The following is a 112,055-nucleotide window of genomic DNA, read 5'->3' as shown; positions in this document are numbered from 1 at the left end:
GGCACGTCCGCGAAGTGGGCGCGGTGTCCTGACGGCCTTGTCCGGCGTCACCGGCAGCCGCAGGCCGCCAGCGCCGTCGCGGCCTGGTCCAGCGCCGCCCTGTTGCCGGCGGCGCCCGGCGTAAGCCCGTTGCCTATGAAGGAGAAGACCAGGAGGCGGCCGTCGGCGTCCACCACGTAGCCGCTGAGCGCCAGCACTGTATTCAGCGTGCCGGTTTTGGCCCGGACCAACCCTGCACCCCGGGCTGTTGAGTCGTCACGGTAACGGGTGTTCAGGGTTCCGGTGAGGCCGGCCACCGGGAACCCGTCCAGGGCGGCCCGCAGCCTTTCGTCCGTGCCTGTGGTTATCACCCGGACCACTTCGGCGAGCTGCCGGGCCGAGACCTGGTTTCCCATGGCCAGGCCGCACACGTCAACCAGCGTCACCGCATCAGCGGGGATTCCGGCTTCGGCGAGCTGCGCGCGGACGGCGGCAGTGGCCCCGTCATTACTGCCTGGCTGGCCTGCCGCTGCCGCTGCCATCCGTCCGAGGACCTCCGCAAGGTAGTTGTCCGATTCGCGGAGCATGAGGTCCACCTGCTCGGCCACGGTGGCGGACTCCACTTTGGCCAGTGCTGCCCCGCCTGCTTCCCCGGCCGGCCCGCCCGCTGCCTGCCCAGTGCCGGGGGAACGTTCGACGGCGGCCGCCACGGTCAGTCCCGCGGCCGCGCCTGCCGCCCGGAGCCGGGCCGCGAACTCCTCGCCTGCCGTGATGGCCGAGTCCTGCGGGCGGGGCCCGGTAGTGACGGCGGGGTCGTAGCGTGCCGAGTTCAATGCCAGAGGGTAAATTGGCGCCACTTCACCGGCCGCCACATCGCCGCTTCCCCAGGCGGGATTCAGCGCCGGGCCGGTGAAGAGGGAATCATCCACGAGGACCTTGATCTCTCCGGTTGTCCCCGCTGCAGAAAGCGCCTGGACCGCCGCGGCAGCAAGCGTGGCAAGGCCCCCGTGGCCCATCACCTCGTTCCCGTTGGAATCCCCGGGCGCCAGGAGGACGTCACCACCCCCAACAAGCACCACCTGCCCGGCAGCGGGACCTGCAACAACAGTGGTGGTGAACCGGTGTGCGGGGCCAAGGGAACGCAGGGCCGCCACTGCGGTGAGCAGCTTCAGGTTGGAAGCGGGGACCCGGCTCTCGGAACCGCCCCGGTCAAAGAGGACCTGACCGGTGAGGGCATCCTGCACCAGCCCTGTGAAGTTGCCGCCGCCGTCGGCCTTCAACAGGGGCTCCAGCTGGGCTGTGACGCTGGAGGCCAGCGGGACGGCCGCATTGTCATCCAGCGGCTCGAGTCCCTGCTCCGGACTTAGCGTGGCGGGGGGCTGCTGCCACGCAGGTGCCGGCGGAACGGGCGCGGGGGGCTCGGGCCCCAGGAAACCAGGGGCAACCAGCAGGGCTGCGGGGACCAGAAGGGCAACAAGGAGGGCTGTCAGCAAGAGCACAGGCCAGGACCTCCCGGGGCCGCCAACGCCGCCTGGGACACTGCGGCGGATACGGCCCGGCAGCGGCTCCCCGGCAGTTGGTTTGGTCATGCTGGTGCTGGTCCTCAAGTCCTGAAATATCCCCACAAGTTCCTGATTCCAGGGCCTCTCGCTATATCCTCAATAATAGTCGGCGGCACGGACACTCCTTTTGGTAGGCCGTCCAGTGTGCCGCGAACCCCCTGCAATTGCCGAGGAGCATTCCATGAAGCATGACGTGACCATCGAGATTCCCAAGGGATCACGCGTCAAGTACGAAGTTGACCACGAGACCGGCCGCGTCCGCCTGGACCGCGTCCTCTTCACCTCCATGCAGTACCCCACGCACTACGGGTTCTTCGAAAACACCCTGGGCGAAGACGGCGACCCGCTGGACGCACTGGTGCTCCTGCAGGACTTCGACCTCCACCCCGGCGTCATTGTTGAATCGCGCCCCATCGGCGTTTTCAACATGACCGACGACGGCGGCGGAGACGCCAAGGTCCTGTGCGTGCCGGTTGACGCCCGTTTCGACCACATCCAGGAAGTCAGCGACGTCAGCGACTTCCTGATCAAGGAAATCGAGCACTTCTTCACCCGCTACAAGGACCTGGAACCGGGCAAGTGGGTCAAGGCCGAGGGCTGGGGCGACCGCGCCGCCGCCGAAGCCGAGCTGGAAGCCTCCATCAAGCGTTACGTGCCCACGGGCCACTAATCCCCACTGTCCCCCTCACCGGAGCAGTACAACGGCGGGTGCCTGACTTGCGAAAGCCAGGCACCCGCCGTCGTTGTCTGTCAGTACCTCCAAGCAGGATATGAAACTCTTGATGCGTGAACTCCGCACCAACTTTCAGCCCGCCCTGCGGCCCGGTCACCGGCTGGCGGGACGGCGACGTCATCCGGGCCACCGGCATTCCCTACGCCACCGCCGGCCGTTTCCAGGCTCCCGTCCCTGCCCCTGACTGGACCGAGCCGTACGCTGCAACCTCCCCGGCTCCCGCCTGTCCGCAAGGGCCGGTGCCGTTCCTCGACGACGTCCTGGGCACCCGCTACGGCGAGCTTCCGGGCAGCGAGGACTGCCAGAACCTCTCCATCACCATGCCCGCAGACCTTGCCCCGGACGAGAGCCTGCCCGTGATGGTCTGGATCCACGGCGGCTCCTACACCACCGGTTCAGGCGACCTGGCCATCTTCGACCCGGCGGTCCTCGCGGCTGAAAACCGGGTGGTGGCGGTCTCGGTGACCTACCGCCTGGGACTGTTCGGATTCCTGGCAACCCGCAACGGCCGGCCCGGCAACCTGGGCCTGCTCGACCAGCTTGAGGCATTCCGCTGGGTGCAGCGGAACATCGCTGCCTTCGGCGGCGACGCCGGCCGGGTGACCGCCTTCGGCCAGTCGGCCGGCGGGGACGCAATCGCCCATCTCATGGCAACCCCTGAGGCGCCGTCGCTGTTTCAGCGGGCAATCATCCAGAGTGCGCCCCTGGGCATCTCGCGCGGGCGGGCAAAAATGAACCACGCGATGGGCATCGCCGCGGAAGCGGTCACGGAGGAAACCCCGGCGATGGACGTGGTGGAACGGGAGGACCACGTAGCGCAGGTGGCCCGAAAATTCGGAATGCTGGCCGCCATGCCTTTCGGGACCCAATACGGCCATGCACCCCTGCCCGGGGAAGCGGACATCGAGGCTGCCTGGAACCGCGCAGCCCCCGGCATCGAAGTGCTGATCGGACACACGTCCGAGGAGGCACGGCTCTTCCTGCCGCGCAGCCCGTACCTTCACCGGCTCGCAGGCGTGCCTGTGGTCGGCAACGCCGCCGTCAAGGCCATCGACTGGGTGGTCACCGAAACGGTCTATGGCCGGGCGAGCCGGAAATTCGCCCGCCGCCATGCCCGGGCCGGCGGAAAGGCCCACCGCTACGTGCTGGATTGGCATGCCCCCCGCAACATTTTCGGCGCTGCCCACACCATCGATCTCCCGCTGCTCCTCGGCAACCGGACCACGTGGGACGGCGTGGGGCTGATCGCGGGAGCCCGCTGGGAGGACGTGGATGCCGTCGGCCGGCAAATGCGCAGCCTTTGGGCAGCCTTCGCCCGGGGCGAGGACCTCGAGGACAAAGGTGGAATACCCGGGGCGCTGCAGCTCACATCAGAACGGCCCGCGGCACGGTCCGGCCTGCCGGCAACGGCGTTGCGGACTGCTTCCACCATGTTCCGGCGCCGGTAGCAGTCATGGCCGGCGTACTTGCGACCCCCGCGAAGCATCCCGGCTAGGCACCCAGCTTCCAGTTCGTGATCTCCTCCGGGTCCTCCCCGTGGGTGCGGGTGTGCTCACGGGCACGGATCCTGCTGTCCTGGAGCTCCTGCCGCAGCAGCGAATGCTTTTCCGCCAGGCCGGGCACGCGGTCGATGGCGTCGATGGCCAGCTGGAACCGGTCGATGCCGTTCAGCATCGCCATGTCGAAAGGCGTAGTGGTGGTCCCCTCCTCCTTGTAGCCGCGCACGTGCAGGCCCTCCTGGTTGCTGCGCCGGTAGGTCAGCCGATGGATGAGCGCGGGATAGCCGTGGTAAGCGAAGATGACGGGCTTGTCCGGGGTGAAGATCCCGTCGAAATCGCGTGCCGGAAGGCCATGCGGATGTTCGCTTGCGTCCTGCAGCCGCATCAGGTCAACCACGTTCACCACGCGGACCTTTAGTCCGGGCACCCCGGCGCGAAGCAGCCCGGCCGCGGCCACCGTCTCGACAGTGGGCACGTCCCCGGCACAGGCCAGGACGACGTCGGGCTCCTCGCCGGGGACCTCGGACCCGGCGAACTCCCAGATGCCCAGTCCCCGCTGGCAGTGGGTGGCGGCGTCGGCGGGCCCGAGCCACGTAGGTGACGGCTGCTTTCCGCTGACCACAATGTTTACGTAGTCCGTGGACGCCAGGCAGTGCTCCATCACGGACAGCAGCGTATTGGCGTCCGGTGGCAGGTAGACGCGGATAACCTCTGCTTTCTTGTTCACGGCGTGGTCTATGAAACCCGGGTCCTGGTGGGAAAAGCCGTTGTGGTCCTGCTGCCACACGTGCGAGGACAGCAGGTAGTTCAGCGACGCCACAGGCTGGCGCCACGGCAGCTTGCGGTGCACCTTCAGCCACTTGGCGTGCTGGTTGAACATCGAGTCGACGATATGGATGAAGGCCTCGTAACAACTGAAAACACCGTGCCGGCCGGTCAGCAGGTAGCCCTCCAGCCAGCCCTGGCACAAGTGCTCGCTCAGCACCTCCATAACCCGGCCGGAGCGCGCAAGGTGCTCGTCGGCGTCGTCAATCCGGTACTGCCACACCTTGTCCGTGACCTCATACACGTTTTGGAGCCGGTTGGACGCAGTTTCGTCCGGGCCGAACAGCCGGAACGTTTCCATGTTCAGCTCGATGACGTCCCGCATCCACGAGCCCAGGGTGATCATAGGGCTGACGCGATCCGTCCCCGCGGCGGCAACCTCGACCGCGTGGTCCCGGTAGTCGGGCAGCTTCAAAGGGCGGCGCAGCAGGCCGCCGTTGGCGTGGGGCGTAGCGCTCATCCGGTAGTCCCCGGTGGGTGCACCCCGGGCGACCTCGGGCCGGAGCCTGCCGTCGCCGTCGAACAGTTCCTCAGGACGGTAGGACTGCAGCCATTCCTCGAGCAGCCGCAGGTGGTCCTCATTGGTGTGGACGGCCGAGAGGGGCACCTGATGGCTCCGCCAGGTCCCTTCAACCTGGAGGCCGTCAACCTCACGTGGTCCCGTCCAGCCCTTCGGCGAGCGCAGCACAATCATGGGCCACCGGGGCGCCCCGCCGTCACTTTCCTCCGCGCCGTCCGTCCCGGCGGGCGTGCGCCGGGACTCCTGGATGGCGCGGATGCCGGCCATGCAGGTTTCCAGTGCCGCGGCGAAGTCCCGGTGCGCCTGCGCGGTGTCGTCCGGGTCCTTCACGGTGACGAAACAGGGCTCGTGGCCGTAACCCCGCAGGAGCTGTTCCAGCTGGGCTTCGGGCATCCGCGCAAGGATGGTTGGGTTGGCGATTTTGTAGCCGTTGAGGTGCAGGATGGGCAGCACGGCGCCGTCTGTCGCCGGGTCCAGGAAGTTGTGCGAGTGCCAGCTGGCCGCCAGCGGCCCGGTTTCGGCCTCGCCGTCGCCAATCACGACGGCGGTTACCAGCTGGGGATTGTCGAGCACTGAACCGTAGGCGTGTGCCAGGGAGTAACCGAGTTCACCGCCCTCGCTGATGGAGCCGGGGCTTTCCGGAGCGGCGTGGCTGGGAATGCCGCCCGGGTAGGAGAACTGGCGGAACAGCTCGGCCATGCCGTCAGCGTCGTTGCCTACGTGGCCGTAGATTTCGGAATATGTTCCTTTCAGCCAGGCGTTGGCCACCACGGCCGGGCCGCCGTGGCCGGGACCTGCCACAAAGAGCATCTCGGCGGAGTCGCGGCGGATCACCCGGTTCAAGTGCGCGTAAACGAAGTTAAGCCCGGGTGTGGTTCCCCAGTGCCCCAGCAGGCGGGACTTGGTGTGCCCGGCCTTCAGCGGTTCGCGCAGCAGGGGGTTGGAGCGGAGGTATATCTGGCCCACGGATAGGTAGTTGGCAGCACGCCACCAGCGGTCTACGAGTTCGAGTTCGTCCTGCCCCATGCTGCCGGCCATAACCATCCTCACGTCGGGTTCGCCGCCAAAGGCGGCCGTCGGTCCATCGCATCAGATGGCTCCGGGCGAGGCAACCCCGCTTGCCCCCACTCTGCTACCTGCGGGTAGTCTTTGGTTCAAATGTTCACCTTGACCATCAACCAGACCGACAGCCGGCGTGACGGCGACCGGGTGCCGCAGTTACTTAAGGACCTGCGGCACATTCCTGCGCGCCTGGATTTTGACCGGTCCGTGGAGGACGAGGTCCAGGGCATCGTGGACTGCCCGCACCAGGCCGTGGAAGCCGCGCTGATCGCACTGCGCTGCGGCTCCTGGTACGTGGGAATCGGCGTTGGGCCGGTCAACAAGCCGCTGCCCAACCAGATTAAGGACGCCTCCGGTCACGGACTGGTGTACGCCCGGCGTGCAGTGGACCGGCTGCGGAACAGCAAGGAGCGGGTTCCGGTGGCGGTAGAGGGACCCCTGGCCGATGTCGCCCATGACGCTGAAGCGGTGCTCCGGTTGCTGGGCCATATCGTCCGGGACCGTTCCAGCGCTGAGTGGCGGGTCCTTGACCTGCTCACCCCGGGCGTCCGCGGCCAGCAGAAGGCTGTGGCCCAGGAACTGGGCATCACCACCCAGGCGGTCAGCAAAGCAGTGGCCCGCGCGCAATGGAACGAGGAACACGCTGCCCGGCCGGCCGCAGCAAGGCTGCTCGCACTGATCCTCGAGGTGCGGTAGCGGCGCTATTGGCGTGCTTGCTGCAGTTCAGTCGACGGCGGTGATCACCTCCGTGCTGTCCGTCCCGTTGCTGCTTGGAGCCGCCCTGCTGCTCGGCTGACCTGGGGTGCGGGTCAGCCCTGGCTGGCGGCCAGCACCGGTTCGCCGTTGAAGTACTCAAGCTGCCAGCCGTCGATCGCGTGGTGGTGTGCGAGGTTCAGTACGGCGTTGTCAATGCTCTTGAGGGTGCTGCCAACGGCGCGGCTGAGGGTCACCCGAAGCAGCGTTCCGTGGGCGACGACGAGAAGCCGGCGGCCGCGGAATTCCTCAGCCAGAGCCTCCAGGGCTGCGAGTCCGCGGTCCGCTGCCTCGTCCTCGCTTTCGGCGCCCCGGAAACCACCGGGAATGCGCATCGCATCGAGTTCCGGCCCGGCGCGCATGCCTTCCGCGGGCCCGAAGCTGCGCTCGACCAGTTCGGGGACGCGCCGGACATCGCTGAGGCCAAGCCCCGCGGCGATGACATCGGCGGTCTCAGCTGCGCGGCTCAGGGGTGAGGACACGATGGCGTCCCATTCGTAGGCCGCGAGGACAGCGACTGCATCCCGCGCCTGGGCCCGGCCCACCTCGTTCAGCGGGATGTCCGTGGATCCCTGCAGCCGGCGCTGCGCATTCCAGTCGGTCTGGCCATGGCGGATGAGGGCGAACGTCGTAAGGGTCATGCTTTCCATTCTGCCCGACGACGGGCGTCCGCTTGGCCAGGGACCGTGCGCATCGGCGTGCGCTCCGCCGGCAGCTTTAGAGGAGGCTTCGCAGCACGTGGGCAGCGCCGTCGTCGAACACGGAGTGAGTCACTTCGTCCGCGGCGGCGATGACTTCCTCGGGGGCCTGGCCCATCGCCACGCCCCGTCCGGCCCAATTCAGCATCTCGATGTCATTGCGGCCGTCGCCGACAGCCACCGTGAGGTGCTGTTCGATCCCGAGGCGGCCACGCAGGCTTTCCAGGGCGCTGGCCTTGGTGACGCCGGCAGCGGCGATGTCCAGCCACGCGGTCCAGCCCACCGAGTAGGTGACGCCGGCAAGGCCGATGTGCTCGATCGCCTCAGTGAATTCTTCGGGTGTGTTTTCGGTGCTGAACACCACCACACGCACTGCCGTGGCCTCGAGCATGGTGTGAAAATCCACGCCAACGGCCTCGACGCCGAAGCTGGCATCCTGGAAGCGTTCGGTGGAAAGGAAGTTGCCGTCCTCGTCCTCCAGCGCGTACTTCGCCGACGGAAGCCGCTCGCGCAGTGCACGGAGCGCAGGAGCGGGATCGAAGGTGGCCTTGTGGATGACCTCGTACCCGTTTTCAAGATCCGGGTGAAGCCGCAGCGTCACGCCGCCGTTGCAGCACACCGCATAGCCGCGCTCGATGCCGATTTTCTCAAGGATGGGGAGCATGGCGTTGAGGGAGCGCCCGGTGGCGATCATTACCTCGTGCCCGGCTGCCACTACTGCCTGTGCCGCTTCGCGGACGGCCGGCGTCATGTGGCCGTCGTGGTCCACCAGCGTGCCGTCCACATCCAGGGCGATCATCAGCTTTTGGGCTGCGTTCTTGTTTTCGTTCTCTCGCCGGTCATCGTTGCCGGCGACTGAGGTTTCAGTCAGCGTAGTCATCCATCAAGTAGAGCAGATGCCGCCAAAATCCTGCTAGGACGCGCGCCACAGTGTTATTGAACAGTTGGTAAATGCCTCTGGCGGGCCCGGCACCGGCGAAGTGCAGGTGCAGAGTCCGCCAGAGGGGGCGAAGCCCAGGACCAGCCGAACCTACAGGACCGGGAGGACCTCCAGCCCGCCGAGGTACTTCTGCAGTGCCTTGGGCACGTTGACCGAGCCGTCCGCATTCTGGTGGTGCTCCAGCAGTGCCACGATCCAGCGGGTGGTGGCCAGCGTTCCGTTCAGGGTGGCAACAGCCCGGGTGCCCTTGGCCACGCCCTCGGAATTGAGCGCGCGTTCGCGGATGTTCAGGCGGCGGGCCTGGAAGGTGGTGCAGTTGGACGTCGAGGTCAGCTCGCGGTACGCCGCCTGGGTGGGGACCCACGCTTCGCAGTCGTACTTACGGGCGGCGGACATGCCAAGATCGCCGGCAGCGGTGTCAATGACCCGGTACGGCAGCTCGCACTTGGCCAGCATCTCCTCTTCCCAGGCCAGCAGGCGCTGGTGCTCGGCGGCCGCTTCCTCAACTGTGGTGTAGATGAACATCTCCACCTTGTTGAACTGATGCACGCGGATGATGCCGCGGGTGTCCTTGCCGTGGGATCCGGCTTCCCGGCGGTAGCAGGAGCTCTGGCCGGCGTAGCGGATGGGGCCCTTGGAAAAGTCCAGGATTTCGTCGGCGTGGTAGCCGGCCAGCGCAACCTCGGAGGTGCCCACAAGGTAAAGGTCGTCTTCGGCGAGACGGTAGATCTCGGCGTCGTGCTTTACGTCAAAGCCCGTTCCCTGCATCGTCTCCGGGCGCACCAGAGTGGGCGTGATCATCGGGACAAAGCCGGCCTCGATGGCCTGGTCCATGGCCATCTGCAGCAGTGCCATCTCCAGCCGGGCACCTACACCGCGGAGGAAATAGAACCGCGCGCCGGAGACCTTCGCGCCGCGTTCCATGTCGATCGCGCCGATCAGCTCACCGATTTCCAGGTGGTCCCTGGGCTGGAAGTCCGGGAACTCCCGCGGGGTGCCGACGGTCTTGACCACAACGTAGTCGTCCTCGCCGCCCTCGGGGACGCCGTCCTCGACGAGGTTGGGAATGGTGCGCAGCAGTTCTTCCTGCTTCAACTGCGCGGCGTCTGCCTCAGCGGAGGCGGCCTTGACCGAGTTGGCCAGCTCCTTTACCTCGGCCAGCAGGGCCTTCTTCTCGTCGCCCTTGGCCTGGGCCACCTTTTTGCCGAATACATTTTGCTCGGCGCGGAGGTTTTCGAAGCGGATCAGTGCCGCCCGGCGTGCAGAGTCCGCGGAGATGATCGCGTCCACCACTGATTCGTCTGCGCCGCGGGCGCGCTGGCTGGCTCGGAACTTATCCGGGTTTTCGCTGAGGTCTTTTACGTCGATCACCTCATAAGGGTATCCAATCCGCAGGAGTACGACGGCGGCGGGCCGGGGTACGGGACCGGCGCACCTGACGCCGGGATACTGTTGAACCATTATGAGCGACCTGATTCTCTATCTGCTGATTGCGGTGGCTCTTGCCTTCGCTGTCTCCAGCTGGTGGGGAGTCCGCAGGCTCAAGGCGCTGCACGTGCGCAGTGCCGTAGGTGGGGATGCGCACGAACCAGGGCTTACCCAGCAGCGGGTCGCCGTCGTCCTCAACCCGGTCAAGGCCCGGTCGGAAGAAGCCAGGGCAACCATCCAGCGCGCATGCCTGACTGCCGGCTGGGACGAGCCGGTGATCTACGAAACCACGGCGGAGGACCCCGGCTTTTCGCAGGTGCAGGCGGCGCTGCGGCACAAGCCCGACGTCGTTGTGGTGGGCGGCGGTGACGGCACCGTACGGGTGGTGGCTGAGTCCCTTGCCCGCACCGGAGTAGCGATGGGCCTTATTCCGCTGGGTACCGGCAACCTGCTGGCCCGCAATGTGAACCTGGATGTCAACGACCTCCACGGCAGTGTGCAGACGGCGCTCTTCGGCCACCAGCGCTTCATCGACACCGCCCGGATGGGCATTGAGAACTCCCGCACCGGCCAGTCCTCCGAGCACGCCTTCCTGGTGATCGCCGGCATCGGCATGGATGCCGAAGTTCTGGCGGACACCAACGCTGGCCTCAAAAAGACGTTCGGCTGGCTTGCCTACACTGAGGCCGGTATGCGCCACCTGCCCGGCCGGCGGAAAAAAGTCTCGATCTCGCTGGACGGCAGCCCCGACCAGGTCCGGAACATCCGCAGCATCCTTTTCGCCAACTGCGGCCTGGTTCCCGGCGGCATTGATTTCATTCCGCAGGCCATGATCGACGACGGCATGCTGGACGTGGTGGTGATGAGCCCCCGCAGCGCCATCGGCTGGCTGCTGATGTACGTAAAGATCATGTTCAAGCACAGCGGGAAACTGCCCATCATGACCGTTTACAGGTCAGGCAGGATTGTCATCCAGTGCCCGGAACCGATGCCCACGCAGATCGACGGCGACACGGCAGGAGAAGCCACCAGGGTTACCGTCCAGGTGGAGCCGCGTTCGCTGTTGGTCAGGGTTAGAGGGCAGGATTTGCTGGTCTGAGGAACGAAGATCAGGCGTGGGCTTCCTTGTGTGCCTCGGCGGCTGCTTTCGCGGCGGCGCGGGCCTCGGACTGCTCACGGATCATGGCCTGTTCCTCTTCGAAGCGCAGGCGGTCAGCCCGGTCTGCCTCGTCGCCGTCCCAGTCCTGGTTGTCGGCGGTGGGGCGGGGATTGATGATCATTCCCTGGCCATCGTTGTCAGAGCTGTTGGTACTCATGACCCGCTCCCTTCGTTAGGGGCCATCCCCCAATGTGGATCAAGTAAGCATACGCATTGTCCACAGCCCGCGGAAGTGGTAGGAAGTGCAATTACCTACGCTGTGGGCGAAGGGCCGGAACCGGTTTCCGGCGGCCCGCGGGGGGCTGCAACCCGTCCACCCACTGCCGTGCCGCTTCGAAGGCATTGTCGGAGGTATGCGGCTCCACCCGCGTCTCCTGGCCATCGGCCCGCGGGTAGGAGCCAAGGAAACGGGTGGCCGGACTGATGCGGTGCAGCCCCGCCAGGGCATCGGTTACGCGAGCGTCATTGAGGTGGCCGTCCGCATCGATGCTGAAGAAGTAGTGCCCGAGGTACTGTCCGGTGGGCCTGGATTCGATCCGGCTGAGGTTCACGCCCCTGCTGGCAAACTGGTCCAGGATCTCCATGAGCGCGCCGGGCCGGTCCTCGGGCAGGGGCACTACAACCGTGGTCTTGTCCGCCCCGGTCCGTTCGGGCAGGATGCCGGGGCGGCTGACCAGGATGAAGCGGGTAACAGCGCCGGGGTTATCGCCGATGTCCTCGGCGAGGGCGGAAAGCCCCGGCTGTTCCCGGGCAACAAGCGGCGCGCAGATGGCGGCGTCGTAGTGGCAGTCCGCGTCCAGCAGTCCCACGGCTGCTGCGGCAGTTGACGATCCCGGCACGTATTCTGCTCCCGGCAGGTTTGCCTCCATCCACAGCCTGCACTGTGCCCAGGCGTGGCCGTGGGTTGAGACCCGCCGGATGTCCTGCAGCGCTACGCCGGGCCGGGCCACCAGGACAAAACTGATGGGTACCAGGACTTCGCGGATGATCCGCAGTTCAGGACCGGTGGCAATGGCGTCGAGGGTGGCCGTTACACCGCCTTCCACTGAGTTCTCGATGGGAACCATCGCCGCACTGACTGCTCCCTCTCGCACCTTGTCCAGCGCGGCGTTGACGTTTGACGCCGGGACGCGGTGGGCCTCGGCAGCGCCGGGCACCTTCAGAAGGGCTGCTTCGGTGAAAGTGCCCCCAGGCCCAAGGAAGGCATAGGTGGCAGCGGGCGCAGGCATAGGTATTCCTTCAAAGACATGGAAGCGCCCGTGGCCGGGCGCCGAAAGTAGCGAAGCTTGCGGGGGCCCTACAAAACCAGCGGCTTGAGCCCGTTGTCGGAGACCAGGGGCTTTCCGGCCTCCAGCCACTGGTCCATGCCGCCGGAGACATTGATCGCGGTGTAGCCCTGGCCCGTCAGCCACTGCGCTGCGCGGAAGGAACGGCCGCCGGTGCGGCAAATGACGTACAGATCCTGGTCCGGATCGAGTTCGTCCAGCCGCGCGGGAAGCTGGTCGAGGGGGATGTGGAGGGCGCCGTCAGCATGCCCGGCAACCCATTCGTAATCCTCGCGGACATCCAGGATGGCGGCATCGGCGGGGAGGTCGTTGACGCGGACGGTATCAAAATCGCTCATGGCAAGTCCTGTCTGGCAGATCGGGTTCAGGGTTAAGCCTAGTGCCCGCGCCGTGCCCGCAAGTTCGGCAAGTTCGGCAAGTTAGGCTTCTGGATAAAACTTTAGGAGGCCCTTTGCCTGCAGAGCAGCCCACCATCCTTGCCACTTCCGGCGGCATCAGGCCCGGTATGCGCACCCGCCTGGAGTTCGGCCCTTTGCTGCACCACGCCGTCGAACTTTCCGGCGTCAGCGGCCGGGCGCCGAAGGTGACCCATATAGGCACCGCCGCAGGGGACCAGCGGGCGTTCCATGCAGAACTGGACGAAGCGGCACGGCTGGCGGACTTCGACTTCAGCCACCTGAACCTCTTCACCATGCCCAATCATGCCGACCCCGAGGCGCATCTGTTGGAGCAGGACGTTGTGTGGGTCAACGGGGGCTCGGTGGTGAACCTGCTGGCAGTGTGGCGGGCCCACGGCCTCGAACATATCCTTCGCCGGGCATGGCAGAGCGGAGTGGTCCTGGCCGGTGTGTCCGCCGGGTCGATCTGCTGGTTCAAGGGCGGAACCACGGATTCCTTCGGGCCCGAACTGCGGGCAGTAACGAATGGCCTGGCCTTCCTCCCTTACGCCAACGGGGTGCATTACGACTCGGAGGAGCGAAGGCGGCCGCTGGTTCACCGGCTGGTGGCGGACGGGACGCTGGGCGAGACGCACTGCACGGACGACGGCGTCGGGCTGGTTTACCGGGGCACCTCACTGGTGGAGGCCGTAGCCGAAGTCCCCGGAAAGGGCGCCTACGTCGTCACGGCTTCCCGGAACGGAGATGGCGTGGACGAGGAACGCCTGGAACCGAGGTACCTTGCCTGAATTACACGACCTTTCCGCCGTCGCCCTTCGGGACAACCTCCGGAAAGGCGAGGTCTCCTCAGCGGAAGCGGCAGCGCACTTCCTGGGCCGGATTGACCAGCACAATCCCCTGCTCGGGGCGTTTGTCACGGTGACGGCTGAACAGGCCATGGACCATGCCCGGGCGGCCGACAGGCTTCGAAACCGGATTCCTGTCGAGGAGCTCCCGCTCCTGCACGGCATGCCCCTGGCGTTCAAGGACCTCACTGACGTGGCCGGGGTGGTGACCACGCACGGCAGTGCTGCGCTTGACCACAAACCTGCCGTGAACGACGGGCCGTTGGTGGCGCTCCTGAAAGATGCCGGCGGCGTGTCCCTGGGAAAGACCCAGGTGCCCGAATTCGGGCTGACCGCCTACAGCGAAAACCGCGTGGCGCCGCCGTCACGGAATCCGCACGCTCCCAGCAGGAGTTCCGGGGGTTCCTCGGGTGGAAGCGCCGCAGCGGTGGCCGCCGGACTTCTTCCGTTCGCGCCCGGCTCGGACGGCGGCGGGTCCATCCGCATCCCGGCCGCCGCCTGCGGATTGGTGGGGCTCAAGCCGGGCCGCGGGCTGGTGCCGGCAGGGGAAAGCCTGGGAGACCCGGCCCGGCTGGTGGTGTCCGGCCCGCTGGCCAGGAGCGCCGCCGACGCCGCCCTGATGCTGGATGCCCTCACACCTTCCGGGTCCGCCCGGGATCGCGGCTACCTCGCCCGGCTGGAACAGGAGCCGCCCCGGCTAAGGATCGGCGTCACCTTGGACAGCCCCTGGTCCGGCACCTTTCCTTTTACTCCGGACCAGGAGGCATTGGACGCACTCCGGGCGGGGGAGAAACTTCTCGAGCACGCGGGGCATTCGCTCAGCGAAGCGAACATCCGCTATGACAACCGCTACCCTGATGCCTTCACCACCGCCTGGACGGCGCCGGTGGGCACGGCCAGGATCAGTCCGCACCGGGAAGCGCTGCTGGCGCCGCTCACGCGGACATTCCGCCGCCGGGCCCAGCAGCGCAGCCAGGCGAAGGTGAACGAAGCGGTTGCTTTCCTGCGGCAGTTTGAGCGCGACACCGTAGCGCAGTACGCGCAGTGGGACCTGCTCCTGATGCCGGCGCTCGCCCAGACGCCGCGCCCGGTGGGCTGGTTCACCGGCACCGCGCACGGCGGCGACCGCTGGCCGGCGGCACAATGGGCAGGCGATGCCGACGGCGACTACCGGAAACAGTGCGAATTCGCGCCATGGTCCTCCATGGTCAATGTGTGCGGCCTGCCCGCCGTCACCCTTCCGGTCCACTGGACCGGCGACGCCCCCGGCCTCGGGCTGCCGATGGGTATCCAGCTAATAGGCTCCTCGGGTTCCGAGAACCTCCTGCTGCAGGTGGCGCATCAATTGGGTTACTGAAGCCTCGAATGGGGCCTTGTTGACCTGGTTCTAACGTGGGTTTAATACTGCCGTAACCGTGATGCATAAGACTGGCAGCACCGCACCGGTTCCGTTCCTGCAAAGGCCAATACTCAACGAGGAGTTGCCCTCATGGGCGCTGAACATTCCACCACCGCCAGCGAAGCCTCCCGTCCCATGCAACAGGGCAGGCGGGACCTCAGCAACGCCAACGTCAGGGAGGACCTGGCCAGGACCGGCCGCTGTGCGATGGTCCACTTGCCCACCGGCCGGATCTGCCTGCTTCCACTCAGGCACCACGGGCCGTGTGAGTTCCACCGGCCGCAGGACGCCGAGGACGTCATCTCCGGCGGCTCGTAAGCTGCACCTCCTCCTCGCAGGGCAGGCTACGGATCCCTCGACTCCGTGGGCGAACAGGAGGACGATTAAAGGGCAGTCACCATAAGGAGGCCTGTGATGTGTTATTCCTACAGCAACAAAGACTTCGGACGGAGCACCAGAAAAGAAGCTGACCGCCAGCCCGAAGCGAAGCAGGAAACCCCGGTAGAAACACCGGAAAAGCCGGTGAAGGCACAGAACTTTACGTTCTGGGCATTCCCGAACTGGCGCAGGACGCCGGCACCGCGCACCCCTTCAGCCGAACGGAGCGAGGAAAGGGTCTGACGCCGGCATGGTCAATGACAACGGAAGGGACTCCAATGGAGGCCCTTCCGCTGTGTCGGGACGGCTGCAGGCCACCCCCCTCCCGCCACGTGGTGATTTTCCAGGACTCAGCTCCTTCCCCGCGTTGTGCTGCAGGAAGACCTCCGACTAGGGTGGGACCATAAGCATGCTTATTATTCACGTCCGCAGGAAGGGAACAGCATGAGCACGGAGAACTACCCGTCCCCCGCGCCGGACCGGCAGCCGGAGCCCGGCACCGGGAACTACACCTCGGCCCCATCTTCAGCCGGAACGTCCTCCCCCGCCGACTCCCCAGCCCCCGGGACCGGAGTAAGCCAAAGCCCGCAGGCAGCAGAGAGCACCCCGGCAAACGGACCCCTGCCTGCCGCTGACCAGCCACGGGTGACCCGTGCCGGGGTGGTGTGGGCCGCCGTCGTGGCCGCCCTGATCCTGCTGATCCTCCTGATCATCTTCATCCTGCAGAACCAGGACCAGGTGGCCGTCCGCTACTTCGGGCTGGAAGGATTTGTCCCGCTGGGGATGGCACTGTTCATCGCCAGCGTGACCGGCGGCGTCCTGGTGGCAGTGGCCGGTGGTGCCCGCATCCTGCAGCTTCGCCGGAACGCGCACCGCGCGCGCTCTCCGCAGCGGTAACAGCGCACCGCGCTCCGGCACCTGGCGGACCACACAAGGCCAGGGTGCTTCCTTACATACCCGCCACCTGATGAATAAGCTGGGGTTGTACCTGGAATACAGGAGGGCTATATGCGCGGTGATAACGATGCCTCCGCAGAGCGCCGTCTGCGGCCCACATTGACGGCAAGGACCCGGCACCCGCTGCCCCGCCGGATGCTGGCAATCCTTGTCCTGGCCATGGCGGGTTGTGCATCTGCTGGCGACCCCAAGCCTGCCGAACGCACCCTTTTGCCCGGAAGCACCGTCAGCACCGCATCCCTTCCGGCAGGGACCTCGGACTGGGCCCTTTACGAAAGCCCGCTGGTTCCACTCGATGACACTTCCGCCGACTTGGCCATGCCGGTGGTGTCCGCGAAGGGAGGAATGCGCGGAACAGCCTACTTTGACCTCGTGACCGTTACTGAGTACCGGCCGGATGGAACTGAGATTCGGGAGGTCTCACACGATGACCTCACCAGCAAGAGCATTGTGAAGTGGTACGAGTGGAGCAGCGGCACCGGGAACCCGCCGCCCACGTTCTCGCGGGAAACCACCGGCTACCAGGACGATGGAAGCCTTTCGATCTCCAACGCCGAGGGAACAGATGCGATTACGGGCTGGAGCAATGACGAGCACCTGTTCAAGGTGGTGCCGGGCAACCAATACCGGATCCGCGGCTACATGCGGGGACAGGATATCGAGCTGACCGGCGCCGGAACGGACATCGGCTTCCATCTGGACTTTTACGCGGTGGAGGAATAACAGAAGGCGCCGGCCCCTCAGGCTGCCGCCAGGACACGCCCGGGCCGCCGTCGCAGGTCTACTGCCCCAAATAGGGCAGCACGTAGACGGCGAAAATGACGAACGCCGCCAGGAGCGCGAGGGCTCCTGCTCCCGACGCGCCGTGCCGTCGAGTGTCCGGATTCCGCCCGCCGGCCGCCGTTCCGCGCACATTTCCCTGGCCCCTGGTACGTGGAGGCACAACACGGGCAGCCGGCACGGGCCGGGGCTCGCCTCCAGGATCCGAGGGCGCCGGGCGTGCACCGGCCGGTTTCACCACCGTGCCGGAACGCACGTTGCGGAACGCCGTGATTCCGGGTTCCTGTTCGTGCGTGAGCTGCTGGCCAAGGTGCGCATAGAGCCCCGCCACGGTCTGCTGGTCCAGCACCGGCGGCAAAGCTTCAATGGCTCCCACAACGCGCTGCGAACCAGCCACGGGCACGTCAGCGTTCGTCACGCCGAACAGATCAGGTTGGGCCGCCATACAAATCAGGGGACGCACCAGCCGGCGGTGGGGCGGCGCCATCACGGAGGCGACGGCGGCGCATTGGGCAAGCGCCCCTTCCACGGCCTGGGTGCGGGCGTACCGGCCCTGCCACAGCACACCGGAGGAGACGCGCACTTCGCCCGTCCAGTTCTTGGCGTCCACCACCACCACACCGCCCGGGCCCACCAGGACATGATCCAGGCTGGCTTTTGGCCGACCCGGCCAATAGACGTCATGCAGCACGTACCAGCCGCGGGGCACGAGCTCGCTGAGCTTCTCCGCCACCACGCGCTCACCTGCTGCTCCAGCATCCCATGCCTTGGTGGAGTGCTCGGCCTGGTCGAGCCGGCGTTTGAGTCTCGCGACCCTTTCGGCGGCCAGCCTGGAGTGCTCCGCTGCCCCGTCCCCTGCCCCCATGGCCGTCCCTGCTTTCATTGGAATTTCGACGGCGGAAGGCCGTCGTCGCCCTTTGCTTACGGACTCTCCGCCCGGTTTTTCCGAAAGTAACAGGAGGCGGTGGCGGCGGTATATAAGTACTTTTCCGGACCGGTACTCAGGCGGGCTACTCGGCTGATGACGCGGTTCCGTCACAGGCGGGACACACGACCGGATTCTGGACGGGTCGTTTTGACTCCGGCCCGGGTCTGGCATGCTGTAGCCATGGCTAGCCGCGCGGGTACAGTTGCCCAACCCCAGGACCTTGTTGACATCACTGCGCTCCTTGACGCGTATTACGACATCACGCCGGATCTGGGTGATCCCGGCCAGCGTGTGGCGTTCGGAACCTCCGGGCACCGCGGCTCGAGCCTTAAAGCGTCATTCAACGAGCAGCACATCGTTGCCATCACGCAGGCGATCGTGGAGTACCGGGCAGGGCAGGGCATCACCGGCCCGCTGTTCCTGGCCAAGGACACCCACGCCCTCAGCGAGCCGGCGCAGAACTCCGCGCTCGAGGTCCTGGCTGCCAACGGCGTCCAGGTCCTTATCGACGCCCGCCACGGCTACACGCCCACCCCGGCACTGAGCCACGCCATCCTCACCTACAACCGGAACGCCGGCGCCGGCGCTCCCCAGGCGGACGGCATTGTGGTCACCCCCAGCCACAACCCCCCGGCCGACGGCGGCTTCAAGTACAACCCCCCGCACGGCGGCCCTGCCGACTCCGATGCCACCGGCTGGATTGCCAACCGCGCCAATGAGCTCCTCGAAAACGGCCTGAGGGGCGTGAAGCGCGTACCGCTGGCCGACGCACTCGCTGCCGACACCACCGGCAAGTTCGACTTCCTGAGCAGCTACGTGGATGACCTGCCATCGGTCCTGAACCTAGACGCCGTCCGCGAGGCCGGTGTGCGCATTGGTGCTGATCCCATGGGCGGCGCGGCAGTGGACTACTGGAGTGAGATTGGCGAGCGCCACCACCTGAACCTCACAGTGGTCAACCCCACGGTGGATCCGCAGTGGGCGTTTATGACACTGGACTGGGATGAAAAGATCCGGATGGACTGCTCCTCCCCCGCGGCCATGGCTTCACTGATCCGGCGCATGGCTGATGCGTCGTCCTCCGGCCAGCCGGCCTTCGATATTGCCACCGGCAACGACGCCGACGCTGACCGCCACGGCATCGTCACACCTGTTGTTGATGGGGTGGGCGGGCTGATGAACCCCAACCACTACCTCGCTGTCGCCATCGACTACCTCTACCGCAACCGCAGCGGCTGGAACCCGAATTCCGTGGTGGGCAAGACCTTGGTGTCCTCCTCGATCATTGACCGGGTGGCAGAGAGCCTCGGCCGGAAGCTGGTGGAAGTTCCGGTGGGCTTCAAGTGGTTCGTTCCCGGGCTGCTCTCCGGCGAGGGTGCGTTCGGCGGTGAGGAATCAGCCGGCGCCTCCTTCAACAAGAAGGACGGCAGCGTTTGGACCACGGACAAGGACGGCATCCTGCTGGCCCTTCTCGCTTCGGAAATCACGGCGGTCACGGGCAAGTCCCCGTCCCAGCTCTACAAGGGCCTGACCGACCAGTTCGGCGCCCCGGTCTACGCGCGCATTGACGCCGCCGCTACCCGCGAGCAGAAGTCGGCACTCGGCAAGCTCTCGCCGTCGGACGTGACGGCAACCGAGCTGGCCGGCGAGCCGATCCTTTCCAAGCTCACGGAAGCGCCGGGGAACGGCGCGTCCATCGGCGGGCTCAAGGTGGTCACAGAGAACGCCTGGTTCGCCGCCCGCCCGTCCGGCACGGAAGACGTTTACAAGATCTACGCCGAGTCCTTCAAGGGCGAGGAGCACCTCAAGCAGGTGCAGGCCGAAGCCAAAGCCCTGGTGGACGGCGTCATCGCCTAAACGGTTGCTGCGGGCCCCTGGCCCCACAGCCGCAGGATGCGCCGGACGGTGCGGTCACCGTCCGGCGCCATGTCCACCAGGGCAATCCGGTCCAGCACCACCTCCTCACCCGGGTTCAGCCGCCTGCCGCCGTGGTGCGAAACGTGGGGCCGGTAGCCGGAGAGGGTATGGCCGGGCGTCAGGACCTTGCCGTCGAGGTTCCCAACGGCCGCCACCAGCTCTTCGTGCAGGGCCTGGAGGTCCGGCTGCGGTTCGATGAGGCTGACGGGCACGGAACCGTTCCGGCCAAACCCTGCGTCCTCCCCTGCGGTGAGGCGGGCGCCGAGTGCCCTGCGGGCAGGGCCGTCGGCAAGTGCGGCAGCGCCGACGGCAGGGTCGGCACCGTCCGGGCTGTCGACGTCGAACCTCACCAGGGTGATGTGCAGCGGCCAGTCAGTGCGCAGGAAAACTGCGTTGTCAGCCACGGCTTCGACGAACACGACGAAGATGAGATTCCGCATCTGCCCAGTCTCCCACCACCCCCCCGCGACGCTCTCTCACTTAATGCAGGTTAAGCACAAACGCTCTTTCATGGGGTGAAAGAGCGTTTGTGCAAAAGGCGCATTAAGTGAGAGAGCGTCCGGGTGGGGCGGGCGCAATCAGACGGTGCGGACGACGTCCTCGTAGGCGAACTTGGGCTTGGCTTCGCCGAAAGCGTCCTCGGCGGGCTGGCCGATGTTAACCACAAGGAAGCTCTTCTGGTCCCCGTTGGGGAAGAACGCAGCGTCAATCGCACCGAAGTCTGCGCCCGTCATGGGACCTGCGGCGAACCCGAGGGAGCGCACGGCCAGGATGAAATAGCCGGCCTGCAGGTGGGCGTTGTTGTTGCCTGTGGCGGCTGCGAGCTCCGGGTTGGCGTCATACATGGCCTTGGGGGCGTTGTAACCGGGAAGGAAGCTGTCCCACCGCCCGGCCCAGTCGGTGTCGAAGCTGAGGATGGCCACCAGCGGAGCAGAGGCGGTCTTGGCACGGTTGCCCGGCATCAGGGCGTCAACCAGTGCGGCCCGGGCCTCATCCGAGCGGACGTAGGTTACGCGCAGCGGCTGTGAGTTGAAGGCTGTTGGGCCGAACTTGGTCAGCTCGTAGATAGCCTGCGCCTGCTCCTCAGTCACCTCTCCCGTGAAGGAGTTGGCGGTCCGGGCCTGGGCAAAAATGGCGTCGACGGCAGCCGGATCGATGACTGCTTCTTCGTGGGCAATGGTCATGGGCTTACCTTTCGCTGCGCCTCCCCGCTGCTTGGGGCGGCCTCGTTGCTTTCCATACTTGCAACTTCAACCACTGCGGTCCTCTTCCCGTGACGGCCCGTGACATCCGACACAGCGGACCGGCACCTGGGGCTGGCGGTATTCTGGAGCAAACTGATCTTCGCCCTCCGCGGCACCCCCCTTTTGAAAGGCTCCCGCCATGAGCATGCTCGGAACCAAGTGGAAGCTGCACGGCACCGGCAAGTCCATCCGCCCAGGCCACGTTGTGGCCCCTGACGAGCGGCTCGCCTGGCCGCTGACCATCGGCGTGGGCATGCAGCACGTGGTGGCCATGTTCGGCGCCACCTTCCTGGTGCCCATCATCACCGGCATGCCGCCCGCCACCACCCTGTTCTTCTCGGGCATCGGCACGCTGCTTTTCCTGGTGATCACCAAAGGCCGGGTGCCCAGCTACCTCGGGTCGAGTTTCGCGTTCATCGCGCCCATCATGGCGTCCCAGCAGCAGTTCGGCGTGCCCGGGGCCCTGGGCGGCGTGGTCCTGGCCGGGGCAACCCTTGCCTTGGTGGGCGCCATTGTGCAGAAGTTCGGCGCAGGCTGGATCAACCGGCTCATGCCGCCCATCGTCACCGGGGCCATCGTCGCACTGATCGGGCTCAACCTTGCCCCGGCAGCAAAGAACAATTTCGACGCCGCCCCCGTCACTGCCGTTATCACCCTTGCCACGATCATCCTGGTCAGCGTCCTCTTCCGCGGCATCCTGGGCCGGCTCAGCATCCTGGTGGGTGTGGTGGTGGGCTACCTCGTAGCCATGCTGCGCGGCGAGGTGAGCTACGAAAAAATGGACGCCGCCGCCTGGGTGGGCCTCCCGCAGTTCCAGACCCCCGAATTCCACGTGGGCGTCCTGGGCCTGTTTGTCCCCGTGGTGCTGGTGCTGGTGGCCGAAAACATCGGCCACGTGAAATCAGTGGCCGCCATGACGGGCCAAAACCTCGACGGCGTCTCCGGCCGCGCGCTTATGGCTGACGGTGCGGCCACCGTCCTTGCCGGCTTCGGCGGCGGGTCCGGAACCACCACCTACGCCGAAAACATCGGTGTCATGGCCGCTACCAAGGTCTATTCGACGGCGGCCTACTGGGTGGCAGGCATCTTCGCCATCCTGCTGAGCTTCTCCCCCAAGTTCGGCGAGCTCATCGCCACTGTTCCGCCAGGCGTTCTGGGCGGTGCCGCCACCATGCTGTACGGCATGATCGGCATCCTCGGGGTGAAGATCTGGGTGCAGAACAAGGTGAACTTCTCCAATCCGGTGAACCTCACCACCGCGGCCGTGGCCCTGATCATCGGCATCGCCGACTACACCTGGACCATCGGCGACCTCAAGTTCACCGGTATCGCGCTCGGTTCCGCCGCTGCCCTGGTGATCTACCACGGCATGAAGTCCATCGCGAAGGCCCGCGGGACCGTGGCCGAGCCCGAAACCGAACAGGCCGGTTTGCCGCCTGCAGCCAAGGCAGCCATGACCGCAGCAGCAAAGCGCACGCCCAAGAAACGCTAGCGCCGCCCTGCTAGGCCACTTCGCCGACTTCCCCGGTGTCCTCGGGCGCGCCCGAAGACCCGCTTCCAGCGGGGTGGCCGGGCGGGAACGGGCCAGGGCGCCCAAGTCCGAAGACCGGTCCTGGCTGGGGACGTTTCGCCGCCAGGGATTCCACCGTGTGGGGCCGGAGCCGGCTCAGCACCCAGGGGAACAGGTACTGCCGCGCCCATACCAGGTCATCGGCCCTTGCCTGCTTCCAGCCGGAGGTAGGAACAGGGCGGGGTTGCAGGGCCTTCAGGGAATGCGGGACTCCCAGTGCGTCAAGGGTAGCGGCAGCCACAGCGTGGTGGCCCAACGGTGAAAGATGCAGCCGGTCTTTGTCCCAGGTCCGAGGGTCGTGGAGCGCCGGCAGGCACCACAGGTCCACCATCACTGCGTGATGGCGCCTGCCAATGCGGTGGAGGTGCTCGTTGTATATGGCCAGCCTTCCCCGGGTCTGGCCCAGCATCGGCGTGTTGCCCCAGTCCGGCCCGGCAAACAGCAGGACGGTTCCGCCCGTCCCGGCCAGCAGGCCCACCGCCTGGTCCATCTTTTCCGCCAGCTTATCCGGGTCTCCCCGGTGGAAAACCACATCGTTTCCGCCACCGGACATCGCCGTCAGGTCTGGCTTAAGGGCAAGTGCCGGTTCGAGTTGACGGTCCAGGATCTCCTGGAGCACCAGTCCCCGCACGGCCAGGTTGGCATAGGCGAAGTCGCTTTGGCCGCTGCTGAGTTCCTCGGCGGCACGGTCCGCCCAGCCACGGAACCCGCCGATGCTGCGTGGCTCCGGGTCGCCGATTCCTTCCGTGTAGGAGTCGCCGAGGGCGACGAAGCGGTGCCACGGATGCCGTTGCGCCGGGGGCCTCCCGGAGTGCGCTTCCTGCTCTTCGATGGTCATGCCGGCCGTCCTTTCGCCGTCGTCGTCGTGGAAGGGAAGGTTTCGGGGGCAACCGCCTCCGATGGCTGGTCCAGTTCCGCCGGGGCCATCATGCGGAAGTCTTCCAGGTCATCCGCCGGGTCCCGCCGCGGCATGGAAGGATCCCGGCCGGGGCCAGGGGCAACAACATTCAGGGCCGCATCCCGCAGGCCCAGCTCGTGGTGCATTGCCTCCCTCTGCAGGAACCGCAGGGCCCCTTCCCGGGTGAGGCCGTACTCGACTGTGAGGCTGCGCACTGCCAGGTCAACCAGGACCAGTGAGCTCTGGGCCACGGCAAGGCCGGCCGTAGCCTCTGCGCGTTCGGCCACCCGGACCACTACGCGCAGCGCGCGGGCAACCTGCTGCACATAGCTGCGGCTTCGCAGGAGGTCATCGCTGGTGAATGTGTGGGGCGATGATGCGTAGAGATTGATGGCTGCGCTTGTCACACCCTCGGACACGATGGGCACTGACAGGAGGGCCTGGACGCCGTGGCCGGCAGCCGCGCTCGCATACCCTGGCCAGCGCCGGTCCCTGCTGACGTCGGAAAGCAGCACGAACTCACCGCTGCGGAGGGCCTCAATGACTGGACCGTCAGCGAAGGAACATTGTTCCTGGTCCGCCTCGCGCGCCTGATCATTGCTTGCGGCCAGGGTGCGAGCCTTCCCCAGGCGGAAGAGGGTGGCGGCCCAGCCGATGCCGCGGGCTTCACCCTTGATGTCCGCCATGAACTCACGGGTGACTTCCCAGAGGTAGGTTTCGACATCCTTGCTGTCGAAAACCGGCTCCGGGGGCAGTGGAAGGGGTCCCCAGCCAACCGGTTCCGTGGGTTCAGCGGCCATGTTGCACGCCTTGGTTGAAGCGCTCGCGGCCCACTGCAAAACCTGGTTCTAAGGATACGTCCCGCGGCCTGCCCGCGGGAGGGGGCAGCAGGGTACAGGCCCGGCTGCTGCGCCCTGCATTCCTGCTACGCCTGCGCGTCTGCGGTCAGGACGACGTCGTAGGCCTCCACGCGCCGGTCCGTCACCGTGGTGGGGGACTCTAGATGGACAGCGCCCGAGGGAAGGATCCCGGCGGCGCCGTACCTTTCCATGACCTGCCATTGGGCCACCACGTCCTCGCCGGCGTGCTCTACGGGAAGGCTCGTCCAAAAGGCGAAGCCGCCGGCGGCATTCAAGGCTTCCCGCCGGTAAAGCACGCAGCCCCCCAGCCACGCCACCCGGTAGGGCAGCCACTCCCCCGGCGCCAGGGAAAGATCAGCGCTGAGGTGGCTGAGATTGGCGGCGTTATGAAGCGGCCAGCGGTCAAAGCCGGGGACGCCCGGCCGGATGCGCTCAGGAGTCACTGGACCGTCCCACGCTTCAAAGCCGGCTGTCTGCTCCGGCCGCTTGTCATCAAGGTAGGACAGGCCCTGCGGAGCCATCCCCACGAAGCCGCAATCCAGCTCGTCAAGAGCCCTGCTAAGCCGTTCCAGCGCTCCCGGTTCCAGCCAGATGTCGTCATCAAGGAAGAGGCACTGGCCGGCTGCCGATTGATCCAACAGGAACTGGCGGTGCTCCGCGAGCCCGCGCCGCGGGAGGTGCCGGAGCAGCGTGACCGGGCGCCCCTGGGCCTCCAGGACGCGGACCATCGCTGCAGCAGCAGGATGTTCCCAGCCGGGGGCGTCCGTGGACTGGTCGCTGACCACCACGCGAAAGGCGGGGCCCTCCTGCCCGGCCAAACCTGCCAGCGTCACGGCCAGTTCTGCCGGCCGGTTGCACGTGGGTATCAGCACGTCCACTGCCACGCTGTCAGGCACCTCAACCCGCCGTGCCCACTGTTCGGACGATCTCCTGCTCAAAGCCAACCTCCTGGCGCCGCCTTGGCATTGATGGTGGGGTTCGTCTGGTTCTCTACCCAGATCAGGGTGGATGTATGCCCGGCACGGCGAAGGCCTCCCCCTACAGCCAGTGCAGGCAGTAGAGAGAGGCCTTCAGCGGTAAGAATGCCAGGTGCGCCGGGAGCGGCACCAGCCTGTTACCCGGCGTCGAAGCTCTCGCCGTCGTCGTCGTTCGGTGATTTTTCCTTGGGCAGGTCGTTGCCGCTGCCGTCCGGAATCCCAGCGGCTTCCTGGCCGGACTCCGAGGACACGGGTGCCGACCCCTGGGAGTCATCATTCGTCTCATCCAGCTCGGCTTCGCCGGAGGGAAGGTCCACGTCGCGGGGCACCGGATCACCCGTCCCGGACTGAGGCTCGTTCGTGTCCACGCCGGCCGCACCACCCGTCCCCGAACTGTCCACGGAGCCCTGAATTCCTCCCATCTCCTGTTCCGCGGTGGGAGTGCCGTAGCCGCCGGGATCCGCTTCCGGCTGGGCGTTCTGGTTTTCCTGCGTCATGTTTCCTCCTGTTATGCGTTGGATGAAAGCTGGTAGCGGGCGCTGCTTAGAGCCCCTTGCCGCCCGTGACCGGCAGCACGGCCCCGGAAATGTAGGACCCGTCCTCCGAGGCCAGCAGGACGTAGGCCGCCGCAAGCTCGGCGGGCTGGCCGGCGCGTTCCAGCGGAGTGTCCTGGCCAAACTTCGGAAGCTTTTCGGGCCATTCCGTCGCCGGAATCAGCGGGGTCCAGATGGGTCCCGGAGCCACGGCGTTGACCCGGATGCCCTTGGGGCCAAGCTCCTGGGCCAGGGCCTTGGTGAAGGCCACCTGCGCCGCCTTGGTCATCGCGTAGTCGATCAGGCCCGGCGACGGGTTGAAGGCCTGAATGGATGCCGTGGTGATGATCGAGGCACCCGGCGTCAGGTGGGGCACCGCCGCGCGCGCCGACCACAACAGCGAGTACAGATTGGTCTTAAAGACCCGGTCAAACTCTTCGGTAGGCAGGGACTCCAGGCTTTCGCGGTTCTTCTGGTAAGCCGCGTTCAGCACCACTACGTCAAGACGTCCGAACTCCGCCGCCGTTTCATTCACGATCCGGGTGCTGAACTCCTCTTCGCGGCCGTCACCGGCAAACAGCAGGGCCTTTTGACCAGCCTTGCGGATCCAGTCCGCGGTGTCCTGGGCGTCCTCCTCCTCCTCAGGAAGGTAGGAGATGGCAACGTCGGCGCCCTCGCGGGCGAAAGCGATGGCGGCTGCCTTGCCGATGCCGGAGTCGCCGCCGGTGATGAGGGCTGCCTTGCCTTGCAGTTTCCCGTGCCCCTCATAGCTGAGTTCCCCGTGGTCCGGCTTGGGCTCCATGGGCGCCGTCAGTCCGGGCTGCTTCTGCTCCTGCTCCGGGAACCCGTCCGCGTGATAGCCGCCCCGGGGGTCCTTTGGCTGGTCTGTCTGCTTTTCCGTGTCGCTCATAGTCCGCCTGCTCACTGTGTCGGTTTCAGAGGGCCCCACGTGCACGGGCCCTTTGAAGCTATCCCGGCCGGAGGAGCGAAGTCCACCGTTCCGCGCGAATAATCAGTAAACTTATCAAATGTGGGGCGCGGCGCAACGTCGTCCCGGTTTCTGGGTACCTAAAGAGTAGAAAGGTTGCAGGAGCTGGACGGCGCAGAAAGGAGCGGCAATGTCGGATGTGGAGGACTACACCGGCCGGACAGGCAGGAATGAGACCCGGGAGGAGCAGCTGGACCGCAACTGGGCGGAACTGCTGCAGGAGATGCGGGTGCTGCAAATGGGCGTACAGATCCTGGCCGGCTTCCTCCTGACCCTGCCTTTCCAGGAAAGGTTTGAAGACCTCGATGACTTCCAGATTGCCCTCTACCTGACCAACGTGGTGATCGCGGCACTGACCACGGCGCTCATTCTCTTGCCGGTCAGTGTCCACCGTCGGCTCTTCCGGAAGAGGCTCAAGGAAACCCTGGTCTCCAGCGGGGACACCATCGCGAAGATCACCCTCGCCGGTATCGCGCTGCTGAGTGCCGGCACAGCAGCTTTGGTGTTCGACGTCACGGCAGGACGCACAGCCGGCCTTTCCGCCGGAGGAGCGTTGATGGCCGTGATGGTCATCCTGTTGGTTTTCGTCCCCATCCAACTGCACAGGCGGGCTGAGGCCAACAGGTAATTGCCACTTCGCCGCCCGGATGTACAGCGCGCCTGCAAACCGGCCGGAGCCCTCAAACACGCTTTCGTTCCGCTGAACCCCTTTTTCCCAATACCGCCGCGCGGCCGGACATCCGGCCGCGGACAACGACAGGAGAACCCTATGAAGACACTTTTGAAGACGGCCCTGGTAGCCCTGCTGCTGCTTGCCGCGCCGGCAGTTTCACTCGGCGCCGCCCATGCCTCCCCGGTGGCAGACAAAGCCCCAACCACCGTTGCGCTTTCTGCTGCTTCACCCACGCCTTCCCCCGGAGACACCGCCTCCACCGGCCCAGTTAATCCGGGCACCGGCGAATCAGCTGAAAATGAGTCGACCCGGTTGGATTACACACCTTGGGTGATCGGTGCGGTGGTGGTGGTGACCCTGATCGCTGTCCTGCTCTGGCAGCGGCGCCGCAACAAAACCATCGTCTAGCAGGCGCCGGCTGACCGGCGGTGACCTCGACTAGGCGCCTTCAAGTACCTGGCTTGTTGCCCAGGCCAGGTACTTGGCGGCGTTGGCCACCGCGTCTTCCGGACTGGCCGCCACGTCCAGCAATTGGGCAGCGGCAACCACTCCGTGCCCGGCGAGGTCTTCGGGGGTTACCAGGATCCTGCCGGCCACCACAATCACCGGGATACCCCGTTCCCGGGCAGCGTCGGCGAGGGCGATGGGCGCCTTGCCGGTCAGCGACTGGTGGTCCATGGACCCCTCGCCGGTGATGACCAGATCGCTTTGAGCCAACTGGCCTTCCAGCCCTGTCAGGCCCGCCACGAGCGCGAATCCGCCTTCCAGGGCTGCATCAGTAAAGGCAAGGAACGACGCCGGGAAGCCGCCGGCGGCGCCGGCCCCCTCGACGTTGACGTCCCGGCCGGTGGCTTCCCGCAGCAGGGACGCCCAGTTGCGAAGCCCGGCGTCGAGCAGTTCCACGGTTTCCTGGTCGGCGCCCTTCTGCGGGGAGAAAACGTGCGCCGCTCCCAGCGTTCCATGGAGCGGGTTCCGCACGTCCACGGCGATGCGGAAGGTGGCGGCAGTGAGCCGGGGATCCAGCCCGGAGGAGTCCAGCGCCACTATGTCCGCGAGCGGGCCGCCGCCGAGTGGCACCACATTCCCGGCCGCATCCAGCGGCTTCAGGCCCAGTGCGCGCAGTGCCCCGCTGCCGCCGTCGGTCATTGCCGATCCGCCAAGCCCCAGCACAATCTCGGTGGCGCCGGCGTCCAGCGCAGCCGCAATCAGCTGGCCGCAGCCGTAGCTGTGGGCCCGGAGCGCGTTCGCGGGAGTGGGCTCCATTTCTGCCAGGCCGGAGGCCTGCGCGGTTTCAATGACTGCGGTGACCTTGCCGCCGCCGGCCTTCCGGATGGCCCAGGCGGCTCCGACTGGGGCGAGGATGGGCCCAACCACCGCGTTGATCCGCTCCTCGTAACCGGCAGCGACCGCGGCTTCAAGGGTGCCCTCGCCGCCGTCGGCAATGGGGAACTGGGTGGCGACGGCATCCGGATAGACGCGCAGGGCACCCTCGGCAATGGCGGCTGCTGCTTCAGCAGCAGTGAGGGAACCCTTGAATTTATCCGGAGCAATAAGAATGCGCATGGGCTCCATCATGCCAGCACCACATCGGAAAGCGCTTGCCTACGTCGTAATGCTGATCCGTCAGGGACGCTGCGGGGGCTTTTACCCCTGGCGCCATTCATGGCCGGTGATGTGCGAGCCGCCCTGCGGACCCATTTGGAGCATTCCGCCGTCAACGGCCCAGGAAGCGCCCGTGACGTAACTCGAAGCGGGAGAGGCAAGGAAAGCGATCACGGCAGCGACCTCCCTGGCGTCCCCCGGCCTGCCCAGGGGCACCCCTGGCCGCTCCGTCGTCGTCGGGTCCTCATCTTCCTGGCCCGTCATCGGAGTGGCTATTTCTCCGGGGGCAACGCTGTTGGCCGTGATGCCGTGTTCTCCAAGTTCGAGGGCCAGCGTCTTCATCAGGCCGCCCAGGCCATGCTTGGACGCATCGTAAGCGGAGGATCCCACCCGCGGCTGGAACTCGTGGACACTGGTGACGGCAATCAGCCGCCCTCCTCTCCCGGCCCGGACCATGCGGCGGGCAGCTGCCTGCAGGCAGACAAAGGCTCCGTTGAGGTTGGTGTCCAGGGTTTCCATCCAGGTGTCGACGTCCAGGTCCAGGAATTTGGCCCCGTCCCCGGTACCGGCGTTGTTGACGAACACGTCCACTCCGCCCAATTCGTCGGCCAGCTCCTCGATGACGCCGCCGGCGGCCCGGAGGTCAGTGGTATCAAGCTGGCGCACCACGGCCGTGCGTCCCAGGCTGCGGATTTCTTCGGCAGTCGCTTCGGCGCCTGCCTCGTCCGTATGCCACGTCACCCCTACGTCCATGCCTGCTTGGGCCAGCGCAACGGCGGTGGCCTTGCCGATTCCGGAGTCTGACGCGGTGACGATGGCCGTGGCGGGGCTGAATCCTGTGGTGTCCTGCATGGTGGCTCCTTTTGGTGATCAGGCGGGGCGGCGCAGTTCCGGCGGCGAAGGGTAGCCGTCATCGCTCGAAGCGGCAGGGTCGTCCCGCACAGTCAGGAGCGGGACAGCAAAAGTCACCACGGGACGTGCCTGGGCATCGTCCGCCGACCTGACGGTCAGGCTCCTGGTTCCCGGCGGCACCGAGGGAACGAAGACCTGCAGGTTCCGGGACCCCAGGACAGCGGATTCGCGCAGCGAGTATTCCGTCCCGAAATGGTCCTGGAGGATGATGTTGGGCTCAGGTCCGTCGTCGGAGGCCAACTGGATGTTGACCACCAGGCCGGTGGCCCAGATCTCGACGGACAGAACGGTGAATGCGGTGTTGTCCGTGACGTGGCGGCCGTAAGTAGGCGGCAGCAGCATCCCGCGGAGGGAACCGGAAGGGATAAGTTCGCGCATGGTTGTTCCTGTTGGTTTTTGCGCCTGCCGACGACGGGACGGCACCGGCAGTGGTCCGGCGCTGGTCCTGCGGGTGCGGCTGGCGAAAGCGGCTTAGGCGTCTTCCCGGCCTGGGTTTTCAAGCCGGAAGAAGTTGGATTGCTGGCCGTCGCTGCGCTGTTCCTGATAAATGAAGTTCAGCTGGCGGGAGTCGAAGGTTTCGAACCACTCTTCCCAGCTGACGTGGCGGAGCTTGTCGTTTTCGCCGCCGAAGTCGATCCGGAGTACGCCAAGGTGGTCACCGTGCTCGGTGCCGTCCACCGTGGCGGGAACGCCGTCGCGCTCCTCCGCCCACTGCCTGATGACCTCGTGGTGTGTTGTGACCAGGCTCCTGCCCTCGCGCTCCGGTTCGTCATCAGTGGAGGTGACCTCCTGTGAATACTTCAGTGATTTGGATGATTCCGGTCCCGTACGGACCTTCCCTCCATCCGGGCCGGCGCCCAGGTCCTCTTCGTCCTGGTCCGTTTCAGCCTCGCGGGTTTTGTTGCCTTTGTCCTGTGCCATGAGCCATCCTTTCCCCTGCAGCTAACTAGTAAGTCTACTTACTATCTAGCCTCCCGCTCCGCCTCCCTGTCAAGGGCGCAGGGCCATCGGAGCGGATGGCGATTGTACCTCTGCCCCGCCTGGTGCGGCTAGGACCTGGGACGTGCCACCGCGTAGTAGCCGGGAACGAGGCTTTGCGCGGCTATGTCTGTCATAGGATTCGTTTCGATTGCGGTTGTGCCGTCTTCCAATACTTCCCAGGTTTCGTCAGGAAGGACTTGCGCCCGTTCAGCAGGACCAAATTTGCCGGGCATGGGGAGTTCGCGAATGGCCCGCTCCAGTGGTGCCGGGATGCCCCTGGTGGTTGCGCCAAGGTGGGAGACGTAGTCCACGGGGTTGCCCTGGAAGTTGGTTTCGGCAAGGAATAGCGTTCCGCGCGTGCCGGCCAGCAGCCGCAGGTTTTCAACCAGCGCCATCTGGTCGTCCGTGTTCAGCACGTGCAGCACACCGCGGATGAAGATGTTGGCCCCCGACGCACCGGCCAGGCCGGCTGCAGCGCCGGGCCCGGTCATGTCCCGTACTTCGTAGCGGAGGCGATCGGTACTGCCCGCCGCAGCGGACTCTGCCCGGGCGCGGCCAATGGCATGGGCCGAGACATCCACACCTACTACGTCGGGAAAGACGGCGGCGAGCGCACGCGTGAAGCTGCCGTGCCCGCATCCCACATCAATGACCGGAAGCTCCGGGTCCAGGTGGCGAACCAGCACGTCCTTGTACCCAAGGAATTCACTGTCCCTGCCGGAGTCCCAAAGCACTTCACCACCGGCACCGGTGGCGTTGATGCCGGACCAGTACCGGTCCCACGCCACCGGCCGGTCCTTGTGCGCGGACCGGGACAGGCGGATGAGCTTGGGAATCATCAGATACTTCTGCAAGGCAGAGCGCATGGATTTCGCTGGGGAGGACACCGACCAAATATATGATGCAGACCACTGGACAGGAGCCAACGGCCCAACTTGCGGTGCGGCGTCACCCGCCGCAGGGCTTTTCGTCACTCTTGCCGGATGTTCAAACTCTTGCGGGTTCATCCGGGGCGCGTCGCCCTACAATGTACTCAACTGGGATCGAAGGGGGCGTTGTGACGGCTGACATGCCGTGGGACTCAGCTGTGCCTTGCACCGCTGTCCTGGCGGACCCCGACGGCGGCCGGCTGGCAGCGATCGCACAGGCACTCCGTGACGCAGGCTACGACGTGCGGACTGCCGCGACCGCGGGCGGGCTGACTGCCCTGCTGGAGGCAAGTGATCCTGCAGTGGTTGTGGTTGACACGTCCCTGTCTGCTGTGGAGACGGAAGTTCCCGTCCTGGTGATGGTGGACCTGGACAGCCCCGCTGAACTGGCAGCGATGCAGCCTCCCGGCATCCACGACTGCATCGCTAAGCCCGTGCCGCCCAAGGAACTGGTCCACCGTGCCACCGCGCTCATCAGGCAGGTGTCCCGGCGGGCCGCCGCGCGCCAGGAAGCCGAAGGGCTGCGCGAGCAGCTGCGGCTGGTGTCCGCTGCCGTGCGCGGCACCAACGAGCCGCAGGAAATTGCCCACCTTGTAGTTGAGGGTTTCGGCAGGACGTTCAGGGCTGACCATGTCCGGCTCACCACTTTTGCGGACGAGCGTGTGCCGCCGATCACCGCCGCGTGGACCAAGGCCGGGCTCGAGGAGCTGCCCGTGGAAGCGCTTCCGGATGAGGATTCAGCCCGGCACACGGCAGACAGGCTCTGGGCGGCGGCCGAAACGTTTTCCTTTGACGGGACCGACGAGGATTCACGAGCGGGTGAAGCAGCCAGCGCCCTTCGCCTTGCCCCTGCGGCGTCGTTACTGGCGGTGCCAATGGGCGAGGGAAGCTCCTCGCTGGGCATTATCTGGATCGTGACGCTGGACCAGCCGCGGCAATGGTCGCGCGCGGAGCTGGGACTGATCCAGCACGTGGCGGGCAACGCGGCTTACGGGCTGATTCAGAGCCACCTGATCAGCAGCCAGCAGCAGGTGGTCAAGCAGCTCCAACAACTGGACAAGGCGAAAACCGACTTCCTCGCCACCGTCAACCACGAGTTGAGGACGCCGCTGACCTCCATCATGGCGTACCTGGACATGATCCAGGAGAGCACTGAGCAACCGGTCTCCCCCGAAGTCCACCAGATGCTGGACATTGTGGTCCGCAACACGGAGCGATTGCGGATGTTGATCGAGGACATGCTCAGCGTTTCCCGCAACGGGCACGACGACAACCTGATGCATCTCACCCCCGTGCGCCTGGGACAAACCCTGGACCTTGTGGCCGGCGCACTGCGGCCCCTGGCCCAGCTGCAGAACGTCACCATCGCCGTCGACCCCCTCCCGGAGGATCCGGAAATCCTGGCGGACGAGGTACAGCTGCAGCAGGTTTTCACCAACCTGGTGTCCAACGCCATCAAGTTCACTCCCAGCGGTGGCCGGATCGAGGTGGGCAGCGAGTCCCATGCTGCTGCTGACGGCACCCGGTGGGCCACCGTCAGTGTCGCGGACACCGGCATTGGGATCTCCAGCGAGGAAATCGACCACGTTTTCACCCGGTTCTACCGCGCCTCCAACGCCATGTCCGGGGCCATCCCCGGTACAGGGCTGGGCCTGGCCATCACCAAGGACATCGTGGCCCGGCACGGTGGCCGCATCGACGTAGCCTCCACCCTGGGGACGGGCACAACCGTCACCGTAAGCCTTCCCCTTGATCCTTGCCGAACCCGGGCCAATTGAACGCGGGAAGGAGGACCGATGTTTGCTGAGAACGACCCCCGGCTCTCCCAGCTGCTTGAGGGCATCGTCCGGCTGGCGTCGGGAGACCTTAGTTCGCGGATCGAGGTCTCCGAATCCCGCGATGAGCTTGACGCCATCATCATGGGCACCAACCTTCTCGCCGAGGACCTTCAGATCATTTACGAGGAACTCGAACAGCGCGTGCAGGTGCGCACCCAACTGCTGCATGAGGCCCACCTCGAAATGCAAAAAATGGCTATGCAGGACCCGCTGACCGGTCTGGCAAACCGCTCGGCCCTGCTTGAAGCTTTGCGCGCCGCGCTTGATGACGACGCCCATGACGGGCCGGTCATCCTGTTGCTTGACCTCGATGCGTTCAAATCCATCAACGACAGCCTGGGCCATACCGCCGGCGACCAGGTCCTGATCACCGTCGGGGAACGTATCCGCGGTGCGGTACGCGCCACCGACGTCGTGGCACGCCTTGGCGGGGACGAGTTCGCGATCGTCATGCCGGCAGTTTCGGCCGATCAGGCCGCCATCGTGGGACACCGCATCCTCGCTGCACTGAACGAGCCTATTGAGCTGCCGGGCCGAAGCGTGCGCTGCGGCGCGAGCATCGGACTGAGCGTGGGTGGCGCCGGGCAGACCCCTGAGGACATGCTGATGGAGGCCGATGTGGCCATGTACGCCTCCAAGGCTGAAGGCCAAAACAGGCTCCACCGGTTCGAACCCGGCCTGCTGCTGGTGCGCAGGCTCCGCAGCCAGCTGGTGGAGGACCTTCGGGCTGCTATCAGGAGCGACGGACTGACACTGCATTACCAGCCCGTGGTGGAGCTCGGTTCGGGCCGGATCGAGGGCGTGGAGGCCCTGGTCCGTTGGAACCATCCGACGCGCGGGCTCATCATGCCGGATGAGTTCATTCCACTGGCGGAGGACGCCGGACTGATCTCCGAGCTTGGTTTGTGGGTGCTTCGCACCGCGGTTCACCAGCTGCGGCAATGGATTGACGGCTCTCTCGTAAACAGCCATTTTTCCGTCCGGATCAATATCTCCGCCACCGACCTGCAAAGCCTGCAGTTCATCGAGGACGTGCGCAACGTCCTGAAGGAAACCGGGGTCCGGCCGGAACAGGTGGTCCTGGAACTGACGGAAGTGGCCATCGTCAAAGGCAACGAATTGGACCGCTACTCGCTGGGCGGGCTGCGGGGGCTCGGTGTGGGAATTGAAATTGATGACTTTGGAACCGGTTACTCATCCATCAGCTACCTGCGCCGGCTGCCGGTGGACCGGGTGAAAGTGGACCGTTCCCTCATTACCGGCCTCGGCACCGATCCCACTCAGCCAGCTCTGGTGGCTGCTGTCCTGCAGCTCGTGCGCGCATGCGGCCTGGAGGCTGTCTGGGAAGGCGTGGAGACGGCGGAGCAGGCCGAGATACTCCGCGGCCTGGGCTGCCTCAGCGCCCAGGGCTACTACTTCAGCCGGCCGGTTCCGCCGGAGCAGGTTCCCAGACTGCTCGCCGCCCAGCCGGAAACCGCCCAGCCGGAAAGCGCGAAGCCGTAAAGCCGTAAAGCCGTAAAGCCGTAAAGCCGTAAAGCCGTAAAGCGAAAACTACTGCACTTTTGTTCGCCCCGATATACGATCATCGTGCTGGGTCTGATTTTCATCGCCGCGGGTACCGTGGCCTACCAGCAGCATGGGACTTTTAGAAGCGGTTGGAAATTGAACAATAAAGGGCCACTGGGTCATTACTTCGTCAACTGGGGGCGTAGCTAATGTCGGTTCGTGTACAGGCGTGGGGAATCATCGCCGGGGTTTTGGCAGATCAGGATCCGTCCGGGGCCGCTGTCCGTCAGCGCCTTAGCAACAGCCTCGATGAGAATCCCGGCGTGCCCGAACGGGCTCTTTTGGAGTACCTTCTGGAGACGCGGCGCAGCGACGCCAACACCGTTGAAACGCTGGACAGCGCCCGGAGAATGCGCCTGGAACCAGCGGCAATCCCGCCGAAACTAGCTGAACAGATCGATGCGATCCGCAGCATGTCACGCATCAGTGCGCTGCTGGAGAGCCGGATGCTGATGACGGCGTTCCAGCCCATCTACGGACTTGCCAAAGAATCCGTAGTGGGAGTCGAGGCACTGTCACGCTTCGTCAGCGACGACGGTGCAGCCGCCGAACTGTGGTTTGCCGAGGCGGCTGCCGTGGGCCTGGGCGCGAACCTCGAGTTTTCGGCCCTTGGATCCGCCGCTGCAGCAGCCAAGGATCTTCCTGAGGACCTGTACGTCTCGCTTAACATCACGCCTACGTCGTGCCTTGACCCGCGCCTGCCGGAACTGTTTGAGCATATTGACCTCCCCATCAACCGCGTAGTGCTCGAACTGACGGAAACCATCAGTGACGAGGAATACCCGCAGTTCATCTCGGCCGTCAGCCCCTTGCGCGAACGCGGCCTGCGCATCGCCGTGGATGACACCCACTCGGGGGCCGGCGCCTTGAGCAGGATGGTGCACCTGCGGCCGGACTTCCTGAAGGTGGGCCGGAACGTCATCGGCGGCGTGGACAACGACGGTATCCAGCGGGCCATGATTGCCTGCATGGTGGACTTTGCCGGGCAGATTGGCACCACCCTTGTGGCAGAGGGCATCGAGACAGCCGGTGAACTGAAAGTCCTGACAGAGCTCGGTATCAGCGCCGGCCAGGGGTACCTGCTGGGCAGGCCGTCAGTCCGGCCCCTTGACTGGGCCAGCTGGAATACCAGCGCCGATCTGGACGGGCTGAAGCGTCAGCTCGTCGGCCCTGAGAAGTCCACGCCAATTTTTCCCGGCACCGAGCCCCGCTGAGCACCGACCCGGCTCCGCTGACGTACCTACAGGTCACCGGCGGCCGGACGTCCTCCTTCTACTGGTGAAGTCCGAGGGATGGATTATTCGTCGTGGCCCTGGTCTGCGCTCATCTGGTCCTCGGCCGGCGGAGTTTCCCCGGGCGGCACTCCGCCGCCCGGTTCCAGCCCCGTAACGTTGCCTTCCGCGGGGTCCGGATTCGCGGAGCCGCCGGTGTCCCGTCCGCCCTGCTGCCCGCCGGGCTTGCTGGCCCCTGCATCAGTTGCGCCTGGCTTGCCCGGCTGATCCGGGTTCGCGGGGTCGTTTTCCGGATGGTAGCTGCTCACAGTGCTCGTCCTTCCTGCCGGCCGTGGTTGGTACCCCAGCTCTGGACTAATTGTAAGCATGCTGATAATTCTGGAAGGGTAATGGTCCGGAAGCCCACTGGGGGCGCCGGCCCGCGATGTGAAAAGGAGCAGTCACATGGGTATCGGCGACAGCATCGGCAAGGCAGCAGAGAACGCCATGGAAGACCTGGCTGGAACAAGCAAGCCCACTGAAAAACTGAACGTACCGGACCCCACGGATCCCAATGATGACGTAGAGGTCCATTCCTCCCTCAGTGAGGGATCCAACGCCATGGAGGCCGAGAAGCAAAAGGCTCCCGGGCTGAAGGCCGGAGCTGCACCGGACCCGGTCTCCGAAGCTCCCCTGGGTGGGGACGCTGAGGACGGGGAAGACACCACGGCATCACGGACCGGCCTCGGTGGCGGCGGCACGGATTCAAGCGGGCTTGCCGGCAATGCCACTGCGCCCGGCGGCGGCACGGACGGGATTCCGCGTGACGTGCCGGGGTCAGCAGGTTTGCCGGAGGGTGATCCTGATGAGCTGCGCGCAGATCCTTCCGAAGGGGACCAGGACCCCTCCACCAGCACGGGCCGGGGCTAGGCGTCCTCAGGATCCGGCCACTCGCCGCGCTCCAGCAGCACGTCCCGGAGAAGGTCGGCCCGGTCGGTCACGATGCCGTCAACGCCGAGTTCGAGCAGGCGGCGCATCTCTGCGGCATCGTTGACCGTCCATACGTGGACTACCAGCCCCAGGGCGTGCGCGCGGCGGACAAATCCGGGCGTGACCACTTCGATCGCCCCGTACCGCACCGGGACCTGAAGCGCGTGGACGTCCTGCAGGATCCGGCGCAGGACAACCCGGAAGACTGGTCCCGGGAGCACCCGGCCGAGGACGGTGAACAGGCCCACGGGAACAACCCCAGCCGATGACGCCACCGGGCGGCTCAGCAGCTTCAGGACCGCCCGCCGTCGCCGGTCTGAGAAGCTGGTGACCAGGATGCGCGAATGTGCCTGATGGCGTTCGATGGCGTTAGCGAGGCTTGGGACGGAGTTCCAGTCCTTGACGTCCACGTTCAAGCGGACCCCGGGCAGCCCCGTCACCAGGTCATCGAAGGTGGGGATTGGCTCACGGCCGGCGATGCGGGCGCGGGCCACGTCAGCAGCAGTGAGGTCGGAGAGCCGCCCGGTTCCGTCCGTCACCCGGTCCAGGGTGTCGTCGTGGAAGACGTGGACCACGCCGTCCGCAGTTGTGTGCACGTCGGTTTCCAGGTACCGGTAGCCGAGTTCGACGGCGGCGCGGAACGCGGCCATCGAATTTTCGAGCCCCTCACTTGAAAAGCCCCGGTGGGCCATGGCGACGGGCGGCTGCGGACCAGCAGAGCCAGGGCGGCTAAAGAACGGCAAAGTCACCCTGCGAGCGTACCGGAGTGCCCGGCCTTGCCGGGCCGGAGGCTGCAGGGCCTCAGTCCTCTTCGGAAAGTATCTCCACGCCGTCACTGCAATGCAGCATGGTGCGGCCGCGGCCGCCGTCGAGGTTAATCCAGACAGCTGTGTGGTCCGCGGTGATGGTGTCCACCAGGCCGCCGGCCTCGAAACCGGGCGAGAAAACCACGCGGACGCGGTGGCCCTGGCGCAGCTGCTTCCAATGCGGCGCGGGAGTTGCCCTGCGCAGCGGCACATCTACAGCGTCGTGCCTTACGTTTTTTGCCATCATTACCCCTTGAGCCGGAAAGGGAGGTCGGCTCCCTGGCCCAACCGTATAGAGCAGAGGTGAACGCAAGGTGAGCGTCAGCTGGAAATTGGGCCTAAGGAAGTTTGACGCCCAGCGACGCCAACCGGGCCTCCAGAACCTGGGCCACGCCGTCGTCGTCAAAATGGGGCGCCTGTTGCCCGGCGGCGAGAATGGCATCCGGATGGCCGCTGGCCATTGCGTAGCCGTGGCCGGCCCAGCGGAGCATCTCAATGTCGTTAGGCATATCCCCGAACGCAACAACATCGGCGGCGTCGATGCCCAGGGCGGCAGCATATTTGGCGAGCGTCACGGCCTTGTTGACGCCGGGAAGGCACAACTCAAGCATGGACATGCCCGGTGAGGAATGCGTGGTGGCAGCCAGATGTTCGACGGCGGGCCGAACCTCTGCCAGGAAGTCGTCCGGAGTGCCCTCCCGGACGATCGCCAGGAACTTCACGACGGCGTCATCGGCGGCGAGCGTTTCCGCCAGCGGCGCCGGGGTGAACTCACTAAGCAGCTCGCTGGATCCGTTTTCGATGAAGCCTGGCTCAAGGTGGAAGCCGGTGAGGGTTTCCGCGGCGAACAGGGCGCCTGGCCGGAGCTCCTTGATGATGCGGCGGATCTCCAGCACGGACTCGATGGGCAGGGTATGTGCCGATACCAGCCGTTCGGCTTCGAGGTCCCACACCACGGCGCCGTTGGAGCAAATGACAGTACCCGCGTGGCCCAGCCGGTCCTGCAGGGGGTGGAGCCAGCGCGGCGGCCGGCCAGTGACAAAGACGAGTTCAACGCCGGCATCCCGGCAGGCGTGGAAGGCGCGGACGGTACGGTCACTGATCTTTCCATCGTGCCCAAGGATCGTTCCGTCAATGTCACTTGCTACCAACCGCATCCTGCCAGTCTACGTGGCGGCCCCGTGCACCCGTCCGCCCAGGCGGGCGGTTATCTTCCCGGCAGCGGCGGCACAGGCTTCGCCGAGCGCCTGAAGGCGGTCCTGCGAGACGCGGAACCGGGGCGCCGGGATCAGGACGGCTGCCACTACCTCGCCGCGGTGGTCATGAACGGGTGCTGCCAGGCCCACTTCGTCGATGGACGTTTCCCCGTAGTTGATGGCCCAGCCGCGGTGGAGGTCATCCTTTAACCGCACGAGGTAGGCGTCCAGGCTGGATTCATCCAGTCCGGGGTAGGTGATGGCGCCGCTGTTTAGGAGGGAACGGACGCGGGGTTCGGATTCCCGGGCGAGGAACACCTGCACGGAGGCGCTGAGGGCGTCCTTGTACCGGGCACCGAGCGGGGTGGTGTGCTTGATTTGGTGGTGGCTGGCAATCTGCTCCACGCAGATGGACTCGCCACCGCTCCAGACCATGAGGGCACTGGTTTCGCCGGTCTGCTCCGACAGTTCGCGGAGCACGGGGTAGGCGACGCGGCGCTCTTCCAGTTCAGCCAGCAGGGGTCCGGCCACGGCAATCAATCCGAGTCCCAGCCGGAACCGCCGGGTCTCGGCGTCGCGTTCCACCAGGCGTTCCTGCTCAAAGGTGGCCAGGATCCTGGAGACGGTGCTTTTGTGCAGCCCCACGCGGTTCGCGATCTCGGTGACCCCCAGGAGCGGCTCGTCCGCCGTGAAGGTGCGGAGGACCGCGACGGCATTCACGATGACGGAGGCGCCTTTGCTGTCGCCGTTGCCTGTGGTTTCGGATTCTGTTGCGCTCATGGTGGTACCCATCATTCCCTAAGGGCGGCCGGAAGTGGCGCCATGGTGGTGGCGCCGCTTCCGGTGGCTGAGGATTAAGCGCCGATGACGTTGTGCTTGGGCCCGAACGGGAACTTGGTGATGTTCTCCGCTCCGTCTTCGCCCACCACCAGGATGTCGTGCTCGCGGTAGCCGCCGGCGCCTGGCTGGCCGTCCAGGACCGTGATCATCGGTTCCATGGAGACCACCATGCCCGGTTCGAGCACCGTATCGATGTCCTCCCGGAGCTCCAGCCCGGCTTCCCTGCCGTAGTAGTGGCTGAGGACGCCGAACGAGTGTCCGTAGCCGAAGGTGCGGTTGGCCAGCAGGCCATAGCCGACGTAGATCTCGTTAAGCTCGGCGGCGATGTCCTTGCAGACCGCACCGGGCTTGATGAGTTCGAGCCCGCGCTTGTGGACTTCGACGTTGATGTTCCACAGTTCCAGGGAGCGGGCGTCCGGTTCGCCGTAGAACAGGGTCCGTTCCAGGGCGGTGTAGTAGCCGGAGGTCATGGGAAAGCAGTTCAGGGACAGGATGTCGTGTTCCTGGATCTTGCGGGTGGTGGCCCAGTTGTGTGCGCCGTCGGTGTTGATGCCGGACTGGAACCATACCCAGGTGTCGCGGATCTCGGAGTTGGGGAAGGTCCGGGCAATCTCGTGCACCATCGCCTCGGTGCCGATCAGGGCGACCTCGTACTCTGTGATCCCGGCGGTGATCGCGTTGCGGATGGCCTCGCCGCCGAGGTCGCCGATCCGTGCCCCGTGTTTGATGACCTCAATCTCCTCGGCCGATTTGATCATGCGCTGGCGCATGGCTGCCTGGGCCACGTCCACCAGGGCTGCGGACGGGAATGCGGCCTGAATCTTATTGCGGTTGTCCAGCGGCAGGGAGTCATCCTCGACACCGAGGCGCCGCGGGTTGATGCCGCGGGTGCGCAGGACTTCCTGGATGGCGAAGATGTAGTTGTCGCGGCGCCAGTCCGTGTAGACGATGTTGTCGCCGTAGCTCCGGCGCCAGGGCATTCCGGCGTCGATGTTGGCGGTGACAGTGACTGCGTCATCCTTGGTGACCACCATGCCGTAGGGCCGGCCGAAAGTGGTGAACAGGAAGTCGGAGTAGTACTTGATGGAGTGGTAGCTGGTGAGGACGACGGCGTCGAGGTCCTTTTCTGACATGATGCGGCGGAGTCCGGCAAGCCTGCGCTCGAACTCGGTGTCCGAGAAGGTGAGGCTGACTTTTTCGCCGTTCTTGAGGACCTTCGTGCGCTCCAGTTCGGCGACGTTGGTGGCGTTCTCAGTGGTGATGGTCATGGTGGTGTTGCCTTTCTAACAGTGCTGTCTTTAGCGAAAGCCGAAGCAGTTGCGACTAACGCAACGCTGTTGCACCAGACTAGAGGCGGTAGCCGGCACAGTCAATGGCCCTGCACGCGCCTTTATTGCGGCATCGGCCCAAGCAGGTCCAAGACAGCGAACGTGTCGGTGCCAGTGCGATCCCGCGCCCTGTTGTTGCACAGGAGGAGTTGGGGTTGCAAAGAAAGGGGCAAGAAACGTGGGAAGATGTCCTTGGGCGTACGTAGTACTAGGCCCTTCTATTGACACCTGCTGTGACGGCTGACATATTTCGTGTACGCGCTATGTGCATCTTGTTGTGCATTACGCAATGAGATCCTTGATAGCTGGAGCAGCATTTTGGATTTCGAAGCGGCAGCAATGAGATGGTTGGTGCCCGGCCGGCTGACCTGCCCGCGGATACGGCAGCCAGGAGTCCCGGGACTTAGGAGAGGAACACCAGTTCGTGGTTCACAAAGTCAAGGCAGTCATTGCCAAGGAAAAAAACGCCCCGGTTTCGCTTGAGACCATCCTGGTGCCGGATCCGGGACCGGGTGAGGCGCTGGTTGACATCCTCACCTGCGGGGTCTGCCACACCGACCTGCACTACAAGCAGGGCGGCATCGGCGATGAGTTCCCCTACCTGTTGGGCCATGAAGCCACCGGCATAGTGTCCGCGGTGGGCGAGGGCGTGACCGAGGTGGCCGTTGGTGACCGCGTGATCTTGAACTGGCGTGCCGTTTGCGGCGAGTGCCGGGCTTGCGCCAAGGGCCAGCCCCAGTACTGCTTCAACACCCATAACGCCACCCAAAAAATGACCCTCGAGGACGGCACCGAGCTCTCCCCGGCGCTGGGTATCGGCGCGTTCGCCGAGAAGACCCTCGTCGCCGCCGGGCAGTGCACCAAGGTCGACCCCGAGGCGGATGCTGCCGCCGTCGGGCTGCTGGGCTGCGGCGTGATGGCCGGCATCGGTGCCGCCATCAACACCGGTGAGGTCAAGCGTGGCGAGTCCGTGGCCGTGATCGGTTGCGGCGGCGTCGGCATAGCAGCGATCGCCGGGGCCAAACTGGCCGGCGCCACCACGATCATCGCCGTGGACATCGACGCCAACAAAGTGGAAATGGCCAAGTCACTCGGCGCCACGCACGGCGTGGACTCCAGCAAGGAAGACCCCATCGAGGCCATCCGCGCCCTCACCGGAGGCAACGGCGCCGATGTGGTGATTGACGCCGTCGGCCGCCCTGAAACGTACAGGCAGGCGTTCTACGCCCGCGACCTCGCCGGACGTGTGGTGCTCGTGGGCGTCCCGACGCCGGAGATGAAGCTGGAGCTGCCGCTGCTGGATGTCTTTGGCCGGGGCGGGTCGCTGAAGTCCTCCTGGTACGGCGACTGCCTGCCCTCCCGTGATTTCCCGATGCTCGTGGCGCACTACAAGCAGGGCAACCTGGATCTGGACGCCTTCGTCTCCGAGCGGATCACCATTGACCAGGTGGAGGAAGCCTTCGCCAGGATGCACGAAGGAAAAGTGCTGCGGTCGGTTGTTGAAATCGAGCAGGCGGCTTCCTGATGGGCGTCCGGATCGAAAACCTGGTCACCTCGGGCACGTTTTCGCTCGACGGCGGCACCTGGGACGTTGACAACAACGTCTGGATCGTGGGCAACGATGAGGAATGCGTGATCATCGACTCGCCGCACGATGCCGCCGCGATCATCAGCCAGGTGCGGGGCCGGAAAGTGCTGGCCATCCTGCTCACGCATGCCCACAACGACCACATCGGCGCGGCACGCGAGGTGGCCGACGCCGTAGGAGCGCCGATCTACCTTAACCCGGAGGACCACGTCCTCTGGGAGCAGGTCTACCCTGACTCAAAGCCGGACCATTCCCTGGCGGACGGTGACGTGTTCAAGGTGGGTGGCGCGACGCTTCAGGCGATCCACACTCCCGGCCACTCCCCCGGCTCCACCTGCTTTTACCTTGAAAGCGCAGGCACGGTGTTCACCGGGGACACCCTTTTCAACGGCGGGCCGGGAGCCACCGGGCGCTCCTACAGCGACTACCCCACCATCCTCACCTCCATCCGCGAACGGCTGCTGACGCTGCCGCCCGGAACCGCGGTCCGCACCGGGCACGGAGATGACACAACAATCGAGGCCGAGCGGGAAACGCTGGCCAAGGTTTCGCAGTAGGCAGTGAACTAAGGAAGTTGGAACGATGAAGTTCGGCAAGCAGCCCGCCCCCGTGGCGGACATCGATGAGGACAACCTCGAAGTCCACAAGCCCAAAACAGAAGCGGCCGGGGTTAAGGCCGTGATGGTGGCGCTGGAGCGTGCCGTGGCGCAGGCCGGGGTGACGCGGACGACCCAGTCGCTGCTGCGGTTGAACCAGCGGGGCGGGTTCGATTGCCCGGGCTGCGCTTGGCCGGAGTCGGACAAGAAGCGTAAAGCGGCGGAGTTCTGCGAGAACGGCGCCAAGGCCGTGGCCGAAGAGAACACCCTGCGCACGGTCGGGGCGGAGTTCTGGGCCAAGCACTCCATCGCCGAACTTTCCACCAAGACGGAGTATTGGCTGGGCAATCAGGGCCGCCTGAGCGAGCCGGTGGTGATCCGGCCCGGCGACACCCACTACTCGCCCATTTCCTGGGCTGATGCGTTCGAGCTGATCGGCGAGCACATCCGGGCCACCACCGCTGACCGGTGCGTTTTCTACACCTCCGGCCGCACCGCGAACGAGACCGCGTTCATGTACCAGCTGTACGCGCGGGCCCTGGGCACGAACAACCTGCCGGACTGTTCAAACATGTGCCACGAGTCCTCGGGCTCGGCACTGAACCCGACCATCGGGATCGGCAAGGGCACCGTGTCCCTGGATGACATCCACGATTCCGAACTAATCTTCGTCGTCGGCCAGAACCCCGGCACCAACCACCCCCGCATGCTCTCGGCGCTGAAGGAATGCAAGGACAAGGGCGGCAAGGTCGTGGCAGTGAACCCGCTGCCCGAGGCCGGGCTGTTCAACTTCAAGGACCCCCAGACCGTTTCCGGCGTCATCGGCGGCGGCACGCCGCTGGCCGATGAATACCTGCAGATCAAGGTCGGCGGGGACCTGGCCCTGTTCCAGGCCCTCGGCCACCTGCTCCTGGCCGAGGAGGAGCGTAACCCGGGTTCTGTCGTCGACCATTCCTTCATTGCCGCGCAGACGGACGGGTTCGAGACCTACCGCGAGGCCCGCGGTGAGCTTGACTGGGCGGAAACCGAGAAGGCGACCGGCCTGTCCCGCGAACAGATCGAGACCGTGGCCGGGATGCTGATCCGGTCCAAGGCCACCATCTTCTGCTGGGCCCTGGGCGTCACTCAGCAGCCGCACTCGGTGGACACCATTAAGGAAATGGTGAACGTCCTGCTGCTGCAGGGCAACTTCGGCAAGCCAGGCGCCGGAGCCTGCCCGGTCCGAGGCCACTCCAACGTCCAGGGTGACCGGACCATGGGCATCTGGGAAAAACCAAAGGAATGGCTCCTCGAAGCACTGGATGGCGAGTTTGGAATCACTTCCCCGCGGCACCACGGCCATGACGCCGTCGAAGCCATGGAGGCCTTCGAACGCGACGAGGTGGACGTCTTTGTGTCCATGGGCGGCAACTTCTCCCTGGCCTGCTCAGACACCGAAACCCTCGAAGCCGGGATGCAGCGGATTGGCCTGACCGTGCACATCTCCACCAAACCCAACCGCTCCCACATCGTGCACGGGCGCACCTCGCTGATCCTGCCGACGCTCGGCCGCACGGACAAGGACGACAAACACCCCAAGGGCGCCCAGTTCCTCTCCGTGGAGGACTCCATGTCCGTGGTCCACTCCACCCAGGGCAGGCTGACCCCGGTCTCCGAGCACCTCCTCGCCGAACCGGTGATTGTGGCCAGGATGGCCGAGGCGACCTTCGGCCCGGACCACCCGGTGGACTGGAAGGCCATGGCCGAGGACTACGACGTGATCCGTGACCACATTGAACGGGTCCTGCCCGGCTTCGAGGACTTCAACACCCGGGTCCGGACCAAAAACGGGTTTGTGCTGCCCAACCCGCCCCGGGACACCCGCTCCTTCGCCACCGACATCGGCCGCGGCCGGTTCACCGTCAGCCCGCTCGAATACCTCACCCCGCCCAAGGGGCACCTGGTCCTGCAGACCATCCGCAGCCACGACCAGTACAACACCACCTACTACGGCCTGGACGATCGCTATCGCGGCATCTCCGGCGGCCGCCGCGTGATCCTGATCCACCCCGAAGACCTCGCCGAACTCGGGTACCAGGACCGCGACCTCGTGGACGTCATCAGCACCTTCCGCGGTGTCGACCGCCACGCCGAAAAATTCCGGCTCGTGGCCTACCCCACCGCCAAAGGCTGCGCCGCGGCCTACTTCCCCGAAGCCAACGCCCTGGTTCACAAGGAAAACGTCGCACGCGAATCCAACACCCCCGGCTTCAAAGCCATGTTCGTCCGCTTCGTCCCACACCCCGCGGTGAGCAGCGACGTAGAAGCTGCAGGGGAGCTCGAGCCGGCGGCGGTCTAGTTCCTGGCGTACGCGAACAGCGACGGCGACATACCGGCATGTGCCGGGGTGTCGCCGTCGTTGCTTAAGTGTTGGGTTTCCGCCTACAACGGGTTGTTTCCGTCGGGCTGGGCTTCCGGATCAAGGTCCTTGCCGTAGCCGGCTGCCAAACCAAGCCCTCCCACCTGTTGTCCGGCGTTTGTTTGCCCCGGCATAGAACCGCTGTCGGGAGCGTCCTGGGCTGCTCCGCCGGAGTCTGGCGCGACATCCGGCCTCAGGTGCTCGTCGTCGGGAATGTTCTTCGGAACTTCTTCATCAGCCATCCCACCAGCCAAGCACCAGTGCCAGGTGCGGGCAAGGGACCCGGATGATTTAACGGCCTACCAGGAACCCGGTCAGCACTTCTATCCATTCGTTGACGGCGTCGAGATGTGCATCGTGCGACCCTCCGGGTAGGTCTAAAGCGCGGGACATAGTTGCCCGCCCCTGATTGACGACGCAGCTGATCCCGACATCATCAGGGGCCTTCATAGGCCGTTTTTGCTCCATTCCAGCTGTCGTCCAAGTGCTGGAACATAAGGTGGTCCTGCCATCTGCCGGCGATTTTCAAGTACTTCGGGGCAAGTCCGTATTGCTGGAAACCTGTCCTGGTGAGGACGGCCTGGGAGGCGACATTGGCAACCAACGTTTCGGCCTGCACTCGGTGAAGTTTCAGCTCCGAAGAGGCGAAGGCGACTGCTGCCCGGACGGCCTCCGTCGCCAGGCCCTTGCCGGTCTGGTCCTCAGACAGCCAGTACCCCGTGCTGCACGATTGGAAAGCGCCGCGGGTGATGCCATTGAGCGTCAACCGCCCGGCGACCGTGCAGTCGTCATCCAGGACGACCCACGGCATTGCCTCAGCCAGGCCTTCCGGCGGCGGGATCCGCCTTGTAGTGTGATGGCGTGATCGTCCCCGACATCTCCCAGAACGCCGTGGCAGTCGCGGATCACTACGACGAGCTCGATCCCATTTATCGTCGGGTGTGGGGTGAGCATGTGCATCACGGGCTGTGGACAACCGGCCGCGAGACGCCGGCCGAGGCCGTCGGGGCGCTAGTCGACACGGTCGGCGACCGGCTGCGGCTTACTCCCGGCGAGGCGTGCGTCGACATCGGCTGCGGCTATGGCTCAACCGCAAGGCAGCTCGCGGTGACTCGCGGGGTGCGGGTTACGGGCTTCACGCTTTCCGCCGAGCAGGCCCGGTACGCCGCCGCGCATGCGGTACCGGACGTTGACGTCCAACTCCGCGACTGGCTCCACAACGGGCTGGCCGATGACTCGGCAAACGCCGCATGGGCCATTGAATCAAGCGAGCACATGGTCGATAAGCCCATGTTCTTCGCCGAGGCGCACCGCGTGCTGGCCCCCGGCGGCGTCTTCGTCGTCTGCGCGTGGCTCGCCGAAACTGACGTCAGCAGGTGGAAGGTTCGCCACCTGCTGGAGCCGATTTGCCGCGAAGGGCGCCTGCCCTCGATGGGCACGCGCGAGGAGTATGAGGCGATGGCCAGGGCGGCGGGGTTCACGGTCGATGGCTATGAGGACGTCAGCGCCCGCGTGGCACGCACATGGCGGATCTGCGCCCGGCGGCTGGTGGAGGCCTTGCTCGTAGATCGCGAGACCCGCCGCCTCGCCCTTGGCGCACGCAACCGCGTCTTCGTTTTTAGCATCCCCCGGCTGATGCTGGCCTACCGGACCGGTGCGATGCGTTATGGGATATTCACGCTGTCGAAGCCGAGGGCTGAGCCGTACCGCTAGCCGCTCAGAGGCACGCGAAAGGCCCGCCGGTCCTGGGACTTCCCAGGACCGGCGAGCCTTCGTGTGGTTGGGTGCCCGCTGGCTCAGCGGACCACCTGCTTAGCCGCGGAGCCGCTCCATACCGGGGTCGAAGAGCGGTTCGGGCGAGACGGTCGCCGCGATGCGCTTGCCGAAGTATTCGACCTCCACGGCGTCGCCCTCGGAAACCGAAGCCGGCAGCCAGGCGTAGGCAATCGGCTTCCGGACCGAGTAGCCGTAAGCGGCGCTCGTAACGTACCCGGCAGCCGCGCCGTTCACGTACACAGGTTCCTTGCCCAGCACCAGGGACGTGCCGTCGTCGATCGTCAGGCACCGCAGCGCACGCGTGGCCGGCTGCTCCTTGCGTTCTGCAAGGGCTTCTGCGCCCACGAAGCCCGTCTTGTCCTTGGCCACGGAGAAGCCCAGGCCGGACTCGTACGGGTGGTGCTCGGACGTCATGTCCGTGCCCCACAGCCGGTAGCCCTTTTCGAGGCGCATGCTGTTGAAAGCGCCACGGCCGGCGGCAATGATGCCGTGCTCCTGGCCCGCCTCGAACAGCAGGTCCCAAAGCTTCAACCCGTACTCGGCGGTGGTGTACAGCTCCCAGCCGAGTTCACCCACGTAGGAAAGCCTCATGGCGGTGACCGGGATGCCGCCAACGGAGATTTCCTTGGTCCGGAAGTACTTCAGGCCCTCGTTGGTGAGGTCATCAGCGCTGACCTTGCCGATGACTTCGCGTGCCAGCGGGCCCCACAGGCCGATGCAGCAGGTGCTGCCGGTGATGTCCGTGACGTGCGCCCACTGGGCAGGATCGGCAGCAGACTGCTTGCGGGCCTCCACCCGGAGGTAGTCGAAGTCCACATTGCTGTTCACGCCCAGCTGGAATTCTTCCTCCGCCAGCCGTGCGATGGTCACGTCGCTGCGGATGCCGCCGTCGTGCTCCAGCAGCAGGCAGTACGTCACGGCACCCGGCTTCTTGGCGATGTTGCCCGTGCTGAGCCGGTGCAGCAACGCCTGGGCGCCCGGGCCAACAACGGACAGCCGCTTCAGCGGCGTCATGTCGAAAAGTCCGACGGCGGTACGCGTCTTCCATGCCTCGGCTGCGGAGATGGGGGAAGAGAACAAGGCAGACCAGGGGTCCCGCTCCGGCGTCTGCCATTCGGCAGGGAGCTCCTCCAGCAGGCCGCGGTTGGCCTCGAACCAGTGGGGCCGCTCCCAGCCGGCGGACTCCAGGAAGAACGCTCCAAGTTCCTTCTGCCGGACGTTGAACGGGCTAACGCGCAGGTCCCGCGGGAATTCCCTGGGCTGCAGCGGGTGCATCACGTCGTAGATCTCCACGAAGTTCTGCTGCGACGTCTCGCTGACGTACGCGTCGGAGGTCTGGACCTTTTCGAAGCGGGTGAGCTCGCAGCCGTGCAGGTCCGTGCGGGACCGGCCTTCCACCAGCAGCTCCGCCATGGCCTTGGCCACGCCGGCCGAGTGCGTTACCCAGACGGCTTCGGCCACGAACAGGCCTTCGAGGTCGGGCGCCTCGCCCATGAGCGGGCCGCCGTCGGGGGTGAAGGAGAAGATGCCGTTGAAGCCATCCTCGATCTCGGCGTTGCGCAGCGCAGGCAGCAGGTCCCGGCTGTCCTCCCAGGCGGGCAGGAAGTCGTCCAGGGTGAAGTCCAGGCGGGATGGCATGCGGTGGTCCGACATTTCCTCCGCGGAGACCTTCGGCAGGGCGGACATGTCCACTGGCATGGGGCGGTGGGCGTAGCTGCCGATGCCGATGCGGTTGCCCCATTCGCGGTAGTACAGGTCCTTGTCCTGGTAGCGCAGGATGGGCTTGCTGGCACCCTTGGGAAGCTCGTTGACGCCCTCAAGTTCGGGCAGCGGGGTGGTGACGGCGTACTGGTGGCCAAGCGGCAGCAGCGGGACTTCGAGGCCCACCATCTTGCCGAGTTCCCGGCCCCAGAAACCAGCACAAGACACCACGATGTCAGCCGGAATCAGCCCGTTGTCGGTTTCGACGCCGGTCACCTTGCCGCCCTCCTGGGCGATGCCGGTCACCGTAGTGGAGCCGAGGAAGGTCACGCCACGCTCGCCGGAGCGCTCGATCAGCAGTTGCACCGCACGGGCTGCCAGGGCCAGGCCGTCGGTGGGGATGAGCAGGCCGCCCAGGACTTCGCGGCCGCCGGTGAGCTTGCCGGTGTTCAGGAGGGGGTAGATCTTTTCGCATTCGTCGGCGTCGACGATCCGGCTTTCGACGCCCCAGGAGGTCATCACGCCCATCTTGCGCTTGAGGTCGGCCAGGCGCTCGGGGGTGGTTGCCAGCTCCAGGCCGCCCACCTGGTTGAAGCAGGACTCGCCGTCCTTGCTCAGGGCCAGCAGCTTGTTCACCGTGTAGGTGGCGAATTCGGTCATGGTGCGCGACTGGTTGTTCTGGAACACCAGGCCCGGGGCATGCGACGTGGAGCCGCCGGCAAGTTCCAGCGGGCCCTGTTCCACCACCGTGATGTTGGTCCAGCCGCGGGTGGAGAGTTCGTCGGCAAGGTTGGTTCCGACAATGCCGGCTCCGATAATGACAACGCGTGGTGATGCGCTCATGGGTGTGTTTCTCCTGTTTTTGCGTAAGAGGCGTTGGCGTTAGCGGAAGACGACGGTGCGGGTGTTGTTGAGCAGGACCCGGTGCTGGCAGTGCCATTTCACGGCCCGGGCAAGCGCCTGTGTTTCGGCGTCCCGGCCCACGGTCACCAGGGCATCCGCGTCCAGGCTGTGGTCCACCCGGAACACCTCCTGCTCGATGATGGGTCCCTCGTCAAGGTCCGCCGTGACGTAGTGGGCGGTGGCCCCAACGAGCTTGACGCCGCGGTCGTAGGCCTGGTGGTACGGCTTGGCGCCCTTGAATCCCGGCAGGAACGAGTGGTGGATGTTGATGGCCCGTCCGCGGAGGTTAGTGCACAGTTCGTTGGACAGCACCTGCATGTAACGGGCCAGGACCACCAGGTCGGCGTTGTACTCCTCCACCAGTTCCAGCAGCCGGGCTTCCGCCTCGGGCTTGGTGGCGGCCGTCACCGGAACGTGGATGAAGGGCAGCCCGGCGGCCTCTGCCATGGGGCGCAGGTCCTCATGGTTGGACACCACGACGGCGATCTCCGCACCAAGGCTTCCGGCCTGCCAGCGGAAAATGAGGTCGTTGAGGCAGTGCCCGAACTTCGAGACCATCACCAGCAGCCGCTGCGGCCTGCCGTCATTGAAGGTGAAGCTCATGCCGAATTCGGCTGCGATGGGACCGAAGGCTTCCGTCAGGACATCGACGTCCTGGTGGTTGAGCCCGTTGTCCTGGTGGAGGTCGGAACCAAGGGTGAAGGCGGTCCGCAGGTAGAGTTTCCCGCTGACGTGGTCGTCGAACTGCTGGTGCTCTACGATGTCGAAGCCGCGGTCCGCCAGGAATCCCGTCACTGCCCGCACAATGCCGGGCTTCTCGGGGCAGGAGAGGGTAAGGACGAACTGCGCGGGACGCGTAGCGGGGGCCGTCGTGGCTGCACCAGCTGCGGCGGTGGCGCTGCCTGGCGGGCGGCTTTCAAGAAGGATAGTCATGGTGTGCTCCTAGGGTGCTTGCGTGTGCTTGGGGGCGACGGCGGAATCCGCCGGAATGGGATCGACTGCGGTGGAGCCGGCCGTACTGGAACTGCCGTGGCACGGCGCGTCCTCTGAACAGCGTTCACCGCATTCATGCTTTGTCACGAGGTCAAACTGGGCGCCGCCGTGCTGGTCCACGCCCGTGCGGATGGCGCGCTCCACCACCGAGTCAGCCAGCCGCCGTCGCAGGGACAGCGGATCCCGGCGCAGGTCCTTGACCAGGGCGAAGCACAGCAGCAGCATGACCAGCACGAACGGCAGGGCCGCCACAATGGTGATGCGCTGCAGGCCGGAGAGCGCCTCCGACGGCTTGTCGCCGCCGGCCAGCATCATCACGGCAGCTACTGCACCTGTCAGCAGGCCCCAGAAGATGATCAGGCCGCGCTTCGGGTCAGAGGATCCGTTGGAGCTCAGGGACGCCATGATGATTGACGCCGAATCCGCTCCGGTGATGAAGAAGATGGCCACCAGGACCATGGCCAGGACGATGACCGATGCGGTCAGCCAGGCAGGCATGGACATGTTCTTCACGAGGTCGAACAGTGCTCCGTCGAAGTTGATCGAAGGTGATCCGCTTGCCATGGACACCAGGCCGGGGGTGCCGGCCTTGTCCGCCTCCTGCTGGACGTGGAAGGCCGTGCCGCCAAAGATGCCGAACCAGATGACGCTGACCACGCTGGGGACGAGCAGGACGCCGGTGACGAACTGGCGGATGGTGCGGCCGCGGCTGATGCGGGCAATGAACATGCCCACGAACGGCGTCCACGATACCCACCAGGCCCAGTAGAAAATGGTCCAGCCGGACAACCAGGTCCGCAGCGCTTCGTCACCTACGGCCTCGGTCCGCGAGGACATTTCGGCGAGGTCCCTGGCGTAGTCTCCTACCGCGGCAGGGATGAGGTTGAGGATGAACAGGGTGGGCCCGGCGACGAAAACGATGAGCGCCAGGATCACGGCCAGGACCATGTTGATGTTGGACAGCCATTGGATGCCACGGCTGATCCCGGAAATGGCCGAGGCGACGAAACAGGCGGTCAGGATGGCAACGATGGCCACCAGGACAGGGGTGCCGGTTTCGCTGATCCACCCGTTGGATGTCAGTCCGCTGCCGATCTGGAGTGCGCCGAGGCCGAGGGACGCGGCCGTGCCGAAGAGCGTGGCAAAGATCGCCAGGATGTTGATGAACCTGCCCACCGGCCCTTCCACTGTCCTGATCCCGAACAGGGACGTGAATGCTGCGGAGATGAGCTGCCGGCGGCCGAGGCGGTAGGTGCCGTAGGCCATGGCAATTCCGACGACGGCGTACATGGCCCAGGGGTGAAGGGTCCAGTGGAAGATGGAAGTGGCCATGGCCGTCTGGACGGCCGCGGGCGTCCGTCCATCCACGGTTCCCGGCGGCGGGGAGACGAAGTGGTAGAGCGGCTCGGCCACGCCGTAGAACATCAGGCCGATGCCCATGCCGGCCGCGAACATCATGGCAACCCATGAGACCGTCCGGAACTCGGGCTTTTCGCCATCTTTACCCAGCGGGATGTTGCCCCACTTGCCCAGGGCCAGCCACAGGACAAAAACGACGAACAATGAGGCCAGGACCATGAAGAGCCAGCCGGTGTACTCCATGACCCAGTCGAGGGCGAGGGTGGAGGTGGAGGACAGGCTGTCCCGGCCCAGGAAGCCCCAGGCAACAAAGGCCAGGGCGAGGAGGCCCGTGATGCCGAAGGTGACTTTGTCCAGGGTGAGCTTTCGGTTCCGGCGTTCCGCCACCGCCTGCTCAGAGCGGCTCTGGCGAAGCTCCTGCATGATCTGCTCGGTGTTCTCCACCTCGGCCTCCGCGCTGTTGTTAGCGGGCTGGAGATCTGGTTCGGCCCGGACCTCTTTGTCCGGGCGGATATCGCTGTTCAAAGCCATGTCAAGTCCTTTGATTTGAATTCATGGGCTGGCGTTGTGCTCCGGCGCCCACAGGCCGGGGGGAAAGGTTGGGGCTTTGCTGGCGTTCGGCTATCGATGTCAGCTTTGCCCTAACCCGGCGGTTGTTCCGCAAAGATCAACGCGTCTCGTAATAAGCAACAGAGTGGCCCGAATCACAACCCGATGTCAAGAAGTTTCCGAAGTCTTAAGCCCTATTTCAGGGGTTTCGGCTACGGCTTGACAACGGCCGGAACAGGGGTCAGGCATCGATCACCAGGTCGGACTGGGCAACAGAGCAGCACGGCAGGAACTTGCCTGCAGAGATTTCCCGCGCCCTGATCCCGCCCTGGTGGTTCATCTCGACCTCGCCGGAAATCTTGACGACTTTGCAGGAGCCGCACATGCCTTCCTTGCAGTTCGCCCCAATCCTGACGCCGGCGCGCTGGGCAACCTCGAGGATTCGCTCGGTGGGGTCGATCCGCACATTGATACCGGTGCGCATGAAGGACATGGTGAGACTGCCTGTTCCCACCGTGTCGAAGCTGGAGGCATCAGGGGAAGCGGCTTCCGGCTCCACGCCAGGGCTGTCGGCAGAGGGGTCGGAGCCGGGCTTGTCCGGTTCGCTGATTTCCAGAGGCAGCCCCGAGGCCTCCAGTGTTCCGTCGGCGTCGTAGCCAGGCTCGTAGAGCCCGAACGCGGCGGGCTGGCTTTCGTAGTAGTCCTCGGCGGATTCGGCGATCTCCTCGGCGATTTCCTCCGCGACGTCGGCTGCGAGAGCCACCTCCGCCTGGTATTCAAGGAGCGTCTGGCGGTCTCCCGAGAAGAACTCCATGTAAATGGACGTGTCGTCGACACCAACCCTTTGAAGGAGTTCGGTGGCGGTGTTCAGGTAACCCTCGGGGCCACATGCGTATACCTGCCGGCCGTTGGCGTCGGGGGCCACCTCCTCGAGCATGGCCGCCGTCAGCCTTCCACGGAGCCCTTCCCAGCCCTCCGGTTCGCTTCGGCTGCCCAGGGAGTAGTGGACCTTGACGCGCGAGTCCACGGACGCGATATAGGCCAACTCCCGGTGGAAGGCAAAGCCTCCGGCATCCGAGCCGTGGTAGAGCACCACAACGTCGGCGTGGCCGGGCAGGGAGTGGATGGTCCGCACCATGGACATGATGGGAGTGATGCCGGCGCCGGCGGCAAGCAAGAGATACCGTGCCCGCCGGTCGGCGTCGGGCAGGTGGAATGCTCCCACGGGTCCCAGCATTTCAAGAACGGTGCCGGGTTTAACGTTCTCGTGCACCCATGGCGAGACCAGGCCGGTGGAGTCGCATTTGACGGTGATGTTGAAGGTCCACGGCTGGGTGGGCGAGCTGGACAGCGAGTAGCTGCGGTCCACCGGGTCCTGGTCCTCGCCGTTCAAGGGGAATGCGATGTTCACGTACTGGCCCGCGCGGAACGCCAGGGGCGCACCATCGCAGCGGCGGAACACGAAGGTCATCATGGCGCCGGCCTCGGGAATGGTCTCGACGCATTCGGCCATGAATTCCTGCGGATGCCACGGGTTCAATGCCCGGGCTGCCCGGGCAGGTGTTTCAGTGCTTCCCATCACTCTGTTCCACGGCATCTCAAGACCGCGAATTCGCTGTGGTTCCTGGATGGCCGTTTCAGTGAGGAGTTCAATCATGCCAGGTGCTCCTGCACGCGCTGCACGTACCAGTTGATGAATGCCTCAACCTGGTATTCGCTCTTCATGTAGGGGCCGGGCTCGTAGGCGGGGCTGGCGGCACCCTGCTGGCAGAGTTCCACGAACGCCTTGTCCTGCAGGTTCGTCTGCTTCCAGGTGTAGGTGAGCTTCTCCAGGTCGTAGTCGACGCCTTCCACGGCGTCGTCCGCCACCAGCCAGGTGGTGCGTACGAGGCTCTGGTGTTCGTTGATGGGGAAAACACCGAACGTGATGACGTGGTCGCCGAGGAAATGGAACCAGCTGTTGGGCTGCAGGTGCATGGAGCAGCGGCCAAGGCGGAAGTCGGGCAAGTCACCGAGCAGCTTCTTGGAAAGCCTGCGCCCGTCGGCGGAGAACGATTCGCCCTCTCCATCGAGTGATTCCCGTGAGATGCGGATTCCCGCGATGCGGGTGTCGAGCTGCTCGACCACCTCGTAGGGGAGGCCATAGCGGCGGCAACGCTCTTCGAGCGAGGACTGTGCCTCTTTGTTACGGTCCCACACTTCTTCAAGGTGGGGCGGGACCAGGCCCTCCGTCAGGCCCCAGGTGGGGAAGAGGGAGCAGGCGAGCTCAGGGTGGCCGTCGCAGTGGTAACACTCGCGGTTGTTCTCCATGACGAGCTTCCAGTTGCCCTCTTCGATGATGTTTTGCTGGTAGGCAATTTTCGTCTTGGAGAGATCGTGGGGCGCGAGGTAGGGCTCGAAGATCTTCGCGGTTTCGTCGAAGTCTGTCGGCGGTTCATCCGCGATGCAGACGAAGATGAGGCCGGCGACCTCGCGGCCGTGGGCGCGCTTGAGGCCGAAGCAGCTCTTGTCGAACTTGGTTTCCCCCGGAGCGGAGGCATGGATCAGGTTGCCCTCCGGGGAGTAGGTCCAGGAGTGGTAGCCGCAGACCAGGTTTCCGGTGGAACCGGCAGCTTCGGTCAGAACGCGGGCGCCGCGGTGGCGGCATACGTTGTGCAGGACGTTCACGTCGCCGTCGTCGTTACGCAGCACAATCAGGGAGTAGGGTCCGTAGTCGACCGTCACGTAGTCGCCGGGCTCGGGCAGTTCGGCCGTGCTGGCCGCAAAGATCCAGTGCTGGCCGAAAATGGCCTTCATGTCGATGTTAAAGATCGAGGGATCGGTGTAGAAGGGTGCGTCGAGGGAGTAGCCGGTGCGCCGGAACTCAAACAACTCGGTGATTTCAGCCAGCTGCTCGGCAGGCAAAGATGCAGCGAGTTTGCCGCGTGAATTGAGGGGCACGTTCACTGAAACAGTCATGGGTTTCCTCCCGGGAGGCATGGGTAGTGGGTATTGCTTGTTGACCATGGAGGCGCGGGTGAAAGCGGCATGATCGAAAAACTTTGTAAGGATGAGATTAGAGTCACAGGAGCCGCAAAAAAAGCGCAAAATTCCGAAGGTTACCCTGCACAATAAGTGCATGATCGATTCGAGGCTCATCACACTTCGCGTGTTCGCCCGGTGCGGCACTATAGGCGCGACCGCTGAGCTTACGGGCTACTCCCCCTCCGCCGTCTCTGCGCAACTGCGGGAGCTCCAGCGCGTGCTTGGAATGCAGCTGCTGACAAAAGACGGCCGGGGCGTGCGGCTGACAGCCACAGGACGGTTTCTCGTGGCGGGTTCGGATCCCCTTATTGCGGAGTGGGAGCGCCTGCGCGCCGCGGCCATGGAGGCCGGCGACCAGGTGCAGCCCCATTTTGGCATCGGGGGATTTTCCACTGCAGCCGCCCAGTTGCTCGCGCCGCTGGCCACCACCTTGCGCTCAACCCGCCCCCTGCTGGAGGTTCAGGTTCTTGAGGCCGATCCGGCCCGCTGCTTCGACTTGTTGATCGCGGAACGGATCGACCTTGCGGTCATTGTCGCCATGCAATCCGACACCTATGGTGAGGACGATCCGCGCTTCGAGCAGAAAGTCTTACTCGACGATCCACTGGATGTCATCATTCCCGGTGACCATCCGCTGGCGTCACGGGGAACAGCCACCCTTGAAGAGCTGGCATCCGAACCCTGGATTACGGAGGCCGCCGGTTCCACCTATCATTCCCTCTTCACCGCGGCCTTCACGGCAATCGGGGTAACACCACGGATTGCCCATGAGGCTATCGAATGGGAAACCCAGATCGCGTTCGTGGGTGCGGGGCTGGGCGTCGGCCTGCTGCCCCGGCTGGCGCCTTTGCATGGTGCGGAGAACGTGGTTCGGCTGCGTATCACCGGCGAGGCTAAACCCACGCGACGCATTGTCGCCGCGGTGCGCAGGGGCAGCATAAACTCACCCCTGATCCAGGAGTCGCTCGGCATCCTGCAGGTTAACGCGAATCGGATCCTCACCGCCCGGCTCGAAGAGGATCTCTGAGCGCTGCCGTGCGGGGGCGTGCTGGCATTCGGCAGCGCCCTTATCCTGCATCGGCACAGGCGCATCAGTGGCGGGCGTAGCCCAACCGCGCGCTGATTTCCAGCCCTGCTTCTTTCAGCCCGTCCAGGAGTCCTGGTTCCTTTTCCGGTTCGAAGCGGAAGGCGGGTCCGGAGATGCTAACGGCCCCGACTACCGCGCCCACATGGTTGTAGACCGGCACCGAGATGGAGTTTAGCCCGATCTCGAATTCCTCCCGCACCACGCCATAACCCTGCCGGGCCACGTCAAGTAATTGGGTTTCGAGTTCTTTCCTGTCTGTGATGGTGCGCGGCGTGCGGGCCGGGAGCCCGGTTTCCTTCAGGATCCGTGCACGCTCCTCCGCCGGCAGCCCTGCAAGCAGGATCTTGCCGCTGCTGGTCGCGTGCAACGGCGTCAAACTGCCCACCCAGTCGTAGGTGGCGAGGGTGGAAGGACCCATGGCCTGGTCCACATTTACGGCGAAGTTGGAGCGCAGCACCGCAAGGTTGACGGTTTCCTTGAACTCCTCGGCCAGAGCTTCGAGGACCGGGCGCGCTTCCCGCACCAGGCTGAGCCTGCCGGGGATGGAACTGGCCAGGCGCAGGATGCCGAAGCCCAGCTGGTACTTGCCGCGTTCGCTGTTCTGGTGGACCATCTCGCGACTGACCAGGGAACCGAGCAGGCGCGACACCGTGGACTTATGAATGCCCATCTCCTCGGCGATTTCGCTCACTCCGGCATGGCCGTCCCGGGCCAGGATTTCCAGCACTGCCAGGGCGCGGTCTACAGACTGAACGCCGCCGGACTGTCCCGCCTCAACGTCGATGTCCGGTTCGCGCTCATTGTTCGAAGCCATGGTCCATACTCTCAAGTAGGTTGCGCAGGGTGAAATCAACCACACGCAAAAGGTGCCCCGCTTGAGTCTTGACGCTGCTTATCCGCAGCGCGGGCAGCAACTCCTGCATCACTGCAAAAGCCGAGGCCGCTCCGCTTCAGGCAGAGCAGGCCAAGAAGCGTGCCGTCGTCGTCCACTACTGCAAGCCGGCGCCTGCCGGCTGCCTGCAGCGCAGCGGTGCCGGCTTCAACAGGCACCCGGGGACCGATACTCCTGTTGAGCATCACGCCATAGGAGAAGGCCCGGGCCGCCGGTGGTGCCCCTTTCGGGATATCAGACCGCTCCAGCGTGCCGAGGAGGCGGTTGGCCGAATCCACGATCAAGGCCATATGGACGTGGTCGTCGCCGAAAAATCTGCGCACCTGCTCGACGGTGCAGTCCTCCAGCAGCGTCTTCGGGCAGGTGATCATAATGTCTTCCACGGACCGCTGTGGGGGGTTTTTCTCAACCGTGTGGCTTTCCAACGCTGGCCCGTTCATCCCGCGTGACCGCCAATAACCCTGTCCCGGCCGGCAAGCCCGCCCGTGACGGCCAGAACCGTCATAATCCCCGCGGTGACGAGGAGCGGGAGTGTCCATCCTCCGCTCACATCCCGAAGGGCCCCGAACATCACCGGCCCTACAGCAGCCATGCCGTAGCCAACAGATTGCGCCATGCCAGACAGGGAGGCTGCCTGCGGGTGGCTGACGGTACGGAGGCTGAACAGCGACAAGGCGATGACAATAAGGCTTCCGCAGCCAATGGCGCCCGCAAGCACCCACAGCAGGATGAGGTCCGGCGCAAGTGCCAGCCCCAGGAAGGTCACCACCATGATTGCGCCGCTTGCGAAGGAAATGATCCGCTGGTCCAGGCCGCGGTGCAGGATTCCCCCTGCAAGAAGGCTGGCGAAGACGCTGATGAGCAGGAAGACGGACAGATGGATTCCTGCGGTTGTGGTCGGGACGCCCCGGCTCTGTTCGATGGTGGGCAGCCAGGCCATCAGGACGTAAAAGGCGATCGACTGCAGCCCCATGAAGACCGTCACTTGCCAACCCAGCGCGGAGGACCACGGCGACCTGTAGGAGGCCGCCGGTGCGGCGGTAACCAGCGGGCGGCTGTGCCGGCGCAGCCAGGGCAGGAGCACCGCCATGGCAATGAGGGCCAGTCCCACCCAGATGCCGAGGGCAAGGCGCCATCCGGCCGGCGACGTCTGGGCCACGGGAACGACGACGGCCGCCCCCATGGCGGCGACGGCGGCCTGCGTGGCGGTGTAGGTTCCGGTGACCTGGCTGACTCTCGCCGGAAAGTCCCGCTTCACCAAAGAGGGCACCAGGACATTGAGAGATGCGATAGCCAGCCCGACTAATGCTGTCCCCACCCAGATGGAAGACGGCACAGGTAAGGAGCGAAGAACGATCCCCGAGGCCAGGATCAGCAGGGACATCCACAGCGCTCGGTCCAGCCCCAGACGGGCAGCTAACGCGGGTGCCACGGGTGAAAAGACCGCGAAGACAATAAGCGGAAGACCCGTGAGGAATCCTGCCGCGGCGCTGGAGAGGCCAAGGTCACCGCTGATGTTCGACAGAACGGGTCCCACGCTGACAAAGGACACCCGGAGATTGACCGCGATGAGCAGCACGCCGATGAAGGCCAGGCCGAACCTGGCAGTACGCTGCGGTGCGTTCCGGGTTACTGCGGGCATCGAGCGGTGACCATCCTTCGAAAAGTGAGAGAGCGTCGCGGTTTCGGTGGCGTTAAGTGAAAGAGCGTCCCGGTTGGCACGGCACTCAGAGGATCTTGCGGATGGTTTCCTCAAAGCTGGTGACATGGTGCAGGGCCAGCTCGGCCGCCTTGTCGGCATCCCCTTCGGCCACCGCTCTAAGCAGGTCGACGTGCTCGGTAATGTGCCCGGTGACGGAAGGGACCTTGTCCAGCACCACGCACCAGATTCGCGTGGCCAGGTTGTCGTAGCGGATCAGGGTGCTTTCCAGATGCGGGTTCGCGGCTGCCTTGTAGATCAGCCGGTGCACCATGAGGTCGTAGCGCATGAGGTCGCGTGACTCACCGGGCCCGGGGTCGATCCCGGCAATGGCATCCGCCACCTCCAGCAGTTCGCGGCGCATGGCCTCGTTTGCCCTGCGGGCAGCACGGCGGGCCGCCAACGGCTCCAGCAGTTCCCGGATCTCCGAAACGTCCGCCAGTTCCGTGAAGTCCACGTTGGTGGCGAAGGTTCCCCGGCGTGGGTAGGACACCACAAGGTGGTCCACCTCCAGGCGCTTAATTGCCTCCCGGACCGGCGTGCGGCCGAATCCCAGCTCTGTAGCGAGTTGGCCTTCGTTGATCGGCTCGCCCGGCCGGATTTCCAGCATGATCAGCTTGTCCCGCAGCTGGCGGTACGCGGCCTCAGCCTGGGACGGTGCCTCGTCCTCGGTCTGGGGCAGGGCAAGAAGTGCGTTCAATGCGCCGCTCCGTTCGTTTGTACAACGTGGAACCGAAACGAAAGCTCCTTGCCGCTTCCGCACCGGCTATTGACTCTGCTGTGATCATAATCATACCATTGAGCAACACACTGATATATCAGTTATCCAGCAAGTGGTATTTCAAAGGAGCACCCGTGGTTGAGCAGTTGAACGAGCGACTTTCCGCAGTCGATCCCGAGGTCCAGCAGGCCATCGCCCAGGAGCTGGTGCGCCAGCAGTCCACGCTGGAGATGATCGCCTCCGAGAACTTCGCCCCGTCCGCAGTCATGGAGGCACAGGGCTCGGTCCTGACCAACAAGTACGCCGAGGGCTACCCGGGCAAGCGCTACTACGGCGGCTGCGAACATGTAGATGTGGTGGAGCAGCTGGCCATTGACCGTGTCAAAGCCCTCTTCGGCGCCGAGTTCGCCAACGTCCAGCCGCACTCCGGCGCGCAGGCCAACGCCGCGGCCATGTTCGCCCTGCTGAACCCGGGCGACACCATCATGGGCCTCGACCTGGCCCACGGCGGTCACCTGACGCACGGCATGAAGATCAACTTCTCCGGCAAGCTTTACAACGTGGTCCCGTACCACGTGCGCGAATCCGACCTCCGCGTCGACATGGCCGAGGTTGAGGCCCTGGCTCTCGAGCACCGCCCCCGGCTGATCGTCGCCGGCTGGTCCGCCTACTCCCGCCAGCTCGACTTCGCGGAATTCCGCCGCATCGCAGACCTCGTGGACGCCTACCTCATGGTGGACATGGCCCACTTCGCCGGCCTCGTGGCCGCAGGGCTGCACCCCAACCCGGTGCCGTACGCCGACGTCGTCACCACCACCACGCACAAGACCCTCGGTGGCCCGCGCGGCGGCGTCATCCTGGCCAAGGAGCAGTACGGCAAGAAGATCAACAGCGCCGTATTCCCGGGCCAGCAGGGCGGCCCGCTGGAACACGTCATCGCCGCCAAGGCCGTGGCCTTCAAGCTCGCTGCCTCCCCCGAATTCAAGGAACGCCAGGAACGTGTCCTCCAGGGATCCAAGCTTCTGGCCGAACGGCTCCTCCGCGAGGATGTTGCCGCAGCAGGAATCTCCGTGGTCAACGGCGGCACCGACGTCCACCTGGTCCTCGTGGACCTCCGGAACTCCGAACTGGACGGACAGCAGGCCGAAGACGCCCTGCACCGCATCGGCATCACCGTCAACCGCAACGCCGTTCCGTTCGACCCCCGCCCGCCGATGGTCTCCTCCGGCCTCCGCATCGGCACCCCCGCCCTCGCCACCCGCGGCTTCGGCGCCGAGGAGTTCGCCGAGGTTGCGGACATCATTGCGGCGGCGCTCATCGCCGCGGCAGGCACCGGCACCGACGGCAGCACATCCCTCAGCGATGCCGCCGTCGTCGAACTCCGCGCCCGGGTGACGGCCCTCGCCGAGAAGTTCCCCCTCTACCCCCACCTCACCGACGGCACCGAAATTGCCGCGTTCGAAGCAGACATGATTGGAGCAGCCCAGTGAGCACCCAGCAGCTCCCCGAGCACCCGGACTTCCTCTGGCGCAACCCGGAGCCCAAGTCCTCGTACGACGCGGTGATCGTGGGCGGCGGCGGGCACGGCCTGGCCACCGCGTACTTCCTGGCCAAGAACCACGGCATGACCAACATCGCCGTCCTCGAAAAGGGCTGGCTGGCCGGCGGCAACATGGCCCGGAACACCACCATCATCCGCTCCAACTACCTCTGGGACGAGAGCGCCGCGATCTACGAGCACGCCCTCAAGCTTTGGGAAATCCTGCCGGAGGAGCTCGAATACGATTTCCTCTTCAGCCAGCGCGGCGTGATGAACCTTGCCCACACGCTGGGGGATGTCCGCGAAAGCATGCGCCGCGTCGGGGCCAACAAGCTCAACGGCGTGGACGCTGAATGGCTCGACCCCCAGCAGGTCAAGGAACTCTGCCCCATCCTGAACATCAGCGACAACATCCGCTACCCCGTCATGGGCGCCACCTACCAGCCCCGCGCCGGCATCGCCAAGCACGACCACGTGGCCTGGGCCTTTGCCCGGAAGTGCGACGAGATGGGCGTGGACATCATCCAGAACTGCGAAGTCACCGGCTTCATCAAGGACGGCAACCGCGTTACCGGCGTCAAGACCAACCGCGGCACCATCAACACCGAAAAGGTGGGCCTCTGCGCTGCCGGCCACAGCTCGGTCCTGGCCGAAATGGCCGGCTTCCGGCTCCCCATCCAGTCCCACCCCCTCCAGGCACTGGTCTCTGAACTGCACGAACCGGTCCACCCCACAGTGGTCATGTCCAACCACGTGCACGTGTACGTTTCCCAGGCCCACAAGGGCGAACTGGTGATGGGTGCCGGTGTTGACTCCTACAACGGCTACGGCCAGCGCGGCTCCTTCCACGTGATCGAGCACCAGATGGCTGCCGCCGTCGAGCTGTTCCCCATCTTTGCCCGGGCGCACGTGCTGCGTACCTGGGGCGGCATCGTTGACACCACCCTGGATGCCTCCCCCATCGTGGGCAACACCCCAGTGGACAACATGTTCGTGAACTGCGGCTGGGGCACGGGCGGCTTCAAGGGCACTCCGGCGGCCGGCCTTACCTTTGCGCACAACATCGCCACGGGTGCCCCGCACAAGCTGAACAAGCCGTTCGCCCTGGAGCGCTTCGAAACCGGTGCGCTGATCGACGAACACGGCGCCGCCGCCGTCGCCCATTAGCCGCCAGCGAACACTGCACTTTAGAAAGAAGACGCACATGCTGCTCATCTCCTGCCCCAACTGCGGCTCCCGCGACGAGACCGAGTTCCACTACGGCGGCCAGGCCCACGTTGCCTACCCGGAAAACCCCAACGAGCTGGATGACCGCCAGTGGGCCGAGTTCCTGTTCTACCGGGACAACACCAAGGGCGCCTTCGCCGAGCGCTGGCTGCACAGCACCGGCTGCCGGCAGTGGTTCAACATGCTCCGCGACACCGTCACCTACGACATCCAGGCCGTCTACCCCATGGGCACGCCCCGGCCGGACGCCGCCGGTAAGGGCACTGCCGAGACCGGGACTGCCAGCACCGCCGCTGACAGCACCACCACCGGGACCGCAGCACCCAGCATTTCCGGGACAAGCACCGCTCCAACGAGCACCTCTTCAACCAGCACCACCGCCCCGGAAGGAGCAACCAAGTGACTTCCCAGAACGCCCGCCTCGCCGCCGGCGGACGCATCGACCGCACCATCTCCTGGCGTTTCACCGTCGACGGTGAGGAATTCACCGGCCACCCGGGCGACACCCTCGCTTCAGCCCTGCTGGCCAACGGCCGCATCGCCGCCGGCAACTCGCTCTACGAGGACCGCGCCCGCGGCATCATGTCCGCCGGTGTGGAGGAATCCAACGCGCTGGTCAAGGTGCAGCCGCGTTTCCCCGGCCACGTGGCCGAGTCCATGCTCCCCGCCACCACGGTCACCCTGGTGGACGGCCTGCAGGCCGAACTGCTTAACGGCCTGGGCAAACTGGACCCGGAGGAGGACCGCGCCGAGTACGACAAGAAGTACGTCCACACCGACGTCCTGGTGGTTGGCGGCGGCCCCGCCGGCCTGGCCGCTGCCCGCGAAGCCGTCCGCACCGGCGCCCGCGTAATGCTGCTGGACGATCAGCCCGAACTGGGCGGTTCGCTGCTTTCCGGATCCACAGCACCTGAGCTGGCCGAAACCATCGAAGGCAAGCCGGCCCTGGAGTGGGTGGCGGACGTCGAAGCCGAGCTCGTCTCCGGTGCCGAATCCACCGTCCTGAACCGCACCACAGCATTCGGTGCTTACGACGCCAACTACGTCATCGCCGTCCAGAACCGCACCGACCACCTCTCCTCCCCTGCCGCGTCCGGGGTATCCCGGCAGCGTATTTGGCACATCCGTGCCAGCCAGGTGGTGCTCGCCCCCGGCGCCCACGAACGCCCGCTGGTGTTCGAGAACAACGACCGCCCCGGCATCATGCTGGCCTCGGCCGTCCGCAGCTACCTCAACCGCTACGCCGTCGCCGCCGGGCAGCGCGTGGTCATCAGCACCACCAATGACAGCGCCTACGCCGTGGCCGCGGACCTGCGCGCCGCCGGCGTCAAGGTTGCCGCCGTCGTGGACGCCCGCCCGCAGCTCACCGCAGTGGCTACGGCCGCCGTCGAAGCCGGAACGCGCGTGCTGATCGGCAGCGCCGTGGCCAACACGTCGGCTGATTCCAGCGGCCGCCTTGCCGGCGTCACCGTCCGCAGCATCAACGACGACGGCGAGCTCACCTCGGGCGTCGAGCAGATCGCGTGTGACCTGCTCGCTGTCTCCGGCGGCTGGAGCCCGCTGGTGCACCTGCACTCCCAGCGCCAGGGCAAGCTCCGCTGGGACGACGAACTGGCCGCTTTCGTACCGAGCACCGTGGTGCCCAACCAGCAGATCGTCGGCTCGGGCCGTGGCAGCTTCGCCACCGCTGACTGCCTCACCGAGGGTATCTTCGCCGGCGTCACCGCGGCTGCCGCCGCAGGCTTCACCTCCGCCGTCCAGCCGTCCGTGATCGGCGAGCCGAAGGCCTCCGCCCCCACCCGCCAGCTGTGGCTGGTTCCGGGTGAGCAGGGCACGCCGGATAACTGGCACCACCACTTCGTGGACTTCCAGCGCGACCAGTCCGTGGCCGACGTGCTGCGCTCCACCGGAGCCGGCATGCGGTCGGTTGAGCACATCAAGCGGTACACCTCCATCAGCACCGCCAACGACCAGGGCAAGACCTCCGGCGTCAACGCAATCGGCGTCATCGCCGCCGCGCTCCGCACGGCCGGCGAAGCTTCCCGCGGCATCGGCGACATCGGCACCACCACCTACCGCGCACCTTTCACGCCCGTGGCCTTCGCGGCACTGGCAGGGCGCCAGCGCGGCGAGCTGTTCGACCCGGCCCGCAAGACCTCGATCCACCCGTGGCACGTCGCCAAGGGTGCCCTGTTCGAGGACGTGGGGCAGTGGAAGCGGCCCTGGTACTACCCGCAGGACGGAGAGGACATGGACGCCGCGGTGCTGCGCGAGTGCGCCGCCGTCCGCGAGTCCGTAGGCTTCATGGACGCCACCACCCTGGGCAAAATCGAAATCCGGGGCAAGGACGCCGGCGAATTCCTCAACCGGATCTACACGAACGCGTTCAAGAAACTTGCCCCCGGGTCCGCCCGCTACGGCGTAATGTGCACCGCTGACGGCATGATCTTCGATGATGGTGTGACCCTCCGCCTGGACGAGGACACCTACTTCATGACCACCACCACCGGCGGTGCCGCAAAGGTGCTCGACTGGCTGGAGGAATGGCTGCAGACCGAGTGGCCGGAGCTGGACGTGCACTGCACCTCGGTGACCGAACAGTGGAGCACCATTGCCGTCGTCGGGCCGAAATCGCGCGACGTGATCGCCAAGGTCGCACCGGAACTGGCCGCCAACGGCGGACTGGAAGCTGAAGCCTTCCCGTTCATGACGTTCCGCGAAACCACCCTCGCCTCCGGCGTCCGCGCCCGGGTCTGCCGGATCTCCTTCTCCGGTGAGCTGGCCTACGAGATTAACGTGCCGTCCTGGTACGGGCTGAACACGTGGGAGGCCGTGGCAGCCGCCGGCGCCGAATTCAACATCACCCCCTACGGCACCGAAACCATGCACGTGCTCCGCGCCGAAAAGGGTTACCCCATCGTCGGCCAGGACACCGACGGCACCGTCACTCCGCAGGACGCGGGCATGGAATGGATCGTCTCCAAGGCCAAGGACTTCATCGGCAAGCGCTCCTACGCACGTGCAGATGCCCGTCGCGAGGACCGCAGGCACCTGGTCAGCGTCCTGCCTGTGGACGGCACGCTGCGGCTGCCGGAAGGTACCCAGCTCGTTGAAAAGGGTCGGTCAACCAACCCCGCCTACGGTCCGGTCCCCATGGAAGGCTTCGTCACTTCCAGCTACCACAGCGCGGCACTGGGAAGGTCGTTCGGCCTGGCACTGATCAAGAACGGGCGCAACCGCATTGGCGAAACCCTGGTGGCTGCCGCCGGCGACCAGCTGGTGGACGTCGTCGTCGCCGAAACCGTACTTTTTGACCCCGAAGGGACCCGCAAAGATGGCTGAAACAGCAGCACCCGCAACTACCCGCCAAAAGGACCTCTCCGTGCGCGTCAGCCCGGCCGCCCAGCTCCGGGCAGCCTTTGAAACCGGCTCCGTCCAGGGGCTGGTGGAAATCAACGAAGTACCGTTCCTGACCATGGTGAACCTTCGGGTCAACAGGGACAGCGACGCCGGACAGCGCGTAGCCTCCGTCACCGGCGGCCTGCCCGCAGCGTGCGGCAGCGTCAGCGGTACCGGGGACACGTCCGTGCTGTGGCTTGGGCCCGAGGAGTTCGTGGTGGTGGCCCCCACCGAAGCGCACGAGTCCCTCGGCGGTGACCTGATCCAGGCACTCCGCGAAGCGCTGGGTGACGGCGAAGGCCAGGTGGTGGACCTCTCCGCCAACCGCACCACCTTCGACCTCACCGGGCCCCGGTCACGCGCCGTCCTCGAAAAGGGCTGTTCCCTGGACCTGCACCCCCGCGTGCTCAAGGCCGGCACCGCGCTGTCTACGGAAATCGGCAACATCCCGGTGGTCCTGTGGAAGACGGGCGAGGAGTCCTTCCGGATCTTCCCCCGGGCCTCGTTCGCGGACTTCCTGGGGCGCTGGTTCCTCGACGCCATGCGGGAGTACGCCTCCCCCGAGGTCCCCTAAATGGCGCTCAGCGTCCTGGACCTGTTCTCCGTTGGCATCGGGCCCTCCTCGTCACACACGGTGGGCCCGATGCGGGCAGCGAAGCTGTTCGCGGACGGACTGAAGGGCGACGGACACCTGAGCTCCACCAGGCGGGTCCAGGCAGAGCTGTTCGGCTCGCTGGGCGCCACCGGACGGGGCCACGGCTCGGATAAAGCCGTGGTCCTGGGTTTGAAGGGGCTCGATCCCGAAACCGTGGATACGTTCACCGCGGATGACCAGGTGGCCGCAGCCGCCCTGGACGCCGAACTGTGGATCAACGGCGACCACCGGGTGGACTTCAACTGGGACGAGGACGTGGTGCTGCACCGGCGCAAGTCGCTGCCGGCCCACCCCAACGGCATGACGTTTCGGGCGCTGGACCACGCAGGCACTGTGCTCAGCGAACGGAGCTTCTATTCAATTGGGGGCGGCTTCGTGGTTGACGGTGATGCCGGCGCCGGGGACCGCGTGGTGGCTGATACCACCGCGCTCCCCTACCCCTTCAACACCGCCGACGGGCTCCTGGAAATCTGTGAGCGCGAAGGCATGTCCATTTCGGATGTCATGCTGGCCAATGAGCTGGTCTGGCGGAGCGAAGCGGAACTGCGGGAGAAGCTGCTGGGGCTCTGGGCCGTAATGCGCGAATGCGTGGACAACGGCTGCGCTGCGGAAGGGATCCTTCCCGGCGGGCTCAACGTTCGGCGGCGCGCGCCGTCGTTGTTCCAGACCCTGACGGCGGACACCGGGGTGACCGATCCGTTGCGGGCCATGGAGTGGGTGAACCTGTTTGCGTTGGCCGTGAACGAGGAAAACGCTGCCGGCGGGCGGATTGTCACGGCCCCCACCAACGGTGCAGCGGGCATCGTCCCGGCGGTGCTGCACTACTACGTGAAGTTTGTCCCCGGCGCCAACGACGACGGCGTGGTCCGCTTCCTGCTGGCGGCGGCCGCCGTCGGAATCCTGTTCAAGATCAACGCCTCCATCTCCGGTGCCGAGGTGGGCTGCCAGGGTGAGGTGGGCTCCGCCTGTTCCATGGCCGCCGCCGGGCTCTGTGAAGTGCTGGGCGGCACCCCTGCCCAGGTGGAGAACGCCGCCGAAGTAGGCATTGAACACAACCTCGGCCTGACATGCGACCCGGTGGGCGGGCTGGTGCAGATCCCCTGCATCGAGCGGAATGCCATCGCCAGCGTCAAGGCCATCAACGCCGCCCGCCTTGCCCTGCACGGCGACGGCAGCCACAAGGTATCCCTCGACAAAGCCATCAAAACGATGCGTGAAACAGGAGCCGACATGAAAACCAAGTACAAGGAAACCTCCCGCGGAGGCCTTGCCGTCAACGTAATCGAGTGCTGAACAATGACTGCCATCCAGACTGAATCTCCCCTCACCCAGCCGCCCACCAGCGTGGAGCATGTCCTCACGCTGGACTGCAACGAGTCACCGGGCATCGTCCATGCCGTGTCCGGCTTCCTGCTGGAGCACGGCTGCGACATCATCGACAATCAGCAGTTCGGCGAACGCTCCGAAGGCCACTTCTTCATGCGGGTGCATTTCGCGTCCGACGGCGATGCCTCCACGGCGGACGCGCTGCGGGCCGCTTTCGCCCCGGTGGGCGAAAAGTTTGGCATGAGCTGGCAGCTGGAACCCCACGGTTCAAAGCGCAAGGTCCTGATCATGGTGTCCAAGTTCGGGCACTGCCTCAACGACCTGCTGTTCCGCGCCAGGATCGGCGAGCTGCCCATGGAGGTGGTGGCGGTGGTCTCCAACCACCTCGACCACCAGGGGCTTGCCGAATGGCACGGCATCCCGTTCCACCACATCCCGGTGACGGCGGCCACCAAGCCGGAAGCCGAAGCCCGGCTGATGGAACTGGTGGACGGGCTCGGGGTGGAGCTGGTGGTGCTGGCCCGGTACATGCAGGTCCTCAGCGATGACCTGACCCGCAAGCTGGACGGCCGGGCCATCAACATCCACCACTCGTTCCTGCCCAGTTTCAAAGGTGCCAAGCCGTACCACCAGGCCTACGCACGCGGGGTCAAGACCGTGGGTGCCACGGCGCACTACGTCAACGCGGAGCTGGACGAGGGCCCGATCATCGCCCAGCAGGTGGTGGAGGTGGACCACACCTACGGACCCGAGGACCTGGTGGCGGCTGGCCGTGACACCGAATGCAAGGCCCTGTCCAACGCCGTCCGCTGGCACTGCGAGGGGCGTGTGATCCTGCAGGGGAACCGCACGGTGGTCCTCCGCTAACCGCCGCCCCCACCCGACGCTCTCTCCCTTAATGCAGGTTGTCGGGCGATCCTCTTTCCCTTAATGCAGGTTTTGCCGTGACACTCTCTCACCTTTTTGGTGGGAGAGCGTCACGGCTTTAAGTGGTTCTTCGTGACTGACTACTTGGGCTGGAGCTCAGTCGCCGTTGGCAAACCCGGAGGCCTGTGGGTGGTCCAGCCACCCGTTCCGGAGGGCACGTTTGATTCCCTCCACTGCCCGCCGGAAATCGTCAGCAAGATCGTCTTTGTCGAAAACCAGGACGGTCCAGCCGGCTGATTCGAACGCCTTGTCCCGCCTCCTGTCGCTAAGGATCTGTGCCTCACCGAGGTGATGTTCGCCGTCGTACTGAATTGCAAGGCGGCGATGACGATAACCGAGATCGGCCGACGGCGACCTCGGTTCTCCTGGATGCAATGGCACCTGGAGTTCGGGCTCGGGCAGGCCCGCGTCACCGATTGCGAGTCGCAACAGCGATTCCGGCGCTGAGTCGGCACCGGCCCGCATCAGATCCAACGCTTCACGGGCCCGAACAATGCCTTGGAGATTGGGGTGCCGGGCCACCAGGATGCGCAGCCCCGAGAGGGTGTCGTACGGCTGCGTCCTTCCCTCGAAATCCACACGCGGGGTGCGGACGAGTTCGTCACCCATGCTTACCAGGTCATGGAGCGGCAGGACCCGGGCCAGATCGAGCCAGGTGCGGGACCGGGTGGTCAGATGGATGCCGTCAACCAGCTCAATTTCACCTTCAAGCACCAGGACGGTGTGCCCGAACACGCCCTTGCGGCGGACCGATGGCAACGAGTGGCCCACCACGGCTACCTGCACGAGCCGATGCAGGGCATCGACGCAGCAACGGAGGGGCGCTACATCGACCGCGGACTGGAGGCGCTCGCCAAAGCTGCGGGCGTGGAGCCGGTGGGCTTCCGGGCACCCTGGTGGGAGCTCAACTGGCACTCCCCGGCGCTCCTGGCGGACCGCGGCTTCCTCTACGATTCGAGCCTGCTCGACGGTGACGCCCCCTACCGCTTCAGCGTCGCCCCCGGTGACGCACGGGACATCGTGGAAATCCCCGTCGATTGGGCCCTGGACGACTGGGAACAGTACGCCTTCTACCCCGGTGTAACCGGCAGCGGCGTAATTGAAAGCCCGGCCAAGGTCCTGGAAATGTGGACTTTGGAGGCGGAGGCACACCACGCCCAGGGCAGCTGTTTCGTCCTTACCAACCACCCCTTCATTTCCGGCCGGCCATCCAAAGCGGTGGCCCTGGAGCGGCTGATTGAGCGGGTGAAGGGGATGGACGGCATGTGGGTGACCACCATGGAGGACATCGCAGAACACACCCGCAGGGCGGTGCAGGAGGTCCACACCCACGCCCGGATCGACGTGCCGGGCTTCCCCGATACGGGGGCAAGATTTACGGCTCCGGCCGTACGGGAGTCCACCCGCACCTCTGCGGCAGGATAGGAAAACGGAGGGGGACCGCACCTGAAGGTGCAGTCCCCCTCCGTTTCGCTTAGGGGATACGTCAGTTCCGGACGCAGTGCCTGGTGAGCGCTTTAGGCGTGGACGTTATGGACGTGACTGGCCGGCCTCGGCCAGGTCTGCGGTGGACTGTGCAGCTCCGGCGTGGACAGTGGCCCCTGCCAGGCCAGTGGAAGCCGAAGATTCCGGGGCGGAGCGCCGCAGCGCAGGTGCGGGAGTGGAGGCAGCGTGTTCGGCGAGGACACCGGTGTGGTGCCGGAGCTTCAGGCGGTACATCAGGACGCCGGTAATGATGACGGTGGCCACGAAGATCACTCCGCCCCACTGCAGGTACCACTCGAACGGCGGGACGGAGTTGTAGATTTCCGGCCTCGGCCAGATCAGGTTCAGCGTCATGGCGCCGCCCCACAGGACCGCGAGGATGTTCACGGGGACACCCCACTTGCCGAGGCTGAAGCCGGATTTTCCGTGGCTTTCGTCGGACAGCGGCCATTTCTTCAGGAAGCGCCGCCGCAGCAGCGGGACGGTGACCAGCAGGTAGGAAAGGTAGATCAGGACAATGCTGATGCTGGACAGGATGGTGAAGATCGCGGGCTGCGAGACGTTGACGATCAGCGGAATCATGGCGATGATTCCGATGACGATGGCCGCCACCGTGGGCGTCTTCCGCTCGGGGTGCACCTTGCTGAGCTGCCGGCTGAAGGGCAGATTGTTGTCCCGGGCCATGGCGAACATCATACGGATGGCGGCGGCGTGGACGGCGAGGGTGCAGACGATCACGGCCACGACGATGCACACCAGGAAGGCCTTGCCGAACGGGCCTCCCAGCACGGAGAGCACGATGTACTGCAGGCCGCCGTCGGCAGCACCCAGCTTGGGGTCGTTCAGGTCCGGGGCGGCCAGGAGGCCGCCGAGGAGGATCAGCCCGCCGAGGATGAAGGACGCTGTGATGGCCCGCAGGATGGCCTTCGGAGCAGTCTTTTTCGGGTCCTTTGTCTCCTCCCCCAGCGAACTGGCGGTGTCGAAGCCGTACATGACGTAGCCGGAAGCCATGGCGCCGATAAGGAACACCCCGAAGAAGCCCAGGTCGTGGTCCATGCCATAACCCGCGGTGCTGAACAGGACTTCAGGCCCCCGCACCACATGCCAGGCAAGGGCAAGGATCAGGAGCACGGCGGCAGCGAGCTCCACGAACACGCCGATGCTGTTGATTTTGGTCATCAGCTTCACACCGAAGGCGTTGATGAGGGTGGAAATGGAAATCATGATGCTGGCGAGCAACACACCGTTAAGGGCGAAATCGTACGTGCCGGTGCCGTCTCCGATGATCTGGAAACCGGACCAGATCTGGGGCAGCGTCAGCTGCAGCGCCAGGGCAACGGCCCCCAGCGCCACGATCGAGGAAATGAGGAGCAGCCAGCCGGCCAGCCAGGCGAACGTTCCTGATGAGAGCTGCTTCGCCCAGTTGTACACGGATCCGGCCACGGGATAGCGGCCGGCCAGTTCGGCGAAGCAGAGCGCCACCATGAGCTGGCCGACGAAGACGATGGGCCAGGACCATGCGTAGGCCGGCCCGGCCATGGCGAAGCCAAAGTAGAACAGTTGAAAAACACCGGTGAGGATGGAGATATAGCTGACGCCGGCCGCGAAGCTGGCAAACTTGCCGATGCTTCGGTCCAGGGTCTGGGCATAGCCGAACTCGTCCATGCCGCTTGAATCAGAACTTTTGCTGGGTTCCAACATACGAACTCCTAGGTGAGAAAAGCACGATGATGATGCCCCGCGGCCTCCATTGGACGCAGGTGATATCGGCGGCCGGGCGCCACGCCTGCGGCGCCCGGCCGTTTCCCCCAAATGCTGTCGCTATCCCGCGGCCCCCACCCCGGCGTCCCCGGCAGGTGAGCCAAACCAGCCGCTGGGTGCGGGCTGGATGTTCTGCCAGATATGTTTTGCCTCGCGGTACTCATTGAGTCCCGCGGTGCCAAGCTCCCGGCCGATGCCGGACTTCCCGAAGCCGCCCCACTCCGCCTGCGGGACGTACGGGTGATAGTCGTTGATCCATACTGTTCCGTGCCGGAGGCCGCCCGCAACACGTTGCGCCTTCGACGCATCGGATGTCCAGACTGCGCCGGCAAGGCCGTATTCGGTGTCGTTGGCGATCGCCACGGCCTCCGCCTCGGTCCGGAACGTCTCGACCGTCAGCACCGGGCCGAACGATTCCTCCAGCAGCACGCTCATGCCGGAGCGGCAGTTGCCGAGCACGGTGGGCGGATAGAAGAAACCCTCCGCGAGGGGTCCCTCGTGCGGTATGTAGCCGCCGCACAACAGCTCGGCGCCCTCAGCAATCCCGGCCTGGACGTAGGCGTGGACCTGATCACGGTGCTTGGCGGAAATCAGCGGGCCCGTCTCGGCATCCGGATCGAACGGTCCGCCCATCCGGATCCTTTTCGCCCTCTCCACAACCTCGGCCACAAAACGCTCAGCGATGGTCTCCTCGACGACGAGCCGCGCCCCTGCCGAGCAGACCTGGCCGGAGTGCAGGAACACCGCGGTCAGGGCATTGTCGACGGCGGCGTCCCAATCCGCGTCCGCGAAAACCACGTTGGGGTTCTTTCCGCCGAGTTCGAAGGCGACGCGCTTCACAGTTTCCGCAGCGGCGGCCATGATTGTCTGGCCGGTCGCGAGGCTTCCGGTGAGGGAGACGAGGTCGACGCGCGGGTCGGAGCTGAGCGGGCCGCCCACCTTCGATCCCTTTCCGGTCACGAGGTTTGCAACGCCGGGAGGAATGCCGGCTTCGGCGAGGGTTTCCATGAGCAGGATCGAGGTGGACGGGGTGAGTTCGCTGGGCTTGAGCACAAACGAGTTTCCCGCGACGAGCGCCGGGGCCACCTTCCAGGCGGCCTGGAGGAGCGGGTAGTTCCACGGGGCGATGAGGGCACAGACGCCCAGCGGCTCGTACACCACGCGGCTGATGGTGTTAGGGCGGCCGGTGTCGATTACCCGGCCGGCATCCAGACCGGCGATTTTGCCGTAGTACCGGAAGCACGCGGCAATGTCGTCGATGTCGTACTCGGCTTCGACAAGCCGTTTGCCGGTGTCAAGTGCCTCGGCCCGGGCATAGACGGCTTTGTCCCGCTCGAGCAGCTCCGCGACGCGGAGCATAACGGCGCCCCGTTCGATGTCGGTGAGCCTCCGCCAGGGGCCGTGGTCGAACGCGGCCCGGGCACTGGCGATCGCCCGCTCTGCGTCCTCCGCCGTTGACGAGGTGACAATTGCCACCTCGCGCCCGTCCGCCGGGCAGCGCACCACCGTGGTGCCGCCGTCGGGCGCCTGCTGCCAGGCGCCGTCGATATACAGGCCCTTGACTACGTCCTGGGCTTTCCCGGCCTGGTGGACTGCTTCAACGGTGGCGGTCATCGTGTCTCCTTCTTTACATCCATCATGCCTAGACCTTTGCCGCCGCTGCAGCCGCTGCCGCAGTGAGCGGGGCGCCGTTCCGCTCCAGCGGGCTGAGGCCGTGCCGGTAGAAATCTGCGTGCTGCGGAGCCAGGGGCTTTTTGCCGGCGATCAAATCCGCGGCCTTTTCGGCAAGCATCATGACAGGCGCGTAGATATTGCCGTTGGTGACATAGGGCATTGCGGACGCATCCACCACGCGCAGGCCGCTGGTGCCGTGCACCGTCATGTCCAGCGGGTTCACCACGGCCATGGGGTCGGTGTCCGGCCCCATCTTCGCGGTGCAGGACGGGTGCAGTGCGGTTTCGGCGTCACGGGCCACCCAGTCGAGGATCTCGGCGTCCGTCTGTACGGCGCGGCCGGGTGAAAGCTCGCCGCCGTTGAAGGGCTGCATGGCGGACTGGCCGAGGATGTCACGGGCCACATGGATGGCCTCGACCCATTCGCGGCGGTCCTGGTCCGTGGACAGGTAGTTGAACACCATCGACGGGTGCACCGTGGGATCGGTGGACTTGATCTTGAGCGTGCCGCGGGCGTCAGAGTACATGGGGCCGATGTGCACCTGGTAGCCGTGCTTCGCATCCGCCTTCTGGCCGTCGTAACGGACGGCGACCGGGAGGAAGTGGAACATCAGGTTCGGGTACGCAACATCCTCGTTGGAGCGGACGAACCCGCCGCCTTCGAAGTGGTTGGTGGCTGCCGGTCCCTTCCGTCCCAGCATCCACTGCATGCCGATCCACGGCATGCGCCAGACGTCCAGGGCCGGCTGCATGGAGACCGGCTGGGTGCAGGCGTGCTGGATGTAGACCTCAAGGTGGTCCTGAAGGTTTGCCCCGACGCCGGGCAGGTTGACCACCGAGTTGATGCCCAGGGAGTTCAGGTGTGCCGCGTCGCCGATTCCGCTGAGCTGCAGCAGCTGCGGGGTGTTGATGGCGCCGCCGGCCAGGATCACCTCGCCGGCGTTGACCTGGTGGGTCTTGCCGTTGCGGCGGTAGGTGACGCCCGTTGCCACATTGCCCTTGAAGTTGACCTTGGTGACCAGGGCCCGGGTCAGGACGGTCAGGTTGGTCCGGCCGAAGTTGGGACGGAGGTAGGCGCGGGAGGCGGAGAGCCGCTGGCCCTTGTGGACGTTGCGGTCGAAGGCAGCGAAACCCTCCTGGCGGTACCCGTTGACGTCGTCCGTGCGGGGGTAGCCGGCCTCCTGCGCGGCGGTGAAGAACGCCTGGAACAGCGGGTTGGTGGCCGGGCCGCGTTCCAGGACGAGGGGGCCGTTATGGCCGCGCAGTTCATCGTCCGGGTCTGCGGCGAGGGCGTTTTCCATCCGGTTGAAGTAGGGCAGGCAGTGGGCGAAGTCCCAGGTTTCCATGCCGGCGTCAGCGCCCCACCGCTCGTAGTCGAGCGGGTTTCCGCGCTGGAAGATCATGCCGTTGATCGAGCTGGAGCCGCCGAGAACCTTGCCGCGGGCGTGGGCAACCCGCCGGCCGCCCATGTAGGGCTCCGGGTCAGATTCGTAGCGCCAGTCATAAAGCGGGTTGCCGCTGGGGAAGGTCAGGGCGGCGGGCATCTGGATGAAAAGGTCCCAGGGGTAGTCGCTGCGTCCGGCTTCGAGAACCAGGACGCTGCTGTTGCCCCCGTCGCTCAGCCGGTCGGCCAGCACGGAACCCGCGCTGCCGCCGCCGACGATGACGTAGTCGTAGCTGTCTTTTGTCATGCTGCAAAGTCTCCTTTTACCCGATGCCAGTCACTGGCCCGATCGGGTCGTCGTTCTTCCGGATGCGAAAGGGTGACCGTGTTAGCCGGAGAATCCGCGGTATTCCCTGGTGTGGCGTAGGTCATATCCAAGGAGAGTAGTGCACGTTGAACAAGTGTTCAATAGGAAAACTGGACAAGTGTTCAACAATTTACGGGCGCGAAACATCACTTCCCTAAACGGCGCGGGAATGGGCGCTTGCCCTTGCTATGTGTCGCGCTCTTGCCGGTATATGACGCGGAGCGGATAGCGTCTTCCGGGCAGGCCAACGATGTGGACTGCTGGCTGCGGCCGTTAGGAGGCGTGCTGCGGCCTGGCGTCAGGCGGCGAAGGCGATCTCTTCGGTGCGGGCGATGCTCCGCCGGATGGATTCCTTGTCCACCCCAAGGAGCGCGGTCAGCCACATACCGTTTTGCAGGACAACGATATCGGCGGCCCGCTCCTTGCATTTCGTGGCGGACAGCTCGGGCTTGGCGTTCCCTATCAGGGCGGCAAGCCCGTCCAAATACCGGTCGAACGCCGCCGCGTTGATCAGGGCGAAGTCTTCGTCCGCCCTCGCCAGCGCCCAAAGATGAAGGCGCAGGGACAGGTACCGCGTGGTCAGGAGTTCCGGGCCCGCAACCCGGCGGAGGGCATTCTGGAGCTGTTCGTCAGGGGGCAATGCCGGGTCCGGCGCAACCAGCGCAAGGTCGTGTTTATCCACGCTGTGCAGCAGCGCACGGATCAGGCTCGATTTGTCTTCGTAGTAGTAGTTCACCAGTCCGAGGGCGACACCTGCCTCGCGGGCCACCGCACGCATGTTCACTCCCGAGATCCCGCGGTGCGACAGCAGGTCCAGGGCTGCATCAAGAATGCGCTGCTGCCGGTCAACCTGCTCGCCCTGTTCACGGGAGTTCACGGTGCTTGTATCCACTTGGCCAGAATATGGGGAAACCTGTGACGGCGCATACCGACGACTGGTGATGGTGCTCTAGTGGGCCTGACGCGCACCTATTTCAACAATGAGCACTCCGGCGGAAATGAGCAGGATCCCGAAGGCCATTTGCGGCGTGAGTGGTTCCTTGAACAGGATGCGGCTGGCTACCGCCGTCAGCGCGACTCCGCAGGCCACCCAGATGCCGTACCCCACCCCCAGGGGCATCCCGCCGGCAAGGGCCAGGCCAAGAAAACCAAACGCGCTCACGTAGCCCAGGACGATGGGGACGAGCCACAGCTTCTTCTTCAGCCCCTCAGAAGCGCGAAGGGACATTGTTGCTGCAACTTCCAAAAGAATGGCCAGGCTTAGGAAAACCCAGGTCATGTCTCTTCATTTCCCTGTTTGGCACTGTGGGCGTTCTGCGCTCCGGCTTCAACAGTAATCACGCCGGCCAGGATGAGTGCGATGCCAAAGCCCATCAGCCATGTGAGCGGCTCGTCGAAAATGCTTGCCGACAGCAACGCGGTGGCGCAGACACCACCGGCGCCCCATGCGCCGTAGGCGACACTGATGGTCATGCCCAGTCGCAGGCAGACGGACAAAAGGGAAAAGGCGCTGACGTACCCCGCAATGACAAGGGCGTACCAGCCCGGTGCATCCAGGGCCGCCTTCAGTGCCAGGGTTGCCGAGACCTCCGTGATGATTGCTCCGCCGAGGCACAACCACTGCTTCACTCCGCACCGCCTTCGCCGATCAGGGAAAGGATGTGGGTGACAATTTCCGACCGGTCCGGTTCGCCGGGGGCGGCCACACCACTGGCCTGCGCAGCCCACAGTCCATCAGCTGCCAGGCGGGCAGTCATGAGCCGGGTGCGTTGGCCACGCGGTGTTCCCTCCGGAATTAGGAGCCAAGGGTCCAGATGGCGGGCCCAGGCTTCCTGGAGCTCGGTCCTGTACGCAGAGTGGAACCACAGCGCCCACTCCGCCCGCATCATCTGCCCGTCAGCTGCCGCCAGAACGTATGAGCGGTACCGCTCAATGACGCTGGCCTCCCGCGCGTCGAGGAGCTCAGTCATCCTTCGTCCCATGTGGCATGCTGCGTACTCAACCAGGGCGGTCATGAGCGCATCCCGGTTGGGAAAGTGGTACATCAGACCCGGCTTGGTAACCCCTGCCTCGGATGCCACCGCGTCCAGGGTGATAGCGGCACCTTGAGTGCCTGCGGCTATGCGTAATCCAGCCTCCAGTATCTGCGGGCGCTGGCTCTCTCTCACATTGAAACTTTACCATCCGGAAGGTAAAGCATGGGGCTGCGCTCCACGAGTTCGCGGGCGCACGAATGCGACGTGCCGCGACGTTTCTTGACGCACAACTACGGAATATTGAGCTTCCGCGTCGTCCCGTGAACCCTTGCTACAGGAACGATTGTGGGGCCGCTGGGCGCTCCGTACTCTCAACTCAGCATCAGACCCCAGCAAAGGAATTCCCCATGTCAGAACCCACAGACAAGAGCCCCCGGAACACGGAACCCTCCACGCGCATCGTCGCTGGCCAGGCAGCACCCAAGCGCCCCCTCGGCCTGAAAGTCGGCATCGCCGCAGCGGTCCTTGCCCTCGTGGGTGGTGGCGCCGCCGTCGCCTCCGCCGTCAACAGCAACAACGCCGGTACTGCTACCGCCGAACAGAGCGCCCCGGCCGGCAACCCCGCCGCTGAACTGAAGCTCGGGTATTTCGGCAACGTTACGCATGCGCCTGCGCTGGTGGGTGTCAGCCAGGGCCACATCGCAGACGAACTGGGTGACACCAAGCTGACTACCCAGGTCTTCAACGCCGGACCCGCCGCCATCGAGGCGCTGAACGCCGGCGCGATTGACGCCACCTACATCGGCCCGAATCCCGCCATCAACTCATTCGTGAAGAGTGGCGGTGAGTCGGTCAACATCATTGCCGGTGCTGCCGCCGGCGGCGCACAGCTGGTGGTGAAACCGGAGATCAACTCCGCAGCAGACCTCAAGGGCAAGACCCTCGCCTCTCCGCAGCTCGGCGGAACACAGGACGTCGCCCTCCGCGCCTGGCTCACCGCGCAGGGCTACAAGACCAACGTCGACGGCAGCGGCGACGTCGCCATCAACCCCACCGAGAACGCCCAGACCCTGAAGCTTTTCCAGGATGGAAAGCTCGACGGCGCGTGGCTGCCGGAGCCCTGGGCCTCACGCCTGGTGCTGACCGCCGGAGCCAAGGTCCTGGTGGATGAAAAGGACCTGTGGGACGGCTCGCTGTCCGGTAAGCCGGGCGAGTTCCCCACCACCATCCTGATCGTGAACCAGAAGTTCGCCGCCGAGCACCCGGACACCGTCAAGGCGCTGTTGAAGGGCCACGTGAAGTCGGTTGAGTGGCTGAACAAGGCTGCAGACGGCGAGAAAGCCAGCGTCATCAACGCCGCCCTCAAGGAGGCCGCCGGAGCCGAGCTCAAGGCGGACGTAATTGACCGGTCCCTGAAGAACATCGTATTCACCGTGGACCCACTGGCCGGAACCTACCAGAAGCTCCTGGCCGACGGCGTCACTGCCGGGACCACCAAGCAGGCCGACATAAACGGCATCTTCGACCTGCGGGCGCTCAATGAAGTGTCGGGCGAAAAGACCTCCGCTGCGGGATTGGGCAAAGAGTAACGCGGCCACCAACGCTCTCTCAGTTCCTGCAGCTTTTCCGCCAACGCTCTCTCAGTTCCTGCAGCTTTTCCGCCAACGCTCTCTCACTCTCCCTTGGGAAGTGACAGAGCGTTGGCGATTAACCCGCATCAGCTGAGAGAGCGTCGGCGTTAAACACCCATTAAGTGAGAGAGCGTCGAAGGGCACCAGACCGGTTACTCCTCCATATGCCCGTTCAGCTCCGCCCGCGTGGGCGGGTTGGCGCCGGGACGGGAGACCGTGACGGCTGCGGCCTTGGCCGCGTGCGCCAAGAGCTCGGCCAGGCCCTCGGCCGGAAGCTCCCGAAGGTCTTTGCGGTTCTGGGCGCCGTCCAGGCCTCGGTCCACCAGGCCGGAAAGCAGCGCAGCCATAAATGAGTCCCCCGCGCCCACCGTATCCGCCACCTCAACCCGGGGAGCTGCAACCCGGGCTTCGCCCGCCCGGGTGATTCCCCACGGCCCGTCTGCTCCGCGCGTGACCACCACCATGGCCGGCCCCTCGTTTCCGCCGAGGTCCAGCCACTTTCGCGCCGCATCCAGGACGTCCAGGTCAGGGTAGAGCCAGGCGAGGTCCTCATCCGACGCCTTCACCACGTCCGCGAGGCTCGCGAATTTCTCCGCATGGCGGCGTGCGTAGGCAACGTCGGTGATGATGCTGGGCCGGCAGTTGGGGTCGAAGCTGATGGTGGCCCGCGGGTGGGCGTATTCGACGGCGGCGAGCACGTCCGTGGCCCCGGGCGCCAGCATCGTGGCGATCGAGCCGGTGTGCAGCAGGGTGGTGCCCTGCAGCATAAAGGCCAGCCGGTCAGCGATCCCGGGAAGCTCCCAGGTGAGGTCGAACGTGTAGGTGGCGGCGCCGTCGTCGTCTATCAGGGCGGTGGCCACACTGGTGGGCAGCTCGTCCGGACCCAACGGCAGCATCACGGAGCTGGCACGCAGGTGGGCGGCGACGGAATCGCCGTAGGCATCACGGCCATACCTGCCAATGAACTGCACGGGGTGGTCGAGGCGGGCGAGGCCCACCGCTACGTTCAACGGGCTGCCGCCCACGTGGGCTTCAATTCCTGACGCGCGCTGGACAACGTCGACGAGGCCTTCGCCAATAACAGTGAGCATGGTCATACTCTGCCAGAGAAGTGGGACGGGCAGCAGATCGTTTCAGTGCAGCAGATCCGTTCAGCGCAGCAGCTCCTGAACCAGTTCCCGGCACTTGAGGTATACCGGCGCGGAGGGATCGATCAGCGCGTAGTGGTCCCCGGGCACGTAAATCAACCGGGCCGGCGCGGGCCCGGCCTGGCCCGCCTTCACATACGAGGTGGACATGCTGGGCGGCACGTCCTCGTCCCCGGTTGCGTGGACGGCGTACACGGGAACATCCAGCGGCAGGGCGGCCATTGGGTCTGCGTACCGGTGCCGCCCGGGGAATTCCGACGACGGCCCCTCCAACAGGTTGGCAACGGCACCGCTGCTGAGGTTGAGCCTTTCGGCCTCGGCAAGGTTCAGGACGCCGGACTGGCTTACCACTCCAGTGAGGCGGACGCCGTCAGCATTGGCGCCGACCTCGCGGTGCTCACCCTCGAGACCCAGCCCTCCCAGCCGGTCCCGCCCGGCCGCCCACACGGCGAGGTGCCCGCCCGCGGAATGCCCCAGTGCCACCACCTTGGCAAGGTCCAGAGCATGGGTCTCCGCGATCTCCCCCAGCTTGTCGATTACTGCCAGGACATCGGAGAACGTGTGGGGCCAGCCGCCCCCGTTCCCCGCCCGGCGGTACTCAACGTTCCAGGCCGCCATCCCGTGCGCAGCCAGGTCCTGGGCCAGCGGCTCCCCCAGCTCTGCCCCGTACTTCGACCGCCAGTAGCCCCCGTGGACCACCACAGCCACGCCTCGGTGAGTACCGGCGTCGGCCAGGTCAGGGAGGAACAGCTCACCCCACTGGCTGGAGTCATCGCCGTAGTAATACCTATGCCGCTGCACCATGAGCCGAGCCTACCGCCGGAGGCACCTGGCCGTTGCCGTCCGGGCGGGGCGCTGCCATTCTGGGTGGATCCACCCCTGCAGTACCTGAAAGGACACGAGATGCCGCTCTATCTGTCAAAGTTCAGCTACACGCCGGAGACCTGGGGGCGGCTGATCAACAACCCGGAAGACCGGCGGAAGGCGGCCCAGACCTACATCGAATCGGTGGGCGGAAAGCTTCACGGATTCTGGTACGCCTTCGGCAGCCACGATGGCTACAACCTCTGGGAAGCCCCGGACAACGTTTCCATGGCAGCGGTGGCATTGGCCATCAGCGGGGGCGGCGCCCTGAGCTCGTTCGAAACCACAGTGCTGATGAGCGTCGAGGAAACCATGGAGGCCCTGCAAAAAGCCGGAGAAATCAAGTACCGGCCGCCGGGCAGCTGACGGCAGGGTCAGCATCACCATTGAGCACCCGACGGCGGCGGATCACCTTAGCGCCGGATGTTCCGCCGCTGCGCGCCGCTGCCTGCCGGCTGAACTGAACCACCGGGCCCAGAGACCTGCAGCGGCGCCGGGCAGCCACCGGCACAAGGCCCAGTAGCCAACTCCCACCACCAGGGAACCCACTACGGCCAGGACCGGGTTGATGGGCAAGAGCACCGGATAGACCAGCCAGTGCGTGAGGTAGATGTACAACGACGCCGCGGCAAGCCACCCCGTGGCCTTGCGCAGGACGGCGGGCACGGGCAGCGCCGGCACCCAGACCAGCAGAAGGATGCCCGCGGCCACGGTGACCTCGCGAACGGTGCTGTTGAAGAAGCCGGGCAGGGTCAGCAGGGTAATGGCGGAGACGGTCAGGCGGTGCAGGTGGGTGCGGGCCCGGGCGAGCGCCCAGCCCAGCGCGAAGATCCAGAACACCGGCGGAGGTTTGGGCAGGCCGGGGTCAATGATGTCGTAACGGCTCAGCAGGGCGATGGCCACCAGTCCCAGCGCGAAGGCAAACGGGACCCGCCTCTCCCAACGGTCAACCCACGGCACGGCCATGAGCGCTGCCATGGCCAGCAGGATGTACACCAGCAGTTCCACGAACCAGAAGTGCCACTGCGTGGTCACCTCCTGCGGCCCCACCATGGCATTGAGCAGGAAGATATTGGCAACCGTGTAGCGGTCCGTGAGCAGGTAGGCCAGTGCGATGAACGCCACCGACGGCACCACGATCCGGGCCGCGCCGCGGAGCTGCCGGCGCAGCCTGGGACGGCGTGCTTCTGCCAGCTGGAACCGGGCGAAGTTGTATCCCGCCACTGCGAAAAGCAGGTGGGCGGTCTGGAACATGAACAGTTCCACATGTGTGGCCACGATGCACACAATGGCGGCGGCGCGGACCACGATCGATGTCTCGAGGAAGGAGACGAACCGACGCCGCTTCGGCTGCCGGCGGCGCTCCAGTTCCTGCACGGGGATGAGGTGCCAGTCCGGCGGCAGCTGCCCCAGGACCTGCTCAAGCCGCACCGAGACCGCCACGTAGGACAGGGAGTCCCCGTCCAAAGAGACGAAGGTGTCATCGTCGGCAACGGAGGAACATTCCAGGGCATCGATGAAGATGCGCCTGATGTCCGTGTCCGCGGCCGGGCCGGCAGGAGCGGGGTCCCCGGCAGCACCGGCGGGCGCGGCTGGCGCGGCAGCGGACGCAGCGGGCTCCGCCGCAGCAAGCAGGAGTACTGCGGGGTAGTCCACCTTGCCGGTAGCCAGGCGCGGAAGGGCTTCCACCGGGTGGATTGCGACGGCGGCGCGGGGCAGACCTATGGTGCCGGCAAGGGTTTTGGCGAGCATTCCGCCGTCGTGGTCGCCTTCGGCGGCGACCACGAGGCCCTCGTCGGAGCCTGCCGCGGCGGCGGTGATCCCCATGTCGGCGAAGATTTTCTCCACCTGCCCGAGGTCAACGCGCAGGCCCACGATCTTGACGAACCGGCTGCGCCGGCCCACCACCTGGTACAGCCCGTTCGGGTGCCGCCGGGCGAGGTCGCCGGTGCGCAGTTCGTGGACTTCCCGGCCGAGTGCCAGGTCCGCCGGCTGCTCGGCGTACCCGAGCATGACGTTGGGGCCGTTGTAGACCAGTTCCCCGTCCGCCAGGTCCTCCACCGGTTCGATGCGGAAGGCGCCTCCCGGCACCGGGACGCCGATGCTTTCCGGATGGTCCGCGGCGAGATCCGGCGGCAGGTAGGCCATCCTGGCCGTCGCCTCGGTTGCCCCGTACATAACGAAGAGGTCCCAGCCGCGGCGCTGCCCGGTTTCCGCCCACGAGCGCACCTTCTCCGGCGCCAGCCGGCCGCCGGCCTGGGTGACGTAGCGCAGGTGGGGCAGGTCCTTTTCCGCAAAGCCCACCCGTTCCAGGAGGTCGAATGTGTAGGGGACGGCTGCGAAGGAGGTGGCCCGGCGTTCCCGGAAGAGGTCCCAGAAGCAGGGGTCCACCACCGAAAGGTCCGTGAGCACCAGCCCGGCTCCGCGGACCAGGTGGCTGTTGATGACTGAGAGGCCGTAGCAGTAATGGAGCGGCAGTGTGGTGGCGGCCCGGTCTTCGGGTCCGATGTGCAGGTACTCCGCTATCGCCTCGGCGTTAGCCTTGAGGTTGGCGTGCGAGAGCCGCACCAGTTTCGGGGAGCCGGTGGAACCCGAAGTGCTCAGCAGCAGCGCCAGCTCGGGATGCAGGTGGTGGCGGGTCCCGCGGCGGCGCTCCTCCAGCAGCGGTACCCCGCCGCCGTCACCGGGCCGAAGGAACACGTCCGGATCGTAGGCGTCCAGCAGGGATGCCAGGGCGTCGGGCTTGTCCGCCGGAGCTAACAGCAGTGGATGCCCCGCCGAGAGCGCCGCCAGATAGCCCACCAGGGAGTCCAGGTCATTGCGTGCGGCCAGAACCACCAGCCGGCGCTCGGTGCCCAGCCGTGCGGCAAGGTCGTCCACCAGGGAAGCAAGCTCCCGGTAGGAAAGGACGCCATTGGGGGTATGGACCGCGGGGCGGTCTCCGTGGCGGGCGAGGTCCGTGAACGCGACGCGGGCGAGCCCGGGCTGCGCTGTCAAAGCGCCACCAGGGTGGGAAGGGTAAGCATGGGGAGTGCCTAACTGAGCTGAAGTGGTACTGAAGGGCGCGGCTCCAGGGAGCTGCCCGGGGGTGGTGAGGTGATGGCGCGGTCACCGAGCAGCAGGGTGGGGGTGGTTCCTGCCGCCACCGTCACGGCTACCGGGGTGCCGATGGGGTGGCGCACGGTGTGCGGTTGCCAGGAGCGCACCGTCCGTCCCGAGGCGAGCGTGACGTAGTGGAGCACGAACGCGCCGTGGTACTCGATGGCGGATACCCGCGCGGGAGAGTCTGCATCCGGCTGCAGGGCCACCTCGTGGGGCCGCAGCACCACATCGACGTCCGCTTCGCTGTTGGCCCAGCCCGGGACGGTGGAAACCACGCCGATCTCGCAGGTCAGCAGGGCGCGGTGCACATGGGCGGGGAGGAAGTCGGCGTCGCCCATGAAGGAGGCAACGAACCGGGTGGCGGGCTGTTCGAACACCTTCTCGGGGGTGTCCGCCTGTTCAATCACGCCGCGGCGCATGACCACCACGCGGGTGCCCACGGACAGCGCCTCCGTCTGGTCGTGGGTGACCAGCACCCCGGTGGTCCCGGCCTCCTTGAGCGTAGCCACGGTGTCGCGGCGGACCTGCGCGCGCAGGGATTCGTCCAGGCTGGAGAAGGGTTCGTCCAGGAGCACGACGGCGGGGCGGGGCGCCAGGGCGCGGGCCAGGGCCACGCGCTGCTGCTCGCCGCCGGAGAGTTCGTGCGGATACCTGCCGGCGTAGTGGCTGAGCCGTACGAGGTCGAGCACTTCCCCGGTCCGCGCCCGGCGCTCAGCGCGGGTCAGGCGGTTTAGGCCGAACTCGACGTTCTGCGCCACGGTCATGTGCGGGAACAGCGCGTAGTCCTGGAAGACCAGCCCCACCCGGCGCTTTTCGGGTTCCACGAAGCGGCGGTTGTCCGCCACCACATCCCCGGCGACCCGGATGATGCCCTGGTCCGGGCGTTCCAGGCCTGCGGCGAGGCGCAACGTTGTGGACTTCCCGCAGCCCGAGGGGCCGATCAGGGTCACCAGTTCGCCGGCCGGGATGGCGAAGTCCAGGCTGTCAGCGCCCAGGGTTGAGCCGTAGTGCTTGCTCACGCCTTCAAACACCAGCGCTGCCTCAGCCCCGCCGGTCCCGCCGGGACGGTGTCCGTGTGCCCTTATGCTCATGCCGGGGCCCTTCCAGAGGTTTCAACACTTCGGGCCTGCCGGACCAGAACCAGGACGGGCAGGATGGCCGCTGCCACGATCACCAGCGCGGGCAGCGAGGCCTTCTCCCAGAAGTTTTCGCGCGCCAGCTCGTAGACCCACACTGACGCCGTCGTAAACCCGAACGGCCGCAGCAGCAGCACGATGGGCAGCTCCTTGACGGCGTCGATGGCCACCAGCATCAGGGCCACCGCGATTCCGGACCTGGCCAGGGGTACGTGCACCCGTGCGAGGATCCGGCGGGGTGCCGCGCCCAGGCTTAGGGCGGAAAAGGTGAGGGTCATGGGAATCTTCGCGAAGCTGGAGTCCACTGCCTGGTAGGCAGGCGCCAGGAACCGGATGACGTAGGCGTACAGGATGCCAAGCACGGATCCGGTGATGAGCAGTCCGGTGCCGCCGGGAACGCCTGCCGTTTCCAGTGCATCGTCCAGGGCAGCAAACGAGATCAGCACGCCGATGCCCACGACGGCGCCGGGCACGGCATATCCGAACGTGGTCAGCTGCGCCGCCCAGGAGACAAACCTGCCCCCACTCAGCCGCACTCCGTGTCCCACGGCCACGGCGATGAGCACGCAGACGGCAGCGGTAACTGCCGCCACCAGGACCGTATTGATGATGTACTCGCCAAAGCGGGGATCCGCGAGGAAGCCCGGATTCCTGGCAGCTCCCCCGGCAGCCCACGCCAGCAGCTGGAACACCGGAATCAGGAAGCCCGTGCTGACGGCCGCGGCACAAAGAGCGGCAGCTCCCCAGCCGCGGCCGCCGTCGAGCCTCCGGGACTGCAGGCCCTGCCCCCGGCCGCCCTGCCGGTGGTACCGTGCCCTGCCGCGGAGGGCCCGCTCTCCCGCCAGCACGGCGACGGCGAACAGCAGCACCAGCACGGCCAGCTGGGTGGCCGCGTGGAAGTTGAAGGTGCCCTTCCAGACCAGGTAGACGCCCACGGAAACGGTCTGGACGTTGAAGTACTGCACCGTGGCGAAGTCGGTCAGGGTTTCCATCATCACCAGGGACATGCCCGCGGCCAGTGACGGCCGGGCCAGTGGCAGCAGGACGCGGCGCAGCGCCCGGGCACGTCCTGCGCCCAGGGTCCGGGCGGCGTCGTAGGTTCCGGCCGTATGCTCAATCAGCGCGGTGCGGGCCAGGAGGTACACGTACGGGTAGAGGGACAGCGACATCACCAGGATCGCTCCCGGCAGCGAACGCACTTCGGGCACCCACACGTCTGCACCGAACGCCGTGCGGAGGGCTGTCTGCACCGGCCCGGACACGTCGAACACGGAGAGGAAGACGAAGCCCAGGATGTAGGCAGGCACGGCCAGGGGAAGAACCAGCAGCCAAACGAAGAGGTTGCGCAGGGGGAAACGGTAGGCGGTCACCAGCCAGGCCAGGCCGCCGCCCACAAGGAGCGAGCCCGCACCCACGCCGAGCATCAGCAGCAAGGTGGTCAGCACCATCCCGGGAAGATCCCGCGGCGGCGCGGTGCTGCCCAGGCTGCCTAGGCCGTCAAGGACCACCGCGAGAACGGGCGTAACAACAACCGCAGCCACCACTGCGACGAGTGCTGCCCAGGCCGGACGGCCGGCACCGGCCGTCCGGCGGGGACGGCGCTTCGGCGTCCCCGCTTCAGCGAGGACAGCCGTTTCGGTCACTTGTATCCGGCCTCGGCGAGCAGGTCGACAGCCTCGGCGTTGAGGTCGCCGTAGGCTTCGGCGTTCAACGGCATCCGCTTGAACTCCCCGAAGCCCGCAATGACCGGCTCCGGCTTGGCGGACGGGTTGACCGGGAACTCGTGGTTGGCGTCAACGAAGGCGTTCTGGCCCTTCGTGGCAAGCCATTCGACGAGCTGCTGCGCCTTTTCTGGGTTGTCGGAGCCCTCCACCACGCCGGCCCCGGAGATGTTGACGTGCGTTCCGGCGCCTTGCTGGCTGGCCCAGTAGAGGTCCACCTTGAAGTCCGGCTTTTCCTCCAGCGTGCGGGCGAGGTAATAGTGATTGTTGATTCCCACCTGGCAGGTTCCTGCGTCGATGGCTTCCAGCAGCAGGACGTCGTTGCTCATGATCTGTACGTCGTTGGCCACCCAGCCCTTGGCGATTTCCAGTGCTTTCTCCCGGCCGTGGAGGCCGATCAGGCTCGCTACCAGGGACTGGGTGTAGGAAGAGGTGGCGTCGCGCATGCACAGCCGGCCCTTCCACTTAGGGTCAGCCAGGCCCGCATAGGTGTCAGCCGCATCAAATTCTGCTGGGTCAACCTTGTCCGGGTTGTAGGTGACGGTCCGTGCGCGCATGGCCAGGCCGTACCAGCGGCCCTCCGCGTCGCGCAGGTCCTCCGGTACTGCTTCCTTCAGGACTGGGGAGTCGACGGCGGCAAGTTCGTCCTGGCGGGCGGCGTTCCACAGATTGCCGGCGTCCACGGTCATAAAGACATCGGCAGGGGTGTCCTCCCCCTCCGCCTTGAGCCGCTCAAGGAGCTCGGCGTCGTCCCCGCTGATGAACTCCACCGTGATGCCGGTCTCGTCCGTGAACTGGCCGAAGGCACCCTCCAGGTCATAGTGGCGTGCCGAGTAAATCTGCAGGTCGGCCGGCTTCCCGCCGACAATCCCGCAGCCGGTCAGGGCGGCGGTAACGGCTGCAAGGCCTGCGGTGGCAGCAATCAAGCGTCGGATTGGCACGTCTGGAGCTCTTCTCACAAGGGCGGCAGTGACCGCAAGCTGAATTTGGCAAGGTAAGGCTATCTTAATTCGGCGTGGCGGCTTGAACTGTGAACCCAAGGTGACACCCGCTGTAGGCTCGGGAGCTAACGGAGGCCAAAGGGGATCACGATGACAAGCACCACCCAGCCCGGACCGGTACCAGCCACAAAGCCTGGATCTCCCTTGGCACCGCCGCATCTTTCGCAGCTTGTGGCCAGCGCACCGGGGCGGCCAACCCAGGCGTCCTTTTCTCCGTTCGACGGCGGGGCCATCGGCGAAGTGCCCGTCTGCACTCCCGGCGACGTCGAGGCCGCCGTTGCCGGCGCCCGGGCAGCCCAGCGCAAGTGGGCCGCCGTTCCCCTCAGGGAGCGTCGCGCCGTCGTCGGGCGCTTCCGCAGGCTGCTCCTCGAGCGCGAAGCGGACATCCTCGACCTCGTGCAGCGGGAGAGCGGCAAGTCGCGGCTCAATGCGTTTGAGGAACTGGCTGATGCCGCCCTCACGGCGGCCTATTACGAGCGCAACGCCGAACGGTACCTGCACCCCGCCCGCCGCACCGGGGCCGCACCGGGCCTGACACGGACAATGGAGTACCGGATCCCCAAGGGCGTGGTGGGCGTTATCAGCCCGTGGAATTATCCCCTCACCCTCGCCATTTCGGACGCGGTTCCCGCCCTGCTGGCCGGCAACGGGGTTGTGCTCAAACCCGATTCGCAGACCCCGTTTACGGCGCTGCTTGCCCTGGAACTGCTGCAGGAGGCCGGGCTTCCGCAGGATCTCTTCCGGGTTGTCACCGGGCCGGGACCGGTTCTGGGGTCCGCGATGATTGGCTCCGTCGATTTCCTCATGTTCACCGGTTCCTCCGAAACCGGGAAGACTGTGGCCAGGCAGTGCGCCGAGCGGCTCATCGGTTTTTCCGCTGAACTGGGCGGTAAGAATGCCATGCTGGTCCTCGCCGACGCGGACCTGAAGAAGGCAGCCCGGGGTGCGGCGCAGGGCTGCTTCTCCAATTCCGGCCAGCTGTGCATCAGCATGGAGCGGATCTACGTGCACCGTGCCGTTTTCGAGGAATTCCTGGCTGTCTTCACCCGGCAGGTGGAAGGGATCCGCCTGGGCGCGGGCACCGGCTGGGACATCGACATGGGCTCGCTCACGGGTCAAAAGCAGCTGGAAAGGGTGACCGCCCACGTCCAGGACGCGCTCGCCAAGGGAGCCAGGATCGTGACCGGCGGCAGCGCCCGGCCGGATCTGGGCCCCTTCTTCCACGAACCCACCATCCTCACGGACGTCACGGAGGGGATGCTGGCGGCCCGGGAGGAAACGTTCGGGCCCGTGGTCAGCATCTACCAGGTAGAGCACGACGACGAAGCGGTCGCCCTTGCCAATGATTCCCGCTACGGACTCAACGCCAGCGTCTGGTCCGCCCGGCACGGTGAATCAGTGGCGCGCCGGGTGATGGCCGGGACGGTGAACGTGAACGACGGCTACTCCGCTGCGTGGGCCTCGCACGATGCGGCGATGGGCGGGATGAAGGACTCCGGCGCCGGGCGCCGGCACGGCAGGGAAGGCATCCTGAAGTACACCGAGGCCCAAACAGTGGCCGTGCAGCGGCTGTTCCCGGTTGGCGCTCCTCCAGGGGTGTCCAACGAGCGGTACACGCGGCTGGTGAAGGGTGCGCTCAGGTTGATGGGCCGGTAGCCCGCGCCTGGAAGACACCGGCCGCCGGGCGCCCGGCCGGAGTTGCGGGGCGCCCGGCTGGAGAGCACGACGGCGGGGCCTGGGGGGGGTTTTCAGGCCCGCAGCAGCCGCTCCACGTCAGCGGCCTCCGGATACGCGGCCTGCGTCCCCTTGCGGGTGGTGGCCAGGGCGGCAGCCACCGACGCGAACGCGGCAGCTTCGGCAAGCCCATCGCCGGCGACAAGCCGCACTGCAACGGCACCGGTGAAGGCGTCGCCGGCGCCGGTGGTGTCAACGGCACGGACCGTGGTGGGAGCAATCCTGGCCACCCTGCGGTCCTCCGGCGCCAGCGAATCCAGCACCACCGACCCCTGCGCACCGAGCGTAACCAGGACCTGCTGGATGCCGTGTTCGGCAAACCGCAGCCGCACCATGTCCCAGTCGGCATCCGCCAGGTCAGGGCCCGGCGCAGCGGCACCGTCGCCCAGGAACAGCGCGGCTTCGTGGGCGTTGACCAGCAGGACATCGGTGAGTGCCGTCAGTTCCTCCGGCACCCCGCCATACGGCGAGAGGTTCAGCAGAACTGTGGCGCCGGCGTCGTGCCCTGCCCGGGCGGCGGCCAGCACAGTGTCCATGCTGACTTCAAGGCACAGGCACACCACGGCTGCCTCCGCCATGGCATCAGAGGCCTCCGCCACGTCCACCGGCGACAATGTGCCGTTGGCACCGGCCGAGATGATGATGTTGTTCTCGCCACTGGCGTCCACGGCGATCACAGCAACACCGGTAGGTTCCGGGGAAGTCCGCACATGGCCGACGTCGACCCCCGCGCCCGCGGCGGAGGACAGCAGCATGTTGCCGTTCGCATCCTCCCCCACGGCTCCGACGAGGCTCACTTTCCCGCCCAGGCGGCTTGCTGCGACGGCCTGGTTGGCGCTCTTGCCGCCCGGGTTCACGGCGAACCCGTTGCCGTGCACGGTCTCGCCGGGAAGCGGGAGGCGTTCGCAGTAGATGGTCAAGTCCGCGTTCAGGGAGCCGACGACGGCGATTCGGCCCGCGCTCCCAGCTGCGGCGTTCACTCGGCCACCTCAGCCTCAACCGGCTTGGGGATCAGCAGCGAGGCGGCGAACGCGGCCACGGTTAGGGCGAGGCCGACCACCACAACGGTCAGGTAGGACGCCTTGGCATCCCCGAGCGAAGCGGTGGCCACGAGCACGGCGGGCAGGATCAGGAAGCTGAGGCCCGCGCCGAGGTTGAAGGCGCCGGCGTTCATGCCGGGCAGGAAGCCGGGGTTGCCCGCGGGCGAGAGGACAACGCCGAGTCCGTTGAGCATGATGTTGACCGTACCGGCGTACATGATGCCCAGCAAGACGGTGCCGGCAATCATCAGCGGCAAACTGTTCAGGCCGAGGAACGCGATGACGGCAAGCGCCGCGATGCTGCCCAGGAGGCCGATACGGAGCACCCTGGTGTAACCCAGCACGGGGGCGAGTTTGCCGCTAAGCGGCCCCACCACCCAGCCCAGCAGGGCATATGGCGTGAGGATAATGAGCGACATTTCCGTGGGTCCGATCCCGAAACCCGGGCTGGCCGCCTGCACGTACGCGGGGACGATGCCGTTGATGACGGCGAAGATACCGGTCATGGTCAACGTGGTGGTTAGCAGGGGCGCCCAGGTGGAGCGCTGGCGCAGGTGCACCGTTTCCACCATGGGCTGGCTGGTCCGTTTTTCCGTCCGCCAGAACAGGTAGAACGCGACCGCGGACACCAGTACCAGCGAGAGGCTCAGCATCAGGGTGCCCGATGAGAAGCCGCCCACCAGCTTGGCTCCCTCGTTGAGGGCGGTGAGCAAAGCACCGACGGCCACCACAATGAAGAACACGCCAAGCCAGTCCATCCGGGTGCCTGCGGCCGGCTTGCTTTCGCCCGCCAGGAAGGTGATCAGGGCGGTGGCTACCAGCGCCAGAACCACCATGAGCCAGAAGATGCTGCGGAAGCCGTAATGCTCGGCGAAGTACCCGCCCACAAAGGAGTCGACGCCCGCCACGCCGCCGTTGACGGCCGTGATGAGGCCCATCAGGATGCCGTACTTCCGCGGGTTGCTGACCGCGGAGCGCAGCATGATCAAACAGAGCGGCACGGTGGGGCCGCTGACGCCCTGGATGATGCGGCCCACGAAGAGCCAGGTGACGTCAGGGGCGAGGGCCGCGATGACCGAGCCGGCGGCCATCAGCAGCATCATGCCCACGAGCACCTTCTTCCGTCCCATGATGTCGCTCAGACGGGGCAGGAACAGGGAGAACAGGGCGGCTGCGGTGAAGAACCAGGTTTGGGAAAGGCCGATAACAGCCTGGTCAGTATTGAGCTCCTCGCCCATGGTCACCAGGGCGGGGCTGAGCATCGAAGCATTGAGCTGGAAGGCCACGCAGGCTGCCAGCAGGGCTGTCATCAGGGCGGTGACGTTGCCCCGGCTGGTTTTGGTTTCGGAGACGGTGGCAGTCATTTACTTGATCCCTCCCACTGTGGCGTGGGCACGTTCCTGGTGTTCGACGCCGGCCGGGCTGCCTCCGGCAGCCGGCTCACCGATGTTAACCAGTGCGTCCGTGACGAGGTTCCAGAACCTCTCGTGGTCCAGCTCCACCGCGACGCTCGTGTTGCAGTCCGCCGGTGCGGGGGCGCGGAAGTCGGCCACCGTCATGCCCAGGGTCAGGGTGCCCTGCAGTTCGATGTTTACCGGCACCTTGCGGGTGCTGATGATGGTGGGATCGATGACGTAGGCAACGGCGCACGGATCGTGCACCGGCGGGGCGTCGAAGCCCTGCGCGTCCTTGTAGGTGTGCGCAAAAAAATCCATCAGTTCGGTGACAAACCGGGCGGGCTTGGTGCCGATGGCGGCGATCCTTTCCACCACATCCGGGGTGGCGAGCGCCTGGTGCGTGAGGTCCAGGCCCACCATGACCACCGGCCACTTCTCGTTAAACACGATGTGGGCGGCCTCGGGGTCGATGATGATGTTGAATTCGGCCACGGCGCTCCAGTTGCCCACGTGGTAGCCGCCGCCCATGAGGACCACTTCCTTCACGCGTTCCACGATGCGCGGTTCCTTGCGGGCAGCCATGGCAATGTTGGTCAGGCCGGCAGTAGGGACCAAAGTGACGGTGCCGGGTTCGTGGGCCATGACGGTGTCGATGATGAGGTCCACCGCGTGGCGCGGGTCCAGCTCAATGGCCGACGGCGGCAGTTCCGGGCCGTCCATGCCGCTGTCCCCGTGGATGTCCGGGGCGGTTTCGATGCTGCGGACCAGGGGACGTCCGCAGCCGGCGGCAAAGGGAACACCGGTGATTCCGGCGATGGTGCCCACGGCCAGCGCGTTGCGGGTGACCTTCTCCAGCGTCTGGTTTCCCACCACAGTGGTAACGGCCAGCAGGTCGATGTCAGGGTTGCCGTGAGCGAGCAGCAACGCCACGGCGTCATCATGCCCGGGGTCGCAGTCGAGAATGATTTTCTTGCGTCCCGGGGATTCCTGGTTCAGGGAGTGGGCAGTGGGTTCCACGATGATCTCCACGTCATTGGGGCCCGCGCAGGGCGGGGAGCGAAAGCGTTCAGGAGAGATCATGGCACCGTAAGCAGCATCACGTCAAACGCTTGACGTAGCTGCAGGTCAAGCGCTTGATGCCAAGAGCCCTCACGGTTCCTTTGATTTCGACGAAACCAGCTTTAACGTTGCGCGGCGCCGTCGCTCCCGGAGTCCGCTTCTTCGGCCGGGCCGTGATGCCCGCTCTTGTGGCGCGCCTCCTGCAGGTGGTGTTCCAGCTTCTCTTCCGCGTCCCGCCGGCGCTGTCCGATGGTCCTCATCTGCTGCGTACTGGGTGCCGCATGCGCATGCTGGTGGGGGCCGAGGTCGCGCGCAGCGCCTCCGCTTGTATCGCTCATACCTGCATCGTCCCACTCGGGCGGCGCTTCAGGAAGAGGGCCGCCGTCCGCCTTCCCGGCGCCCATTTCGTAAAACAGGAAGTGCACACAAAATGCACTATGATGCACTAATGGATAAAAGCACATCTGCCCTTGCGGCTGTTATCGGCGGCCGCGTGCGGCAGGAACGGCAGTCACGGGGCTTGACCCTCGACCACCTCGCCGCGGCGGCGGGCGTGAGCCGCCGCATGGTGGTCAACGTTGAGCAGGGTGCCGCCAATCCGAGCGTGGGAACGCTGCTTCGCATCAGTGATGCGCTGGGCATCGGCCTGCCCGCTTTGGTGGATTCTCCGCGTCCCAGGCCCGTGACGGTCACCCGGAGTGGAGACGGCGCGGCCCTGTGGAGTTCGGCCTCGGGTGGCCGGGGTGTGCTGGTGGCCGGGACTGAATCACCGGACGTCGTGGAGCTCTGGGACTGGACCTTTGCGGCTGGGGACCGGCATGGGAGTGAGGCGCACGCGGCAGGCACCAAGGAGCTGCTCCAGGTCCACGAAGGGTCCGTCACGGTAGTGGTGGCCCACGAAAATTTTCTCCTCCAGGCAGGTGACGCCGTCTCCTTCCCGGGAGATGTTGACCATTCCTACGCCAACCCCGGCAGCAAACCGGCACGGTTCTCGCTGGCGGTTTTTGAACCGGGCGTCGGATCGGGACACCGCCCGGAGGAAAACCCCGCAGCCGCACTATCGGGCGAAGGAAACTGAAGATGCCTCAGCGAAGTGTTCCGGTCCCGCCATGGGGGTTAGCCGTCACGGCCATCCTGTCGGTCCAGCTGGGCTCGGCCCTGTCCGTGAATATGATCGAAGCCGTGGGTCCGGCCGGAACTGCCTGGCTGCGCCTCAGCATGGGCGCCCTCATCCTCCTGGCCATCGGCCGCCCGCCGCTGCGTTCCATCCGCCGTCCCGATGTCCTGCCGCTGCTGGGACTCGGGATCACCACGGGCGTGATGACGGTTGGGTTCCTCGCCGCAGTCGAACACATACCGCTCGGCACCGCCGTCGCCATTGAGTTCCTCGGCCCGCTGACGGTGGCCGCCATCCGCAGCCACAACCGGACAGCCCTTGCCTGGCCTGCCCTGGCACTGGCCGGCGTCGTCCTGCTCACCCAACCCTGGCAGGGCGATTTCAACCCGACGGGGGTGGCATGGGCCGCACTGGCGGCCTTCGGGTGGGGCTTCTATATTCTGCTCACGCAACGGATCGGCGACCGGTTCACAGGCATCGGCGCGCTCACGCTCACGGTGCCCGTTGCCGCGGTGGCGGCCGCCGTCGTCGGAATTCCGCAGGCCGCCGGCCACCTCACTACCGACATCCTGGTGGCCGCCGCCGGGCTGGCCATCCTGCTGCCGGTATTGCCGTTCGCGCTGGAGATGCTTGCCCTGCGCAGGATGACGCCCACCGCGTTCGGAACACTGATGGCCCTCGAGCCCGCGGTCGGCATCGTCCTTGGGCTGCTCATCCTGCACCAGCAGCCCTCGGCAATCCAGTTTGCCGGCATCCTGCTGGTGGTCCTGGCCGGAGCGGCAGCACAGCGCGGTGGCCGGCGCCGGCCAGGCAAAAAGCAGCCAGCCAGCCCCGCCGATCTCGACTTCGTGGGCTAGCAAATGTTCACCGGCCTGAGCGCTTTTCCCCTCACCCCGCTGGCCAATGATGCGGTGGACGAAACTGCATTCGTCCGCTTGGTGGAACGCCTCAGCGGGGCGGGCGTCGATTCCATCACCGCCCTCGGGTCCACCGGGTCCTACGCATACCTGAGTGGCCAGGAGCGGAGCCGCGTTGCCCGCCTGGCGGTTGAGCATGCCGGCTCCACCCCCGTGATTATCGGTATCGGAGCGCTCCGGACGTCGCAGGTACTTGCCAATGCGGACAGCGCGCAGCGGGCTGGCGCCTCGGGTCTGCTGCTCGCGCCGATGACCTATCAGCCCCTCACGGACGACGACGTTTTCGAGCTGTTCCGGGCGGTGACGGCGCACTCGTCGCTGCCCGTCGTCGTCTATGACAATCCGGCCACCACGCACTTTACGTTCACCACCGAGCTTTACGGGCGCATTGCCGAACTTCCCCGCATCGCCTCCATCAAGATTCCCGGCGTACCGGCAGGCCAGGAGCAGGCGCGGGAACGGGTCCAGGAGATCCGCGGGGTTGTCCCGGCCCACGTGACCATCGGGGTATCCGGTGATCCCCGGGCTGCTGCGGGCCTGGCTGCCGGGTGCGATGCCTGGTACTCCGTCATTGGTGGCACGTTGCCCGCACTCGCTCTGGGAATCACGCGCGCTGCCCGTGAAGGCCGGTTCGCTGACGCCTTTGCGGACTCTGAACGGCTGGCTCCGCTGTGGGAGCTGTACGCCGAGTTTGGCGGCAGCATTCGGGTGGTCACCGCGATCGCGGAGAACTTGGGGCTGGTAAGCAGGTCCTGCCTGCCGCTGCCCATCCAAGGGCTTACAGAGGAACAGCGCAACCGAGTGGCAGGGGTCGTGGGAGCACTCGCTTCCAGCAACTAGCGCTGCTTCCCGGGCAGAGCATGCCACCGGCGGCTACTACGATCAAAGTATGGAATTTGCCGACCAGCCGCAGCAGCCCGCGCGTTCGCGGCGGGTCACGGCCGCAATGGTTGCAGCCAAGGCAGGCGTCTCGACGGCCACCGTCTCGCTGGTGGCCAACGGCAAGACGGCGGGCCGGGTCTCGGAGGACAACGTTTCCAAGGTCCGGGAGGCCATTGCCGAGCTGGGCTACGTGGTGGACGGGATCGGCAGTTCGCTGGCCAAGGGCGTCAGCTCGATCGTCATCCTGGTGGCGCCCGACATCTCCAACCCGTTTTTCGCCAAGGTGATCGCGGGAGTGCGGGAATCCCTCGGCGCGCAGTACCAGTTGCTGCTGTCCGTTACCGAGGCGGGCGAGTTTCCCCAGGCCGACGACGTCCGGCGGTTGATGTCCCTCCGCCCGGCAGGGCTCCTGGTGGACGCACCCAACGCAGGCTTCCTGGAGGACCTCGGGTCACCTTCGCCGCTGGTCCTGCTCGATGCCCCCGGGCTGGAGGCGTACGCACCGTCGGTGAACCTGGACGTGGCCAGCGGGGCGCGGGAACTGGCGGCACATCTCGCCGAGTCGGGCCACCGGCAGGTGGCATACGTGGACAGTGTCACGGGCACCGAAACGTTTGCCCTCCGCCGGAAGGCCTTCCTGGAGGAGGTGTCCGGCCGCGGTGTCACCGTGGGCGAGGAACGCATTATTGGCACCACCATCGACGTCGGCGCGGCGGCTGCCGCCTTCGCCTCCGCTTGGCCGACGTGGCAGCGCGAGGGGGTAACTGCCGTCGTCTGCGGTACTGACACCCACGCCTACGGCGTGCTGCAGGAGGCGCGGGTGGCCGGGGTGCGCATCCCCGAAGAGCTGGCCGTGGCCGGCTTCGATGACCTGCCCTATTCCGCCACGAGCAATCCCGGGCTTACCACCGTGCACCTGCCCGCCACTTCCCTGGGGTTGAAAGCCGGGGAGCAGCTGCGCCGCCTGATGGAGGGCAAGGCCCTGGAACAGACCGGGGTCACGCTGGAGAGTTCGCTCGTGGTGCGCGGCTCCACAGTGGCGGCCAAGGCCTGACGGTTCGGCCCGCCGTCGTTCTTGCTGTAATTTTCAAGGCATGGCAGGCCGGTCGCTCTCCCGCAGCCAGTCATTGAATAACGCGGCGAGCTGCTGGCCCGAGGCTTCCTCCATCACTGCCTCGAAGTCTTCGCCGGTAGCTGACGAATCGTCATACCTGGCCAGCCATTCCCTCGCACCTGCAAAAAACGCTGTGTCCCCCACCTTCGCGCGCAAGGCGTGAAGGGCTGCTCCGCCACGGCGGTAAACCTGCTCCGCGAAGAGGTTGTCCCGTCCCGGTTCGGTAATATTAAGCGCCCAGAGGTTTTTCGTATCAAGCTCGGCAACAGTGTCGGTGAATTGCTTTGCCACTGTGGCTTTTCCCTGGTGTTCGGCCCACAACCACTCGATATACGTTGCCCAGCCCTCGTTGAGCCAGATGTCCTGCCAGTCCGCCGGGCTGACGGAGTTCCCGAACCATTGGTGCCCCAACTCGTGGGCTACCGTATTCTCGCTCGCCGCCTGCGAGTAGACCGGCCGCGTTTGGGTTTCCAGGGCATAGCCAACGGAATCGTCATCAACGATCGCGCCGAACGCCTCGAACGGGTACCGTCCAAACAGTTTTTCCAGGAAGGAGATCATCCGGGGCTGCAGGGCGAGTGAAGCGTTGGTCTCCGTGAGCGCTTGGCCCGTCACGCCGGCGTCGACAGCGTTGATGATCGGCAACCCGCGGGGTCCTTCGTCATAGGACAGGGCGTAATCACCCACGCTTGCCGTGGCCAGGTAGCTGGCCATGGGATCGGATGCCTCCCAGGTCCACGTCGTCCACCCCGACCTGGTTTGAGGTTTAGCCGCGGGCAGGCCGTTGGCCACGGCGGTCTTTCCTTCCGGGACGGTGATGCGGAAGGTGTAGGTGGCCTTGTCCTCCGGGTCGTCATTGACGGGATACCACGTGGACGCTCCTTCGGGTTCATTGGCTACGAGGGCGCCGTCGGCGGTGGTGACCCACCCGTACAGCGCCCCGGTGGCGTCGACGGGCCGACCGGTAACGCCGGCGTAATCGATGGTGATGGTGGCATTGTGGCCGGCCTTCAGCTTCGGCCGAAGGTTCACGGTCAGCTCCCACACGCGGTTGGCGTCGTCCCGCAGCTGGGACCATTCGGCAGGGACAGCGCCGTCCCCGGCGGTCCCCTGCTTCGCGTGCTTCCCGTCCACCTCTACTGCGCTGACCAAGAGGCCGCGCAGGTCGAAGTTGAGGGCGTCCAGATCCTGTGTGGCACGCAGGGTGATGGTGGCCTCCGCGGTGAGGTTACCTGCGAGCACGGCAGGGTCTGACGGCGGGGTGTACCGGAGATCGAGGTCGTAATGGAGGACGTCGTACCCGCCGTTACCGGCGTTGGGAAAGTAGGGGTCGCCGCTCCCGGGTGCTCCGGCGGCGTATTGCGGCGCATTATTTTGAGGCATCGCTTGCGCGGGAGCGCCAAGGCCGGCAGCAGTGGCTGTAACCAGCACCATGGCGGCCGCTATGGTGCTTGATGTTCTCATCAATATGGTCATTGTGGTGGTCCTGAAAGGGGCAGAAGCCGGGCGCAGGCCGCTTGAATCTGCCGTGCGGCAAGTAACGTCAGTGCCTTCGCGGCAACGAGACCGGTACCTGCGGCTCCTGACGCCGCTCCCCACAGTTGGGAAGAACTTAGGCCCCGCTGCCGGGCTTGTCAACGCTCAGCTGGAAACTCCCCGCGCCGCCCGGCCGGGGCGGGCGCCGGGAGGCTGCCTCGCGCCGCCGTCGTTCTGTCCCACCCCGGCCGTAAGCTGGAATCATGCCGAGTAACTGGGACAGCCTGGACGCGAGCCTCCGCGAGTCCGTGGAGCACAACGTGGAAATTTACGAGCGCGTCCGGCCTGCCTTGAAACTGGTGACCCGGGATGTCCTGCTGCTGATGCGGGACATGCTGAAGGACAGTGAAGTTACGCCGCTGTTCGTCACCGGGCGCACCAAAACGGTGGAATCGTTCAAGGAGAAGATTTCCCGGATTGAGGAGCCGCTGGAGCCCGGCGGCCCGCCGGTGCTGAAGTTCCCGGACCCGTTCCGGACCCTGAACGACATGGTGGGCATCCGCGTGATCACCAAGTTGCCGGCCGAGAACGCCGCGGTGGCCAACATCATCAAGCGCCAGCGGCAGCTGTTCGACTGCCGCGGTGACCGGGAAAAGGACATCGGTTCCATCGAGTCCGGCACTTACGGTTACTCCAGCCGGCACCTGATCCTGCGGACCATCCAGAACGAGGCCGTGAAGGAGTACCAGCAGGTTTTTAATCCGGACGCCCAGCCCAACGGCAGCTACTTCTTCGAATGCCAGATCCGCACGATTTTTGCCCACGCATGGAGCGAGATTGAGCACGACATCCGGTTCAAGGCCGAGGATCCCCGCGCCTGGTCACCGCACTTCGACCGGCAGTTCACGGCCACCGCGGCGATGCTGGAAACGGTGGAAACGGCGTTCGCAGACCTCCACGAACGCTACGAGGAAGTGCGCAGCTTCTGGGACATGGACGGCGAGGGGGCCGCGCCGCTCACGCCCAACCGGATCCGGGACGTCTGGCGCACGCTGCTGCCGCACGTGGACCGCAAGGTGGACGACGACTGGGGCTGGGCCGCCGAGCTCCTCGCCGCGCACGGCCTCAACCAGACCATGCAGCTGGCCGGCCTGCTGAGTGCCAACCGCATCACCGAAGTCCGCAAAGCCCTGGACCACCGCTACTCCCCCGGCCCGGACCGGCTGCTCGATGACCTGCTGCTCTGGCAGTACGGCACCAAGCACATCGACCTCACCGCCGAAGCGCCCGACGCCGTCCCGCACCCGCGGCGCGACAGCCTCCTGCGGCGGCTCAAAGAGATTGAGCGGTATCGGCTGACGAAGAAGTAGGAAGCGGGTTCCCGGGCGGAACTCCTTCGCGCGTCAAAGTTCGGCCGCCACCGCCCGCCGCGGGTACCGACCCAGCCAGGAACGGTCACGGGCGGGAGGAACTTGCCGGGACCAGCGGGGAACCGGCGTAGCTTCCTCCATGCTTAGTGGCGATCCTGCCGTGTCTACTTAGGATGGATCGGTGACTAATGAGCCTTCCCTGAATGACATTCAGCCCGCGGAGTTGCGGCCGGATGCTGAGCTACTCGTCGGCCTGTTGGTCTCACCCTCTTTGGCGGCGGCGTTCGGCCCGGACGCCGCCGCCGCAACACGCAATGATCTGATGCAGCAATACCCGGGGGTGCACTGGGAGCTGACGGTGGTTGAGGACAGGTTGGTGGATCCACCCACCGAGACGCTGGATCTGCTGGAGGCGGCCCGGGACCGGGTGCTGGAGGAAGGCTGGGACCTCGCCGTGGTTCTTACCGACCTGCCGCTGAAGGACGGCCGGCGCCCAGTGCTCACCCAGCTGAGCCCACTGCATTCGGTAGGACTGGTAGCCGTCCCCGCCCTGGGGGCAAGACACGTGCGGCAAAGAGCACAGGACACGACGGTGCAGGTGGTCGGGCAGTTGCTGGGCTACGACGCTGAGGACCTTGACGCTCAGCAGAATTTCACCCGGAAGGCCTTCCAGCTGTCCACCGATCTGGAGGAGCGCGCGGACGACAACGTTGTGCAGTTCACCGCTCGGGTACTCAGCGGCAACGTTCGGCTGCTGCTGGGCATGATCCGGGCCAACCGGCCGTGGGCCTTTGTGGTCCGGTTGTCACGGGCACTGGTGGTGGCAGCGGCCACCGGGGTGCTGACACTGGTTGCCTCCGACCTGTGGTTGCTGGCCCTGGCCTACGGACCCCCACGCCTGGGGTTGTTGGCGGTCATGGCGATCACGGCGGTGAGTGCCGCCCTGATTCTGGGAGGCGGATTGTGGGAACGCCCGCGGCGGCGTGCCCAGCGCGAGCAGGTAACCCTGTTCAATTTGGCCACCGCCGCAACCGTGGTCATCGGCGTCCTGGTGTTCTACCTGGCCCTGTTTATCCTGTCCCTGCTCGGGGCGTTCCTGCTCGTCGACGGGACGGTCCTGGCAGGTGTCGCAGGACGCCCGGTAAACGCGCTGGACTATGCAAAGATCAGCTGGCTTACCGCCAGCCTGGCCACCGTGGGTGGAGCACTGGGAGCGGGACTAACGGACGAGGACGTGGTTCGGGCCGCCGCCTACACGCGGTCCAGCACCTGACACTGCCCCAACGCAGGAGTCCCGGGCGCAATACTTCGCCGCGCCCCGGGGCAGCCAGGAGCATTCGCGCAACGGCCACCTTCCCCCAAAGGCGTTATGGGCCCCCACTAATTGCAGGTTTTTCCGCCTGTTGGCCGCTCAGAAGCCGAATATTGAAAAGGGCGCCTTCGATGCCTCTGTTCCCCACGATGGCCGCTGCAGGTAATCCTCCAACTCGGGGATGGTGATTCCGGCAGCCCTTGCCAACGCTGAGGGGGTGATGCCGGCGTTTGTGGCTGTTCTTAGTGCGGCGCATAGCTCTTCCTCAGCTGAATCCAGCTCCCACTGCAAGCGTTCGAGCCGTGCTGACGCAAGGGTTGCGTCTCTCAACGAGTCGGTTGAAGACTCTGCAGTCAGTTCTGGTCCCGTCGCGGCTACCCCTTGTGCATCTGGCTGAGCAGGCCTGGTGGGCGGAAGTTTGGCGGCCGGCGCTCCGTGAAATCCTGCGCGTCGGTGCTTGAGGTGCTCTGCTACGGCGGTCATTTTCATCCCCAGACGTTTTCGGGTTTTACTAGCTTGCCTAGTATTTAGGACATCGAGCAAATTGTCCAGCTATCCGTTTTTTATTCCGCCTTGGCTACTTCATGCATGGCGTCCCGCATCCGGTTCACAAAGTCGATGACGGTGGTGAGCTCGCCTGGGCCTAAGGAGCCGATGACGTCTGCAAGGGGCCGTCGGGCTTCCTCCAGGGCGCGTGCGTCCTCGTATTCAAACTGTTCCGTGTACTTGAGGAGCACAGCGCGCCGGTCCCTTGGATGCGGTTCTCTGGCTACGACTCCACGTCGGACCAGTCGGTCAACGAGGGTAGTGACAGAGGCTGAGCTGAGCCCGAGACTTACGGCGAGCTCCGTGGGCCGGAGCCCTTCCCCGGCCGAAGAAGCTTCCTCTATGTAGCGAAGGGCAAGGGAATCGGAGGCTCCGCGGTCCATGATGGGCCGGGTTCGCCGCAGCATAGAGGTTTCAGCCGCCCGGTATTCACTGAGGGCATTGAGCAGGTCGGTGAACAGGATCTGTTGCCGCCCGGCAACGGGGTGAGCATCAAGGCCTCCTGTCACAGACATCGAAACCACGTCCACTTCCTAGGTTGGCTACTTACATGCTTCTCAAGCAACCCAGCGTACCGGATTCGGAACGATCCGCTTGCCGGTTGAGCGTCCAGCTCCACGAGCGCTCGTGCAGGAGCCGCGAAGGAGGCCGAAATCGACAGACGCCGACGACTTGGCGAAGGAGACGGTCGCCGAGCGCCAGCTTTTTCACCAAGCCGGTTTACATTAGGTGAAATAGATCAGTTCTTGGGGGTACAAATAATGGCGTCCGTGGAACCAGGAAAAGCTGAGCTATTTTTGGATGAACACGGCGTTCTTCAGCTGAAGTGGGCCCGCAATGCCACTATCCGGTCAAGTGATGCTGAGGCGGCCATGCATATGGTCAATGAGCTTTGCGGACAGACTGAGTGCCCCCTGCTGGTGGACATGGCGACAATCTCTAAAGTCAGCCGCGGAGCCCGAGTTGTCTTCGCCCGCACCTGCCAGGCCTCACAAGTCGCGCTTCTGGGCGCTTCCCCAGTAGATAAAGTCATAGCTAACTTTGTTTTGGCCCTGAACCCGCCGACCCGCCCCAAGCGCTTTTTTACGTCCCGGACAGAAGCCATGGCATGGCTACTGACAGGCACCACAGTCTGACTTGCTTCCGCTCGGGATCCTCGGAAGACTCCGCTTCCAAGCGCGGTGTGGCGCGGTTTTGAAGGCCACCCGGAGGCTTAGGCCAGCTGGCCAGCTGCCGGGTGCAGGAAAGCTAGGCGTCGAAGTGGGTGCGGATTGTTGGATCCGCGGTCAGGGAGGCGACCACTGACGCTGCGACATCACGTAGCTTCGTGTTGCGGCTGTTCGAAGCGATTTTCAGGATCTTCATGGCGGCGTCCTGACTGCAGCGGTTTTGGGCCATGATTGCCCCGGCTGCAAGGTCGATGACAGTGCGCGATTCCATTGCCGCAGCAAGGTTGTTTTTGGCCTCAGCGAGCTGGGTGATGCGTACCGCGAGCCGGAGGGCTTTGGAGGCATGGTAGGCATAGGACTGGACGTTGTCGATGTCCTCGCCGCTGAATCCGTGGGAGCGGGTGGAGTACATGTTAAGGCCTGCTTCCGCTTCCCCCTCAAGGGCCAGCGGCACCGACAGGCTGGACCTGACCTTTTCCGCCAGCGCCGCTGCTGCATAGCCGCCCCACCGGCGTTCCGTCCGGACGTCCGGCACGTGGACCGCGCTCCCTTCGCTTATGGCCGTAAGGCATGGACCATCGCCGGCGCGGTATTGGATTTCATAGAGGCGGCGTGCGGCCCCTTCGCTGCTGGCAACCGTCACGGGCCTCTTTTGGCGCAGCAGGGTGATGCTGCAGAAGGCAACGGCAGGGTCCGAAAGTGTTAGAGCAGTGAAGTTCGCCAGTTCGTCCAGCATTGCCTTGACGTCCTCGGTCCTCAGTACGAGGTCCTGCAGATGATCGACGAGCAGCTCTGGCTGCAAGTGAAGTGGTTCCTGGGCCACGACTTGGCCTCATTCCTACTAATGCCCGTACGGCAGCCTTTGATGCGGGTTCCGAACCGACGTTGCGGCCGCCTGCAGCGCCCGAATATGAAGTCTGGTTTTTTAGCTGTTGCCGGTGTGGACGATGCTTTCCTGGTCCTCTTCATGGGCGGGGGCGTCGGCGAGGGCATCCGCGGTCAGGTCCATGTCCTCCAGGGCGGCATGCGTGTCAGCGGTGGTGGCGTTAGTGTCAGTCATGGAAGGTATTCCTTCGCTTCTGCCGGTGCTGTGTGACCAGGCGGGCGGCGTGCATGGAGTCGCGTCACGACTGTTCAAACCATGGCCGGATAGCTGGTGAGGATGTAGTCCGCAGCGGCAGGGCACTTCTTCATGCGCAGGCCTTCTCCCGGGCTGAGCCGTTGGGTCATTGCAGCCCAAAAGACGTGTTCAGGCTGTGGTTTCTGCTGCGACACGCAGCACCAGCTGGTGTAAAGGCCGTAAAGGGAGTCCCCGTCGAGGCTTGCGCCTGACTCGTGGTCTTTGTAGGTGGCTTCTTGAAGGAACTGGTCGAACTGTGAATGCGCCAATGTGGGGCTCTTTTCGCTACAGTGCAGGTCTCCGCCGTTCGGCTACAGCGGCCTTAACTCAAATGCCATGCACGGGGCATTGAGCGTACTGACTTACCGTTGCGTTTCTGACGCTTGGGCTTGTTACTGCCCGGTGAAGCAGATCATCCTGGCCAGCACCGGAAGGGATGCTACGCCAAAGCCGCTATGTTCGGTAAGCGCCGGGGGCCGCTTTAGGCGTGCTCGTTGCGCGCTCGATAAGGGTCTGCGTAATCAACTGTTCTCCTTTGGAGAATGTGAGCAGCCTGGACGGCCCCTGCAAACCCTGGTCCCTTTACTGAAACCATGTCGACAACTTCTCTACACTGTAGACTGTATGCGTAGACTAGGGGTTAAGCAAGCTTACGTATCGCCGTGTGGGTGGGCTTGGCGCTAAGTAAACAGGACGGATCCAATATGGCCTCTACTAAGAGTCGCGACGACCAAACTCCAAGCGGGCGGGGGCGTCTGAGCAGGGACATTGTGCTGAGAGCTGCTCTGGAGTTGGTGGACTCTGAAGGCCTCGATGCATTGAGCATGCGTCGCCTTGCCCAGGAACTCGGCTGTGATCCCATGAGCCTCTACCGGCACGCAGCGAACCGGGCGGCCCTGCTGGACGGCGTCACCGAGATAGTGCTGAACGAATTGGCAATTTTTCCCGATGACCCTGACTGGCAGGCACAGCTGCGCCGGATTGCCCATGACCTCCGGCTGTTGGCCCTTCGTCACCCCAACGTCGTGCCCCTGCTGGTCACCCGGCCGCTATCCACTCCCCTGGGCTTACGCCCACTGGGGACGCTTCGTCCGCTGGAACAAATCCTGGCGCTATTGACAGACGCTGGATTCGCCCCCGCTGACGCCTTGCACGTCTACCGCGCCTACTACGGATTCCTTTATGGTCACATCCTCAACGAACTCCAGGAATTCATCGTGGACCCGGACGAAAACGAGGCCATCCTGAGATTGGGCCTGCACCGCTTGCCGGCCAAAAAGTTCCCCCACCTCAGGGCACTGGGGCAGTCCTGGCAGACTACGACGGCGACGCCGAACTCGATCAAGGCCTTACTATCCTTCTCAACGGATTGAATGCCCAACTAAGGCAACTCCCCCACCGGGGATCTCCGGACCCGGATGGGGCCGACTCCTAGAGGTAGTTGTCACTCCTGACCAACTGCAGCCATGAGCTTCTTGCGGTGATGCATTGGCTGCGCGGATTTCGTCGTAACGCTTACGGGGCGTTAGAAGCCGTCATTGCTTCAACGACGGTCTTGGCGGTCGCGTACCCGTCGGCAATCACCTTGTCCGGATCCGCTGCTCGCAGCATCATTCCCAGCACGCCGGTCAGGATCAGAGCCACTCGTTCAGCGAGGGCTTGTGCCGCACCGGTACCGACAACGGGTATGGCGAGTTCGTGAAGACGCGTGGTGAGTAGTTCCGTGTCACTGCGCAAAGCCTCATCGAGTAGCTGACTCGGGTGGGGCGTTTCTGCCGCCACACTGAGGAACGCGCACCACCGGGCCGTTGCAGGCCCGGACCGATACCGGGCCAGGGCAGGGAAAACAGCAAGTAGCTTCTCCTTGGCCGTTAAGGCAGCACAGACTTCCCGCTGCCAGTCCTGGTCCCAGCGCGTCAGGCGACGTCGCAATGCCTCGACGATAAGCCCTTCCTTGTTCCCGAAATGGGAGTACAGGGTGGCGGGCGCAACGTTGGCCTGTTTGAGGATCACGTCGACGGGTGTCGCTGCGACGCCTTGGGTAAAAGCAAGATCTTCAGCAGCGTCGAGCAACCTTTCCCGCGCGCTGGGTTGTGCGGCCATGCTTCCATCCTATAACGTTCGTTTCAATGAAACGCGCGTTACAGACCCGTCGGTCGACAGCCCCTCGAATGTTCGCGATAAGTGCCGTTGCGCTGGTTGCGACAACCTATGGCCTGGCCCGATTCGGATACGGTCTCTTCCTTCCTTCCTTCTCTTCGTCCTTCGCGCTGACCCCGACCATCGCAGGTCTCCTCTCATCCGGCGCGTCGCTCACATACTGCGCTTCAGCCGGTTTTGGATTCCGGTACGCGCCCCGTCGGCCCCGCTTCGTAACCGTCCTCGCCGGCTCGACCGCAACCCTTGGAAGCGCGGGCATCGCGGCGGCTCAGGACACGATCTTCTTCATTTTCGCTGTGCTACTGGCCGGGATGGGGGCTGGCTTCGCATCACCTGCGCTGGTGGAACTCGTGCAACGCAACACGGCAACGGCCAAGCGAAACCAACTTCAGTCGATCGTGAATTCGGGCACCGGTTTCGGTGTCGTCGCCGCCGGCGGTATGGCCTTAGTGCTGGGCCCCTCGTGGCGGGCAGCTTGGATCCTCATCGCCGTCATGACTTTCATCGCCATGGTCGGCGTCCTTCGCTCGGACGCTTCTGACACCGAAGGGCTTAGTAAGACTGCGAATCACAATGAAGGGTCTGGTAGCGGAGCATCCAGCGTTCGAGACCTAGGTTGGCCAATCGCTGCGGCTTTCGTCCTCGGGCTTGGAAGCGCCGCCCTCTGGGTATATGGACCCTCACTCCTCGAGGACGACGGCGGGATGACTGTCGCAACATCCGCGATCGCGTGGATGGCCTTGGGGGCCGGTAGCTCAACCGCGCTCCTCCTGGCGCCCTGGCTCGCCCAGCACTCCGTCAGGACCACTTGGTATATAACCGTAGGTGCGACGTCGGCCGCCACAGTGGGATTCGCCCTGGTACCCACCAGCCCTGCGCTCAGCCTCGCTGCAGCAGGACTTTTCGGCCTCGCCTATACAGCAGCAACCTCAGCGCTCATCATCTGGGCCTCCCTTACAGCGGCGAACAGCGCTGCAGGAACGTCAATCCTTTTCATCAGCCTCGTTCTGGGCCAGGCCCTCGGATCAACAGTTATCGGTGCCCTAATTCAAGAAACCAGCCTGGTCTTTGCCTTCATTACTGCCGGAGCCCTATGCCTCCTCAGTGCTCTCGGAGCTACAACACAGCGGACAATTCCCGGACGTCGGCAGCAAGGAAAGACTCTTGAGCGCAGGATCAGGTGAACCCGTGGTGTCCGCTGGCTTGGGTGAAAGCTCCCGTGGCCATCCGGGCACCCGGACCGCTTCCATGAGTCAACGCGAAGGGTTGATATGGCCGGGATCGGGGCGTAGAGTCCACGACGTCGGAAGGGCAAGGAGCCGATCATGGGGCAACTGGTGGTCCAAGAGTTCGTCAGCGCCGACGGATTCGCCGCCGATGCCAACAACGATTTCACGTTCTATGAGTACTTGTCCGGCGGCACTGCCGAATTTGACCGCAGCCAACTGAAGTGGCTGGAGACGGTCGACACGATGGTCCTGGGGGCAAAGACCTACCGCGAATTCGTGGAGTACTGGCCAACGCCGGCCTCAGCACATGAACTCATTACGCCGGCGCTCAACGCGCTCCGGCGTATCGTATTCTCCAATCACCTTAAGAACGCCCCGTGGGGAGACATGCCGGAAGCACGAATTGAATCCGGCGACGCCGTAGCGGCAATCAGGAGAATCAAGGCCGAAGCGAAAGCCGACGTCGTCATTTGGGGCAGCCTGACCCTCGCCGGAACGATCCTGGCGGCGGGCGAAGTAGACCAGGTGAGACTGATCGTGTTGCCGGTAGCGATTGGTGCGGGACGGGGCGTGTTTCCTTTTGAGCAACGTCCACAAGTGTTGTCCCTGCAAAGTGCAACAACATATGACCAAGGGCTGATCGAGCTTGTCTATGGAGTCCCCGGGAAGGGTTCCGGGATTCACGCCGCGGATGCGTTGCCCGAGACATCCGGGTTCGACGAAAACTCCGGCAGCTGAAGGTTCGTAGCTGAACGCAGAGGGGCCCTGCATGCCAGAGACCTACTTAAGCGTCGATGACTATATCGCCGCGCAACCCGCTGAAACACGTCAGGTCCTGCAGGAAATCCGCAGACAGGTACACGAAGCCATACCCCACGCCGAGGAGAAGATCAGCTACGGCCTCCCCACCATCACCCTCCGGGGGCACTACGTCGTGTACTTCGCCGGCTGGAAACAACACGCTTCGGTTTACCCTGTGCCCCGCGGCGACGAACTTCTGAGGGCAGAAATGGCTCCCTATCTGGCGGGAAAAGGCACATTGAAGTTTCCGCTGGCTAAACCCGTTCCCTACAACCTCATCGGGAAAGTCGCCGCCCAGCTTGCCGCAGAAAGACATGGCGGGGCATGACCGCCGGTGTTTCTGTGACCGCTATGGGCGCCTGGTGTCTGTACAACTAATACTTGTCCGCGGGAAACTGACGCAATGCGGAAACTGGCCTTCGCCATGAACCTGAGTGTGGATGGCTACATCGCAGCGCCGGGGGGGGTGACATCGGCTGGAGCACACCGAGTGACGAGCTGTTCCAGTGGTGGTCCGATCGGGTGGGGACAACGGCGCTTGCCCTGTACGGGCGCAGATTGTGGGAGACGATGAGCTCCCACTGGCCCACCGCGGACCTACAGCCTGACGCCACACCTGCACGAATCCAATACGCCCGCCGCTGGCGGAACATGCCAAAGGTAGTATTTTCCTCGACGTCCACCACAGTCGACTGGAACACCCGCCTGGCCACGGGCGACGCCATTTCAGAGATCACCAGGCTCAAGGACGAGACCGGCGGCTTCATGGACATCGGCGGTGCCACCCTCGCCGCGGCCGCCATGCGGGCGGGGCTGATCGACGAGTACTCGATCGTCACCCATCCGGTCCTGGTGGGCGGCGGCACCCCGTTCTTCACAGCTCTGGACAGCTGGGTGAACCTCCGCCTGGTGGAGACCCGGACTTTTCCCGGCGGAGTGGTCTTGACCAGCTACGAGACCAGGCGCTGAGGCACGACGGCGAATCACCTGGACGCAGACCAGCGCCAACTGCGCACGGCTATGACGCCGAACGGCACACCCTGCCGTGATGGGCGGCGTCAGTTGCCCTTCCGATCAGTGTGCCGGCCGGTGAGCTTGTCCAAAAGCCGGTCCACCATGCCGACGCCGGGCCCCACGGTCTTGTGGAACAGCTCGGAGTGCGGCGCGCTGGGGTGCGGCCGGGTAGGCGCCAGCTTTTTGGCTTTCTGGACCTTCTCGCCAATATCGACCAGTTTTTCGCGCGGGATGTGCAGGCGGAGCTTCGGGAACTGTTCGGACTCTTCGTCGTTGGCGTGATGGGTCAGCTGCTGCTCCAGCTCCTGCACCAGGTCCATGAAGGCTTGGCCGGATGACTCGGCTTTCTCCAGCTTCTTCATCAGCTTGACGATTTCGTCGTGTTCCTTCTTGTCGTGTTCGACTTCCTCCGGCCCGTTGGGCACGTGGTCCCTGATCGCAGGATAGACGTACATCTCCTCCGCGACAGCGTGCCGCATGATTTCCGCGATCAGGGTATCGGCCAGGTCCCTGCGCTCGTCCCCATCTGGGGAGCTTTTGATCTGCCCGATCAGTGCAACCATGTCCTGGTGGTCACTGGTCAGGATGTCCACGACGTCCACATTGGGTCCGGCGGAATTGGAATCACTCATGAGCTGGGCCTCCTCCTGGATCGCTTCCCGTAAGCGACGTAAGAGGGTCAAGTTACCACGCGGCAGCAACCCGATCCATAGGTGGAATCCACCGCCTATGGACAGAAAATAGGGAAGAGTGCGGTCGCGGAAAAAAGGACAAGAGGGGCATCCGGAGCGACCACGGCGGTCGCTCCGGATGCCCCTCCAAGGGCCGGCACTCAGCACCGGCCGCGGAAAGTCCTGGTCAGTGGGCGCCCAGGAGGTGTTCGATGGCGAGTTGGTTGAGGCGGACGAACGCGAAGGAGCGTTCGGCTGCGGTGTCGGCGTTGAAGTCCTCGAAGGCGGTGGTGTCGGCCAGCAGGTCGGTGCCGGTTTCGCCGGCGGCGA

The 112,055-nt window shown here is 65.4% G+C and carries 105 protein-coding genes and 4 pseudogenes; 45 read left to right on the top strand and 64 right to left on the bottom strand.

Features of this window, described 5'->3' with window-relative positions:
• Positions 1-47: 47 nt before the first annotated feature.
• Entirely contained in the window at positions 48-1,568 is a 1,521-nt protein-coding gene (gene dacB, locus AC5RT4_RS11015) for a D-alanyl-D-alanine carboxypeptidase/D-alanyl-D-alanine endopeptidase (RefSeq protein WP_494105724.1), read from the bottom strand.
• Positions 1,569-1,722: 154 nt separating this feature from the next.
• On the opposite strand from dacB, the gene AC5RT4_RS11010 reads away from it, so the two are divergent.
• Together AC5RT4_RS11010 and AC5RT4_RS11005 are read left to right on the top strand one after the other, a co-directional pair.
• Positions 1,723-2,211: an inorganic diphosphatase gene (locus AC5RT4_RS11010; RefSeq protein ID WP_104044131.1), complete on the top strand. Its 489-nt coding sequence runs from the start codon at positions 1,723-1,725 to the stop codon at positions 2,209-2,211.
• A 116-nt stretch (positions 2,212-2,327) separates the two neighbouring features.
• Positions 2,328-3,722 carry a carboxylesterase family protein gene (locus AC5RT4_RS11005; protein WP_494040398.1) on the top strand — a complete coding sequence of 465 codons (1,395 nt, stop codon included), beginning with the start codon at positions 2,328-2,330 and terminating at the stop codon, positions 3,720-3,722.
• A gap of 43 nt (positions 3,723-3,765) precedes the next feature.
• Here AC5RT4_RS11005 and AC5RT4_RS11000 read toward each other — a convergent pair whose 3' ends face one another.
• Complete coding sequence (locus tag AC5RT4_RS11000) at positions 3,766-6,156, bottom strand: phosphoketolase family protein (RefSeq protein WP_494105723.1); 2,391 nt, start codon at positions 6,154-6,156, stop codon at positions 3,766-3,768.
• A 120-nt stretch (positions 6,157-6,276) separates the two neighbouring features.
• Between AC5RT4_RS11000 and AC5RT4_RS10995 the strand changes: the two genes are divergently transcribed.
• Positions 6,277-6,876, top strand: a complete 600-nt coding sequence (locus AC5RT4_RS10995; protein WP_494040396.1) for a hypothetical protein — start codon at positions 6,277-6,279, stop codon at positions 6,874-6,876.
• A 113-nt stretch (positions 6,877-6,989) separates the two neighbouring features.
• Here the strand turns inward: AC5RT4_RS10995 and AC5RT4_RS10990 are convergent, their stop codons facing one another.
• The 3 genes from AC5RT4_RS10990 to serS form a co-directional block, all read right to left on the bottom strand.
• Positions 6,990-7,574: a histidine phosphatase family protein gene (locus tag AC5RT4_RS10990; RefSeq protein ID WP_494040395.1), complete on the bottom strand. Its 585-nt coding sequence runs from the start codon at positions 7,572-7,574 to the stop codon at positions 6,990-6,992.
• Positions 7,575-7,650: 76 nt separating this feature from the next.
• Complete coding sequence (locus tag AC5RT4_RS10985; protein ID WP_494040394.1) at positions 7,651-8,511, bottom strand: HAD family hydrolase; 861 nt, start codon at positions 8,509-8,511, stop codon at positions 7,651-7,653.
• A 150-nt stretch (positions 8,512-8,661) separates the two neighbouring features.
• The gene (gene serS / locus AC5RT4_RS10980) at positions 8,662-9,942 is read right to left on the bottom strand and encodes a serine--tRNA ligase (protein ID WP_494040779.1); all 1,281 of its coding nucleotides are present in this window, start codon (positions 9,940-9,942) and stop codon (positions 8,662-8,664) included.
• Between the two features lie 91 nt (positions 9,943-10,033).
• Here serS and AC5RT4_RS10975 point away from each other — a divergent pair, with 91 nt between their 5' ends.
• On the top strand, positions 10,034-11,098 hold the full coding sequence (locus tag AC5RT4_RS10975) for a diacylglycerol/lipid kinase family protein (protein WP_494105722.1): 1,065 nt from the start codon (positions 10,034-10,036) through the stop codon (positions 11,096-11,098).
• 10 nt (positions 11,099-11,108) lie between these two features.
• Here AC5RT4_RS10975 and AC5RT4_RS10970 read toward each other — a convergent pair whose 3' ends face one another.
• The 3 genes from AC5RT4_RS10970 to AC5RT4_RS10960 all read right to left on the bottom strand — a co-directional run bounded on the left by AC5RT4_RS10970 (position 11,109) and on the right by AC5RT4_RS10960 (position 12,782).
• Entirely contained in the window at positions 11,109-11,315 is a 207-nt protein-coding gene (locus AC5RT4_RS10970; RefSeq protein WP_494040392.1) for a hypothetical protein, read from the bottom strand.
• A gap of 91 nt (positions 11,316-11,406) precedes the next feature.
• On the bottom strand, positions 11,407-12,387 hold the full coding sequence (pheA, locus tag AC5RT4_RS10965) for a prephenate dehydratase (RefSeq protein ID WP_494105721.1): 981 nt from the start codon (positions 12,385-12,387) through the stop codon (positions 11,407-11,409).
• A gap of 68 nt (positions 12,388-12,455) precedes the next feature.
• Complete coding sequence (locus tag AC5RT4_RS10960) at positions 12,456-12,782, bottom strand: rhodanese-like domain-containing protein (RefSeq protein WP_387548349.1); 327 nt, start codon at positions 12,780-12,782, stop codon at positions 12,456-12,458.
• Positions 12,783-12,895: 113 nt separating this feature from the next.
• Between AC5RT4_RS10960 and AC5RT4_RS10955 the strand changes: the two genes are divergently transcribed.
• The 5 genes from AC5RT4_RS10955 to AC5RT4_RS10935 all read left to right on the top strand — a co-directional run bounded on the left by AC5RT4_RS10955 (position 12,896) and on the right by AC5RT4_RS10935 (position 17,144).
• Positions 12,896-13,630 carry a Type 1 glutamine amidotransferase-like domain-containing protein gene (locus AC5RT4_RS10955; protein ID WP_494040390.1) on the top strand — a complete coding sequence of 245 codons (735 nt, stop codon included), beginning with the start codon at positions 12,896-12,898 and terminating at the stop codon, positions 13,628-13,630.
• Positions 13,623-15,044: an amidase gene (locus tag AC5RT4_RS10950; RefSeq protein ID WP_494105720.1), complete on the top strand. Its 1,422-nt coding sequence runs from the start codon at positions 13,623-13,625 to the stop codon at positions 15,042-15,044. The genes AC5RT4_RS10955 and AC5RT4_RS10950 overlap by 8 nt, the downstream gene beginning before the upstream one ends.
• A 132-nt stretch (positions 15,045-15,176) precedes the next feature.
• Positions 15,177-15,404: an RNA-binding protein gene (locus AC5RT4_RS10945; RefSeq protein ID WP_494105719.1), complete on the top strand. Its 228-nt coding sequence runs from the start codon at positions 15,177-15,179 to the stop codon at positions 15,402-15,404.
• 504 nt (positions 15,405-15,908) lie between these two features.
• A complete protein-coding gene (locus AC5RT4_RS10940; protein ID WP_494105718.1) occupies positions 15,909-16,361 on the top strand; it encodes a LapA family protein in 453 nt (150 codons plus the stop codon).
• Positions 16,362-16,472: 111 nt separating this feature from the next.
• Positions 16,473-17,144, top strand: coding sequence for a hypothetical protein (locus AC5RT4_RS10935; protein WP_494105717.1), 672 nt, complete (start codon positions 16,473-16,475; stop codon positions 17,142-17,144).
• A gap of 58 nt (positions 17,145-17,202) precedes the next feature.
• Here the strand turns inward: AC5RT4_RS10935 and AC5RT4_RS10930 are convergent, their stop codons facing one another.
• Complete coding sequence (locus AC5RT4_RS10930) at positions 17,203-18,084, bottom strand: nuclease-related domain-containing protein (RefSeq protein ID WP_494105716.1); 882 nt, start codon at positions 18,082-18,084, stop codon at positions 17,203-17,205.
• Between the two features lie 225 nt (positions 18,085-18,309).
• Between AC5RT4_RS10930 and pgm the strand changes: the two genes are divergently transcribed.
• Positions 18,310-19,986, top strand: coding sequence for a phosphoglucomutase (alpha-D-glucose-1,6-bisphosphate-dependent) (pgm, locus tag AC5RT4_RS10925; RefSeq protein WP_494105715.1), 1,677 nt, complete (start codon positions 18,310-18,312; stop codon positions 19,984-19,986).
• On the opposite strand, the gene AC5RT4_RS10920 is transcribed toward pgm, so the two are convergent.
• Complete coding sequence (locus AC5RT4_RS10920) at positions 19,983-20,486, bottom strand: 2'-5' RNA ligase family protein (protein ID WP_494105714.1); 504 nt, start codon at positions 20,484-20,486, stop codon at positions 19,983-19,985. The genes pgm and AC5RT4_RS10920 overlap by 4 nt on opposite strands.
• A 138-nt stretch (positions 20,487-20,624) precedes the next feature.
• Positions 20,625-21,230 (bottom strand): malonic semialdehyde reductase, encoded by a 606-nt coding sequence (locus AC5RT4_RS10915; RefSeq protein WP_494040382.1) that lies wholly within the window; start codon positions 21,228-21,230, stop codon positions 20,625-20,627.
• 199 nt (positions 21,231-21,429) lie between these two features.
• On the opposite strand from AC5RT4_RS10915, the gene AC5RT4_RS10910 reads away from it, so the two are divergent.
• Positions 21,430-22,782 carry a uracil-xanthine permease family protein gene (locus tag AC5RT4_RS10910; RefSeq protein ID WP_494105713.1) on the top strand — a complete coding sequence of 451 codons (1,353 nt, stop codon included), beginning with the start codon at positions 21,430-21,432 and terminating at the stop codon, positions 22,780-22,782.
• 10 nt (positions 22,783-22,792) lie between these two features.
• On the opposite strand, the gene AC5RT4_RS10905 is transcribed toward AC5RT4_RS10910, so the two are convergent.
• From AC5RT4_RS10905 to AC5RT4_RS10885, 5 genes are all read right to left on the bottom strand, one after another.
• Positions 22,793-23,698, bottom strand: a complete 906-nt coding sequence (locus tag AC5RT4_RS10905; RefSeq protein ID WP_494105712.1) for an SGNH/GDSL hydrolase family protein — start codon at positions 23,696-23,698, stop codon at positions 22,793-22,795.
• Entirely contained in the window at positions 23,695-24,558 is an 864-nt protein-coding gene (locus AC5RT4_RS10900) for a GAF and ANTAR domain-containing protein (protein ID WP_494105711.1), read from the bottom strand. Before AC5RT4_RS10900 ends, AC5RT4_RS10905 begins: the two co-directional genes overlap by 4 nt.
• A 125-nt stretch (positions 24,559-24,683) precedes the next feature.
• Positions 24,684-25,556 carry a glycosyltransferase family 2 protein gene (locus AC5RT4_RS10895; RefSeq protein WP_494105710.1) on the bottom strand — a complete coding sequence of 291 codons (873 nt, stop codon included), beginning with the start codon at positions 25,554-25,556 and terminating at the stop codon, positions 24,684-24,686.
• Between the two features lie 176 nt (positions 25,557-25,732).
• Positions 25,733-26,092 carry a hypothetical protein gene (locus tag AC5RT4_RS10890; protein ID WP_494105709.1) on the bottom strand — a complete coding sequence of 120 codons (360 nt, stop codon included), beginning with the start codon at positions 26,090-26,092 and terminating at the stop codon, positions 25,733-25,735.
• A gap of 46 nt (positions 26,093-26,138) precedes the next feature.
• Complete coding sequence (locus AC5RT4_RS10885; RefSeq protein ID WP_494040376.1) at positions 26,139-27,038, bottom strand: SDR family oxidoreductase; 900 nt, start codon at positions 27,036-27,038, stop codon at positions 26,139-26,141.
• 208 nt (positions 27,039-27,246) lie between these two features.
• Between AC5RT4_RS10885 and AC5RT4_RS10880 the strand changes: the two genes are divergently transcribed.
• Positions 27,247-27,744 carry a DUF6328 family protein gene (locus AC5RT4_RS10880; RefSeq protein ID WP_494040375.1) on the top strand — a complete coding sequence of 166 codons (498 nt, stop codon included), beginning with the start codon at positions 27,247-27,249 and terminating at the stop codon, positions 27,742-27,744.
• A 141-nt stretch (positions 27,745-27,885) separates the two neighbouring features.
• Positions 27,886-28,197: a LuxR family transcriptional regulator gene (locus AC5RT4_RS10875; protein WP_494040374.1), complete on the top strand. Its 312-nt coding sequence runs from the start codon at positions 27,886-27,888 to the stop codon at positions 28,195-28,197.
• A 30-nt stretch (positions 28,198-28,227) separates the two neighbouring features.
• Here AC5RT4_RS10875 and AC5RT4_RS10870 read toward each other — a convergent pair whose 3' ends face one another.
• The 5 genes from AC5RT4_RS10870 to AC5RT4_RS10850 form a co-directional block, all read right to left on the bottom strand.
• Positions 28,228-29,352 (bottom strand): glycerate kinase, encoded by a 1,125-nt coding sequence (locus AC5RT4_RS10870; RefSeq protein WP_494105708.1) that lies wholly within the window; start codon positions 29,350-29,352, stop codon positions 28,228-28,230.
• Between the two features lie 81 nt (positions 29,353-29,433).
• On the bottom strand, positions 29,434-30,243 hold the full coding sequence (locus AC5RT4_RS10865; protein WP_494105707.1) for an SDR family oxidoreductase: 810 nt from the start codon (positions 30,241-30,243) through the stop codon (positions 29,434-29,436).
• 18 nt (positions 30,244-30,261) lie between these two features.
• A complete protein-coding gene (locus tag AC5RT4_RS10860; RefSeq protein WP_494105706.1) occupies positions 30,262-30,681 on the bottom strand; it encodes a hypothetical protein in 420 nt (139 codons plus the stop codon).
• Positions 30,682-30,774: 93 nt separating this feature from the next.
• On the bottom strand, positions 30,775-31,224 hold the full coding sequence (locus tag AC5RT4_RS10855) for a hypothetical protein (RefSeq protein ID WP_494040370.1): 450 nt from the start codon (positions 31,222-31,224) through the stop codon (positions 30,775-30,777).
• A gap of 128 nt (positions 31,225-31,352) precedes the next feature.
• Positions 31,353-32,123 (bottom strand): class I SAM-dependent methyltransferase, encoded by a 771-nt coding sequence (locus AC5RT4_RS10850; RefSeq protein WP_494105705.1) that lies wholly within the window; start codon positions 32,121-32,123, stop codon positions 31,353-31,355.
• A gap of 218 nt (positions 32,124-32,341) precedes the next feature.
• Between AC5RT4_RS10850 and AC5RT4_RS10845 the strand changes: the two genes are divergently transcribed.
• The 3 genes from AC5RT4_RS10845 to AC5RT4_RS10835 all read left to right on the top strand — a co-directional run bounded on the left by AC5RT4_RS10845 (position 32,342) and on the right by AC5RT4_RS10835 (position 36,831).
• On the top strand, positions 32,342-33,991 hold the full coding sequence (locus tag AC5RT4_RS10845) for a sensor histidine kinase (protein ID WP_494040369.1): 1,650 nt from the start codon (positions 32,342-32,344) through the stop codon (positions 33,989-33,991).
• 18 nt (positions 33,992-34,009) lie between these two features.
• On the top strand, positions 34,010-35,554 hold the full coding sequence (locus AC5RT4_RS10840; protein ID WP_494105704.1) for a putative bifunctional diguanylate cyclase/phosphodiesterase: 1,545 nt from the start codon (positions 34,010-34,012) through the stop codon (positions 35,552-35,554).
• Between the two features lie 212 nt (positions 35,555-35,766).
• A complete protein-coding gene (locus AC5RT4_RS10835) occupies positions 35,767-36,831 on the top strand; it encodes an EAL domain-containing protein (protein ID WP_494105703.1) in 1,065 nt (354 codons plus the stop codon).
• A gap of 83 nt (positions 36,832-36,914) precedes the next feature.
• Here AC5RT4_RS10835 and AC5RT4_RS10830 read toward each other — a convergent pair whose 3' ends face one another.
• A complete protein-coding gene (locus AC5RT4_RS10830; protein WP_494105702.1) occupies positions 36,915-37,157 on the bottom strand; it encodes a DUF6480 family protein in 243 nt (80 codons plus the stop codon).
• A gap of 136 nt (positions 37,158-37,293) precedes the next feature.
• Between AC5RT4_RS10830 and AC5RT4_RS10825 the strand changes: the two genes are divergently transcribed.
• The gene (locus AC5RT4_RS10825; RefSeq protein ID WP_494105701.1) at positions 37,294-37,758 is read left to right on the top strand and encodes a hypothetical protein; all 465 of its coding nucleotides are present in this window, start codon (positions 37,294-37,296) and stop codon (positions 37,756-37,758) included.
• On the opposite strand, the gene AC5RT4_RS10820 is transcribed toward AC5RT4_RS10825, so the two are convergent.
• The 5 genes from AC5RT4_RS10820 to AC5RT4_RS10800 form a co-directional block, all read right to left on the bottom strand.
• Complete coding sequence (locus AC5RT4_RS10820; RefSeq protein WP_494105781.1) at positions 37,755-38,510, bottom strand: glycerophosphodiester phosphodiesterase family protein; 756 nt, start codon at positions 38,508-38,510, stop codon at positions 37,755-37,757. The genes AC5RT4_RS10825 and AC5RT4_RS10820 overlap by 4 nt on opposite strands.
• Before the next feature lie 109 nt (positions 38,511-38,619).
• Positions 38,620-38,868, bottom strand: coding sequence for a hypothetical protein (locus tag AC5RT4_RS10815; RefSeq protein WP_494105700.1), 249 nt, complete (start codon positions 38,866-38,868; stop codon positions 38,620-38,622).
• A gap of 94 nt (positions 38,869-38,962) precedes the next feature.
• Complete coding sequence (locus AC5RT4_RS10810) at positions 38,963-39,781, bottom strand: HAD family hydrolase (protein ID WP_494040363.1); 819 nt, start codon at positions 39,779-39,781, stop codon at positions 38,963-38,965.
• Between the two features lie 9 nt (positions 39,782-39,790).
• A complete protein-coding gene (locus AC5RT4_RS10805) occupies positions 39,791-40,600 on the bottom strand; it encodes an IclR family transcriptional regulator (protein WP_494105699.1) in 810 nt (269 codons plus the stop codon).
• Positions 40,601-40,674: 74 nt separating this feature from the next.
• Positions 40,675-41,928: an aminopeptidase P family protein gene (locus tag AC5RT4_RS10800; protein ID WP_494105698.1), complete on the bottom strand. Its 1,254-nt coding sequence runs from the start codon at positions 41,926-41,928 to the stop codon at positions 40,675-40,677.
• A 484-nt stretch (positions 41,929-42,412) separates the two neighbouring features.
• Here AC5RT4_RS10800 and AC5RT4_RS10795 point away from each other — a divergent pair, with 484 nt between their 5' ends.
• The 3 genes from AC5RT4_RS10795 to AC5RT4_RS10785 are packed head-to-tail and all read left to right on the top strand — an operon-like array spanning position 42,413 to position 46,510.
• Complete coding sequence (locus tag AC5RT4_RS10795) at positions 42,413-43,513, top strand: S-(hydroxymethyl)mycothiol dehydrogenase (RefSeq protein ID WP_494105697.1); 1,101 nt, start codon at positions 42,413-42,415, stop codon at positions 43,511-43,513.
• Entirely contained in the window at positions 43,513-44,133 is a 621-nt protein-coding gene (locus AC5RT4_RS10790) for an MBL fold metallo-hydrolase (protein WP_494040359.1), read from the top strand. Before AC5RT4_RS10795 ends, AC5RT4_RS10790 begins: the two co-directional genes overlap by 1 nt.
• 25 nt (positions 44,134-44,158) lie before the next feature.
• Entirely contained in the window at positions 44,159-46,510 is a 2,352-nt protein-coding gene (locus tag AC5RT4_RS10785; protein WP_494105696.1) for an FdhF/YdeP family oxidoreductase, read from the top strand.
• An 83-nt stretch (positions 46,511-46,593) separates the two neighbouring features.
• Here AC5RT4_RS10785 and AC5RT4_RS10780 read toward each other — a convergent pair whose 3' ends face one another.
• Positions 46,594-46,812 (bottom strand): hypothetical protein, encoded by a 219-nt coding sequence (locus AC5RT4_RS10780; protein ID WP_494105695.1) that lies wholly within the window; start codon positions 46,810-46,812, stop codon positions 46,594-46,596.
• A gap of 194 nt (positions 46,813-47,006) precedes the next feature.
• Complete coding sequence (locus AC5RT4_RS10775; RefSeq protein WP_494105694.1) at positions 47,007-47,381, bottom strand: GNAT family N-acetyltransferase; 375 nt, start codon at positions 47,379-47,381, stop codon at positions 47,007-47,009.
• 50 nt (positions 47,382-47,431) lie between these two features.
• Here AC5RT4_RS10775 and AC5RT4_RS10770 point away from each other — a divergent pair, with 50 nt between their 5' ends.
• The gene (locus AC5RT4_RS10770; RefSeq protein ID WP_494105693.1) at positions 47,432-48,283 is read left to right on the top strand and encodes a class I SAM-dependent methyltransferase; all 852 of its coding nucleotides are present in this window, start codon (positions 47,432-47,434) and stop codon (positions 48,281-48,283) included.
• Positions 48,284-48,382: 99 nt separating this feature from the next.
• Here AC5RT4_RS10770 and AC5RT4_RS10765 read toward each other — a convergent pair whose 3' ends face one another.
• From AC5RT4_RS10765 to AC5RT4_RS10745, 5 genes are all read right to left on the bottom strand, one after another.
• Positions 48,383-50,890: a GcvT family protein gene (locus tag AC5RT4_RS10765; RefSeq protein ID WP_494040354.1), complete on the bottom strand. Its 2,508-nt coding sequence runs from the start codon at positions 50,888-50,890 to the stop codon at positions 48,383-48,385.
• Positions 50,891-50,929: 39 nt separating this feature from the next.
• On the bottom strand, positions 50,930-51,883 hold the full coding sequence (purU, locus tag AC5RT4_RS10760) for a formyltetrahydrofolate deformylase (protein ID WP_494105692.1): 954 nt from the start codon (positions 51,881-51,883) through the stop codon (positions 50,930-50,932).
• Between the two features lie 9 nt (positions 51,884-51,892).
• Entirely contained in the window at positions 51,893-53,833 is a 1,941-nt protein-coding gene (locus AC5RT4_RS10755) for a BCCT family transporter (protein WP_494040352.1), read from the bottom strand.
• 259 nt (positions 53,834-54,092) lie between these two features.
• The gene (locus AC5RT4_RS10750) at positions 54,093-55,508 is read right to left on the bottom strand and encodes a ferredoxin reductase (RefSeq protein ID WP_494105691.1); all 1,416 of its coding nucleotides are present in this window, start codon (positions 55,506-55,508) and stop codon (positions 54,093-54,095) included.
• Positions 55,505-56,809 (bottom strand): aromatic ring-hydroxylating oxygenase subunit alpha, encoded by a 1,305-nt coding sequence (locus AC5RT4_RS10745; RefSeq protein WP_494040350.1) that lies wholly within the window; start codon positions 56,807-56,809, stop codon positions 55,505-55,507. The genes AC5RT4_RS10750 and AC5RT4_RS10745 overlap by 4 nt, the downstream gene beginning before the upstream one ends.
• A 160-nt stretch (positions 56,810-56,969) precedes the next feature.
• Here AC5RT4_RS10745 and AC5RT4_RS10740 point away from each other — a divergent pair, with 160 nt between their 5' ends.
• Positions 56,970-57,902 (top strand): LysR family transcriptional regulator, encoded by a 933-nt coding sequence (locus AC5RT4_RS10740; RefSeq protein WP_494040349.1) that lies wholly within the window; start codon positions 56,970-56,972, stop codon positions 57,900-57,902.
• Between the two features lie 64 nt (positions 57,903-57,966).
• Here AC5RT4_RS10740 and AC5RT4_RS10735 read toward each other — a convergent pair whose 3' ends face one another.
• From AC5RT4_RS10735 to AC5RT4_RS10720, 4 genes are all read right to left on the bottom strand, one after another.
• Entirely contained in the window at positions 57,967-58,776 is an 810-nt protein-coding gene (locus AC5RT4_RS10735) for an IclR family transcriptional regulator (RefSeq protein WP_494040348.1), read from the bottom strand.
• 35 nt (positions 58,777-58,811) lie between these two features.
• The gene (locus tag AC5RT4_RS10730) at positions 58,812-59,237 is read right to left on the bottom strand and encodes a CBS domain-containing protein (protein ID WP_494105690.1); all 426 of its coding nucleotides are present in this window, start codon (positions 59,235-59,237) and stop codon (positions 58,812-58,814) included.
• A 53-nt stretch (positions 59,238-59,290) separates the two neighbouring features.
• Positions 59,291-60,496: an MFS transporter gene (locus AC5RT4_RS10725; protein WP_494105689.1), complete on the bottom strand. Its 1,206-nt coding sequence runs from the start codon at positions 60,494-60,496 to the stop codon at positions 59,291-59,293.
• Positions 60,497-60,581: 85 nt separating this feature from the next.
• Positions 60,582-61,253: a GntR family transcriptional regulator gene (locus AC5RT4_RS10720; protein WP_494040345.1), complete on the bottom strand. Its 672-nt coding sequence runs from the start codon at positions 61,251-61,253 to the stop codon at positions 60,582-60,584.
• A gap of 155 nt (positions 61,254-61,408) precedes the next feature.
• Between AC5RT4_RS10720 and glyA the strand changes: the two genes are divergently transcribed.
• From glyA to purU (AC5RT4_RS10685), 7 genes are read left to right on the top strand one after another with little or no spacing between them, the layout of a single operon-like run.
• Entirely contained in the window at positions 61,409-62,764 is a 1,356-nt protein-coding gene (gene glyA / locus AC5RT4_RS10715; protein ID WP_494105688.1) for a serine hydroxymethyltransferase, read from the top strand.
• Positions 62,761-63,981, top strand: a complete 1,221-nt coding sequence (locus AC5RT4_RS10710) for a sarcosine oxidase subunit beta family protein (RefSeq protein WP_494040343.1) — start codon at positions 62,761-62,763, stop codon at positions 63,979-63,981. The genes glyA and AC5RT4_RS10710 overlap by 4 nt, the downstream gene beginning before the upstream one ends.
• Before the next feature lie 37 nt (positions 63,982-64,018).
• Positions 64,019-64,444: a sarcosine oxidase subunit delta gene (locus AC5RT4_RS10705; protein ID WP_494040342.1), complete on the top strand. Its 426-nt coding sequence runs from the start codon at positions 64,019-64,021 to the stop codon at positions 64,442-64,444.
• Positions 64,441-67,383, top strand: coding sequence for a sarcosine oxidase subunit alpha family protein (locus AC5RT4_RS10700; protein WP_494105687.1), 2,943 nt, complete (start codon positions 64,441-64,443; stop codon positions 67,381-67,383). Before AC5RT4_RS10705 ends, AC5RT4_RS10700 begins: the two co-directional genes overlap by 4 nt.
• Positions 67,376-68,014 (top strand): sarcosine oxidase subunit gamma, encoded by a 639-nt coding sequence (locus AC5RT4_RS10695; protein WP_494040340.1) that lies wholly within the window; start codon positions 67,376-67,378, stop codon positions 68,012-68,014. Before AC5RT4_RS10700 ends, AC5RT4_RS10695 begins: the two co-directional genes overlap by 8 nt.
• A complete protein-coding gene (locus tag AC5RT4_RS10690; RefSeq protein WP_494040339.1) occupies positions 68,015-69,388 on the top strand; it encodes an L-serine ammonia-lyase in 1,374 nt (457 codons plus the stop codon).
• A gap of 3 nt (positions 69,389-69,391) precedes the next feature.
• Positions 69,392-70,288 (top strand): formyltetrahydrofolate deformylase, encoded by an 897-nt coding sequence (gene purU, locus AC5RT4_RS10685; protein ID WP_494040338.1) that lies wholly within the window; start codon positions 69,392-69,394, stop codon positions 70,286-70,288.
• Between the two features lie 156 nt (positions 70,289-70,444).
• On the opposite strand, the gene AC5RT4_RS10680 is transcribed toward purU (AC5RT4_RS10685), so the two are convergent.
• The gene (locus AC5RT4_RS10680) at positions 70,445-71,134 is read right to left on the bottom strand and encodes an endonuclease domain-containing protein (RefSeq protein ID WP_494040337.1); all 690 of its coding nucleotides are present in this window, start codon (positions 71,132-71,134) and stop codon (positions 70,445-70,447) included.
• On the opposite strand from AC5RT4_RS10680, the pseudogene AC5RT4_RS10675 reads away from it, so the two are divergent.
• Positions 71,096-71,773, top strand: a pseudogene (locus AC5RT4_RS10675) (polysaccharide deacetylase family protein); the annotation flags it as partial. The gene AC5RT4_RS10680 and the pseudogene AC5RT4_RS10675 sit on opposite strands and share 39 nt — an antisense overlap.
• A gap of 105 nt (positions 71,774-71,878) precedes the next feature.
• Here AC5RT4_RS10675 and AC5RT4_RS10670 read toward each other — a convergent pair.
• The 7 genes from AC5RT4_RS10670 to AC5RT4_RS10640 form a co-directional block, all read right to left on the bottom strand.
• Complete coding sequence (locus tag AC5RT4_RS10670; RefSeq protein ID WP_494040336.1) at positions 71,879-73,534, bottom strand: APC family permease; 1,656 nt, start codon at positions 73,532-73,534, stop codon at positions 71,879-71,881.
• A 120-nt stretch (positions 73,535-73,654) separates the two neighbouring features.
• The gene (locus AC5RT4_RS10665; protein ID WP_494105686.1) at positions 73,655-75,208 is read right to left on the bottom strand and encodes an aldehyde dehydrogenase family protein; all 1,554 of its coding nucleotides are present in this window, start codon (positions 75,206-75,208) and stop codon (positions 73,655-73,657) included.
• 28 nt (positions 75,209-75,236) lie between these two features.
• Complete coding sequence (gene betA / locus AC5RT4_RS10660; protein WP_494040334.1) at positions 75,237-76,958, bottom strand: choline dehydrogenase; 1,722 nt, start codon at positions 76,956-76,958, stop codon at positions 75,237-75,239.
• Positions 76,959-77,316: 358 nt separating this feature from the next.
• Complete coding sequence (locus AC5RT4_RS10655; protein ID WP_494040333.1) at positions 77,317-77,910, bottom strand: TetR/AcrR family transcriptional regulator; 594 nt, start codon at positions 77,908-77,910, stop codon at positions 77,317-77,319.
• A gap of 57 nt (positions 77,911-77,967) precedes the next feature.
• Entirely contained in the window at positions 77,968-78,297 is a 330-nt protein-coding gene (locus AC5RT4_RS10650) for a DMT family transporter (protein WP_494040332.1), read from the bottom strand.
• On the bottom strand, positions 78,294-78,647 hold the full coding sequence (locus AC5RT4_RS10645; protein ID WP_494040331.1) for a DMT family transporter: 354 nt from the start codon (positions 78,645-78,647) through the stop codon (positions 78,294-78,296). The genes AC5RT4_RS10650 and AC5RT4_RS10645 overlap by 4 nt, the downstream gene beginning before the upstream one ends.
• The gene (locus AC5RT4_RS10640) at positions 78,644-79,186 is read right to left on the bottom strand and encodes a TetR/AcrR family transcriptional regulator (protein ID WP_494040330.1); all 543 of its coding nucleotides are present in this window, start codon (positions 79,184-79,186) and stop codon (positions 78,644-78,646) included. Before AC5RT4_RS10640 ends, AC5RT4_RS10645 begins: the two co-directional genes overlap by 4 nt.
• A 215-nt stretch (positions 79,187-79,401) precedes the next feature.
• Between AC5RT4_RS10640 and AC5RT4_RS10635 the strand changes: the two genes are divergently transcribed.
• Positions 79,402-80,583 carry an ABC transporter substrate-binding protein gene (locus tag AC5RT4_RS10635; protein ID WP_494040329.1) on the top strand — a complete coding sequence of 394 codons (1,182 nt, stop codon included), beginning with the start codon at positions 79,402-79,404 and terminating at the stop codon, positions 80,581-80,583.
• Positions 80,584-80,777: 194 nt separating this feature from the next.
• Here AC5RT4_RS10635 and AC5RT4_RS10630 read toward each other — a convergent pair whose 3' ends face one another.
• Positions 80,778-81,716 carry a carbohydrate kinase family protein gene (locus AC5RT4_RS10630; RefSeq protein WP_494040328.1) on the bottom strand — a complete coding sequence of 313 codons (939 nt, stop codon included), beginning with the start codon at positions 81,714-81,716 and terminating at the stop codon, positions 80,778-80,780.
• Positions 81,717-81,776: 60 nt separating this feature from the next.
• Positions 81,777-82,577: an alpha/beta hydrolase family protein gene (locus tag AC5RT4_RS10625; protein WP_494040327.1), complete on the bottom strand. Its 801-nt coding sequence runs from the start codon at positions 82,575-82,577 to the stop codon at positions 81,777-81,779.
• A gap of 99 nt (positions 82,578-82,676) precedes the next feature.
• Here AC5RT4_RS10625 and AC5RT4_RS10620 point away from each other — a divergent pair, with 99 nt between their 5' ends.
• Positions 82,677-83,003, top strand: a complete 327-nt coding sequence (locus AC5RT4_RS10620; RefSeq protein ID WP_494040326.1) for a GYD domain-containing protein — start codon at positions 82,677-82,679, stop codon at positions 83,001-83,003.
• Between the two features lie 42 nt (positions 83,004-83,045).
• On the opposite strand, the gene AC5RT4_RS10615 is transcribed toward AC5RT4_RS10620, so the two are convergent.
• Genes AC5RT4_RS10615 through AC5RT4_RS10600 form a run of 4 tightly spaced genes read right to left on the bottom strand, consistent with a single transcriptional unit; the run spans position 83,046 to position 89,537 of the window.
• Positions 83,046-85,634 carry an AMP-binding protein gene (locus AC5RT4_RS10615; RefSeq protein WP_494105685.1) on the bottom strand — a complete coding sequence of 863 codons (2,589 nt, stop codon included), beginning with the start codon at positions 85,632-85,634 and terminating at the stop codon, positions 83,046-83,048.
• A gap of 38 nt (positions 85,635-85,672) precedes the next feature.
• Positions 85,673-86,830: an ABC transporter ATP-binding protein gene (locus AC5RT4_RS10610; RefSeq protein ID WP_494040324.1), complete on the bottom strand. Its 1,158-nt coding sequence runs from the start codon at positions 86,828-86,830 to the stop codon at positions 85,673-85,675.
• Positions 86,827-88,518: an ABC transporter permease gene (locus AC5RT4_RS10605; RefSeq protein ID WP_494040323.1), complete on the bottom strand. Its 1,692-nt coding sequence runs from the start codon at positions 88,516-88,518 to the stop codon at positions 86,827-86,829. Before AC5RT4_RS10605 ends, AC5RT4_RS10610 begins: the two co-directional genes overlap by 4 nt.
• Positions 88,515-89,537 (bottom strand): extracellular solute-binding protein, encoded by a 1,023-nt coding sequence (locus tag AC5RT4_RS10600; RefSeq protein WP_494040322.1) that lies wholly within the window; start codon positions 89,535-89,537, stop codon positions 88,515-88,517. Before AC5RT4_RS10600 ends, AC5RT4_RS10605 begins: the two co-directional genes overlap by 4 nt.
• Positions 89,538-89,687: 150 nt before the next feature.
• On the opposite strand from AC5RT4_RS10600, the gene AC5RT4_RS10595 reads away from it, so the two are divergent.
• Positions 89,688-91,253 (top strand): succinic semialdehyde dehydrogenase, encoded by a 1,566-nt coding sequence (locus AC5RT4_RS10595; protein ID WP_494105684.1) that lies wholly within the window; start codon positions 89,688-89,690, stop codon positions 91,251-91,253.
• Between the two features lie 92 nt (positions 91,254-91,345).
• Here AC5RT4_RS10595 and AC5RT4_RS10590 read toward each other — a convergent pair whose 3' ends face one another.
• From AC5RT4_RS10590 to AC5RT4_RS10575, 4 genes are all read right to left on the bottom strand, one after another.
• The gene (locus AC5RT4_RS10590; protein ID WP_494105683.1) at positions 91,346-92,311 is read right to left on the bottom strand and encodes a ribokinase; all 966 of its coding nucleotides are present in this window, start codon (positions 92,309-92,311) and stop codon (positions 91,346-91,348) included.
• Positions 92,308-93,735 (bottom strand): uridine transporter UriT, encoded by a 1,428-nt coding sequence (gene uriT / locus AC5RT4_RS10585; RefSeq protein WP_494105682.1) that lies wholly within the window; start codon positions 93,733-93,735, stop codon positions 92,308-92,310. Before uriT ends, AC5RT4_RS10590 begins: the two co-directional genes overlap by 4 nt.
• Positions 93,736-94,848 (bottom strand): uridine-preferring nucleoside hydrolase UriH, encoded by a 1,113-nt coding sequence (uriH, locus tag AC5RT4_RS10580; protein WP_494105681.1) that lies wholly within the window; start codon positions 94,846-94,848, stop codon positions 93,736-93,738.
• A 101-nt stretch (positions 94,849-94,949) separates the two neighbouring features.
• Entirely contained in the window at positions 94,950-95,165 is a 216-nt protein-coding gene (locus AC5RT4_RS10575) for a hypothetical protein (RefSeq protein ID WP_494040317.1), read from the bottom strand.
• A 110-nt stretch (positions 95,166-95,275) separates the two neighbouring features.
• Here AC5RT4_RS10575 and AC5RT4_RS10570 point away from each other — a divergent pair, with 110 nt between their 5' ends.
• The 4 genes from AC5RT4_RS10570 (at position 95,276) to AC5RT4_RS10555 (ending at position 98,797) form a co-directional block, all read left to right on the top strand.
• Positions 95,276-95,905: a helix-turn-helix domain-containing protein gene (locus AC5RT4_RS10570; protein ID WP_494105680.1), complete on the top strand. Its 630-nt coding sequence runs from the start codon at positions 95,276-95,278 to the stop codon at positions 95,903-95,905.
• 2 nt (positions 95,906-95,907) lie between these two features.
• Positions 95,908-96,801 carry an EamA family transporter gene (locus tag AC5RT4_RS10565; protein ID WP_494040315.1) on the top strand — a complete coding sequence of 298 codons (894 nt, stop codon included), beginning with the start codon at positions 95,908-95,910 and terminating at the stop codon, positions 96,799-96,801.
• A gap of 3 nt (positions 96,802-96,804) precedes the next feature.
• Positions 96,805-97,701, top strand: a complete 897-nt coding sequence (locus AC5RT4_RS10560) for a dihydrodipicolinate synthase family protein (protein ID WP_494105679.1) — start codon at positions 96,805-96,807, stop codon at positions 97,699-97,701.
• 106 nt (positions 97,702-97,807) lie between these two features.
• Positions 97,808-98,797: a LacI family DNA-binding transcriptional regulator gene (locus AC5RT4_RS10555; protein ID WP_494040776.1), complete on the top strand. Its 990-nt coding sequence runs from the start codon at positions 97,808-97,810 to the stop codon at positions 98,795-98,797.
• Between the two features lie 33 nt (positions 98,798-98,830).
• On the opposite strand, the gene AC5RT4_RS10550 is transcribed toward AC5RT4_RS10555, so the two are convergent.
• Positions 98,831-100,321: a M1 family metallopeptidase gene (locus AC5RT4_RS10550; protein ID WP_494105678.1), complete on the bottom strand. Its 1,491-nt coding sequence runs from the start codon at positions 100,319-100,321 to the stop codon at positions 98,831-98,833.
• A 275-nt stretch (positions 100,322-100,596) separates the two neighbouring features.
• Between AC5RT4_RS10550 and AC5RT4_RS10545 the strand changes: the two genes are divergently transcribed.
• Together AC5RT4_RS10545 and AC5RT4_RS10540 are read left to right on the top strand one after the other, a co-directional pair.
• Entirely contained in the window at positions 100,597-101,703 is a 1,107-nt protein-coding gene (locus AC5RT4_RS10545; protein ID WP_494105677.1) for a GTP pyrophosphokinase, read from the top strand.
• 181 nt (positions 101,704-101,884) lie between these two features.
• On the top strand, positions 101,885-102,976 hold the full coding sequence (locus AC5RT4_RS10540) for a hypothetical protein (RefSeq protein WP_494040312.1): 1,092 nt from the start codon (positions 101,885-101,887) through the stop codon (positions 102,974-102,976).
• Positions 102,977-103,578: 602 nt separating this feature from the next.
• Here AC5RT4_RS10540 and AC5RT4_RS10535 read toward each other — a convergent pair.
• Positions 103,579-104,076 carry a MarR family transcriptional regulator gene (locus tag AC5RT4_RS10535; RefSeq protein WP_494105780.1) on the bottom strand — a complete coding sequence of 166 codons (498 nt, stop codon included), beginning with the start codon at positions 104,074-104,076 and terminating at the stop codon, positions 103,579-103,581.
• A gap of 255 nt (positions 104,077-104,331) precedes the next feature.
• Between AC5RT4_RS10535 and AC5RT4_RS10530 the strand changes: the two genes are divergently transcribed.
• A complete protein-coding gene (locus tag AC5RT4_RS10530; RefSeq protein WP_494105676.1) occupies positions 104,332-104,697 on the top strand; it encodes a DUF7793 family protein in 366 nt (121 codons plus the stop codon).
• A gap of 112 nt (positions 104,698-104,809) precedes the next feature.
• On the opposite strand, the gene AC5RT4_RS10525 is transcribed toward AC5RT4_RS10530, so the two are convergent.
• From AC5RT4_RS10525 to AC5RT4_RS10515, 3 genes are all read right to left on the bottom strand, one after another.
• On the bottom strand, positions 104,810-105,553 hold the full coding sequence (locus AC5RT4_RS10525) for a GAF and ANTAR domain-containing protein (protein ID WP_494105675.1): 744 nt from the start codon (positions 105,551-105,553) through the stop codon (positions 104,810-104,812).
• 102 nt (positions 105,554-105,655) lie between these two features.
• Positions 105,656-105,790, bottom strand: a complete 135-nt coding sequence (locus tag AC5RT4_RS10520) for a hypothetical protein (protein WP_494105674.1) — start codon at positions 105,788-105,790, stop codon at positions 105,656-105,658.
• Between the two features lie 74 nt (positions 105,791-105,864).
• Positions 105,865-106,119: a hypothetical protein gene (locus tag AC5RT4_RS10515; RefSeq protein ID WP_494105673.1), complete on the bottom strand. Its 255-nt coding sequence runs from the start codon at positions 106,117-106,119 to the stop codon at positions 105,865-105,867.
• Between the two features lie 435 nt (positions 106,120-106,554).
• Here AC5RT4_RS10515 and AC5RT4_RS10510 point away from each other — a divergent pair.
• Positions 106,555-107,285: pseudogene (locus tag AC5RT4_RS10510) on the top strand (TetR/AcrR family transcriptional regulator C-terminal domain-containing protein).
• A gap of 80 nt (positions 107,286-107,365) precedes the next feature.
• Here the strand turns inward: AC5RT4_RS10510 and AC5RT4_RS10505 are convergent.
• Positions 107,366-107,953 carry a TetR/AcrR family transcriptional regulator gene (locus tag AC5RT4_RS10505; protein WP_494105672.1) on the bottom strand — a complete coding sequence of 196 codons (588 nt, stop codon included), beginning with the start codon at positions 107,951-107,953 and terminating at the stop codon, positions 107,366-107,368.
• Positions 107,954-108,021: 68 nt separating this feature from the next.
• Here AC5RT4_RS10505 and AC5RT4_RS10500 point away from each other — a divergent pair, with 68 nt between their 5' ends.
• The 4 genes and pseudogenes from AC5RT4_RS10500 to AC5RT4_RS10485 all read left to right on the top strand — a co-directional run bounded on the left by AC5RT4_RS10500 (position 108,022) and on the right by AC5RT4_RS10485 (position 111,009).
• Positions 108,022-109,194 (top strand): MFS transporter, encoded by a 1,173-nt coding sequence (locus tag AC5RT4_RS10500; RefSeq protein ID WP_494105671.1) that lies wholly within the window; start codon positions 108,022-108,024, stop codon positions 109,192-109,194.
• A gap of 141 nt (positions 109,195-109,335) precedes the next feature.
• Positions 109,336-109,977: a dihydrofolate reductase family protein gene (locus tag AC5RT4_RS10495; RefSeq protein ID WP_494105670.1), complete on the top strand. Its 642-nt coding sequence runs from the start codon at positions 109,336-109,338 to the stop codon at positions 109,975-109,977.
• A gap of 31 nt (positions 109,978-110,008) precedes the next feature.
• On the top strand, positions 110,009-110,368 hold the full coding sequence (locus tag AC5RT4_RS10490) for an iron chaperone (RefSeq protein WP_494105669.1): 360 nt from the start codon (positions 110,009-110,011) through the stop codon (positions 110,366-110,368).
• A gap of 75 nt (positions 110,369-110,443) precedes the next feature.
• A pseudogene (locus tag AC5RT4_RS10485) lies at positions 110,444-111,009 on the top strand (dihydrofolate reductase family protein).
• Positions 111,010-111,098: 89 nt separating this feature from the next.
• Here AC5RT4_RS10485 and AC5RT4_RS10480 read toward each other — a convergent pair.
• Complete coding sequence (locus tag AC5RT4_RS10480; protein ID WP_494105668.1) at positions 111,099-111,686, bottom strand: hemerythrin domain-containing protein; 588 nt, start codon at positions 111,684-111,686, stop codon at positions 111,099-111,101.
• A gap of 226 nt (positions 111,687-111,912) precedes the next feature.
• A pseudogene (locus AC5RT4_RS10475) lies at positions 111,913-112,055 on the bottom strand (xylose isomerase); the annotation flags it as partial.

It is taken from the genome of Arthrobacter sp. sptzw42, assembly GCF_059089685.1.
Note: the sequence above shows the minus strand (reverse complement) of the source record. Positions and strands in the feature narration are given on the sequence as shown.

Excerpts from the sequence above, each read along its gene's own strand:
- AC5RT4_RS10945 (WP_494105719.1), top strand. The coding sequence starts at position 15,177 with ATGGGCGCTGAACATTCCACCACCGCCAGCGAAGCCTCCCGTCCCATG.
- AC5RT4_RS10695 (WP_494040340.1), top strand. The coding sequence starts at position 67,376 with ATGGCTGAAACAGCAGCACCCGCAACTACCCGCCAAAAGGACCTCTCC.
- AC5RT4_RS10840 (WP_494105704.1), top strand. The coding sequence starts at position 34,010 with ATGTTTGCTGAGAACGACCCCCGGCTCTCCCAGCTGCTTGAGGGCATC.
- AC5RT4_RS10915 (WP_494040382.1), bottom strand. The coding sequence starts at position 21,230 with ATGACCATTGCCCACGAAGAAGCAGTCATCGATCCGGCTGCCGTCGAC.
- AC5RT4_RS10780 (WP_494105695.1), bottom strand. The coding sequence starts at position 46,812 with ATGGCTGATGAAGAAGTTCCGAAGAACATTCCCGACGACGAGCACCTG.
- AC5RT4_RS10610 (WP_494040324.1), bottom strand. The coding sequence starts at position 86,830 with ATGAGCATAAGGGCACACGGACACCGTCCCGGCGGGACCGGCGGGGCT.
- AC5RT4_RS10500 (WP_494105671.1), top strand. The coding sequence starts at position 108,022 with ATGTTCGCGATAAGTGCCGTTGCGCTGGTTGCGACAACCTATGGCCTG.
- uriH (WP_494105681.1), bottom strand. The coding sequence starts at position 94,848 with ATGATCTCTCCTGAACGCTTTCGCTCCCCGCCCTGCGCGGGCCCCAAT.
- AC5RT4_RS10490 (WP_494105669.1), top strand. The coding sequence starts at position 110,009 with ATGCCAGAGACCTACTTAAGCGTCGATGACTATATCGCCGCGCAACCC.
- AC5RT4_RS10775 (WP_494105694.1), bottom strand. The coding sequence starts at position 47,381 with ATGCCGTGGGTCGTCCTGGATGACGACTGCACGGTCGCCGGGCGGTTG.
- AC5RT4_RS10900 (WP_494105711.1), bottom strand. The coding sequence starts at position 24,558 with ATGGCCGCTGAACCCACGGAACCGGTTGGCTGGGGACCCCTTCCACTG.
- uriT (WP_494105682.1), bottom strand. The coding sequence starts at position 93,735 with ATGACTGCCACCGTCTCCGAAACCAAAACCAGCCGGGGCAACGTCACC.
- AC5RT4_RS10880 (WP_494040375.1), top strand. The coding sequence starts at position 27,247 with ATGTCGGATGTGGAGGACTACACCGGCCGGACAGGCAGGAATGAGACC.
- purU (WP_494040338.1), top strand. The coding sequence starts at position 69,392 with ATGACTGCCATCCAGACTGAATCTCCCCTCACCCAGCCGCCCACCAGC.
- AC5RT4_RS11010 (WP_104044131.1), top strand. The coding sequence starts at position 1,723 with ATGAAGCATGACGTGACCATCGAGATTCCCAAGGGATCACGCGTCAAG.
- AC5RT4_RS10635 (WP_494040329.1), top strand. The coding sequence starts at position 79,402 with ATGTCAGAACCCACAGACAAGAGCCCCCGGAACACGGAACCCTCCACG.
- AC5RT4_RS10630 (WP_494040328.1), bottom strand. The coding sequence starts at position 81,716 with ATGCTCACTGTTATTGGCGAAGGCCTCGTCGACGTTGTCCAGCGCGCG.
- AC5RT4_RS10970 (WP_494040392.1), bottom strand. The coding sequence starts at position 11,315 with ATGAGTACCAACAGCTCTGACAACGATGGCCAGGGAATGATCATCAAT.
- AC5RT4_RS10625 (WP_494040327.1), bottom strand. The coding sequence starts at position 82,577 with ATGGTGCAGCGGCATAGGTATTACTACGGCGATGACTCCAGCCAGTGG.
- AC5RT4_RS10790 (WP_494040359.1), top strand. The coding sequence starts at position 43,513 with ATGGGCGTCCGGATCGAAAACCTGGTCACCTCGGGCACGTTTTCGCTC.
- AC5RT4_RS10595 (WP_494105684.1), top strand. The coding sequence starts at position 89,688 with ATGACAAGCACCACCCAGCCCGGACCGGTACCAGCCACAAAGCCTGGA.
- AC5RT4_RS10885 (WP_494040376.1), bottom strand. The coding sequence starts at position 27,038 with ATGAGCGACACGGAAAAGCAGACAGACCAGCCAAAGGACCCCCGGGGC.
- AC5RT4_RS10850 (WP_494105705.1), bottom strand. The coding sequence starts at position 32,123 with ATGATTCCCAAGCTCATCCGCCTGTCCCGGTCCGCGCACAAGGACCGG.
- AC5RT4_RS10785 (WP_494105696.1), top strand. The coding sequence starts at position 44,159 with ATGAAGTTCGGCAAGCAGCCCGCCCCCGTGGCGGACATCGATGAGGAC.
- AC5RT4_RS10705 (WP_494040342.1), top strand. The coding sequence starts at position 64,019 with ATGCTGCTCATCTCCTGCCCCAACTGCGGCTCCCGCGACGAGACCGAG.
- AC5RT4_RS10690 (WP_494040339.1), top strand. The coding sequence starts at position 68,015 with ATGGCGCTCAGCGTCCTGGACCTGTTCTCCGTTGGCATCGGGCCCTCC.
- AC5RT4_RS10745 (WP_494040350.1), bottom strand. The coding sequence starts at position 56,809 with ATGACTGTTTCAGTGAACGTGCCCCTCAATTCACGCGGCAAACTCGCT.
- AC5RT4_RS10920 (WP_494105714.1), bottom strand. The coding sequence starts at position 20,486 with ATGCGGAATCTCATCTTCGTCGTGTTCGTCGAAGCCGTGGCTGACAAC.
- AC5RT4_RS10975 (WP_494105722.1), top strand. The coding sequence starts at position 10,034 with ATGAGCGACCTGATTCTCTATCTGCTGATTGCGGTGGCTCTTGCCTTC.
- AC5RT4_RS10855 (WP_494040370.1), bottom strand. The coding sequence starts at position 31,224 with ATGGCACAGGACAAAGGCAACAAAACCCGCGAGGCTGAAACGGACCAG.
- AC5RT4_RS10560 (WP_494105679.1), top strand. The coding sequence starts at position 96,805 with ATGTTCACCGGCCTGAGCGCTTTTCCCCTCACCCCGCTGGCCAATGAT.
- AC5RT4_RS10620 (WP_494040326.1), top strand. The coding sequence starts at position 82,677 with ATGCCGCTCTATCTGTCAAAGTTCAGCTACACGCCGGAGACCTGGGGG.
- AC5RT4_RS10825 (WP_494105701.1), top strand. The coding sequence starts at position 37,294 with ATGGGTATCGGCGACAGCATCGGCAAGGCAGCAGAGAACGCCATGGAA.
- AC5RT4_RS10905 (WP_494105712.1), bottom strand. The coding sequence starts at position 23,698 with ATGACCATCGAAGAGCAGGAAGCGCACTCCGGGAGGCCCCCGGCGCAA.
- AC5RT4_RS11000 (WP_494105723.1), bottom strand. The coding sequence starts at position 6,156 with ATGGCCGGCAGCATGGGGCAGGACGAACTCGAACTCGTAGACCGCTGG.
- AC5RT4_RS10480 (WP_494105668.1), bottom strand. The coding sequence starts at position 111,686 with ATGAGTGATTCCAATTCCGCCGGACCCAATGTGGACGTCGTGGACATC.
- AC5RT4_RS10820 (WP_494105781.1), bottom strand. The coding sequence starts at position 38,510 with ATGGCCCACCGGGGCTTTTCAAGTGAGGGGCTCGAAAATTCGATGGCC.
- AC5RT4_RS10835 (WP_494105703.1), top strand. The coding sequence starts at position 35,767 with ATGTCGGTTCGTGTACAGGCGTGGGGAATCATCGCCGGGGTTTTGGCA.
- AC5RT4_RS10750 (WP_494105691.1), bottom strand. The coding sequence starts at position 55,508 with ATGATTGAACTCCTCACTGAAACGGCCATCCAGGAACCACAGCGAATT.
- AC5RT4_RS10800 (WP_494105698.1), bottom strand. The coding sequence starts at position 41,928 with ATGACCATCACCACTGAGAACGCCACCAACGTCGCCGAACTGGAGCGC.
- AC5RT4_RS10565 (WP_494040315.1), top strand. The coding sequence starts at position 95,908 with ATGCCTCAGCGAAGTGTTCCGGTCCCGCCATGGGGGTTAGCCGTCACG.
- AC5RT4_RS10805 (WP_494105699.1), bottom strand. The coding sequence starts at position 40,600 with ATGAGCGCAACAGAATCCGAAACCACAGGCAACGGCGACAGCAAAGGC.
- AC5RT4_RS10650 (WP_494040332.1), bottom strand. The coding sequence starts at position 78,297 with ATGACCTGGGTTTTCCTAAGCCTGGCCATTCTTTTGGAAGTTGCAGCA.
- AC5RT4_RS10495 (WP_494105670.1), top strand. The coding sequence starts at position 109,336 with ATGGGGCAACTGGTGGTCCAAGAGTTCGTCAGCGCCGACGGATTCGCC.
- AC5RT4_RS10860 (WP_494105706.1), bottom strand. The coding sequence starts at position 30,681 with ATGCGCGAACTTATCCCTTCCGGTTCCCTCCGCGGGATGCTGCTGCCG.
- AC5RT4_RS10815 (WP_494105700.1), bottom strand. The coding sequence starts at position 38,868 with ATGGCAAAAAACGTAAGGCACGACGCTGTAGATGTGCCGCTGCGCAGG.
- AC5RT4_RS10985 (WP_494040394.1), bottom strand. The coding sequence starts at position 8,511 with ATGACTACGCTGACTGAAACCTCAGTCGCCGGCAACGATGACCGGCGA.
- AC5RT4_RS10740 (WP_494040349.1), top strand. The coding sequence starts at position 56,970 with ATGATCGATTCGAGGCTCATCACACTTCGCGTGTTCGCCCGGTGCGGC.
- AC5RT4_RS10960 (WP_387548349.1), bottom strand. The coding sequence starts at position 12,782 with ATGAGCGATTTTGATACCGTCCGCGTCAACGACCTCCCCGCCGATGCC.
- AC5RT4_RS10910 (WP_494105713.1), top strand. The coding sequence starts at position 21,430 with ATGAGCATGCTCGGAACCAAGTGGAAGCTGCACGGCACCGGCAAGTCC.
- AC5RT4_RS10755 (WP_494040352.1), bottom strand. The coding sequence starts at position 53,833 with ATGGCTTTGAACAGCGATATCCGCCCGGACAAAGAGGTCCGGGCCGAA.
- AC5RT4_RS10550 (WP_494105678.1), bottom strand. The coding sequence starts at position 100,321 with ATGAGAACATCAAGCACCATAGCGGCCGCCATGGTGCTGGTTACAGCC.
- purU (WP_494105692.1), bottom strand. The coding sequence starts at position 51,883 with ATGACTATCCTTCTTGAAAGCCGCCCGCCAGGCAGCGCCACCGCCGCA.
- pgm (WP_494105715.1), top strand. The coding sequence starts at position 18,310 with ATGGCTAGCCGCGCGGGTACAGTTGCCCAACCCCAGGACCTTGTTGAC.
- AC5RT4_RS10890 (WP_494105709.1), bottom strand. The coding sequence starts at position 26,092 with ATGACGCAGGAAAACCAGAACGCCCAGCCGGAAGCGGATCCCGGCGGC.
- AC5RT4_RS10505 (WP_494105672.1), bottom strand. The coding sequence starts at position 107,953 with ATGGCCGCACAACCCAGCGCGCGGGAAAGGTTGCTCGACGCTGCTGAA.
- AC5RT4_RS10875 (WP_494040374.1), top strand. The coding sequence starts at position 27,886 with ATGAAGACACTTTTGAAGACGGCCCTGGTAGCCCTGCTGCTGCTTGCC.
- AC5RT4_RS10670 (WP_494040336.1), bottom strand. The coding sequence starts at position 73,534 with ATGTTGGAACCCAGCAAAAGTTCTGATTCAAGCGGCATGGACGAGTTC.
- AC5RT4_RS10570 (WP_494105680.1), top strand. The coding sequence starts at position 95,276 with ATGGATAAAAGCACATCTGCCCTTGCGGCTGTTATCGGCGGCCGCGTG.
- AC5RT4_RS10725 (WP_494105689.1), bottom strand. The coding sequence starts at position 60,496 with ATGCCCGCAGTAACCCGGAACGCACCGCAGCGTACTGCCAGGTTCGGC.
- AC5RT4_RS10990 (WP_494040395.1), bottom strand. The coding sequence starts at position 7,574 with ATGACCCTTACGACGTTCGCCCTCATCCGCCATGGCCAGACCGACTGG.
- AC5RT4_RS10535 (WP_494105780.1), bottom strand. The coding sequence starts at position 104,076 with ATGTCTGTGACAGGAGGCCTTGATGCTCACCCCGTTGCCGGGCGGCAA.
- AC5RT4_RS10995 (WP_494040396.1), top strand. The coding sequence starts at position 6,277 with ATGTTCACCTTGACCATCAACCAGACCGACAGCCGGCGTGACGGCGAC.
- pheA (WP_494105721.1), bottom strand. The coding sequence starts at position 12,387 with ATGCCTGCGCCCGCTGCCACCTATGCCTTCCTTGGGCCTGGGGGCACT.
- dacB (WP_494105724.1), bottom strand. The coding sequence starts at position 1,568 with ATGACCAAACCAACTGCCGGGGAGCCGCTGCCGGGCCGTATCCGCCGC.
- AC5RT4_RS10520 (WP_494105674.1), bottom strand. The coding sequence starts at position 105,790 with ATGACTGACACTAACGCCACCACCGCTGACACGCATGCCGCCCTGGAG.
- AC5RT4_RS10870 (WP_494105708.1), bottom strand. The coding sequence starts at position 29,352 with ATGCGCATTCTTATTGCTCCGGATAAATTCAAGGGTTCCCTCACTGCT.
- AC5RT4_RS10930 (WP_494105716.1), bottom strand. The coding sequence starts at position 18,084 with ATGAAAGCAGGGACGGCCATGGGGGCAGGGGACGGGGCAGCGGAGCAC.
- AC5RT4_RS10665 (WP_494105686.1), bottom strand. The coding sequence starts at position 75,208 with ATGACCGCCACCGTTGAAGCAGTCCACCAGGCCGGGAAAGCCCAGGAC.
- AC5RT4_RS10810 (WP_494040363.1), bottom strand. The coding sequence starts at position 39,781 with ATGCGGTTGGTAGCAAGTGACATTGACGGAACGATCCTTGGGCACGAT.
- AC5RT4_RS10735 (WP_494040348.1), bottom strand. The coding sequence starts at position 58,776 with ATGGCTTCGAACAATGAGCGCGAACCGGACATCGACGTTGAGGCGGGA.
- AC5RT4_RS10865 (WP_494105707.1), bottom strand. The coding sequence starts at position 30,243 with ATGCAGGACACCACAGGATTCAGCCCCGCCACGGCCATCGTCACCGCG.
- AC5RT4_RS10555 (WP_494040776.1), top strand. The coding sequence starts at position 97,808 with ATGGTTGCAGCCAAGGCAGGCGTCTCGACGGCCACCGTCTCGCTGGTG.
- AC5RT4_RS10545 (WP_494105677.1), top strand. The coding sequence starts at position 100,597 with ATGCCGAGTAACTGGGACAGCCTGGACGCGAGCCTCCGCGAGTCCGTG.
- AC5RT4_RS10765 (WP_494040354.1), bottom strand. The coding sequence starts at position 50,890 with ATGAGCGCATCACCACGCGTTGTCATTATCGGAGCCGGCATTGTCGGA.
- betA (WP_494040334.1), bottom strand. The coding sequence starts at position 76,958 with ATGACAAAAGACAGCTACGACTACGTCATCGTCGGCGGCGGCAGCGCG.
- AC5RT4_RS10935 (WP_494105717.1), top strand. The coding sequence starts at position 16,473 with ATGCGCGGTGATAACGATGCCTCCGCAGAGCGCCGTCTGCGGCCCACA.
- AC5RT4_RS10940 (WP_494105718.1), top strand. The coding sequence starts at position 15,909 with ATGAGCACGGAGAACTACCCGTCCCCCGCGCCGGACCGGCAGCCGGAG.
- AC5RT4_RS10575 (WP_494040317.1), bottom strand. The coding sequence starts at position 95,165 with ATGAGCGATACAAGCGGAGGCGCTGCGCGCGACCTCGGCCCCCACCAG.